Source organism: Pseudarthrobacter sp. TRD_SC_9 (genome assembly GCF_055361265.1).
This window is the reverse complement of the sequence record NZ_CM143956.1, coordinates 1,763,236-1,878,021: the sequence shown is the minus strand read 5'-3', so window position 1 is coordinate 1,878,021 and position 114,786 is coordinate 1,763,236. Positions and strand designations below refer to the sequence as shown.

The window sequence follows — 114,786 nt, the reverse complement described above, 5'->3', positions numbered from 1 at the left end:
GGTCATGACTCCGCTCCTCGACGGGCTCGGAGGCTCTAGGGTCAACGTGGCGGTGCCCGGCATCCTGGCGCTCTGCGCGATGTCCACGGCCTTCACCGGCCAGGGCATCGCCACCGGCTTTGACCGGCGGTACGGCGTGCTTCGCTTCCTGTCCACCACGCCGCTGGGTCGCACCGGACTCATCGCCGGCAAGGCCATAGCAGTCCTGGCCGTCCTGGCGATCCAGACGGTGGTGATTACCGCCGTCGCACTTCCCCTGGGCTGGCAGCCGAACGCTGCTGGCATCCTGCCGGGCGCTGTCCTGCTGATACTCGGCGCAGCCGCCTTCACTGCTCTGGGTCTCCTGGTGGCAGGCACGGCCCGGCCGGAAGCCACGCTGGCCGTCACCAACCTGCTGTGGATACTGCTGGGCGCCCTGGGCGGAATTGTCATCCCAGGTGAGCGGCTTCCATCCGCGGCGCAGGCCGTAGTCCCCTACCTTCCTTCGGGTGCGCTCGGCGATGCCCTTCGGGAGGCATTTGGCGCCGGTACGTTCAACGGCCCGGCCGCCCTGATCCTGCTTCTCTGGACACTAATTGCCGGAGCAGCAGCCATTCGATGGTTCAAGTGGAATTGAGAACAAAAGTGAGTACCGCCCCCCGCCTCCCGCAGCTTGCCCGCAGGGTCACGTCACGCCTCCCCACCACCGTGAACTCCAGCGTGCGGCGGCTGTCCGTGCTGTCCCTGATCGGACAGACCATGCTGATTGTCACCGGCGGCGCGGTCCGGCTGACCGCCTCGGGACTGGGCTGCCCCACCTGGCCGAAGTGCACTGAGACCTCGCTGGTGAACACCCCGGAAATGGGCTTGCACGGCTTTATCGAGTTCGGCAACCGGCTGTTAACCTTTGTGCTTGCCACCATCGCCGCTCTGATGCTCGTGTACCTGTGGAACCTGCGCAAGGAACGCAAGGACATGTTCCTCCTGGCACTAGGCCTCCTGGCGAGCATTCCGGCCCAGGCAGTCATCGGCGGGATCACCGTCTGGACCAATCTCAATCCCTGGGTTGTCGGGATGCACTTCCTGGTATCCATGGCACTGGTGGTTTTTGCCACGCTGCTGGTCAACCGCGCCCACGGGCGCACCGGACGCTTTATCGCACAGCCCCTTCCCGCACTTCCCGGAGTCCTGCGCCCGTTGATGACGGCGGTGGCAGCGTGTGCGGCGGCCGCCGTCGTGCTGGGTGTTGTGGTGACTGGTGCCGGCCCGCACGCCGGAGACGCAGACGCACCGCGCAACGGCCTGAACTGGGATCTCGTCTCGCACATCCATGCGGTGCCGGCGTACCTGGTCACAGCCGGCACGCTGTTCGCGGTGTACCTGATCTTCCGGAACAGGATCCCCGGCATTTTCCGTACGGCTGTGCTGCTGCTGATCAGCGTCACCCTCCTGCAGGGTGTCATCGGCTTCACTCAGTACTACAACGGCGTCCCGGCGCTCCTGGTGGGCGCGCACATGCTGGCCGCTGCCTTGTTGATGAGTGCCGCCACCAATGCAGCGGACATCGCGCGCTGCAGCCCGGTCCGCTAAAGGCTCATAGGCCGGTGCGGTAAGGGTTCACAGCGCGTCCTCCGGGTTTCCTCCGGGTTTCCTCCGGGGATTAACGGCTGACGACGGCGGTCCCTCTCAACGGCAAAGGTCTGGCACCACGGTTTAACCGTGGTGCCAGACCTTTGTGCGGGTGCTTCGTTTGTGGGGAACCGGTGTGTCTCTGGTACCGGCAGGGCGAAGCTGGTCCCTAGCCAACCACGATGGCGGATCCCACGAACGGATCCACAGCCAGTGCGATGAACAGCAGGGTGAGGTAGCTAATGGAACCGTGGAAGACTTTCATGGCCCGCTTGTCCGCAATGTCCTCGCGGTGGGCCCGGCCGTACAATGCGTGGGATTCGTAGAGGAACCAGGCGCCGGCGCCTACGGCAACAACCGTGTAAACCCAGCCTGCGCCTCCGGCGGGAATCATCAGCAGTGAGCACGCCACCATGGCCCATGCATACAGGACCACCTGGACGGACACCACCCTGGCGCCTGCAATGGCGCCCAGCATGGGTACCTTGGCGTTCCGGTAATCCTCGCCGTAGCGCATGGACAGCGGCCAGTAGTGCGGCGGCGTCCAGAGGAAAATGACCATGAAGAGGATAATGGCCGGCCACTCCACCGTGTTGGTCACGGCCGCCCAGGCGATCAGGACGGGGAAACAGCCAGCCGCGCCGCCCCAGACGATGTTCTGGGCAGTGCGGCGCTTAAGGATCATGGTGTAAATCACCACGTAAAAGAAGATAGCGCCCAGGCCAAGCCAGGCAGAGAGCGGGTTCGCCCCGAACCACAGGATGGCAATGGCAGCTGCACCCAGGAGTGAAGCGAAGACCAAGGCTTCACGGGGACTGACTTCACCGGTGACCAGCGGCCGCTTCTCCGTCCGGTGCATCAGCTTGTCGATGTCGCGGTCGATGTAGCAGTTGAAGGCACCCGCACTGCCGGCGGCAAAGGCGCCACCCACCAAAGTGGCAAGGATGAGGCCGATGGACGGGAAACCGCGCTCGGCAAAAATCATGGTGGGCAAAGTGCTGACCAGAAGAAGTTCGATGACCCGCGGCTTCGTCAGTGCCAGATAGGCCTTTGCCTTCCGACCCAGACCCGACCGGCCGCTACCGCTCTTCCCCGTTGCCGGTGAGACGTTCAGCGGGGATTCGGTAGTGCTCACGGTCGTAGTCACCCTGTTCTCTGTTGCGTTCCTTGGTGCGTTTTTCAGCACGCCAGCCGCCAATATCATACCGTGCCGTCATAGTGCGGTTCACCCCGGCAACTGTGTCCGTGATCGCAAGGCCCATGCTTCGAGCACATTAACTCAAGCTCACTTGCCGGGAGCCCCGGAGCGGTTCATATAAGGCAAATTTCCGTCCACTTTATGAGATATGCACTGACCGAAGTGTGGAATCCGGCTAAGCTGTGAACTGATCAGCGCACGCAGCGGGCGGGGTTGGAAACCGCATTCCCGGCGGCTGGCGCAGGCGACTGAATGATAGATCAACGTTTCAATGGTGGACGGCTGGTACACATCGCGGCGGGCACCATTATGTGCCCTGTTCCGCACTGTGATTACCGAAGGCCGTCAGCACAGAGAGGGGCCCGGTTTTCGTGCCACATTTGGAAGAGCAAGAACTGTCATGGACCAGTTTGGACCAGCGCGCCGTGGACACCGTCCGCGTCCTCGCTGCGGACGCGGTGGAGAAGGTTGGCAACGGCCATCCCGGTACCGCCATGAGTCTGGCCCCCGCTGCATACCTTCTCTTCCAGAAGCTGATGCGGCATGACCCCCGGAACCCGGAGTGGATCGGCCGCGACCGCTTCGTCCTCTCCCCCGGCCACACCTCCCTCACGCTGTACATCCAGCTGTTCCTGTCAGGTTATGGCCTGGAGCTGGAGGACCTTGAGGCGCTGCGTACCTGGGGTTCGCTGACCCCGGGCCACCCGGAGTACAAGCACACCGCCGGTGTGGAGATCACCACAGGCCCGCTGGGCCAGGGCCTGGCCTCGTCGGTCGGTTTTGCCTACTCCCAGCGCCGGCAACGCGGCCTGTTCGACGCCGATGCCGCCGCCGGCACCAGCCCGTTCGACCACACCATCTGGGTCATCGCCTCCGACGGCGACCTTCAGGAAGGCGTCACCAGCGAGGCCTCCTCGCTGGCCGGCCACCAGGAGTTGGGCAACCTTGTTGTTGTCTACGATGAGAACCACATTTCCATCGAAGACGACACCGACATCGCGTTCACGGAAGACGTCCTGAAGCGCTACGAAGCGTACGGCTGGCACGTCCAGCGTGTTGACTGGACCAAGACCGGCGAATACAAGGAAGACGTGCAGGAGCTCTACTCTGCGCTGCTCGCCGCGAAGGCCGAGACGTCCAAGCCCTCTATCGTGTCGCTGCGGACCATCATTGGCTACCCGGCACCGAAGAAACAGAACACCGGCAAGATCCATGGTTCTGCCCTGGGTGCAGAAGAAGTTGCAGGTTTGAAGTCCGTGCTGGGCTTCGATCCCGAGAAGTCCTTTGACGTTGACCCCGAGGTCCTGGCGCACGCCCGCTCCGTTGCTGACCGTGGCGCTGCCGCCCGTAAGGAATGGGAAGAGTCCTTTAACGCCTGGCAGGCAGCCAACCCGGAAGGTGCGGCGCTCCTGGCCCGCGTCGAGGCCCGCGAGCTTCCAGAAGGCCTCGATGCCGCCCTGCCCGTCTTCGAAGCAGGCAAGGACGTCTCCACCCGCGCAGCATCCGGCAAGGTCCTGAATGCCCTGGGCCCGGTCATGCCTGAACTCTGGGGCGGCTCCGCTGACCTCGCGGAGTCCAACAACACCACCATCGAAGGTTCGCCGTCGTTCGTTCCGGCGTCCAAGCAGACCGACGCCTGGTCAGGCAACCCCTACGGCCGGGTACTCCACTTCGGCATCCGTGAGCACGCCGCTGCATCGATCGTCAACGGCATCAGCCTGCACGGACGGACCCGCGCGTTCTCCGGCACATTCCTGATCTTCAGCGACTACCAGCGTCCGGCCATCCGCCTCGGCGCACTCATGGGAGTTCCGTCGCTGTATGTCTGGACGCACGATTCCATCGGCCTCGGTGAAGACGGCCCCACCCACCAGCCGGTGGAGCAGCTGTCCTCGCTTCGCGCCATCATCGGACTGGACGTCGTCCGTCCCGGCGACGCTAACGAGGTTGCAGTGGCGTGGAAGACCATGCTGGCCAACCACGAAAACCCGGCCGGCATTGTCCTGACCCGCCAGAACATCCCCACCTACGCCCGCGGCGAAAGCGTTGCCGACGGCGATACTTTCGGCTCCGTGGACGGCGTCACCAAGGGCGGTTACGTACTGGCCGAGGCCTCCAGGGACGGCGTTACGGTCCCGGCCGATGTCATCCTGATCGGCACCGGCTCGGAAGTCCAGCTGGCTGTCGAGGCCCGGGAATCACTCCAGGCCGAAGGCATCGCCGCCCGCGTTGTTTCGATGCCCTGCGTTGAATGGTTCAACAAGCAGGACGCCGATTACCGCGAATCCATCCTTCCGGCAGCAGTCAAGGCCCGCGTATCGGTCGAAGCCGGCCTTGCGCTGGGCTGGCGTGAGTTCGTCGGTGACGCCGGCCGTTCCGTTTCGCTCGAGCACTACGGCGCCTCGGCCGACTACAAGCGGCTTTTCCAGGAATTCGGCATCACGGCCGAAGCTGTAGTCGCCGCTGCCAAGGACTCCCTCGCAGGCCTGCAGGCCTGACAACCAATTACAGGAGATAAGAACATGACTACTCCCACCCAGCAACTCTCCGATGCCGGTGTCTCCATCTGGCTCGACGACCTCTCCCGCACTCGCCTGGACACGGGCACGCTGCAGAAGCTGATCGACGAAAAGAACGTCGTCGGCGTCACCACGAACCCGTCCATCTTCCACGCCGCCATCACTGCCGGCACCGATTACGACGCTTTGATCGCCGAGAAGGCAGCAGCAGGCGCGAGCGTCGAAGACACCATCTTCGAAATCACCACCACCGACGTGGCAGATGCCTGCGACCTCTTCGCTCCGGTCGCAGCAGCCACCAATGGCGTGGACGGCCGCGTCTCGATTGAAGTTGATCCGCGACTTGCCTGGGACACGGAAGGCACCATCGCCGAAGCCAAGAGCCTGTACAAGAGGGTCAACAAGGACAACGTCCTGATCAAGATTCCGGCAACGCTTGAAGGCCTGGAAGCCATCACAGCCACCATCGCGGCAGGCATCAGCGTGAACGTGACACTGATCTTCTCCCTCGAGCGCTACCGCGCGGTCATCAACGCCTTCCAGACAGGCCTGGAACAGGCCAAGGAAAACGGCCACGACCTCTCCAAGCTGCACTCCGTGGCGTCCTTCTTCGTCTCCCGCGTTGACAGCGAAATCGACAAGCGCCTTGACGCCATCGGCACCGACGAGGCAAAGGAACTCAAGGGCAAGGCCGCACTGGCCAACGCCCGTCTCGCCTACCAGGTGTATGAGGAACTGTTCTCCACGGAGCGCTGGGCGCTGCTGGCCGAGGCCGGCGCACTTCCCCAGCGCCCTCTGTGGGCTTCTACCGGCGTCAAGGACCCCGCATACGCGGACACCCTGTATGTGACCGAACTGGTTGCCCCCGGCGTCGTCAACACCATGCCCGAAAAGACCCTGGACGCCACTTTTGATCACGGTGTCATCACCGGTGACACCGTCGCGGGTACCTATGCGGAGTCCAATGCGACGCTGGACGCCCTCGAAGGCCTGGGCATTTCCTACAACGACGTCGTCTCAGTCCTGGAAACCGAAGGCCTGGACAAGTTCGTGGCCAGCTGGAAGGAACTGCTGGCGGACGTCGAAGGTGCACTTTCCTCCGCACGGAAGGCTTCCTGACCCACCATGACGTCACTCAGCTTCCACGCCACCGGAGCCGCGCTGCAGGCTATAGAGCAGCACCTTCCAGCCCTGGTCGAGGACCGGATCGCTACGCGGATCTTCGCGAAGGACCCCACGCTGTGGGGTCCCGACGCCGAAGCCGAGTCAGCGGTCCGCCTCGGCTGGGTGGAGGCGGCCAGCGTCTCCCAGCCCCTGGTGGGCAGCATCCTGGAACTTCGCGATGCCCTCCGGGCGGAAGGAGTCACCCGCATCGTCCTATGCGGCATGGGTGGATCCTCGCTGGCTCCGGAGGTCATCGCCGGTACCGCTGGCGTGGAGCTGACAGTCCTGGACAGTACGGACCCGGACCAGGTCAGCGCCGCCCTCGCTGACCGTCTGGACGAGACGGCAATCGTGGTGTCGTCCAAGTCCGGCTCCACACTGGAAACCGACTCGCAGCGCCGTATTTTCGAGCAGGCCTTCACCGATGCCGGGCTTGATGCCAGGAGCCGGATCATCATCGTCACGGATCCCGGCTCACCCCTGGACAAGGCAGCCCGTGAAGCCGGCTACCGCGCCGTCTTCAACGCAGACCCCAATGTGGGTGGTCGCTATTCCGCCCTCACCGCCTTTGGCCTGGTCCCGTCGGGACTTGCGGGCGTAGACATCCAGGCGTTCCTTGACGAAGCCGAGGAAGCCGCCGAAGTCCTCAACGAGGACGCTCCTGAGAACATTGGTCTGCGGCTCGGTGCCGTGCTCGGTGGAACCAACCCGCTGCGGAATAAGGTAGTCATCGCCGAAGACGGGTCGGGCATTGTGGGTTTCGCTGATTGGGCCGAACAGCTCATCGCCGAATCCACCGGAAAGCTCGGCACCGGCGTCCTGCCGGTCGTGGCCGGCCCCACGTCCCCTGAAGTCACAAACGGCGCCGAGGACGTCCTCGTGGTCCGGCTGGTAGGAGCGGATGCCGACGTCGACTTTTCCGGGGACGAAGCCGCCATTGCCGGCGGTCTTGCCGCGCAAATGATGGCGTGGGAGTTTGCTACCGCCGTGGCCGGCCGGTTGCTGGGCATCAACCCCTTTGACCAGCCCGATGTGGAGGCTGCAAAGGTTGCCGCCCGCGGCCTCCTGGACGCACAGCCTGAGCCGACTCCTGCCGAGTTCGTGGACGGCGCCATTGAGGTGCGCGGCGGGGACTGGCTGGGACACGCTTCTTCTGCCTCAGAGGCCGTCAGTGCCCTGCTGGGGCAGCTTGGAACGGGAAGCTACCTGAGCGTCCAGGCCTACTTCGACAGGATCGCCTTCGCATCCCTAGAAGCTGTCCGTGATGAACTTGCCGTCATCAGCGGCCGCCCTGTCACCTTCGGCTGGGGTCCGCGGTTCCTGCATTCCACCGGCCAATTCCACAAGGGTGGACCGGCCGTCGGCGTGTTCCTGCAGGTTACCGCGGCAGCGTCCGCGGACATCGCAATTCCGGATCGGCCCTTTACGTTCGGAGAACTTATCTCCGCACAGGCTGCCGGCGATGCCCAGGTTCTGGAAAGTCATGGCCGGCCCGTCCTGCGGCTGCACCTGACAGACCGGAGCGCGGGTACTGAGCAGCTACGGAAAATCGTTGCAGAACTGGCCGCCCAGGCCTCCTCTGTCCCTGAAAGCTAAGGCAGCACCACACACCATGCCAGAAACTGAAAACGGCACCCGGTCCCAGGCCAGGTCCGGGAAACCCGGGCGCAATCCGCTCCGGGACCCGAGGGACCGCCGCCTGAACCGGATCGCCGGCCCTTCCTCACTGGTCCTCTTCGGCGTCACCGGGGATCTTGCCCGCAAAAAGCTCATGCCGGCCGTCTACGACCTGGCCAACCGTGGGTTGTTGCCTCCCAGCTTCGCGCTGGTGGGCTTCGGCCGCCGCAACTGGAACGATCAGGACTTCGCGGCCGAGGTCAAGGCCTCGGTGAAGTCCTTTGCACGTACCCCGTTCGACGAGGCCGTGTGGAACCAGCTTTCCGAGGGCATTCGTTTTGTCCAGGGAGAATTCGACGACGACGACGCCTTTGAGCGCCTCGGCGATACCGTCGCGGCGCTGGATGAGCAGCGGGGCACTCGCGGTAACCACGCGTTCTACCTGTCCATCCCGCCCAAGGCATTTGAACAGGTCTGCCGGCAGCTGTCCAAACACGGCCTGGCCCAGGCCGACCACGGCCAGTGGCGGCGTGTCGTCATCGAGAAGCCCTTCGGGCACGACCTCGAGTCTGCCCGTCAGCTCAACGACATCGTGGAGTCGGTCTTTCCGCCCGACGCCGTTTTCAGGATTGACCACTACCTGGGCAAAGAGACGGTCCAGAACATCCTGGCCCTGCGCTTCGCCAACCAGCTGTTTGAGCCGCTCTGGAACTCCAACTCCGTTGACCACGTCCAGATCACGATGGCCGAGGACATCGGCACGGGTGGCCGGGCGGGGTATTACGACGGCGTCGGCGCGGCCCGTGACGTCATCCAGAACCACCTCCTCCAGCTGCTGGCGCTGACGGCGATGGAAGAACCGATCTCCTTTAATGCCGATGATCTGCGTGCTGAGAAAGAGAAGGTGCTGGCGGCCGTAAAGCTGCCTGAGGACCTCTCCACACATTCCGCCCGGGGGCAATTCACCGGCGGCTGGCAGGGCGGCGAGCAGGTTCAGGGTTATCTCGAGGAAGAGGGCATTCCTGCCGATTCGAAGACCGAAACGTACGCTGCCATTCGGGTGGATATCAATACCCGGCGCTGGCACGGCGTGCCCTTCTACCTGCGGGCCGGGAAGCGGCTCGGCCGCCGGGTGACGGAAATCGCCGTCGTCTTCAAGCGCGCACCGAATCTGCTGTTCCGGGACCACAGTGAGGACGATTTTGGCCAAAACGCGGTGGTTATCCGCGTGCAGCCCGATGAAGGCGTCACCATCAGGTTCGGTTCCAAGGTTCCCGGGACCCAGATGGAAGTCCGCGATGTCACCATGGACTTCGGTTATGGCCACTCCTTCACGGAGTCCAGCCCTGAAGCCTACGAGCGCCTTATCCTTGACGTGCTCCTGGGCGAACCGCCGCTGTTCCCGCGTCACCAGGAAGTGGAGTTGTCCTGGAAGATCCTTGACCCGTTCGAGGACTACTGGGCCGGGCTGGATGAACAACCCGAACCATACGCACCGGGCAGCTGGGGCCCCGCCTCTGCCGATGAACTCCTGTCCCGCGACGGGCGAACCTGGAGAAGGCCATGATCGTAGATCTTCCGGATACAACAACGTCAAAGATTTCCAAAAAGATCACGTCCCTGCGCGAGCAGGGCGGTGTGATCGCCCTGGGCCGGGTACTGACGCTGGTCGTCGTCACCAAGTCCGGCCTTGAGGAAGAAGCGATCGAAGCAGCCAATGAGGCCAGCCGGGAGCACCCCTGCCGCATTATTGTGCTGGCCGATGCCGGAGCTTCCGCACCCACTCGCCTGGATGCGCAGATCCGCGTGGGCGGCGATGCCGGTGCTTCTGAGGTAATCGTCCTCCGCGGCTATGGTGAGTTGGCTGAAGAAAACGAATCCCTGGTGGCGGCGCTGCTGCTCCCGGACGCCCCGATTGTGGCCTGGTGGTCCCACGGCGCACCGAAGAACGCGTGCGACACCTCCATTGGCCGGATCGCGCACCGCCGGATCACCGATTCAGCCAATGAGGCAGACCCGCAGGCGGCATTGGAGAACATCCGGGCTACCTATAAGGCAGGCGACACCGACCTCGCCTGGACGCGGCTGACCAACTGGCGTATCCAGCTCGCAGCAGTCCTGGACCAGGTGGACCCGGCACCGGTAACGGCTGTGGCCGTAGAAGGCGCATCCGATTCACCCAGCACCATCCTGCTGGCGGCGTGGCTGACACTTGCGCTTGATGCTCCTGTGACCATTGTGGCGGACCCTGCAGGAACCGGCATCCGGCGCGTCCGCCTGAGCCGTTCCAGTGGTGACGTCCAGTTGTTCAGGCCCGGACTCTCCGTGGCCGAACTTACCCAGCCTGGCCAACCCGCCCAGCGCATCACCCTTCCCCGCCGGAGCCTACGCGATTGCCTGGCGGAGGAACTGCGCCGCTTGGACCCGGACGAAGTGTTCGGCGAAGTGATTACTATTGGACTGCCACGTACCAACCTAAGGAGCGTCCGTCCAAGTGAGCGTTGAGCCGCGCGTCAGCATCCATCCCGATTCATCCGTACTGATGGCCGCAATCGCGGCGAGACTGATCACCAAACTGGTAGATGTGCAGGACAAGCACGGATCGGCCACAGTAATCCTCACCGGAGGGACCGTCGGCATCGGATCGTTGAAGGCAGTAGCGTCATCGGCCGCTGCTCCTGCCGTGGACTGGTCCAAAGTAAATTTCTGGTGGGGAGACGAACGTTTCGTCCCGGCGGACAGCCCGGACAGCAATGCCGTCCAGGCATTCGACGCCCTGTTGGCCCACATCCCGGTGGATCCGGAGCGCGTCCACCGGACCGGATCCAGTGACGAGTTCGCGACACCCGAGGAAGCAGCGGCCGACTACGCCGAACGCCTTAGGGCAGCGGCAGCAGCAGAGCACGCTGCAGACATGTCCGATGGCCGCCCCGACCAGCCCGGTGCGCTCCCCCGGTTCGACGTTGTGCTGCTGGGCGTAGGCCCGGACGCGCACGTCGCCTCGCTGTTTCCCGAGCAGGGCGGCATCCGGGAGAAGGAACTGACTGTGGTTGGCGTGCGCAACTCGCCCAAGCCGCCTCCAGAGCGTATCTCCCTGACGCTGCCTGCGATCAACACCGCAGCCGAGGTGTGGATGGTGGTAGCCGGCGAGGATAAAGCCGGGGCCGTCGGTTTGGCCCTGGCAGGGGCCAACCCGGTCCAGGTTCCGGCTGCCGGCCCTTCGGGCACGTCGAGGACGTTGTGGCTTATCGACGAAAACGCGGCCTCACGGGTCCCGGCTCAGCTGGTCCGGAAGGACTTTTCTGGCGCGTAGCCGTTCCAGCGCTCCGGCCAGGACAGCTTCGGCGTCCTGGCCGGAGCGTCGTTCTTTAACGTACTCGAGGTGGCTTTTGTAGCCGTCCTCGGACTGTTCAGCCGGATCAGGTGCGGCTCCATCACGCGAGGCCACATGCCCGCAATGCCGGCAGTCCCACGCTGTGGGGATTTGTTCATCAGGGAGCTTAAGAAAAACAAGCCGCGTCTCATGGCCCCGGTCGCACCAGTAGGACACACGCATACGCGGCACGTTCACTCCCGAAGAGTGGTCGGATTCATTTCTGGGCCCGGTACCTTCATTAACACCCACGCGGGTGCCCCGAAACCCTGAGGCGGCATGTACCACGGGCGACTCCTGGCTGCTCGACTGGCGGCTTAACTGACTGTGGCCGTTGGCAAAGCCAACAGCCACAGTCTAATGCGCAGTCTGTTCCGGCGTCAGGGCCGCAACATGTTTTCCTAAAGTTCCCGGAGTTGCAAGGATCAGGAGTCGCCAGCCCCTGCGAACTTCATGACCAGCCCAAGAGCGATGATCACCAGGCCCCAGGTGACTCCCAGGATGACGGTAAAACGGTTCAGGTTCCGCTCAGCCACGCCGGAAGAACTCAGGCCGGAGCTCATGCCTCCGCCGAACATGTCAGAGAGGCCCCCGCCGCGTCCCTTATGGAGCAGGATCAAGAGGGTCAGCAGAAGGCTGGTTACGCCCAGGATAATCTGCAGGATGACATGAAGAACGTCCACGACGGCCTTTCCAAAGTTGGGATGACGGGAGCCGGCTGATCAACTAGCGGTGAGGTGGCTCTCGAACCTGACAATATTAGCAAACTCAGCAGGGTCCAGGCTTGCACCGCCCACCAACACGCCGTCTACATCGCGTTCGTTGAGGATCGCGGCAACGTTGCTGGCCTTGACCGAGCCGCCATAAAGAAGCCTGACCTTGGCGGCGACTTCCTCGCCAAAGAGTTTGATGAGTTCAGCGCGGATGGCGGCGCACATCTCCTGGGCGTCCTCCGGACCTGCGACTTCGCCGGTGCCAATGGCCCAAACGGGTTCATAAGCCACCACGAGGCTTCCCGCCTGTTCGGCAGAAAGGCCCTCGACGTCGGCACGCAGCTGATCGAGCGTGTGCTCGACGTGGGTGCCCGCCTGGCGGACTTCCAGGCCCTCGCCAACGCATAGGACCGGCGTCAGGCCATGGACGTAGGCGGTCTTGACCTTAGCGTTGAGGACCTCGTCAGACTCGTTGTGGACAGTCCGCCGTTCGCTATGGCCCACCAGCACGTACGTGCACCCCAACTTCGCCAGGAACTGACCGGATATGTCGCCTGTATAGGCTCCCGAATCGAACTGGGAAAGGTCCTGGCCACCGTATTCGATGTCCAGTTCGTCGCCCTGGACCAGTGTTTGCACGCCGCGAAGGTCGGTAAACGGCGGGAACACCGCGACCTCCACGCGGCTGTAGTCGTGCTTGGCATCGCTGAGGGTCCAGGCCAGCTTCTGCAGGAGGGTGATGCCCTGGACGTGGTCCATGTTCATCTTCCAGTTGCCCGCGATCAGCGGCTTACGGTCAAAAGCGCCGTTGGTTGACGTCGTCACATTCTCTCCAAAGTGTGTGAAATGAAGAGGCCGGCAGGCACCGCAACAATCGTTGCTGTATCTGCCGGCCTCCCTTGGCTAGCGGTCCAGGACGCTCAGTCCTGGCAGTTCCTTGCCCTCGAGGTATTCCAGGCTGGCGCCGCCACCTGTTGAAATATGGCCGAACTGGAGGTCATCGAAGCCCAGGGTGCGGACTGCTGCGGCGGAGTCGCCGCCGCCCACCACAGTGAAAGCCTCCGATTCCGTGAGGGCTTTGGCCACGGCACGGGTGCCGTCGGCGAATGCCTCGAACTCGAACACGCCCATAGGTCCGTTCCAGAAGACGGTCCTGGCTGCCTTGATCCGGCCTGCAAATTCCGCGGCTGACTCGGGGCCTATGTCCAGCCCGATGCCGTTTGCGCCGAAGCTGCTTTCCTCGATCGCTTCGGCGCTGACGGTCTGGTGCGCCGCATCCGCCGCGAACTTCTCAGCAACTACCACGTCCACCGGGACTACGAATTCGGTGCCCGCTTCAGCAGCACGCTTGAGGTAGTCCTGCACCACCGGAATCTGGTCGGATTCCAGCAGGCTCGAAGCAACCTTGTGGCCTTGGGCCGCAAGGAAGGTGAAGAGCATGCCGCCACCTACCAGGATGGTGTCTGCCTTGCCCAGGAGGTTGTCGATGACTGCCAGCTTGTCGGACACCTTCGAACCACCGAGGACCACGACGTACGGGCGCTGCGTGTCAGTTGTCAGCTTGCGCAGTACCTCGACTTCCGTGCGCACCAGATCGCCCTGGAAGGACGGAAGGCGAGTGGCGACGTCGTAAACGCTTGCATGCTTACGGTGAACTGCACCGAAGGCATCGTCCACGAACGCGCCGTTCCCGGCAGTCAAACCCACCAGTTCATCTGCGAAGGCGCCACGTTCGGCATCGTCCTTGCTGGTTTCGCGTGGATCGAAGCGAACGTTCTCCAGGACCAGCGCTTCGCCGTCCTTGAGGGAGGCCGCAAGCTCTTTGGCGGAGGGCCCGACCGTGTCCGCGGCAAGGGTGACCGGAAAGCCGGCAAGCTCGGCCAGGCGGGCTGCAGCCGGCTTGCATGAATACTTGTCCTCCGGAGTGCCCTTGGGGCGGCCAAGGTGGGCTGTTACCAGTACGCGCGCACCGGCGTCCGTTAGCTTTTCCAGCACTGGCAGCGAGGCGCGGATGCGGCCGTCGTCAGTGACGGTAGAGCCGTCGAGCGGCACATTCAGGTCACTTCGAACCAGAATGTACCGCCCGCGGACACCTTCAGCGATCAGTTCGTTGAGGGTGTGAAAGGTCATGGACCAACCCTAACCCAGCTTGGAAGCAACAAGCTCGGTCAGGTCTACCAGACGGTTGGAGTAGCCCCATTCGTTGTCATACCAGGAAACGACCTTGACCTGGTTGCCGATGACCTTGGTCAGGCCGGCGTCAAAGATCGACGAAGCGGGATCGCCCACGATATCGGACGAAACAATGGGCTCTTCGGTGTAGGTCAGGAAGCCCATGAGCTCCTCGGATTCCGAGGCTGCCTTGAGGGCTGCGTTGACTTCCTCAACCGTGGTCTCGCGCGAGACGGTGACGGTCAGGTCAGTGGCGGAACCCGTGGGGACCGGCACTCGGATGGCATAACCATCCAGCTTGCCCTTGAGTTCCGGAAGGACCAGGCCGATGGCCTTTGCCGCACCGGTGGAGGTGGGCACCATGTTGATTGCCGCTGCACGGGCCCGGCGAAGATCCTTGTGCGGGCCGTCCTGCAGGTTCTGGTCCGCAGTGTAGGCGTGGATGGTTGTCATCAGGCCACGCTCGATGCCGAAGGTGTCGTTGATGACCTTGGCCAGTGGACCCAGGCAGTTGGTGGTGCACGACGCGTTCGAGATGATGTTGTGGGCGTCGGAATCGTAAAGACCCTCGTTGACGCCCATCACAATCGTGATGTCCTCGTCAGAAGCCGGTGCGGAAATAAGCACCTTTTTTGCGCCGGCATCGATGTGCTTCTGGGCGTCGGCGGCCTTGGTGAAGAACCCGGTGGACTCGATCACGATGTCCACTCCGAGTTCAGCCCAGGGCAGTTTCGCGGGATCGCGCTCGGCCAGAACCTTGATGGTGCGGCCGTCAACAATGATGTTGCCGTCCTTGACCTCGATGGATTCCTTGAGGCGGCCGCCTACAGAGTCGTACTTGAAGAGGTGGGCCAGGGCCTCCGGGCTGGTGAGGTCGTTTACAGCGACGATCTCAAGGTCTGCACCCTGCGCGAGTGCTGCGCGGAAGTAGTTGCGGCCGATGCGGCCGAAGCCATTAATACCAATACGGGTCGTCACTTTTTCAGTCTCCTTGGTGCTCTTGCAAGCACACCTAGTTGAGTCGGGCGTTTAAAGCCAACTAACAGATCCCGCACGCCATTGGGCAGAGATGATTTCAATTCGGAGGGCGACCAGCCACATTGCTGAAGGCTAACCGCCTTCCGTGATCTATCTTACGTTTAAGAACCTCCGCCCCCGCAAGTGCGGGGGCGGAGAGTCCGGATCCCGGTCAGATTCGGCGTGAATGTGACCTTTGTTACAACCAGATGACGCTGAAAAGACTAGGAAAGCGTAATCAGCCCGCTGGCGTTCGTGCGTGCGGCCTCGAAGCGCTTGGCTACGTCGGCCCAGTTAACGATGTTCCAGAACGCCTTGACGTAGTCAGCCTTGACGTTGACGTAATCCAGGTAGAAGGCGTGCTCCCACATGTCCAGCATCAGCAGCGGCGTGGTGCCGACCGCTACGTTGCCCTGCTGGTCGTAAAGCTGCTCGATGACCAGGTTGCCGCCGACGGGCTCGTAGGCCAGGAAGGCCCAGCCAGACCCCTGCAGAGCAAGGGCAGCAGCGCTGAAATGTGCACGGAAGGCATCAAAGGAACCGAAGGCGTCCTCAATGGCAGCAGCAAGCTCGCCCTCAGGCTTGTCGCCGCCGTCCGGAGAAAGGTTGTTCCAGAAGACCGAGTGGTTGACGTGCCCGCCGGTGTGGAAGGCGAGGTCCTTCGAGAGACGGTTGATGTTGGCGAAGTCGCCCTTTTCACGGGCATCAGCCAGCTGGGCCAGCGCGTTGTTGGCGCCCGCGACATAAGCTGCGTGGTGCTTGCTGTGGTGCAGTTCCATGATGCGCGCAGAAATGTGCGGCTCCAGCGCTGCGTAGTCGTAGCTGAGTTCAGGCAGAACGTATTCGGTCACAAAATCCTCCAATGTCGTGGACAGTTGTCCGGTTGGTAACTCTCGGATTGTGCATCCGGATGGCGGTGCATCCGGAAATATAGGGGCGGTCACAGGCCCTGTGCGGCATAACCACCGGGGTCCGGCAGGTATTTCCGCCGCCTGCTCTTGATTCTAGGACGCCGGCTAGTCGTCCAGCATTTCAGGTGTCACATTGGCGTCCGTCCCGGGTATGCCCAGGTCAAGTGCGCGTTTGTCCGCCATGGCCAGCAAACGGCGGATCCGTCCCGCGATGGCGTCTTTGGTCATAATCGGATCGGCCAGGCGGCCGAGTTCATCGAGGCTGGCCTGCTTGTGCGCTACCCGCAGTTCGCCGGCATACTTCAGGTGATCCGGAACATCATCACCGAGGATCTCCAGCGCGCGCTCCACCCTGGCCCCTGCGGCAACTGCGGCCTGTGCGGAGCGACGAAGGTTGGCGTCGTCAAAGTTGGCGAGCCGGTTCGCTGTAGCGCGCACTTCTTTGCGCATCCGGCGTTCTTCCCAGACCATCAGTGCGTCATGGGCACCCATCCGGGTCAGGAGTTCGGCTATGGTGTCGCCGTCGCGGATCACAACACGGTCCACGCCCCTGACCTCACGGGCCTTCGCCTGGATGCCAAGGCGACGGGCTGCACCGACCAGCGCCAGCGCCGATTCAGGGCCGGGGCACGTCACCTCCATGGCGGACGAACGCCCGGGCTCAGTAAGCGAACCATGTGCAAGGAAGGCACCACGCCAGACGGCTTCGGCGTCTGCGGCAGAGCCATTGACGACGGCAGATGGCAACCCACGGACAGGACGTCCCCTGCCGTCCAGCAGGCCGGTCTGCCGTGCCAGGGCTTCACCGTCACGGACTACACGCACCACATAGCGGTTGCCTCGCCGCAGGCCGCCGCCCGAGACCACAATGATTTCGCTCTGGTGTCCATAGACCTCGGCGATGGCAGCACGTAGGCGGCGGGCCGTGGAAGCCAGGTCGACTTCCGCTTCAATCACGATCCTGCCGGAAATAATGTGCAGTCCTCCGGCAAACCGAAGCATGGCCGATACCTCGGCTTTACGGACTGAGGACTTCTTGATGTCCAGCCGGGAAAGCTCTTCCTTAACCGATGATGTCAGTGCCATGGCACCTTCCTAACTGTTCCCGAAAATATCGTGGTACGCCGCGGCAAGCCGCAAGGGATCATGGACAGGCCGCCGTCCCGCGGCCCCAACTCTACCCAAGACCACCTCGGCACCGATCATTCCTGCCGCCTTCTCGAATTCCGCCCTGTCCGAAACTGAGGCAGGATCTGCAAGGACGACGTCGACACTGAAGCCGGGCGCGTAATTCCGCAGGGCATACAGGTGGTCAGCGGCAGTCATCCCGCTGGTTTCTTTGGTGTCGGTAGCCAGGTTCATGGTCAGACAGCGCTTGGCAGGTGTGTCACAGAGCGCCTGGCGCATTTCCGGCAGCAGCAGGTGCGGCAGGACGGAGGTGTACCAGGAGCCAGGTCCCAGCACCACCCAGTCAGCCAACTCAATTGCCGTCAGTGCCTCGACGCACGCCGGCGCGGCTTCCGGCAGCAGCCGGACCCGTTCCAACGAACCCGCGACAGCACACCGCGCCTGCCCGCTGATAGTCTGAAGGGCCCATTCTCCGTCCGGGGCTGTCACTCTGATGTCGCCTTCGATGGTCAGTGGAACGGTTGACATGGGCAGCACCTGGCCTCGGGCACCCAGAAGGGCGCCGGCCCATTTGAGGCCGTCGACGGCGTCGCCCAGCAATTCCCAGAGAGTCACAATGAGGAGATTCCCCATGGCGTGCTCATCCAGGGCGCCCGGTTTGCCGTTCGCAGGGCGGAACCTGTGCTGCATGACATCACGCCAGGTGCGGCCCCAGTCGGTGTCGTCACACAAGGCGGACAGTGCCATGCGCAGATCGCCAGGAGGCAGGACACCGTATTCCTCGCGCAGGCGGCCCGACGAGCCGCCGTCGTCTGCCACCGTCACAACCGCAGTCAGCTCCGACGTCAGCAGCCGCAGGGCCGACAGAGAGGCCGACAGCCCGTGTCCGCCGCCGAGGGCAACTACGGTAGGGCCTTTGGACTGTTGGTTCGAGGAGGACTTGGCAGGAGGAATGAGCGGCAGCGGCCCGGTCAGCATCCCCATTACTCCCTACCCAGGTCCCGATGAGTGGTGGTTACGGTGACCCGCGGAAACTGTGCCAGCCGTTTCGAAAGTTCAGCGGCGACCGCCACCGAGCGGTGCTTTCCGCCGGTACAGCCCACGGCGATCGTGGCGTAATGCTTGTTCTCACGCCGGTAGCCGTCCAGCACCGGTTCCAGCGCCAGGACATAGCGGTCCACGAACTCGGCGACGCCCTCAGCTTCGAGGACGTAATCGCTGACAGGCTTATCGAGACCGGTGTGCGGGCGAAGCTGGGGCACCCAGTGCGGGTTGGGGATGAACCTGACATCAGCGACGTAGTTGGCGTCCACCGGCAGGCCGTACTTGAAACCGAAGCTCATCACATTGAGCCGCAGTGCCACCGGGCCGGAGTCGCTGAAGAGTTCCGTGATGGCGGTCGCGAGCCCGTGGACATTGAGGCTCGATGTGTCCAACACCAGGTCAGATGAGTCCTTCAACTCCTTCAGTACTTCACGTTCGGTGGCAATGCCATCCAGGATCCGCCCTCCGCCCTGGAGCGGATGGGGGCGCCGGCCCTGTTCGAACCGGCGCACCAGGACGTCGTCCTTGGCATCGAGGAACAATACCCTGAACTTCACCCCACTGGCTTCCAGAGCACCGAGGGAGGCCCGGATATCTGCAAAGAGGCCCTTGCTGCGGACATCCATCACTACGGCCAGCCTGGGAATGGACTGCGGCGCATGCGAAACCAACCCTGCCAGGGTTCCGAGCATCTGCGGCGGCAGGTTTTCGACTACATACCAGCCGTGGTCCTCCAGGGCATCGGCGGCGGTGCTGCGGCCGGCCCCGGACATTCCCGTGACCACGAGCAGTTCGGATTCGAGGGGCTTGACCGGCCTGAGGCCGTTGTGCTCAGTCCCGGAATCCGCCGTCGTCTCTGCCATTAATCGTGCTCCGTCTCTGCAATATCTCTGCGATGTCTCTGCGATACCAACAAGCCCGGGCGCGAGCTGCGCCTGACCCGTTCCTTACCCTAGCTAAGATTCAATGATTTCGCCGGTGGTCATGTTGACGGCGGGAGCCGGTTCCAGCTGGTCACCCGAAAGATGACCGGCTATGGCAGCGGCAAGCGAAGGTCCAATGCCCCGGACCCGGGTCAGCTCTTCCACCGGCGCTGCCTTGATGGCTTTGACAGAACCAAAATGCTCCAGCAGGACCTTCCGTTTGGAGGTGCCAAGGCCCGGTACTCCATCGAGGACTGAAACGGTCATGGCCTTGCCGCGCTTCTGGCGGTGGAAAGAGATGGCGAAACGGTGGGCTTCATCCCGGATGCGCTGCAACAGGTACAGGCCCTGGGAGCTCCTCGGCAGGATCACCGGGAAGTCGCTGTCCGGCAGCCATACTTCCTCGAGCCGTTTGGCAAGGCCCACTACATAGACGTCGTCAATTCCCAATTCAGCCAGCGCCCGCGCCGCGGCATTAACCTGGGGCTTTCCGCCGTCGACCACTACCAGGTTTGGCGGATAGGCGAACTTTGCCCGCGGCGCAGGGGTGGTCGAGTCAAGGACAGCACCGGCGCCATCAGTATTGCCGGCTGATCCAACGGAAGCATCGAGGGCATCCTGTTTGTCGTTTTTGTCCTGCAGATAATGCCGGAAGCGGCGCGTCAGCACATCGTGCATCGCCGCAGTATCGTCCGCAGCAGCAGGCCCGGTAACTGAGAACTTCCGGTAGTCAGACTTTTTCGGCAGGCCGTCCTCCACTACGACCATCGAGGCCACAACGTTGGTTCCCTGAACATGGGAAATATCGAAGCATTCGATCCGAAGCAGGGCTACCGGCAGGTCCAACGCATCCTGCAACTCCTGCAGGGCCTGCGAGCGGACCGTGAGGTCGCCGGCGCGGCGTGTCTTGTGAAGCTTGAGGGCATGCTCGGCATTATCGCGCACAGTGCCGAGCAGGGCGGCTTTGTCGCCCCGCTGAGGCACACGCACATCCACCCGGGCGCCACGCAGGCCACCGAGCCACACGCCCAGCTCGGCGCTGTTGCTGGGCATCACCGGTACCAGCACCTCCCGCGGCAACCTGCCGTGCTTCCCATCGTCCTCGCCATAGACCTGCTGCAGCAGATGTTCGACGAGGTCCGGCGTCGTGGAGTCCTCAACCTTCTCCACCACCCAGCCGCGCTGTCCGCGCACGCGACCGCCACGGACATGGAACACCTGGACGGCCGCCTCGAGATCGTCCTCGTGGAGGGCGAAGATGTCGGCGTCGGTATCCTCGGCAAGCACGACTGCGTTGCGTTCAAAAACCTTGCGCAGGGCGCTGATGTCATCGCGGATCCGGGCTGCCCGCTCATAATCGAGTTCAGCCACTGCAGCAGCCATGTCTTTTTCCAGGCGCGAAATGAAGCGCGTAGCCTCACCGCCCATGAACGCGCAGAAATCCTCTGCCAGTGCGCGGTGGTCTTCCGGAGAGATCCGTCCCACGCATGGCGCGGCGCATTTGTCGATGTACCCCAGGAGGCAGGGCCTGCCACTGGCTTCTGCCCGACGGAATACACCGGCGCTGCAGCTCCGGACAGGGAAGACCCGCAGGAGTGTGTCCATCGTTTCCCGGATGGCCCCGGCGGTGTAGGGGCCGAAGTACCGGGTGCCCTTGCGGCGGTCACCACGCATGACCTGGACGCGCGGGAACTTTTCACCCATGGTCAGCGCAAGGTAGGGGTAGGTTTTGTCGTCCCGGAACACCACATTGAACCGTGGCTTGAATTCCTTGATCCACGTAAACTCAAGCTGCAGGGACTCAAGTTCGCTGCCCACCACAGTCCACTCGACGCTGCTCGCAGCGTGCACCATCGCATGCGTCTTGGCCAACAGGCCGGCAGGGTTGGCAAAGTAGCTGTTCAGCCGGGAACGAAGGTTCTTGGCCTTACCGACGTAGATGACCCGTCCCTGGGCATCACGGAACCGGTAAACCCCGGGATTGGTTGGGATCTCGCCCGGCTGGGGGCGGTAACTAGCTGGGTCTGCCACGGTTCCAGTCTACTGAGGGCATGCCGGTGCGCCGGACCGGTCAGTCAATCGTCTTGCTCTGGTTATAGCTGGTGGACCGTTCCTGGCCCGTCAGCTCGGCGATCGCGTCCATGATCGTGTCCGTAACCGCGCGGCGCGCCGGCAGCGAGTGATCAGGACCCGTCTTGTCGAAATAGAGCGGCTCTCCGACTTTCATCAGGAAGTGCTGGGGTTTGACAGAGTTTTGGTCCGCAGGCTGCAGGTTCTCCGTGCCAATCAGGCCAACCGGAATGACGGGGGCGCCCGTGGTCAGGGCGAGCCAGCCCACGCCGGTCCGGCCGCGGTAGAGGATGCCGTCCCTGGACCGCGTGCCTTCCGGGTAAATGCCTATCCCCTTGCCTGCCTCCAGGATGTCCAGGAGTGATCTCAGCGCCTGGACGCTGGCGGCCTGCTCGCCGCGCTCAACCGGAATGGAACCAACGCCCTCGAAGAAGGACTTCATCACGCGGCCTTTGACGCCACCAGTGGTGAAGTATTCGGCTTTCGCAAAGAATGCCACCGGTCGCGGCATCAGGGCCTGCACAATGACGCTGTCCAGGAAGGAAAGGTGGTTGGGTGCCACGATGAACGGCCCATCCTTGGGCACGTTCTCCAGGCCGACGACGGTAGGCCGGCAGGTTGTGGAAATCAGCCCCCGCGTGGTCCAGCGGATTGCATCAAACAGCGCCATTGGTCTCCTTCTGAACGGCAATCGCAGCGGGGCCGGTGAGGCTGGCAACGGCTGGGAGCACTTCGGATGGCAGGTCCACGGTGACAACAGCGCCCGCGGCCTCAAGCTCCCCAACGGCCGCGAAACCCCAACGGACGCCAATGCAGTCGATCCCGTTGGCCAGCGCGCCCGCGACGTCCTGTGCCCGGTCCCCCACCATGACAGCTTCTGCAGTCGAAAGATTCGCCAGCGCGCTGGCGATAATCTCCTTCTTGCCCAGATGGGCGCCAGTCAACGTTTCGTCGTCAGCCGAACCATGGATGCAGCTGAAGTAGCGGTTCAGCCCGTGATATTCCAGGACGACATGAGCCAGGCCCTGGGGTTTTTGGGTTGCGACGGCCAGGGGATGTCCGGCCGCCAGCAGATTCTCCAGCAGTTCCCTGACGCCCGGGTAGACGGTTCCCTGTCCGATACCGGATGACCGGTAGTACGCGCGGTAGAGCGCTATGGTTTGGTCCAGCAGGTGAGCTGGAACTCCGGCAATGTTCAGGAGGGCGTCACTAAGCTTCGGCCCGATCATGGACTGAAGGGCGGCCGGTCCGGGCACGGGCAGGCCCACAGCAACAAGTGCAGTGGCGATTCCGTCCTGGATTCCTCCCGCTGGATCGACAAGAGTGCCGTCTAGGTCGAAAATCACGGGCACTGTTGAGGAAGTCACCGGCTTAGTTTCTCATGAGAGCACTCATGCCGGAAACTCGCATTCCCGGAAAGGAATACTTCCCGCCAGGATGCGGTCCTCAGTGCAACAGTTCAGCCAGGAAGGCGGCAGTGTGGCTCTCTGTTGACTTGGCCAGCTGTTCCGGTGTGCCTGTTGCCACAACGCGGCCACCGCCGGAACCACCGTCAGGGCCGAGGTCCACGATCCAGTCAGCGCTCTTGATGACGTCCAGGTTGTGCTCAATGGTAATGACTGTGTTGCCTTTGTCCACCAGGCCTTGCAGAACCATCAGGAGCTTCCGGATGTCCTCGAAATGCAGTCCCGTGGTGGGTTCATCCAGAACGTACACGCTGCGGCCGTTGGACCGTTTCTGCAGTTCTGCCGCCAGCTTGACGCGCTGAGCCTCCCCGCCGGACAGCGTCGTGGCAGGCTGACCCAGGCGGACGTAGCCCAGACCGACGTCCACCAGCGTGTTAAGGTGCCGGGCAATGGGCGAGAAGGCGGCAAAGAATTCCGCGCCTTCCTCGATAGGCATGTTCAGCACATCTGCGATGGTTTTGCCCTTGTAGTGGACCTCAAGGGTTTCCCTGTTGTAGCGGGCACCGTGGCAGACCTCGCAGGGCACGTAGACGTCAGGCAGGAAGTTCATTTCGATCTTGAGCGTGCCGTCTCCCGAGCACGCCTCGCAGCGGCCACCCTTAACGTTGAACGAGAAGCGGCCGGGCAGGTACCCGCGGACCTTGGCTTCCGTGGTCTCCGCGAAGAGCTTCCGGATATTGTCAAAAACGCCCGTGTAAGTGGCCGGGTTGGACCGCGGCGTGCGTCCGATGGGGCTTTGATCCACGTGCACCACCTTGTCCAGGTGCTCCAGCCCTTGAACGGTCTTGTGCCGTCCCGCCACCTGCTTGGCACCGTTGAGCTTATTGGCCAGGACTTTGTAGAGGATCTCGTTGACCAAGGTGGATTTACCTGAGCCGCTGACACCAGTTACGGCAGTGAAGAGGCCGAGCGGGAAGGACGCCTCAACATTCAGCAGGTTGTTCTCGCGGGCTCCGACTACCTTGAGTTCGCGTTTTTTGTCGTACTTGCGCCGCTTGGCGGGAACCTCGATCTTTCGGCGGCCGGAGAGATAATCGCCGGTCATCGACTCCTCGTTTGCCAGGAGTTCCTTGTAGGTTCCCGAGTGAACCACCTTGCCTCCGTGCTCGCCCGCTCCAGGCCCGATATCCACCACCCAGTCGGATGCCTGGATGGTGTCTTCATCGTGTTCCACCACAATGAGGGTGTTGCCGAGGTCCCGCAGACGGGTCAGGGTGTCGATCAGCCGGCGGTTGTCCCGCTGGTGCAGGCCGATGGAGGGCTCGTCCAGGACATACAGCACGCCCACCAGGCCCGAACCGATCTGGGTTGCCAGGCGGATCCGCTGGGCTTCTCCACCGGAGAGGGTGCCGGCCGGGCGTTCCAGGTTCAGGTATTCAAGGCCCACGTCCAGCAGGAAGGTCAGCCGGGCCTGGATCTCCTTAAGGACCTGGTGCGCAATCTGGGCTTCGCGGCCGGTCAACACCAGTTCGTTGAGGAACTCCGCGCACTGGCGCAGCGGTAGCGCGGCAACGTGGGCAATCGATTTGCCGTTGATCAGGACGGACAACGAGGCCGGATTCAACCGGGCACCGTTACAGGCCGGGCACGGAATCTGGCGCATGTATTCCTCGTACCGGTCGCGGGCCCATTCCGAATCGGTTTCACCGTGCTTGCGGTGCACATACTGGATAGCGCCTTCGAAACCGGTGCTGTACTTACGTTCGCGTCCAAAGCGGTTTTTGTACTGGACGACCACTTTGTGGTCCTTGCCGTGCAGCACAGTCTGGCGGATGTCTGAGCCCAGGTCCTGCCACGGGGTATCCATGGAAAAGCGGAGTTCCTTGGCGAGGCCCTCAAGGAGCCTGTTCCAGTATTCGGTGGTGGCGGTACCAAGGGACCATGGAGCGATGGCGCCTTCGGCCAGCGAGAGCTCGGGGTTGGGGATGATCAGTTCCTCATCCACCTCCAGGCGGGTGCCGATGCCACTGCAGACAGCGCAGGCGCCGAACGGGTTGTTGAACGAGAAAGACCGTGGCTCAATTTCATCAATGGCCAGCGGGTGTTCGTTGGGGCAGGCAAGGTGCTCGGAGAAGGCCCGCAGCCGGGCGGGATCCTTTGCTTCGACGTCAACGAACTCGGCCAGGACGCGCCCCTCGGCCAGGCCCAGCGCAGTCTCCACCGAGTCCGTCAGCCGCTGGCTGATCCCCTCCTTGACCACCAGCCGGTCCACTACCACCTCGATGGTGTGCTTGTACTGCTTGCCCAGCTTGGGCGGTTCGCTGAGCTGGACCAGTTCGCCGTCCACCCTGGCACGTGAATAGCCCTTTGCGGTGAGTTCCTTGAACAGGTCAACGAACTCCCCCTTCCGGCCGCGGACAACAGGGGCCAGAATCTGGAAGCGGGTGCCTTCCTCCAGTTCAAGGAGCTGGTCCACAATCTGCTGCGGCGTTTGCTTGGTGACCGGCTCCCCGCAGACAGGGCAATGCGGGCGGCCCACACGGGCCCAGAGCAGGCGCAGGTAGTCGTAAATCTCCGTAATGGTGCCCACCGTGGAACGGGGGTTCTTGCTGGTGGACTTCTGGTCAATGGAGACCGCCGGCGAAAGGCCTTCGATGAAGTCGACGTCCGGCTTGTCCACCTGGCCCAGGAACTGCCGGGCGTAGGCGGACAGCGACTCGACGTAGCGGCGCTGGCCTTCGGCAAAGATGGTGTCGAACGCCAGCGATGACTTTCCGGAACCTGACAATCCTGTGAAGACGATCATCGCGTCCCGCGGCAGATCCAGGTCCACATTGCGCAGGTTATGCTCCCGGGCACCCTTAACCACCAGACGCGTGAGGTCAGGGCGATGGGAGGCTGCATTCAGGGTGGACCCGTTGCCGGGCATGGCTTCGACTGCTGTTTCTTCAGCTACGGCTTTAGGCACGAACCAATGCTAATCGAAAACTTCTTCGAATTTCTATTGACTGGATCACATCCGCCGTTACCCGGCGTCGTAGGCAGCCGCGAGCAACTGCACTGCTTCCGCGAAGGAAACCCCCTGCTCCCGTGCAGCCGCCGCGTACCGCGCCGCAGCCTCAGCTAAAGCCACCCGGCGGTTGTCACGGGCAGTGATCAGGGTCCCATTGCGCCCTTGGGTTGCCACTACCCCGGCCAGTTCCAGTTCCTTGTATGCCCTCGCCACAGTATGGGGCGCTACGCCAAGCTGAGTGGCAAGGCTGCGAACGGCAGGCAGCTTTGCCCCGGCCGGCAGCGTACCGTCGTCGGCCAGCTGGATGATCCGCAACCGCAGCTGCTCGAAAAGCGGGACGCTGCTGCCGGTATTCGGTGCCCAGGTCCCCGGGAACGGACCGACGCCAGACACAGCTCAGCCGGCTTTCCGGGCGACGGCGAAGATCCGGCGGAACGGGAAGACGGTCCCGTGGACCGTGGGCGGATAAGCCTCAGCCACCAGCCGGGCATACTCGTGTTCAAATTCCCTTCCCTCCTCGGGCGTCAGCGCGGCCAGCACCGGGCGCAGGGCCGTGCCCCGAACCCACTCGAGGACAGGGCTCTCCCCCGTCAGGACCTGCTGGTAGCTGGTTTCCCAAGCATCGGCCGAGCACCCGGCGTCGAGCATGATTTCAAGGTATTCGGCAGGTTCGGCCACAACGTCCTCATGCCGGAGCACGCCCTGGAGCTTGGCGGCCCACCGCTGTGACGCGGCGACTTCGCGCATCAATGCGTGTGAGGGAGCACCGAAGTTTCCCGGGACCTGCATGGCGAACCACCCTCCCGGCCGCAAAGCCTCCAGCCACTTGGGCAGCAGGTCCGTATGGCCGGGCACCCACTGAAGTGCAGCGTTGGTAACCACTACGTCAGTTTCCTGATCCGGCAGCCACGCGCCGGCGTCGGCCAGTTCAAACGCCAGCCGGGGGTTTGCGCCGGCGTGATTGGCCGCCTGGGCAAGCATCTCGGGTGAGGAGTCAAGGCCCACTACCCGGGCCGAAGGCCAGCGCTCGGCAAGGGTGGCCGTGAGGTTGCCCGGCCCGCAGCCGAGGTCTACGACCTTGCTGGGATCGGTGGCGTGGATCCGCGCAGTGAGATCAAAGAACGGCCGGTTCCGGTGGTCGCCGAACTGAACGTACTTAGTGGGATCCCATTTCACTGCCTGCTCCTTGGCCTCGGGTAATTAATCGCTATCCGGAGCTTAACCCGCTGCCGGCCCGCCGTGCTGTACCAACAGGGGCACTAAGCTGGAAATCAATGAATCTTGTTGACCAGCTCCCTTCCGCAGCCGCTGCTGACCCCGATGTGCTTTATTCCAGCTTTTTGGACTGGACGTTGTCACGGGGTATCGACCTGTACCCGGCCCAGGATGAAGCAATTATGGAACTGGCCACCGGAGCGAATGTCATCCTGGCCACGCCCACCGGATCGGGAAAATCGCTCGTGGCGATCGCGGCGCACTTCCAGGCCATGGCACGGGGCCAGCGCAGCTACTACACGGCACCCATCAAGGCGCTCGTCTCGGAGAAGTTCTTTGCCCTGTGTGAAATCTTCGGGGCCTCCAACGTGGGCATGATCACGGGGGATTCCGGGGTGAACCAGGACGCGCCGATCATCTGTTGCACGGCAGAGATTCTGGCTAACATCGCGCTGCGTGAAGGAGCTGCAGCGGAACTCGGCGCCGTCATCATGGACGAGTTCCACTTCTATTCGGATCCGCAACGTGGCTGGGCATGGCAGGTGCCGCTGCTGGAACTCCCGCAGGCCCAGTTCCTCCTGATGTCCGCAACGCTGGGCGATGTGAGCAGGTTTGAAAAGGGCCTTACCGAACTGACCGGGCGTCCCAGCAGCACCGTCAGCTCGGTGGAGCGTCCCATTCCGCTGCATTACTACTACCAGCAGACTCCCGTCCACGAAACGCTTGAAGAGCTGCTGAGTACCCGGCAGGTCCCTGTCTACGTGGTGCACTTCAGCCAGATAGAAGCTATTGACCGTGCACAGACCCTGATGAGCATCAACGTTTGTACACGCGAGGAGAAGGACAAGATCGCCGAGTTGATCGCCAACTTCCGCTTCGCGGCCGGTTTCGGCAAGACGCTCAACCGCCTGGTGCGGCACGGAATCGGCGTGCACCACGCCGGCATGCTGCCCAAGTACCGCAGGCTGGTGGAGCAGCTGGCACAAGCCGGACTGCTGAAAGTCATCTGCGGAACGGACACGCTGGGCGTCGGCATCAATGTTCCCATCCGTACTGTCCTGCTCACCGCGCTGAGCAAGTACGACGGCGTCCGCACCCGGCTGCTGAACTCCCGTGAGTTCCACCAGATTGCCGGACGGGCCGGACGGGCCGGTTACGACACCGCCGGGACAGTGGTGGTGCAGGCTCCCGAGCATGTGATCGAGAACGTCAAGGCGATGGCGAAGGCCACGGCCAAGTTTGGTGACGACCAGAAGAAGCTCCGCCAGGTAGTCAAAAAGAAGCCGCCAGAGGGTTTCGTCTCATGGGGTGAACCCACCTTCAAGAGGCTGGTCGAATCGGTGCCGGATCCCTTGACGTCCAGTTTTACCGTGACCCATTCCATGCTGATGAACCTGATGGAACGTCCCGGCGACCCCTTTACGGCCGCCCGACGGCTGCTGACGGAGAACCACGAGTCGCGGCCTGCGCAGCTGCGGCTCATGAAAAAGGCGCTGGGCATTTACCGTGAGCTGCTGGCCGCTGAAGTCGTGGAGCGTATACCGCCGGAACAGCAGGGACCGGACGGGCGGACAGTCCGGCTCACCGTCCACCTGCAGGCTAACTTCGCCTTGAACCAACCGCTGTCGCCCTTCGCTCTTGCCGCCCTCGAGCTGCTGGACCCGGAGTCGCCGTCGTATGCGTTGGACGTGGTGTCTGTGATCGAGTCCACGCTGGAGAAACCGCGCCAGATCCTGTCCGCCCAGCTCAAGAAGGCCCGCGGGGAGGCAGTGGCCGCGATGAAGTCCGAAGGCATCGAGTACGACCAGCGAATGGCTCTCTTGGACGAGGTCAGCTACCCGCAGCCGCTGGCGGAGATGCTGGGCGAAGCGTTCGAGGTCTACCGCCGCGCCGCGCCATGGATTGGCGACTTTGAGCTGGCCCCGAAGTCGATTGTGCGCGATATGTACCAGCGCGCCATGAACTTCGGCGAGTTCGTCCAGTTCTACAGCCTGGCCCGATCGGAGGGCATCGTGCTCCGGTACCTCGCGGACTGCTTCAAGGCCCTCCGCCAGACGGTGCCGCAGGACATGCTGCGCGAAGACCTGGAAGACCTCATCGCCTGGCTGGGCGAACTGGTCCGCCAAGTGGACTCCAGCCTCCTGGACGAATGGGAGGAGCTGACCTCCGGCGCGGCACCCACCCCGCACGACGCACCGCCGCCGCCCCCGCCGTCGCTGACGTCGAACACCCGGGCGTTCCGCGTGATGGTCCGCAACGAGATGTTCCGCAGGGTGGAGCTTTTCGCGGACGAGGACGCAGCGGCTCTGGGAGAGCTCGACGGCGGCTCCGGCTGGGACGCCGGGCGCTGGGAGGACGCCCTGGACGACTATTTCGATGAACACGACGACATCGGCACGGGCCCCGATGCGCGCGGGCCGGGCCTGCTCATCATCACGGAGGAGCCGGGCCTATGGAAGGTGCGGCAGATTTTTGAAGACCCGGCCGGGAATCACGACTGGGGTATTTCCGCGGAAGTGGACCTGGCGGAGTGTGACGAAACTGGAACCGCGGTGGTCCGGGTGATCGACGTCAACAGGCTCTAGGAGCCCTAGTAAGCTTTTCATCATGAGTGTAATCCGCCCGGCAACCGTAGAAGACGTGCCCGCAATCCTGTCGATGATCCACGATCTGGCCGCCTACGAGAAGGAACCGGACGCTGTCCGGAACACCCCCGAAATGCTCACCGAAGTCCTCTTCGGCGACAACCCGCGCGTCTACGCAACCATGGCAGAAAACGCGGCCGGGGAAGTCCAGGGCTTCGCGCTGTGGTTCCTGAACTATTCGACGTGGGAGGGAGTCCACGGTATTTACCTGGAGGACCTCTACGTCACCCCTGAATCCCGCGGCGAAGGGCATGGAACGGCGCTGCTGGAATATCTGGCCGCGACCGCCGTCGAACGTGGGTACGCCCGCGTTGAGTGGAGCGTCCTGGACTGGAATGAACCCTCCATCAACTTCTACAGGAACCTCGGTGCCTGTCCCTTGGATGGCTGGTCAACTTTCCGGCTCACCGGTGAAGCACTGCAGCAGGTCGGCAGCCGCGCAACGGTTGACACCCGTGCCTGAGCAGTCCCCCGGACCGGGCGGTACCGTTGAAAGTGCCAAACGGCCGGGCCCTCCGGCCGGCGCAGACCATGAGGTGCGCGCCCGCCATGAATTCCGCGGGCTCCGAACGGCCGAGCACTATTTCACGGTTCCACTGGATCACTTCAGCAGATCCGACGCGGGAGCCGATTCCGAAACCATCACCGTCTTTGCCCGTGAATACGTATCCAGCAGCCACACGCCCGCAGAAGCCGGGCAACTCCCCTGGCTCCTGTACCTGCAGGGCGGCCCGGGAGGTCGCGGCAACCGCCTCACCTCCTTGGCTGGTTGGGCGAAGGCCGCGGCAAAGCACTTCAGGATCCTGATGCTGGACCAGCGCGGCACCGGACTCTCCACACCTGCGGACCGCAACACCCTTCCCCTGCGGGGTGACGATGCCGCGCAGGCGGCCTATCTGGAGCATTTCCGCGCCGACTCCATCGTGGCCGATGCCGAACTCATCAGGACGGTCCTGGGTTCCGGTCCCTGGAGCATCTACGGCCAGAGCTATGGCGGATTCTGCGCGCTAAGCTACTTGTCCTTCGCCCCGGAGGGACTGCGCGAGGTGCTGATCACCGGTGGACTGGCGCCCCTCAAGGGATCCGCTGACCAGGTGTACCGGGCAACGTTCGCCCGGGTTGAAGCCCGGAACGCGGAATATTTTGCCCGCTACCCCCAGGACCGCGCCATGGTGAACCGGATCGCCGCTCATCTGCAGGAGACACCCGAATACCTGCCCGACGGCGGCAGGCTCACCGTGGAGCGTTTCCAAATGGTGGGCGCTTTCCTGGGCGGCAATACCAGGATGGATGCCCTGCATTATCTCCTGGAGGACGCTTTTACGCCGGCGCCCGGCGGCGAACGGCTCAGTGATACTTTCCTGGAACAGGTCTACGGCTTGGTTTCCCGGGCAGCGAACCCGCTCTACGCCCTGATGCATGAATCAATCTACGGCCAGGGACAGGCCACGTCCTGGGCCGCCTGGCGGATTCTGGAGGAATTTCCGCAGTTCTCACCAGATGCGCCAGAGACACTGCTCACCGGAGAGATGATCTACCCCTGGTACTTCGAGCAGGATCCCGCACTGCGCCCGCTGCAAGGCGTGGCAGAACTCCTGGCGGCAAAAGACGACTGGCGGCAGCTCTACGATCTGGAGCAGCTTGCCGCCAACGAGGTCCCGGTGGCCGCCGCCGTCTACACGGAGGACATCTATGTGGACCGCGACATCTCACTGGCCACGGCCGGCTCTATAAGCGGACTGAAGATCTGGGAGACAGCGGACTTCCACCACGACGGAATTGCCGATGACGGCGAGGCGATCTTCGGCCGGCTCCTCGGCATGGCGAGGTCAGCTGCCAGTTGAGGCGGGAGCTGCCTGCCCTGTCCTGAAGGCCACCGAAAGGACGACAGCAATTATGGTGCCGGCGATGGCCAGGGCAACCATATTCAGCCCCTGGTATCCAATCCAGCTCAGTACCAGGCCTGCGCAGCCGGCTCCGACGGCGCCGGCACCGCTCATCAAAGTGTCTGAGACGCCCTGGACAAGCACCTTGTCCCCCTCGCTGACGCTCTCTGCGAGGAGGGTTGATCCTGCGATGGTTGCTGCCGACCAGCCCAAGCCAAGCAGCACCAGGCCTACTGTGACCAATGCCGGTGTGGCAGCTCCGAATCCCGCACAAGCCGTTGCTGCAAGGATGAGCCCCTGACCCAGCAAGATGGTAGGGATGCGGCCTGCGCGGTCCGTCAGCCAGCCCATCACCGGCGATAGCGCATACATTCCGGCAATATGCAGCGAGATAGTAAATCCGATCAGGGCGAAGGTATCCGTCCCGGCTCCAGCGGACTGGTCATGGCCGCCCCCTACGCCGTGCTCGCCAAGAATCTGCAGGTGCAGCGGCGTCATGGACATCACGGCAGCCATGCAGGCATGCGCCGTGACGACGGCAATCAGGGCCAGTTTGGCCTTGGGCGATTCCCGGATGGCCCGCACGCCGTTCCGCAGTGACTGGCGTTTGGCTACGGGCGGGCCGGAGCCGGCCGCGGCGAGCTTCTCGTTACGCAGCATGGCGGCATAAAGCAGCGGATCGGGGCGCAGCCCGGCCAGGATGAGCACGGCGGCGAGGAACAACCCCGCGATCGAAAAGAGGAAGGGACCGGAAATCGCCGGCAGACCCAAAGCCTCACCCACAATGGCGCCCGGCTTGATCAGGTTGGGGCCAGCCACAGCGCCAACGGTGACAGCCCACACCACTATGGCCAGCGACCTGCCACGCTGCGCCGTTTCGGCAAGATCGACGGCGGCGAAACGGGCCTGGAGATTGGCCGCCGTGGCGATTCCCAGGAGCGCGGCCCCGGCGAGCAGGAGGACAAAAGTTTCCGTGACCGTGGATGCCACCACCAGCAGGGCGCCTATCATTCCGGCGACCAGACCGGACAGAAGTCCGACCCGCCGGCCCCGGCGTCCGGCAAGTCCTGCCAAAGGCATCGCGGCAATGGCTGTTCCCAGCGTCATGACGGTGGTCACCGAGCCTGCCCAGGCATCTGAACCGGACAATTGAACGGCCAGCAGGGAGCCCACGGACAACGTGGCTCCGTTTCCGATGCCGCTCAGGAGCTGGGCGCTGCTGAGGACCAAAACAGTACGGCGCTGGACCTTTTTCAGGTCCAGCGCCGTAGCAAGAGAAGTAGTCATTCTTTGAGCATAGCCACGTGATTACTCGGTGTCGCTCATGCTCTTCTTGAGGTCCTCTTCCAAGCGGGAGTCCAGGTGTGCTTCCTTCGCCTTGGAGCTGAGGAGACTGGCGACCACCGCGATGATGATGGTGCCAACAATTACAGCCAAGGACACAAAGGTGGGGATTTCCGGTGCCCACTCGATGTGATGTCCACCGTTGATGAACGGCAGTTCGTTGACGTGCATCGCGTGCAGTACCAGCTTCACCCCGATGAAGGCCAGGATGAAGGACAGCGCGTGCTTGAGGTAAATCAACCGGTTCATCAACCCACCCAACAGGAAGTACAGCTGGCGTAGTCCCATCAGGGCGAACAGGTTCGCCGTGAAGACGATAAAGGGGCTCTGCGTCAGGCCGAAGATCGCCGGGATGGAGTCCACGGCGAAGAGCAGGTCCGTCATGCCGATGGTGATGAAGACGATCAGCATCGGGGTGAAGACCCTCTTGCCGTCCACTGTGGTGCGCAACTTGCCGCCGTCGAACTTCTCCGACATGGGAATGACCTTGCGGATCTTGGCGATCAGCGGGTTCTCGCGGTCTTCTTCGTCCTCACCCTCATCCTGGGCCTGCTTCCAGGCAGTCCAGAGCAGGAAGGCGCCGAAGATGTAGAACACCCAGCTGAACTGCTCAATCACGATGGCGCCGAGCAGGATGAAGATGCCGCGCAGGATCAGCGCAATGATGATGCCCACCATCAGCACTTCCTGCTGGTACTTACGGGGCACCGAGAACCGGGCCATGATGATGATGAAGACGAACAGGTTGTCAATGCTGAGGCTGTATTCCGTCACCCAGCCGGCGACGAACTGTCCACCGTATTCAGGGCCGGTGAAGGCAAACATGGCGCCGGCAAACACAAGCGCAAGACTGACGTAGAACGCTACCCACAGGCCGGCCTCCTTCATGGAGGGTTCGTGCGGGCGGCGCAGGACCAGGAGGAGGTCGAGCGCAAGGATAATGCCAAGGACGACAAACGAGCCGACCTCAAACCAGACGGGTAGTTCGAGCACAGGAAAATACCTTTCGCAGGGTACGGGCTAGCGGTGTAAGTCTCTCCGGCCTGCCTGTGCACTTGGTGCTGAAACGGCGGCCCGCTACGCCCGGCCTGGCAGCTGTGCCTGGCGTGTTGACGATCGTAGCGCTTGGGATACTCCCCTACGTGACGTTAACTGTAGCCTAGGCGTGCCCGGCGGCCTGCATCTGACGCAGTTCCTTCTTCAACTCGCTCACTTCGTCACGGATCCGGGCGGCAACCTCGAACTGGAGTTCGGCGGCTGCCCCGTGCATCTGTTCGGTGAGTTGTTCGATGAGGCCTACGAGGTCCTCAGCGGGCGCTGCGGCCAGGCCGTCAGCTCTGACCTTGGCCGAACCCTTGGAACTGCTTCCGCGCTTTGCGCCCTTGGCCAACCGGTTGTTGTTCAGCAGCTCCTGGGTGTCGGCGTCTTCCTTGGCCAGCTGGTCGGTAATGTCAGCAATCTTCTTCCGCAACGGCTGCGGATCGATCCCCTTTTCCGTGTTGTAGGCCACCTGGATGGCACGCCGCCGGTTGGTCTCATCGATGGCGTGCGCCATCGAGTCTGTGATGCGGTCCGCGTACATGTGAACTTGCCCGGAGACGTTTCGGGCAGCACGGCCGATGGTCTGGATCAGCGATGTGGAGGAACGCAGGAAGCCTTCCTTGTCTGCGTCCAGGATGCTCACCAGCGATACTTCGGGCAGGTCGAGGCCTTCGCGGAGCAGGTTGATGCCCACCAGGACGTCAAAGACGCCCATCCGGAGTTCGCGGAGCAGCTCGACGCGGCGCAGGGTGTCGACGTCGGAGTGCAGGTACTCAACCTTGATGCCATGGCCCAGCAAATAGTCAGTGAGGTCCTCCGCCATGCGCTTGGTGAGCGTGGTGACCAGGACGCGTTCGTTCTTTGCTGTCCGGGTCTTGATCTCACCGAGCAGATCATCGATCTGGCCTTTGGTGGGCTTGACCACCACTTCGGGATCGATCAGCCCGGTGGGCCGGATGATCTGTTGGACAAAGCCGTCTGCCTTGCCCAGTTCGTACTTGCCGGGAGTGGCCGACAAGTAGACGGTCTGACCGACGCGTTCAAGGAACTCGTCCCATTTGAGCGGGCGGTTGTCCATCGCCGAGGGCAGGCGGAAGCCGAAGTCCACAAGGTTCCGCTTACGGGACATGTCGCCTTCGTACATGGCGCCGATCTGCGGCACGGTTACGTGGGACTCGTCGATCACCAGCAGGAAGTCGTCCGGGAAGTAGTCAATCAGGCAGTGCGGTGCTGTTCCGCGGGCGCGGCCGTCAATGTGCGATGAGTAGTTCTCGATGCCGTTGCAGAATCCCATCTGCTGCATCATTTCAAGGTCATAGGTGGTGCGCATCCGAAGCCGCTGGGCTTCCACCAGTTTGTTTTGGCTTTCCAGGACCTGCAGCCGATCGGCGAGCTCATCCTCGATGCGCTTGATGGCCCGGGCCATCCGCTCGGGACCGGCCACGTAGTGCGAGGCCGGGAAGACGTACATTTCCTCTTCGTCCCGGATCACCTCGCCGGTTAGCGGATGGAGCGTATGGATGTTCTCGATCTCGTCTCCGAAGAACTCGATCCGGATGGCCAGTTCCTCGTACATCGGGATGATCTCCACGGTATCACCCCGGACACGGAACGTGCCGCGATGGAAATCCATGTCATTGCGGGCGTACTGCATGGCGACGAACTTCCGCAGCAGGGCGTCCCGGTTCATCTCAGCCCCCTTGCGGAGCGTGACCATGCCGGCGATGTACTCTTCCGGCGTGCCCAGGCCGTAGATGCAGGACACCGTAGCCACCACAATGACATCCCGGCGGGTCAGCAGGGCGTTGGTGGCGGAGTGGCGGAGCCGTTCGACTTCCTCGTTGATGGAGGAGTCCTTCTCGATGAAGGTGTCCGTCTGCGCCACGTACGCCTCAGGCTGGTAGTAGTCGTAATACGAGACAAAGTACTCCACGGCGTTGTTGGGCAGGAGTTCCCGGAATTCGTTGGCCAGTTGAGCCGCGAGGGTCTTGTTCTGGACCATCACAAGCGTAGGCCTCTGCACCTGTTCAATCAGCCAGGCGGTGGTGGCGCTCTTACCGGTACCAGTAGCACCGAGCAGGACCACGTCCTTCTCGCCGTTCCTGATCCGCTCCGTCAGCTCCCCGATCGCGGCGGGCTGGTCACCTGCCGGCTTGAACTCGCTGATGACTTCGAAGGGGGCTACAACGCGGTTAATTTCCTGCGCAAGACTCATGCTTCCAATTTACCCCCGGGCACTGACAGAGAGGGGCCGGATTCACCGCGGGCGTAAGCTCAGGCAGTCCCGGCCAGCCCGACCGTCATTGCCCGTCACTGCGGCCAGCGGAACCAGCCGCGACTCCCACAGGGTATCCACATGCCTGACCAGGGATTCCACGGTACCGGAATTGTCCAGGATGATGTCGGCCGCTGACAGTCGCTCCGCCCGGCTGGCCTGGGCCGCCATCCGAGCGCGTGCATCCTCTTCGCTCATGCCGCGCTGCGCCACCATGCGCTGCACCCGGACGTCTTGGGGGGCATCCACCACCACTACAACGTCGAAGGACGAGGCCTGTCCGGTTTCCACCAGAAGGGGGATGTCCTGGACCACGATGGACCCGGGTCCGGCTTTCCCCGCCTCCGAGAGCAGTTCAGCAGCACGCGCCCTGACCAGCGGATGGACGATGGCATTCAACTTCTCGCGGAGCGCCTGGTCCTTGAACACCAGGGACCCGAGTTTCGCACGATCCAGACTGCCATCCCCGCTGAGGATGGCGCCACCAAATTCATCGACGACGGCGGCAAGGCCGGGAGTGCCACGTTCCACCACCTCACGGGCCAGGGCATCAGCATCGATGACCGTCGCGCCCAGTTCACGGAACCTTGTAGCCACCACTGATTTGCCGGACGCGATGCCGCCCGTGAGTCCGATCTTCAGCATTCCACCAGACTAGACTGAACCGGTGCCGGATGTTGATGCTGACCCACCAAGCCAGGAAAGCCGGGCCACCGCCTACTCCACCCTCGCCGCGGGGCAGGACGTCCGGACCGAGCTGGAAATCAAGCGTTCCCGGTTCCTCACCGTGCTCCGCCGAACGGATAGTGAAGCTGACGCACGGGCGCTGGTTGCCGGGCTCCGGCGTGAATTCCACGATGCCAGGCATCACTGCTCGGCATTCGTGCTGGGCCCGGACCGGGATGTACAGCGTTCCAACGACGACGGCGAACCCTCCGGAACTGCGGGCCTGCCCATGCTCGAGGCACTGACAAGGCGGGAAACGGGTGCCGGCGCTGCTGACTTGAGTGACATTACCGCCGTCGTTGTCCGGTATTTTGGCGGGATCCTGCTGGGCGCCGGCGGGCTGGTCCGCGCCTACTCGGAGTCCGTTTCCTCTGCCCTGGACGCCGCTCCCCTGGTACGGCGCAGCCGGCTGCGGATCTGTTCCACTGAAGTCCCGCACGCGCAGGCCGGACGGCTGGAGAACGAACTCCGAGCTGCGGGCTTTGTGATGGCAACATCCAGTTACGGAGGGCAGAACACCGTCCTTCGACTGGCGCTGCCGGATGCCGCGGCCGGCATTTCCGCAGCCGCGGACCGCTTGCTGTCCCTAACTGCCGGCACCGCCATACTCACCCCTGAAGGAACGGAGTGGGTGGATATTCCGCTCCCCTGAAGTGTCCCTGGCTGGGAATCTCACCTGCAGGGCAGGTATTCCTCAAACGCAACAGGCCCCTGCCAGATGGCAGGGGCCTGTTGCGTTTGACCCGGTGACCGGGCCGGCGGCAATTAGTTGCCGGTCAGCTTCTCGCGGAGAGCAGCAAGAGCCTCGTCGGAAGCCAGGGTACCGGCTCCGACGTTAGCCTCCGGAGCGGGCTCCGAGGAGTAGCTGGTAGTACCCGAATCGCTCTCACCGGACGTTGCAGCGGCAGCGTCGTCGGCAGCGTGCTGGGCAACCTGCTTCTTGTGGGCTTCCCAACGGGTCTGGGCGTCAGCGTACTGCTGCTCCCAGGTTGCGCGCTGGGTCTCGTAGCCTTCAAGCCACTCGTTGGACTCCGGGTCGAAGCCCTCCGGGTACTTGTAGTTGCCCTCTTCGTCGTACTCTGCGGCCATGCCGTAGAGTGCCGGATCGAATTCGGTGCTCTCGGCGTCGACGCCCTCGTTAGCCTGCTTGAGGGACAGCGAGATCCGGCGGCGCTCCAGGTCGATGTCGATGACCTTGACGAACAGTTCGTCGCCAACGGAGACAACCTGCTCGGCCAGCTCTACGTGGCGCACTGCGAGCTCGGAGATGTGGACCAGGCCTTCGATGCCGTCTTCGACACGAACGAACGCGCCGAACGGAACCAGCTTGGTGACCTTACCCGGCACAACCTGGCCCAGGGCGTGGGTGCGGGCGAAGGTCTGCCACGGATCTTCCTGCGTAGCCTTGAGCGACAGGGAGACGCGCTCGCGGTCCAGATCGACCTCGAGAACCTCGACGGTAACTTCCTGACCAACCTCGACCACCTCGGACGGGTGGTCGATGTGCTTCCAGGACAGCTCGGAAACGTGAACGAGGCCGTCTACGCCGCCCAGGTCCACGAAGGCACCGAAGTTGACGATGGAGGAAACGACGCCGGGACGAACCTGGCCCTTTTCCAGCTTGTTGAGGAACGTGGAGCGGACCTCGGACTGGGTCTGCTCGAGCCAGGCACGGCGGGAAAGGACCACGTTGTTGCGGTTCTTGTCCAGCTCGATGATCTTGGCTTCGATCTGCTGACCGATGTACGGAGCCAGGTCGCGCACACGGCGCATCTCGACGAGGGATGCCGGCAGGAAGCCGCGCAGGCCGATGTCGAGGATAAGACCACCCTTGACAACCTCGATGACGGTACCGGTGACGACACCGTCTTCTTCCTTGACCTTCTCGATGTCGCCCCAGGCACGCTCGTACTGAGCGCGCTTCTTGGAGAGGATCAGACGGCCTTCTTTGTCTTCCTTGGTGAGCACCAGTGCTTCAACCTGATCGCCGACGGAGACGACGTCTCCGGGATCAACATCGTGCTTGATGGAAAGCTCACGGGAGGGGATGACACCTTCGGTCTTGTAACCGATGTCGAGCAGGACTTCGTCGCGGTCGACCTTGACGACGGTACCTTCGACGAGGTCTCCGTCGTTGAAGTACTTGATGGTGGCGTCGACAGCTGCGAGGAAGTCCTCAGCGGTACCGATGTCGTTAATGGCGACTACGGGGGTACCGGGCTTCTCGGTGGAGGTGATGGTCATGTAGTAGGGGCTCCGTTGTGGATAGTGAGTCGGTCAGGCTGACCGCCGCTCCTACGCATGGGCGCTGAAGCAGAACACGGCAAGGCGCCGGATCATCCTGATTTGTGGATTATGGTGAAAATAAAAGATGCGTGCACGTAGTACACGCCCGTTCATTCTAGTGGAGCCGGGCAACCCGGGTCAAAGCGCCTAGAAATGCGTGAGGCAGTGGGCAGGACGTTCGACCGCGAACATCCGCGCGGCGCGGAACGCCGCCCCCGGCTGATGCTCGACGATGACTCCCGCGGCCGCGAGTGTCACCGGGCTGACGCCGCCGACGTAGATGGAGGACAACGCCGAGATGTCCAGTTCCAGATCGGGAGTCTGCGCAGCCCCGCTTCCAGCGTCGCGCACAACTCCAGCGCCGCCGTCGACCTCCAGAACATAAGTGCCCTCCACGAAACCCAGCGGATCCGATACCTTGAGCACCAGGGATCCATCGGCAGGGTAATGCCGCGCTTCCAGCGCCTTTCCGGCGTCCAGAATCCGCAGCCACAGCATGTCCCGAGGCTCGGAAGCGGAAACGCAGCGCGCGTCGGTCAGTGCCCAGCGCAGCGGATCATCGACCGGGGCCTCCGCCCAGGTCACCTGTTCTACGAGGTCAATCGCCCCCAGGTATTGCCAGAGTTCCAGGTAGGCGTCGTTACTGGCGGCCACCAGGTCCACAATTTCCATGGTTGGCGGTGTATCCGACCAACCGCCGAACTTGTAGGAAACATAACCGTCGACCATACCGTCCGGGCCATAGTGCAGCGCCACCTTCACCTTTGGGTCTTCGCCGCCATCCCGGCTGACAGACCCCGAGGCGAGCTGGCGGTAAAACTCCTGCCGGCCCACTGACCCCGGCGTGAGCGCATGAAGGCGGTCAAAAACCGCAGGCGCCAGCTCCAACAAGGCCTTCGGGTCAGCCACTTCCACGGTCCCCGCGGGCACATGGTTCAGGACAAACCGGGCGCTGGTGTCCACCTTGATGGACTGTTCCAGTGTCGCAACGCCGAAGCCGAACCGCCCGTAAATCGACGCCTCGGAGGCAGTGAGGGCAGCGATCGCAATCCCTTCTTCACGGGCCGTTGCCAGGTCCTGTCCCATCATGGCCCGGAGCAGCCCACGGCGCCGGTGGGAGGTGCGGACCGTTACAGACGTGACGAGCTGCGCGTCCAGGAATCGGCCGAAGCCGACATTCAAAGTCTTGCGCAGCGTGGCAAAGGTGGCCACCGGAACCTCAGCGGGCAGCGAATGTTCAGCGACGGCGCCCTTTTGGTAGACGCCGGTATAGATGCGCTGATCAACGCGATTGAACGCGATAATCCTGTCCACATCTTCCTCGGACCGGCGCTGGTCATGGAAACCGAAGGTTACCGCGCGCGTCCATGCTGCCGATTGCCCGTAAGCCGGATCGCCCTTTGCTGCCGGAGAAAACCGGCGGATCTCGTAGTCCCCACTCATTTCAGCCACGAGGTTGAGCCTAGCCAATTAATCCTTCGTACCGCCACCACCACCCGGAGACGTGCCTGGGTGCGCTGTTCGGCAGTGACGCCATGGCAAAGATCCTGATCGCCGGTGATGGCCACCCGCCTCAAGTTGGGAACGCCGAAATCAGTGCGGAGGCGGGACGGGCTGCCGTCCCGCCTCCCTGCCGTGTTTCAGTACCTAGTGGCCGGCGTCGTACCAGGTGCGGCCTACGCCGATCTGCACCTCGAGCGGGACGGTCAGGTCCGCGGCTGCGCCCATCTGCTCGGTTACCAGCTTCTCCACGGCTGCCCGCTCCCCCGTGGCCACCTCAAGGACCAGTTCATCGTGGACCTGCAGCAACATCCGGGACTTCAGGCCCTGTGCCGAGAGTTCGGCATGGACGCCAAGCATTGCGCGCTTGATGATGTCCGCGGCAGAACCCTGGATGGGCGAGTTCAAAGCGATACGCTCGGCGTTTTCGCGCAGCTGACGGTCCGTGCTGGTGAGATCCGGAAGGTACCGCCGGCGGCCTTCAATAGTGGAGGTGTAGCCGTCGATCCGGGCCTGGTCCACCACGCCGCGGAGATAGTCGCGCACGGCACCGAACCGGTCGAAGTATTCCTTCATCAGCGTTCGTGCCTCGTCCACCGAAATCTCCAGCTGCTTGGAGAGGCCGAAGGAGGTCAGGCCATACGCGAGGCCGTAGGACATGGCCTTGACCTTGGACCGCATGGCACTGGTGACCTCCTCGGTGGGCACATGGAAGATGTTTGAACCCACGAAGCGGTGCAGGTCCTCCCCGTCCCGGTAGGCCTGAATCAAGCCCTGGTCGCCGGACAGGTGGGCCATGATCCGCATTTCGATCTGCGAATAGTCGGCGGAGAGCAGGCACTCATAGCCCTCGCTGACCACGAAGATGCCACGGACGCGGCGCCCCTCCTCACTACGGATCGGGATGTTCTGCAGGTTGGGGTTGTTGGACGAGATCCGGCCTGTAGCGGCAACATTCTGCGCGTAGGTGGTGTGGATCCGGCCATCCTCCGCAACAGATTTCTTGAGCGATTCGATCATCTGCCGCAGCTTGGCCGATTCCCGGTGCGCCATCAGCTGGACCAGGAACTCATGGCCGGTCTTCTCCAGCAGGTTTTTCAGGGATGCGGCGTCGGTGGTGTAGCCGGACTTGATCTTCTTGGTCTTCGGCAGCTGCAGTTCCTCGAACAATACCGTCTGCAGCTGCTTGGGCGAGCCGAGATTCACCTCGTGGCCGATCGCGGCGAACGCCAGTTCCTGCGCATTGTCGATTACTTTTGCGAGGTCCGCCATCTGCTCGTCCATACGGGCCAGATCGATCCCGATGCCGGCCATCTCCATGTCCGCAAGGACGCGGCTGACGGGCAGTTCAAGCGTGGACAGCAGCCCGGTTGCCTTGCGTTCCTGGAGTTCCGCTTCAAAGAAGCGGCTCAGGGCGAGGACGACGGCGCCCGTGTGGACGAGTGCGTCCGCAGCGGCGGCGTCGTCGCCGTCGAAAGCGAGCTCGAGCTGGCCTGCCTTGGTGGCGGGTGTGGAGACGACGACGTTCAGGTGGTGCTGGGCCAGTTCCGCCAATTCGTAGGTACGGCGGTCGGGCTGGATGAGATAGCCGGAGATCGCGGTGTCATCCACCACGCCTTCCAGTTCCAGGCCCCGGGCAGCCAGTGCCTTGAGTGCGCCCTTGTAACCGTGCATCACTTTGGGAGCTTCGGGGTCCCGGAGCCAGGCGGCCAGGACGTTCTCCGACTCGGCATCCTGTGCGGACAAGTCCACATATGCCGCTTCGCCATCCCGGACAATGGCCAGGGCGCTCGCGTCCTCGCCGATCCGTCCGGGAACGAGGTCGACGGCGACGGCGGAGCGCTGCCCAGTCCCCGCGGCCAGGAAGGCGGCCAGTTCCCCGTGCCCGGCAGGGGTGATGTACCCAGGGGTTTCGATGATCTCCCGTTCCGCCTCCTCCACTTCACTGCCGTACAGGGCGAACAGCCGGCTCCGGATGGTCTTGAATTCCAGTTCGTCGAAGAGCTCTTCCAGTGCGGCCTGGTCCGGGCGGGGATCGGCGAGTTCCTTGAGGGTCACCGGAAGGTCCAGATCGGTGTGCAGCCTGTTGAGCTTACGGTTCCGTCTGACGGATTCCACGTGTTCACGCAGGGCATCGCCCACTTTGCCGCCTATGGAATCAAGGTTGGCCAGCACACCTTCGAGCCCGCCATAGAGGTTGATCCATTTGGCAGCGGTTTTGGGTCCAACACCGGGCACGCCCGGCAGGTTGTCGGCGGACTCGCCTACCAGTGCGGCAAGGTCCGAGTACTCGGCTGGAGTGACGAAGTACTTTTCCTGGATGGCCGCGGCGTCCATGCGGGGAATGTCGCTGACGCCTTTCCTGGGGTAGAGCACAAAGACGTTGTCGGTAATGAGCTGAAAGGCATCGCGGTCACCCGAGACGAGCAAGACCTCGAAGCCGGCTTTTTCGCCCATGGTGGCGAGGGTCGCGAGGATGTCGTCTGCCTCGTAGCCGGGCATCTTGATGGTCTTGATGCCCCATGCGCCCATGACTTTGTCTATGAGGTCGATCTGGCCGCTCATCTCCCGGGGAGTTTCATTCCGGCCGCCTTTGTACTCGCTGTACTCAGTCTTCCGGTGGGTGGTGTCGTCGGAGACATCAAATGCGACAGCCACATGCGTGGGCTTCTGCTCCTTGATGAGGTTGATCAGCATTGAAGTGAACCCATGGATGGCGTTCGTGTGCTGGCCGCTGGCGGTGGAGAATTTGTCCGCGGGGAGTGCAAAAAAAGCACGGAATGCCATGGAATGGCCGTCCAGCACCAGCAGGCGCGGCTGATCAGTCAGGGGAATAACCGGTGCTTCGGTGGCCGAAACCCCTGCACCGGACGGCGGAACCGCAGCGTCCTGCGTGGCAGCATCATCCTGCGGGGAAAGGGTCTCAGAAGGAAGGGGCGCCGGTTTGGTAGTTTCACTCACAACTGCAAGCCTAGTTGCCATGATGGACAATTTCACGCCCGCGCCCTTCGCCGCGGAGCTGGCGGCTGCCGGCGTCCCCGACCACCTCCACGGCTGGCTGGGCCAGCGCGGAGTCGGCGCCCTGGTGGTCAAGCTGGGAATCCGCTTCAGCGAGCTGGGCCCTGAGCACTCGGTGGCCACCATGCCGGTCGAGGGCAACACGCAGGTGGCCGGCATTCTTCATGGCGGGGCGCATGTGGTGCTGGCAGAGACGCTGGGCTCCTTCGCGGCAGCGATTCATGCTGGCCCGGGACGGCACGCCGTGGGCATCGAAGTGGGAGCCACCCATCATCGCGCCATTGCCGCAGGCACCGTGACCGGAACCTGCACCGCCATCCACCTGGGAAAAACGCTCACCACCCACGAGATTGTGATGACGGATGAGCAGGGCCGGAGACTTTCGACGGCGCGCATCACCAATATGCTGCGGGACAACATCCCCTCAAGCTGATGACGGGAACCTGTACCGGTTCTCCACGATTCCGCTGCCAAGCTGCCGTGAGGACGTCAGCTGCAGCGGCGCCGTCGGGTTTGTCAATGGCAGCAGCCGCTTTCCGCTCCCCAGCACCACAGGGATCACAGAAAGAATCAGTTCGTCCAGTTTGCCGGCCGCGGCGAACTGGGCAGCCAGGTCTCCGCCGCCCACCACCCAGACGTTGTTCCCTGCAGCAGCCTCTGCCAGGTCGGGAATGAATTCGGCCACGTCGCCGCGCACGAACTTCACGTCCGCATTTGCCGGCACCCGGTACTCATGATGAGTGAACACCCAGCATGGGGTGCGGGGATAAGGCCAGACTCCCGGCTCGTGGTCCATAAGCCACTGGAATGTTGCCCCGCCCATCGCAATGCAGCCAACACCGGCCATAAACGAGTCGTAACTTTCGGCGCCGCCTTCAAAACCGTCAAACTGCAAGAGCCAGCTGAGGTCGTCGGTTTCCGTTGCGATGAATCCGTCCAGCGAGGCCGCCACAAAGTATTGAAAATCCGCCATGGCGCCATCCTAGCTGTGAACGGCTTCCCCGGCGCCTGCTATTTACTGAAGTACGGAATGATCAGGTAAAGGCCGAACAGGACGGCAAGGCCGCAAAGACCGAAACACACACCTGCCAGTACACGGAAGGTGGTAGGCGATTGTTCCTTGACGGTGCCGGCGATCGCAGTCAGCCGGACACCCAGGGAATAGAGGACGACGACGGTGACGGCAGCGCTCAGCGTGGCTCCGGCTACGATCAGCAGTTCGATCCACTTCATTATTCTTCGCCTCCTGTGGTGCCTGCTCCAGCTGTCCGTGCCTTCTTTTTCTTCTGAAACCTGACGGCTTCTCCGGCTTCCTCGACCTCCACGGCATTATGGTGGCCCACAGCCGATTTCCTCGAGTGCAGGAACATGTAAAGGACCGCCGAACTTCCGGCAACAGCAGCAATGATCACGCCGACGATGCCGGTCTTCACCAGCAGTGCGGTCAACGCGCCGACCACGCCGGCAGCGGGAAGGGTAAACAGCCAGCCCAGTGCGATCCGGCCGGCCGTTCCCCAGCGCACTGACGTTCCGCGGCGGCCCAGCCCTGACCCGATGACGGAACCGGAGGCGACCTGCGTTGTGGACAGAGCAAAGCCCAGGTGTGAGGACGCAAGGATCGCAGATGCCGTGCTCGCCTCGGCGGCAAAGCCCTGTGCGGGCTTGACCTCTGTCAGTCCCGATCCCATGGTCCGGATGATGCGCCAGCCGCCTGCGTAGGTTCCGATGGCGATGGCGAACGCACACGCCGCTATGACCCAGAACTGCGGGCCGGAGCCGGGCTCCTGGGTGCCCGCCGCGATCAGTACAAGGGTGATGATGCCCATGGTCTTCTGCGCATCATTGGTGCCATGGGCCAGGGCTACCAGGCTCGACGTGAAGATCTGTCCGGTGCGGAATCCGCCACGCTTCTGGGTCAGCTTGGTGCCCGTTTCCGGATCATGGCGGGAGGTGAGTGCATAGGCCAGGCGTGTGCAGATGTAGGCCACCAGGGCGGCAATCAAGGGAGCGAAGAGCGCAGGCAGGATAACTTTCTGCATCAGCGTCTCGAGGTTAACCGAATGGAAACCGATGCCCGCTATTGCGGCACCGATCAACCCGCCAAACAAAGCATGCGATGAGCTTGAGGGAAGTCCCTTGAGCCAGGTGATCATGTTCCAGAGGATCGCGCCCATCAGGCCGGCGAAAATGATGTCCGGAGTGATCTGGATGCCGTCATTGCCCTCGCGGATGATTCCGCCGGAGACGGTCTTGGCCACCTCCGTGGACAGGAACGCGCCAACCAGGTTGAGGATCGCGGCGAGTGTCACGGCAGCCTTGGGCTTGATCGCCCCGGTGGCGATCGGAGTCGCCATCGCATTCGCGGTGTCGTGGAATCCGTTGGTGAAATCGAAAAAAAGTGCAAGCGCTATGACCAGCGCCACCATGACGGTGATATCCACCTGTGCTCCATCTGCAGAGTCGACGTTCAGAGGTTCCGCTCCCCCGCCTGACAGGCGCCACAAGTTCACCAAAAATTTACCAAGGGTGAGTTGTGGAGTTCAGATGCCAGCGTGAAACCCTATAGATCGTACGCGGATGGAGTTGCAGACCCCAAACAGCGGTTGGGTCAGGGCGCAGTTCCGGTGGACCCGCCGGGTCCGGGGTTCCCTGCGTCAAGCCGCCCGGCCACCCGCTGCTCGATGGCGGCAATGGCGGCGTCGGGCAGTACCAGGAGGCCATCCAGTTCGCGGCGCGCGCGGCGATAGGCGCTCTGGCGCTCGGCCGGAGTGGCAGCATTGTCCCCCGCAAGCCTCAGCAGCTTCCGCGCAGTTGCAAGCCGTTGCCGCTCAACTTCGGTGAAATTCACGTCCTTAACGCGCCTCGCTTCACGTTCGGCGACGTCAAAGGCGGTTTCAAAATTCCTCACGGCTTCCCGGTAGCGGTCCGCCGCCCGCCCAGTAAGCTCGCCTGGGTCCTGGGGCCGGAGGCCATCGGCGTCGCGCTTGGCCCGGAGGAAAGAGACAGTCAGGGGCTCCCTGACATCGGTCATCATGGGATAGTCGATCAGCTTGCCCACATCCAGCTCATAATCCAGCCAGCGGCGGTTTACGGCATCGTGGGATGTGACCAAGGCCTCGACTTCGGCCGCGGTGGCACGGTCCTGGTCCTGCACGTAGTTTTTCAGTTGATACAGCTGGACCCTTCGCTCATGGCGGCGTTCAACTGCCTTGGACCAAGCCTTTGCCCAGCCGCCGATCACGCCGCTCAGCGGAAAAGCCAGCCACCAGTAATGTCCGAGGAACTCCAGGATCGGCTCCACGGCGGCTCAGTCGCTCCCCTAGCTGACGGTATCTGCGGCGGAAGCCTCGGCCGCAGGTGCAGCGATGTTGACCATCCAGGCCACACCGAACGGATCGGTCAACATTCCGAAGGTTGCACCCCAAGGGGCAGTCTCCAGGGGAACGGTGACGCTGCCGCCATCAACAAGCTTCTCCCAGTAGCCGCGCAAGCCGTTTTCGTCATCACCACTGAGCGAAATAGTGACAGCGCTTCCCGGGGAATACTCCATGCCGTTCGGGGTGTCTGCGCCCATCAGAACCATCCCGTTAGGGGCGGTGAGCATCCCGTGCATAATCTTGTTCGCTTCAGATGGATCATCGCTGGCATGGGAATCCCCGAAGGTGTTGAGCTCGAGGTCGCCGCCAAAAACACCCTGGTAGAAGGTCATGGCGTCCCGGGCGTTGTCGCGGAAACCGAGGTAGGGATTCAGTAAAACAGTCATGGCTGGACTCCTGGTTTTCTGTTGCGCATAGGTGTTGATGGGAGTTCATGCAGTTGTGATGTAACACCACCATCGTGCCGCAGTACAGCCGGGCTGCCTACCCTTCCATCAGCAATACAGCATCCGTTCTTGCATGACAGCTCGCTGACGTAGGCTCGATGCATGGCCCGTTATTTTGATGTCCATCCGCAGGATCCGCAGCCGCGCGCCATTGCCCAGGCGGTAGCAATCATTCGTGACGGCGGCCTGATCGCCTATCCCACAGACTCCTGCTATGCCCTGGGCGCCCAACTCGGAAACAAGGAAGCGCTGGACCGGATCCGCACCATCCGCCAACTCGATAGCAAGCACCATTTCACGCTGGTCTGCAAGGACTTTGCGCAGCTGGGGCAGTTCGTCAATATTGGCAACGACGTTTTCCGCCATATCAAAGCCGTCACGCCAGGCAGTTATACATTCATTCTTCCGGCCACCAAGGAAGTGCCGCGGCGCCTGCTGCACCCCAAGAAGAAGACTGTGGGAGTCAGGATTCCGGACAACCGGGTAGTGCAGGCCCTGCTCGCTGAACTCGGTGAACCGATCCTGTCCAGCACCCTGCTGCTGCCCGATGAGGACGATCCGCTGACCCAGGGCTGGGAGATCAAGGAACGCCTGGACCACGTGCTGGACGCCGTGGTCGATTCTGGCGACTGCGGACCTGAACCCACAACCGTGGTGGATTATTCAAGCGGAACCGCCGAAATAGTCCGCAGTGGAACAGGCGACCCCTCAAGGTTTGAGTAGCCTCTTGCGGACAAGTCCATGTTGACGGGGCCGGGACATGCCTCTTATGCCGGCTTCTTCGCACGGCTTGGCTGCACGCGCGGCGGTTCACCGGGCATCTTGGGATAGTCCGGCGGGAACGGCAACTCCCCCAGGCCGGCGGCCAGGTCCCTGTCCCACCACTCCAACAGCGTGCTGATGCTGCCGGGGTTCTCATGCATCCCGCTCCAGGGATCTCCGCTGGATTTGAGCCTGTCCGGGACGGTAAGGATAGTGAATGCCTTCGGATCCGTGCTGCCCAGTTCATCCCACGTCACCGGACACGAGACCGGGGCGTGCGGGAGCGGCCGTGGACTGTAGGCGCCAGCCATGGTGCGGTCGCGGTTTGCCTGGTTGAAGTCCAGGAAGATCCTGGTACCGCGTTCCTCCTTCCACCAGTTCGTGGTGACTTTGTCCGGCATCCGCCGCTCCAGCTCCCGGCAGGCAGCGATGACCGCGTGCCGTACATCCAGGAACTCATATTCAGGCTTGACGGGAGCGAAAACATGCAGCCCCCGGTTTCCTGACGTCTTGACAAAGGTGGCCAGGCCGGCCTCGGCCAGGACGTCCCTCAGGGCAAATGCGACCGGAACGGCGTCGTCGAAGTCCGTGCCGGGCTGGGGATCGAGATCGATACGCAACTGGTCGGGGTTGTCTGTGTTGGCCGTCCGCGAGGGCCAGGGGTGGAAGACGACGGTATTCATTTGGACAGCCCAGACGGCTGCGGCCGGTTCATCAAGCACCAGCTGGGGATGGGAACGGGCGCTGGGGTAAACCACTTTGACGGAGCGGATGAAATCCGGCGCGCCCTTGGGCGGGTTCTTGGAGAAGAAGAAGTCGCCGTCAACGTTCTCCGAATAGCGCTGCAGCGATACCGGGCGGTCGCCGTTGGCTTCTATGAAGGGCTCACCCACTGCCACCATGTAAGTGGCCAGGTCGAGTTTGGTAAGGCCCAACTCCGGCCAGAGGACCCTGCTGGGGCTGGAAAGCCGCACTTCGCGGTCGCCATGTGGTCCGGGGACTGTCAGGATGGTCTGCTCACTCGCCATGATGACAAGCTACACCCCGGCACTCAGAGGCGGTACCTTCCTGCTCAGCTGCGGTCCGCCAAACGGGCATGATAAGTGCATGCCCGTTTCCGAATCACAGTTGACCATTCCCATGGCAGAGACGCCGCTTTCCGCCAGTTACCTCCGGCCGGGCCAACCCGTGGCAATGCTGGTCCTTGCCCACGGCGCCGGTGCCGGGAAGGAGCACCCTTTTATGGCCGGCCTGGCTGCAGCCCTGGCTGACCGGGGCGTCGCCACGCTCCGGTTCAATTTCCCTTACCGCGACGCAGGACGCAAGTTCCCTGACCGTCCTCCCGTTGCCATTGCAGCCTGGCGCGCGGCCATGGCTGTTGCGGAGGAGCTCGAACCCGGGCTGGCCCGCTGGGCCGCGGGCAAATCATTTGGCGGGCGCATGGCGTCTATGGCAGTTGCCGAGGGGATGGACGCTGCCGGGCTGGTGTACCTGGGTTACCCGCTGCACCCGCCGGGCAAGCCGGAGAAGGTGCGGGACGAGCACCTCTACGGGCTGACTCTGCCCATGCTGTTCCTGCAGGGCAGCCGGGACACTTTCGCCACCCCGCAGATCCTGGAGGACGTGGTGCACCGGATCGGACCGACTGCCCGGCTGCAGTGGCTACAAGGCGGGGACCATTCCTTTGCGGTTGCCGGCACAAAGCGCAGCGCCGAGGACGTGGGGGCTTCAGTGGCGGGGTTGGCCGCGGACTTCGTCCTGGCCCACAGCTGACATTGGATCCCGCCCGGCCGGCAACACTGCCGACCGGGCGGGGAGTCTTGAATCGGACGGGACTAGGAGGCGTCCTCGTGCCACCAGCCTTCCCAGGCTGCGGAGGTCAACTGCCCCTCAGGAAAGTTCGTTTTAGCCGTGCCGGAGCCAAAGGAGCGGCTCTCGTCGTTGGAATCGGAATCAAGCAAAAGGTTAAGGGTGTTCAGGAGAAACATCTTTACGTCCTTTCGGGTCAGTGGTGGACTTCGTTGTCCAGGTGCTGATCAGCCTAGCCCGGTCATGTTTCAGGGCATCGACGTGAGGTTTCCATCGTGTATCAGACATCTCACGCGGTTTCCGCCCCTGGTGGAGCTTCCCTTGAACCGGGCTATTTCCGTCCCTTGGTCCGTGCGGTTGCCGGCGCCGTCCAGGGATCCTCCGGCCAGGGATGCCGGGGGTAGCGCCCGCGCATCTCGGCCCGCACCTGGGTATAAGGTCCGGACCAGAAGGACGTCAGGTCATCCGTTACGGCCAGCGGCCGGCGCGCCGGCGAGAGCAAGTGGAAGAGTACGGGTACGCGTCCGTCCACAAGGCGCGGCGTCTCTGCCAGCCCGAAGCACTCCTGGAGTTTGACAGCCACAACGGGACGGCCGGCGTCGTGAGTGGAATTAGCAGGATTCGCGGATCCATCAGCGGTCCTGTAATCCTCCATTGCCGGGTAGATGACGGCGGCACGGGAGCCGCTGGGCACCTCAAGGCGCTCCGGGGCGAGTTCCGCCAGACGGCCGGCCTCCGGCCAGGGCAGGAGCCTCCGCAGCGGATCCGCAAGGTCGATGCTGCTCGTCGGCGCCCCACTGGCCACGGCCGCCAGCTCCGGGGCCAGCCACTCGTCCAGCCGGGCCAGCAGGGCCTCTTCAGAGACGTCCGGCCACGGTTCACCCAGCTCCCCACGGATAAAGGCCAGGCGCCGCCGCAGGGTATCTGCCGCCGTCGACCATCCGATTACTTCCAGGCCCTCCTTCAGAAGTGCAGCCGCCACCGCTGCACGGCCTTCCTCCGGCGAAGGCCTGACGGAGGTGGAGGCCAGCACGATGGCGCCCAGCCGCCGGACACGTTTTGCGGTGACGCGGCCCTGGCTGAAGCGGGCTTCGACGGCGTCGGTCACAAGCTCCCGGGCAGCCGCTTGTGCGGTCTCGAGGGAAATGGGTGCGGCCGCACGGATCACGGCCCCGGTTCCTGCGGCATCGCGCCCCTGCGCACGCGATACGTCAGCTACCGCCAACCATTCATGACCGGCGAGGCTGCTGCCGGCAGGCAAGCCGGCGCGCGTTCCCGAGGACAGCAGGTAACTCTCGGGACCGCCGCCGGAAACACGGCGTGCCACCCGGTCCGGGAACGCGAGTGCGACGACAGCGCCCACCGCTTCCCTGTCCGGAACGGATCCTCCAGCGGTACGTCCGGGAGGAACAGAATCTGCGACGCCGGAAGCTTCCTGGCGTGCCATGGCCTCCAGACGGCGGACTTCTTCTGCCCAGCGCCGGGATGCCTGGTCCTTGCCGGCCCGAAGTGAGGCGAGCAGCCGTGGCAGATCGGCTCCGGGGGCACGCTGGTCCCCCGCCACCAGGCCGACCGCTTCCGCGGCACGATGAGCGCCGACGGACGCCGCACCATCGAGCAGAGCCCTGGCAAGGCGCGGATCCGCCGGGATCCTGGCCAGAGCCTTGCCAAGGCCAGTGGCTGCACCATCGGCCTTGATGGCCCCCAGTTCGCGGAGAACCTCGACGGCATCTGCCATCGCCGCATGGGGCGGCGCGTCGGGGAAAGCAAGTCCCTGCCCGCCGGGCGAACCCCAGCAGGCCAGGATCAGGGCCGCACTTGTCAGGTCTGCCACGGCAATTTCCGGGGTTACATGGGCAGGCGCCGATCCATACGTCCTCTGGTCATAACACCGCACGGCCGTACCCGGGCCCTGGCGGGCAGCCCGGCCCGCACGTTGTTCCGCCGAAGCCCGTGAACAGGAGACTGTGACCAGGCCGGACATGCCGCGGCTGGCGTCCCGCCGCGGCTCCCGGGCCAGCCCGGAGTCGATGACCAGCCGAACGCCGGGCACGGTCAGCGACGATTCCGCAAGATCGGTGGAGACAATGATCCGGGGCGGCTCCCCCGGCGTGCGTCCGGACACAGCGCGGTCCTGTTCGGCAGGGCTGGCCTGGCCATGGAGTTCCAGGATTTCGACGGCGGAACCCAGGCGGCCGCGGAGCCGCGCCGCGACATGTTGGACTTCCCGCGCTCCCGGGACAAACACCAGGGCGTCAGAGGCCGGGCTGCCGGTGAGCGCCCGGCCGTGTGCTGCCGCTGCGGTGTCCGCCACGTGGTTGAGGAAGTCGCGGGTCACTCCCCTGGCGTCCAGCCGAGGAACGGGAGCCGGTTGCCACTGGACATCGAGGGGGTACAGGGCGGAAGGGCAGTCGACGACGGGAGCCGGCCTGCCGCCGTCGTGATGTGCTGTTGTTCCCGGACTTCCTGCGCTTCGGGTCCCGAGCAGCGCGGCGAAGCGGGGCGCATCCAGGGTGGCGGACATCGCCACAAGGGCCAGATCGCCGCGGAGCTCACGGACCTCGCCGAGCAGGCCAAGAAGCAGGTCCGTCTCCAGTCCGCGCTCATGGACCTCATCGAGGATCACTGCGGCCGTGGATTCCAGGCCGGGGTCCGCCAGTAGCCGGCGCAGCAGGATTCCGGGGGTGACAAACTCCACCAGGGTATTGGGGCCTGACCTGCGCTCGCCACGCACTGAGTATCCAACACGCCCGCCGAGCTGGCTCCCGTCGAGGAAGGCAAGCCGCCGTGCCGCAGCGCGTACCGCCACCCGCCGCGGCTGGGTAACCATCACGCGTTGCTGGCCGGGCCTGGCGGTGCTGTTGGCAAGAAGCGGCGGAACCAGGGTGGTCTTGCCGGTACCCGGCGGCGCCTGCACTACGACCGCGGCTGAGGGTCCACCTGATTGCAGCGACAGCTCAAGGTCCCGAAGTGAGGACGCGAATGCCAGGCCCCTGCCAATAACGCCGAGGTCAAAGCTTCCGCCCGTCGAGGCACCTTGCGGGACGGGGTTCAGAGGAGATGTCACCCATCCATTGTGCTGGCAACAGCCGCCTACTGGTTTATCCGACGCTGGTCAGGCACTCTTGCCACGTGCCGCCGTCGGGATTACTTGCCGCGTGCCTTGCGGGTGGCAGCATCGTTGGCCTTCTGCAGGGCCTTGACCAGTTGGTCCTTGTTCATGGTTGAGCGGCCCTTGATATCCAGTTCCTTGGCACGCTGATACAAGTGCTCCTTGGACGCGTTCGCGTCCACGCCTCCGGCGGTGGGTTCCTTGGATGCCGCCCCGCCCTCGGCACGCTTGTCCGAAGGCCCCCGATCCTCTTTTGGCTCCCAGTGATCGCCAACCTTCTCATAGCTGTGCTTGAGCGAGGCGTAGGCCGCCCGGGCGGCCCGTTGTTCGTCGTTGTCGTAGGACTCAAGCGCGGAATCGTAGGTTTTGGCGAATGTGTCCTGCGCCTTACGATCAGAACGCTGCAGGGTGGAGGGAAGCTCGCTTTTCACTGCGTGGTCATTCTTGCCGGTTTTTGGCATGGCACCCACACTCCTTTTCATCAGCAGGCTGATTATTTGGTGGCACCAGCTTAGCGACCATCCAGCGCCTTGAGCAGCCGTTGTACCGAACTGCCCAGGTTCCACTCAACGGCCAGCCGCTCAAGCTCCTCGCGCGGTCCGCCCTGCACCGGGTGCAGTTCCGCCCCAGCCTCCTCCATCGAGGGCAGAGCCAGGTCCCGGACCAGCCTGACGACGGCGGGTGCCACCTCGAGATAGTCGGCGGCAGCAACAAGCTTGGACCGCAAAGAACGCGGCAGCCCGCTTCCCTGATCCGCCACCGCTTCCAGCAGGAACTCGAGGGTGCCGTGCTCGGCGAGCAAGGAAGCCGCAGTCTTCTCGCCAATGCCGGCGACTCCCGGCAGGCCGTCCGAGGCATCACCGCGGAGCGTGGCGTAGTCGGCATACTGCTCCGGCAGTACCCGGTACTTCCCCACCACGACGGCGTCAGTCACCTCTTCGAGGTTCCTCATGCCACGCGCCGTGTAAATCACCCGCACCCCGCGGTCATCGTTAACCACCTGGAAGAGATCGCGGTCTCCCGTCACGACGTCCACCGGCATCCGGGCGTGGCTCGCGTAGGTGCCGATGACGTCGTCGGCCTCATGCTCAGCAGCCCCCACAACGGCGATACCCGCGAGCTCCAGGATCCGCCGGATCATTGGAAGTTGTGCTTCCAGGGCGTCGGGGACCACTTCCACATCCGGGGCGTTGGATATAGCCTCACTGACGCGGTGCATCTTGTAGCTCGGAAGGAGGTCCACCCGCCACTGCGGCCGCCAATCGTTGTCCCAGCAGGCGATGAGATGGGTGGCGCCATAGTCCGTGGTGAGCCGGGCGATCATGTCCAGCAGCCCGCGGACAGCGTTCACAGGGGTGCCATCGGAGCGGCGGAGCGTGTCCGGAAGGCCGTAGAAAGCACGGAAGTACAGGGACGCAGTGTCGAGCAGCATCAGGCGGTTGGACATAGCTGATCTTGACACGTTCGGGGCTTGTTCGCCGCCCACCTGCTGAAGGCCTGCGCCCGCTTTGCCGCTGGTTGCCGCTGGTAGCCGCTGGTTTGCCGGAGTTCACGGCGTATCCTCGTGCCACACTTGTTGAATGGACCTGGAGGTATCGACAGAGCTCACGATTCCCGCGGCGGAGCTGGGTTGGCGATTCTCCCGCTCCTCCGGGCCCGGCGGCCAGCATGTAAACACCTCAGACAGCCGGGCCGAGCTGTCCTGGAACGTGGCCGGCTCAGCTGTGCTCTCCGACGATCAGCGGACACAGCTGATGACGCGTTTTGGCCGTCGCCTTATTGCCGGCACGGTCACCGTAACGGCCTCAGAAAACCGCTCTCAGCTCCGAAACCGCGAAATAGCCTTGCGCAAACTTGCGGAGCTCATCGCTGAAGGGCTTGCCCCCGAGGCAGCCGCGCGCCGTCCGACCAAGCCCACCCGGGGCTCGAAACGGCGGCACCTCGCCGCAAAGCAACAGCGCTCAGCAACTAAACGCCAGCGGCAGCGGCCCCCGGCCGAGTAGCGCTGCCGCCTTGGAAGCGGATGGTTGTAGCGCAGCAGGTCTGGCCGGGGCATCCGATCGTTGCTAGCGTGGCGGCATGAGCCCCTCGAAGACCCCGGCCGAGATCCTCGACATTGCCGGCTCTGAGGTCCGCGTCTCGAGCCCGGACAAGGTGGTGTTCCCCGACGCCGGGCTGACGAAGCTCGATCTGGTTCACTACTACCTCGCAGTCGCGGAGGGTGCCTTGCGCGGTGCGGCCGGCCGGCCGATGGTGCTCAAACGTTTTCCAAAAGGCATCGGCTCTGAACCGTTTTTTCAGAAGCGCGTGCCCGAAGCCCATCCGGATTTCATCGATACGGCGACGCTGCACTACGCGTCGGGCACGTCCGCCGAGGAAGCCGTGATCCGCGATGCGGCGGGCCTGGCCTGGGTGGTGAATCTTGGCTGCCTGGACCTGAACCCGCATCCGGTGCGTGCGGAGGACCTCGAGCACCCCGACGAGCTACGGGTGGACCTTGATCCCATGCCCGGAGTCGATTGGTCGCAGATCGTTGACGTCGCCTACGTCGCGGGTGAGGTGCTCGACGACGTCGGGCTGGTGGGATGGCCGAAGACCAGCGGCTCACGCGGCCTCCACATCCTGGTTCGCATCGCGCCCCAGTGGTCCTACCGTGAGGTACGGCTGGCCGCCGAAACGCTCGCACGCGAAGTCGAGAACCGCGCTCCCGGCCTGGCCACCGCGCGGTGGTGGAAGGAGGAGCGCGGCGAGAGTGTATTCGTCGACTTCAACCAGAACGCCAAGGACCGTACCGTGGCTTCCGCCTATTCTGTGCGGCCGCTGCCCGATGCCCGGGTCTCAACCCCGCTCACGTGGGATGAAGTCCGCTCCGCCCGGCCTGAGCAGTTCACGGTGCTGACAGTGCCAGAACGCTTCGCCGACCTGGGTGATCCGCACGCCGGGATTGACGACGCGGTCGGTTCACTGGACGGTTTGCTGGCACTTGCCGCGGAACTGGGCCCGGCGGAGAAACCACCGCGCAGTGGGGAGGGCTCCGGCCGCCGGCAATCCCTGATGCCGCTCATTGAAGTAGCCCGCACCAGGACCAAAGCCGAGGCGCTCGCAGCCCTTGAGGAGTGGAAGTCCCGGCATCCCGACGTCGTTCCTGCCCTGCATCCGGCCGACGTGCTGGTCGACGGCATGCGCGGCTCCAGTTCGCTGTGGTACCGGGTGAGGGTGAACCTACAGCACGTCCCGGAGTCGGAGCGTCCCGCGCAGGAGGAACTCGTCGCCGATTATGACCCATGGGAGGGCAGGCAGTGGCCGGGGCGCGAGGAACAGTCATGAAGACGCAGACCCTCACCGGCGCCGACGGCGTAGCGATCAACGTTGAAGTCAATGGCAATGCAGAGGCACCACCGCTTGTGCTGCTGCACGCCCTCGGTGATCGCGCCGCGGATTGGTCCACGGTTGCGGCAGCCCTGTCCGGGCGCTTCCAGGTGGTTGCGGTGGACCTCCGCGGCCACGGCAGCAGTGGCCGGCCCGGTACGTACACCTTCGAACTGATGCGCGACGACGTCATTGCGGTCCTGGATGCGTTGGACCTCCACGATGTCATCCTGATGGGCCACTCCATGGGCGCGGTGGTCGCCTACCTCATCGCCCAGATCCAACCCGGCAGGGTTGGACGGCTCATCATCGAGGACGCCCCTCCGCCGTTCCCCCGCACCAGGGCACTGCCGGAACGGCCCGACGGCGAGCTGCCGTTCGATTGGGCAGTGGTCCCTGCTATCGCCAGTCAGGTCAACGATCCGTCACGGCGATGGTGGCCGTCCTTGACCGGAATCACGGCGCCTATTCTACTGATCGGGGGCGGAGCAAGCAGCCACGTACCTCAGGAACTGCTGGCCGAAGTCTCGGAGCTCATTCCCGAATGCACGTTTGTCACGCTTGATACCGGGCATAACGTTCACCAGAGCGCACCTGACGAATTCACCAAAGTCGTTACGGAATGGCTGGAAAACTGACAGCTGCCGTGCGTCTCAGGTCCTCCCCGAGGCGTGCTTTATGCAAAAGGGCGTCCAGGGCCGTGCTTCAAGACGGCCTTCCGGAATGAGCGTTCCGCAAACTTCACACAATCCGTAACTGCCATCGGATATCCGGCCCAGGGCGGCCTCGATCTGTTCCAGCCCGGCCCGGCTTTGCTCCAATAGAGCGCCGGCCTGGGAAAGCTCGAAAGCGATGGTGCTGCCCTCCGGATCGTGCTCGTCGTCAACATTGGAGTTTTCGCGGGCAGCACTCACGGACCCGATGTCCTGGCGGAGTGCCTTCAGCAGCGCGTACTTCCGGTCCCGTTCCTCTTCAAGGAGGACCCGGAACTGCTCCATGTTGACCATGGCGTGCAGGCTACCGTGAAAGCCGGGGCAGCGTCGAGGTGCACAGGACTAAACGCTGGTTCGTTCCGAAAACGCTGGTTCGTTACGAAGATGGACCACTGTGCGCCAAGCCTGTCCCGATGGGGGTGCACCGGCAGCCAAATGACGCAGGCCGGTGACGAGGCAGCGTGCACTGTTTTTATGACCTGTCCGGGTTTAATCTCTGACCTATGAATGAGCCGCATTCACTGGCGGTTGTGGTCGCTCACCCGGACGACGACGCGTACGGCTGTGCGGGTTCGATTGCCTTGCACGAAAATGACCCGGACTTTCGGTTCTGCCTGGTGCTGGCAACAGACGGCGCCGCCGGTCAGATCGCTGAGGGCGTGCCGACGACACCGCAGGAACTCGGCGCCTGGCGGCGAAGGGAAAGCACCAACGCCTGGCTTGCGCACGGCACAATTCCCCACCGCCATGTTTGGCTGGACTACGACGACGGGCACCTGCCCGAAGTACATTTTGACGAGCTGGTGGGCAGGATCCTGACAATTCTCCTGGAGGAACGCCCACAGGTCGTGGTGACGTTTGGACCCGACGGAATCACAGGGCACCGGGACCATATCGCCGTCGGCAAGGCCACAGATGAAGCCTTCACGATTGCCCGCAAGGTGCCGGGCCCCGGCCTAAAGCGACTTGTTCACGGTGCTTTGCGCGCATCAACCTTTGAGCGTTGGAACCGCGGGCGACGACTACGGGGCATGGACCCCTGGGACCCCGCCCGCGAATATCACCTGCGTCCTGTTCCCGATGAATGGATCGACATCGACGTCGACACAAGACACGTGGCTCACCGGATCGTCGCAGGTCTGATGGAGCACAAATCCCAAAGGCACGTCCTCGTCGATCCCGGAGTTGACGAGCTCCGCTGGGCCAGAATCGTTTCCCGGGAATCGTCAATCATTGCGTGGCCGCCGAGGCCGGCGGGCAGCCCGCATCTGACCGACCTGTTTGAGGGGCTGTGAGCTGTTCCAACCGGCGAATCCTGACCGGCTCCGCGCGCCGAACACCGCTTGGGCGCAACTCGTTAAAGAAAAAATCCCCTCTGACGAGGGGATCTGCTGTGCCCGAGGTGGGACTCGAACCCACACATCTTTCGATACCGCATTTTGAGTGCGGCGCGTCTGCCAATTCCGCCACTCGGGCCTGCACCACCAGCATAACCGTCCGCTCACAGCTTATTGTGGCCGACGCGATCTGCTCCAGTGCGCGGAATTACTCTACATGCAGATAGGCTGAATTCCAGAATCGCGTCAGTGCCGCCGCAATTGACCATCCGATCAAGCAAAGCCGCGGGCACAACTAAGATAGTGATGTTCCCGCCGTACCTTCCAAGGAGATCCCGTGACCGAATCGACGGAGTCCACGTCCACGTCCCAGCCGGCGCGCCGCGTTGTTGTGGCGGAAGATGAAACCCTGATCCGCCTGGACATTATCGAAATCCTCCGCGGCGAGGGCTACGACGTTGTCGGCGAGGCCGACAACGGCGAGAAGGCAGTGCAGCTGGCCGAAGAGCTTAAGCCGGACCTGGTCCTCATGGACGTCAAGATGCCCGTCATGGATGGCATCACCGCGGCGGAAAAAATCGTCAAAGCACGCATTGCTCCCGTGGTCCTGCTGACGGCGTTCAGCCAGAAGGAACTTGTTGAACGCGCCCGGGACGCCGGCGCCATGGCGTACGTGGTCAAGCCGTTCACCCCGGCAGACCTGATTCCGGCGCTGGAGATCGCGTTGTCCCGCCACGAGGAGATCAAGGCCCTCGAATCCGAGGTCTCGGACCTTCAGGAACAGTTCGCCACCCGCAAGCTCGTAGAGCGTGCCAAGAGCCTGCTCACTACCAAGATGGGCCTGACCGAGCCGGAAGCATTCCGGTGGATTCAGAAGACCTCCATGGACCGCCGGCTCAGCATGCGTGAAGTCGCCGAGACGATCATCAACCAGGTCAACTAGCGCGCATCGCCCGGGTTTCGACAAGCTCAACCACCGAACATTTCGGCACGCTCAACCACCGAACAATCCGGCGAGCTGAACCGCCAAACACACGAGAAAGCCCTCCGCGGATATCCCGCGGAGGGCTTTCTCGTGGTGCGCGTCCGGACTAGGAAACCGGTTCGGCAGCTACCTTGCTCTTCTTTTCCGGCCAGGGGCCAAGCTTCTCCCTGTTCACCGCGGCCTCGCCCGTGCGGGAGGTGTCAGCGAGATCGCCCACCTTGTGAACCTTCAGCGAGTTGGTGGAACCGGCCTTTCCGGGAGGGGAACCGGCAGCGATGACGACGAGGTCGTTATCCTCCACCAGGTCCATCTCCAGCAGGCTGCGGTCGACCTGGGCAGTCATTTCGTCGGTGTGGCCAACCATCGGGACCAGCACCGGCTGGATGCCCCACGTGAGGGCCAGCTGGTTCCAGACCTGCTCCACGGGCGTGAAGGCGAACACCGGCTTGATCGGGCGCAGCCGGGAGAGCCGGCGGGCAGAATCACCGGACTGGGTGAAGGTACAGATGTACTTTGCGTCCAGCTGGTCGGCAATCTCGACGGCGGCACGGGTGATGGCACCGCCACGGGTCTTGGGCTTGGTGCCCAGCGGAGGGACGCGCTCAAGGCCGTGCTTTTCCGTGGACTCGATGATCCGGCCCATGACCTTCACGGTCTCGATCGGGTACTTTCCGACGCTGGTCTCGCCGGACAGCATGACGGCATCCGCACCGTCGAGCACCGCGTTGGCGCAGTCCGAGGCCTCGGCACGCGTGGGACGCGGGTTGTCGATCATGGACTCCAGCACCTGGGTGGCCACGATGACCGGCTTGGCCCAGCGGCGGGCCAGTTCGATGGCGCGCTTCTGGACGATCGGCACCTCTTCGAGCGGAAGCTCAACACCGAGGTCACCACGCGCCACCATGATGGCATCAAAGGCGTCGATGATTTCATGCAGCTGCTCAACGGCCTGCGGCTTCTCGATCTTGGCGATCACCGGAACACGGCGGCCTTCTTCGTCCATGATTTCGTGCACGCGAACAATGTCCGATGCATCGCGAACGAAGGAAAGTGCCACGAGGTCAACGCCGCGGCGCATGGCCCAGCGGAGATCGTCCTCGTCCTTTTCACTCAACGCCGGCACGTTGACGGCTACGCCGGGAAGGTTGATGCCCTTGTTGTTGGACACCATGCCGCCAACGGTTACCTCGGCAACCACCTTGACGTCGTCGACCTCGATGGCACGCAGGGCCACCTTGCCGTCGTCGATCAGCAGGGCATCGCCCACGTTGACGTCCTGGGTGAGGCTCTTCAGTGTGGTGGAGCAGATCTCCTGGGTGCCCGGAACGTCTTCGGTGGTGATCGTGAAGATGTCACCCGCTGCCAAAGCATGCGGTCCGTCAACAAAGCGGCCCAGCCGGATCTTGGGGCCCTGCAGGTCGGCCATGATGGCGACCGGGCGGCCCAGCTCGCCGGCGGCACGCCGGACGTTCTCATAGGTTGAATCATGGACGGTGTAATCACCGTGGCTCATGTTCATGCGGGCAACGTCTACCCCCGCCTCAAGAACTGCAAGCGTGTTCTCATAGCTGGCAATGGCTGGCCCGAAGGTGGCCACTATCTTTGCGCGTCTCATATACCTACCCTAATGGTCTGGTTCTTTTGTTGAGTTGACTTTGAAGTGAACTTCCGGTCGCGATTGATGCCTAAAGAACGGCGATCGCACGGTCGGACGGGGCAACCGGTGCGGGCAGAATGGTGCTGCCCATCAGGAACTTATCGACGGCGGAGGCACACGCCCGGCCCTCGGCGATGGCCCACACAATGAGGGACTGTCCGCGTCCGGCATCACCGGCAACGAAGACAGCTTCCGTGTTGGTCATGTAGGAGCGGTCCCGCGCCACGTTGCCGCGGCCATCGAATTCCGCGTTGACCTGCTCGGTAATGCCTGAAGGCTCAGCACCCGTGAAGCCCAGCGACAGGAAGACGAGGTCAGCGGGAATGATGCGTTCCGTTCCTGCCTTGGGGAGCCGTTTGCCATCCACGAACTCCGTCTCGGCCACCTTGACGCCTGTCAGCTTGCCGTTCTCGCCTACGAACTCGACCGTGGACGCCAGGTAGGTGCGTTCGCCACCTTCCTCGTGCGCGCTAGCCATTTCGAACAGCGTAGGGAATGTCGGCCACGGCTGGTGAGCGGCACGCTCGGCCGGAGGCTGCTGGCCGATAGCCAGCGTGGTGACCGAGGCTGCCTGCTGCCGGTGTGCTGTTCCCAGGCAGTCGGCACCTGTATCGCCACCGCCGAGGATCACTACGTGCTTACCGCGGGCATCAATCAGGTCCGGGACGGCCTCCCCGGCAACCATGCGGTTGGCGGGAACCAGGTAATCCATCGCAAAGTGCACACCGTCCAGCTCGCGGCCGGGGATGGGCAAGTCACGCGGAACGGTCGCTCCGGTGGCCACCACCACTGCATCGTAGCGCCGGCGCAGCTGTTCCCAGGTGACGTCGGTGCCTACCGCGACGCCGGTACGGAATCGGGTGCCTTCGGCCTTCATCTGCTGGACGCGGCGGTCCACCAGCTCCTTTTCCATCTTGAAATCGGGAATGCCGTAACGGAGCAGGCCGCCGATTTTGTCGTCCCGTTCGTACACGGCGACGGTGTGTCCCACCCGGGTGAGCTGCTGTGCCACTGCCAGCCCCGCCGGGCCGGAACCAACCACGGCGACGGTCTTGCCGGTGAGCCGCGCGGGCGGCAGCGGGTACACCCAGCCGTTGTCGTAGGCCTCGTCAATGATCGAGTTCTCCACCTGCTTGATGGTCACTGCGGGCTGGTTGATCCCCAGCACGCAGGACGCCTCGCAGGGTGCCGGGCAGAGCCGGCCGGTGAACTCAGGGAAGTTGTTGGTGGCATGCAGCCGCTCAATTGCTTCCTGGCCCTTGTCCCGCCACATCAGGTCGTTCCATTCAGGAATGAGGTTACCCAGCGGGCACCCCTGGTGGCAGAACGGAACGCCACAGTCCATGCAACGGCCGGCCTGGCTTCTCAGGACACCCTTCTCCTGCGCTTCGTACACTTCCTTCCAGTCCATAATGCGGACGGGAACAGGACGCCGCGGCTGGGTTTCGCGCTGACGTACTTTGAGAAATCCGCGTGGATCAGCCACCGGTTACCTCCAGGATTCGAGACCAGACTTCTTCGCCATCGGGGTCCAGGCCCTCTGCGATGGCGTCAAGCCGTGTTTGAAGCACGGCCGCGTAGTCCCGCGGCAATACCTTGGTAAGACGGGCAGCAGTGTCGTCGAAGTTCTCCAACAGCTGCGCCGCCAGGGCGGACTCGGTTTCCTCAACGTGCTTGACCAGCAGGCCGTGCACGATGTCCCGGTCCTCGGCGTCAAGTTCGCGGAGCTGAAGTTCGCCCGACTGCAACGCGTCCTTGTTGACCTTCGTTTCCTGCAGGTCCAAGACATAGGCAGTTCCGCCGGACATCCCCGCACCGAAGTTGCGGCCCGTCCGTCCGATGATCAGGGTCTGCCCGCCGGTCATGTATTCGCAACCATGGTCCCCAATGCCTTCGACGACGGCAGTGGCACCGGAATTACGCACCAGGAAGCGTTCGCCCACCTGGCCGCGGAGGAACAGCTCGCCGCTGGTGGCGCCGTAGCCGATGACGTTGCCGGCAATGACGTTGCGCTCAGCGGCGAAGACGTTGCTTCGGTCCGGCCGGACGATAATCCGTCCGCCGGACAAGCCCTTGCCCACGTAGTCGTTCGAATCGCCGAAGAGCCGCAGCGTGATGCCCGCGGGCAGGAAGGCGCCCAGCGACTGGCCGGCCGTGCCGTTGAGGGTGATATCGATGGTGTTGGTTGCCAGCACGTCTGTGCCGAACGTCTTGGTCACCACGTGGCCCAGCATGGTACCCACCGAGCGGTCCGTGTTGATCACGTCAACCTGGATCCGTACAGGACTGCGGTCCGTGAGGGCCTCGGTGGACATGCTGATGAGCCGCTGGTCGAAGTGCTTGTCCAGCTCGTGGTTCTGGGTGGTCAGGTTCCGCAAGGGGGCGTCATCGTCGAATTCGAGCCCGTGCAGGATCGGATCCAGGTCCAGCCCTTCGGCCTTCCAGTGGTTGATCGCTTCACGGGTGTCCAGCATCTCGGCGTGGCCGATTGCCTCTTCGATGCTCCGGAACCCGAGTTCGGCGAGGATCTCGCGGACCTCTTCGGCCAGGAATTCAAAGAAGTTGACCACGAATTCGGGCTTGCCGTTGAACCTGGAACGCAGCTCCGGGTTCTGCGTGGCTACACCAACGGGGCACGTATCCAGGTGGCAGACGCGCATCATGATGCAGCCGGAGACCACCAGCGGCGCAGTGGCAAAACCGAATTCCTCGCCACCGAGGAGGGCAGCGATAACAACATCACGGCCGGTCTTGAGCTGGCCGTCCACCTGCACCACCACGCGGTCGCGCAGCCCGTTGAGCATCAGCGTCTGCTGGGTCTCGGCCAGGCCAAGCTCCCACGGGACGCCGGCGTGCTTGAGCGAGTTCAGCGGTGATGCACCGGTGCCGCCGTCATGGCCGGACACCAGTACGACGTCGGCCTTGGCCTTGGTCACGCCGGAGGCCACCGTGCCGATCCCCACTTCAGAGACCAGTTTGACGTGCACCCGGGCCGAGGGGTTGGCGCGCTTGGCGTCATAAATGAGCTGCGCGAGGTCCTCGATCGAGTAGATGTCGTGGTGCGGGGGCGGGGAAATCAGTCCGACGCCGGGGGTCGAGTGCCGTGTCCGAGCCACCCAGGGGTAGACCTTTTGTGCCATCAGCTGGCCGCCCTCGCCGGGCTTGGCACCCTGCGCCATCTTGATCTGGATGTCGTCGGCGTTGCTCAAGTACAGACTGGTGACGCCGAAACGTCCGGAAGCGATCTGCTTGACCGCGGAGCGGCGCTCGGGATCGAGAAGCCTGTCCACATCCTCGCCGCCTTCGCCGGTGTTGGACTTGCCGCCCAGCCGGTTCATGGCAATCGCCAGGGTTTCGTGCGCTTCCTTGGAGATGGAGCCGTAGCTCATGGCACCCGTGGAGAAGCGTTTGACGATGCTGGAGACGGGCTCCACTTCCTCAAGCGGGACTGACGGACGGTGCCCGGTCTTGAACTTCAGCAGGCCGCGGAGGGTCATCAGGTTCTCGGACTGGTCGTCCACTCCCCTGGTGTAAGCCTTGAAGATGTCATAGCGGCGTTCGCGGGTGGCGTGCTGCAACCGGAAGACCGTCTCCGGGTTGAACAGGTGCGGTTCGCCGTCACGACGCCACTGGTATTCCCCGCCGCTGTTCAGCGGCTGGTGCGGAAGCTCGATGCCGTCTTCCGGGTAAGCCGTCCGGTGCCGGGCAAGCACCTCGGCAGCAATGACATCAAGGCCGACGCCGCCCAGCTGGGAGTGGGTGCCGGAGAAGAACTCGTCCACCAGTTCCTGGCCGAGGCCGAGGGCTTCGAAGGTCTGCGCGCCGGTGTAGGAGGCCACGGTGGAGATGCCCATCTTGGACATGATCTTCAAGACGCCCTTGCCAAGGCCCTTGATGAGGTTGTAGACGCCATCCTGCGGCGTGACACCAGTGACGTCACCGCACGCGATGAGCTGCTCCACGGATTCCATGGCCAGGTACGGGTTCACTGCCGAGGCACCGTAACCGACCAGGACCGCGACATGGTGCGTCTCGCGGACGTCGCCTGCCTCCACGACCAGGGCCGTCTTGGTGCGGTTGGCGCTGCGCAGCAGGTGGTGGTGCACCGCGCTGACCAGCAGCAGCGAAGGGATAGGTGCCCACTGGGCGCTGGAGTCACGGTCCGACAGAACGATGTACTGGACACCGCGGTTAATCGCTCCGGACACCTGCTCGCAGATTTCCGTGAGCCGGGCCCGCAGGGCTGCCTCGCCGCCCTCGGGACGGTAGAGGCCCCGAACCTTCATGGCGACGCGGTCGCCGTCGGCGTTTTCGATATTGGCAATCTTCGCCAGCTGATCGTTATTGATCACCGGGAAGGGCAACGAGACCTGCGGCTGCCTGACCTGGTTGGTGTCCAGCAGGTTGCCGTTAGGGCCGATGGCACACGTCAGGGACGTGACCAGTTCCTCCCGGATGGCATCCAGCGGTGGATTGGTGACCTGCGCGAAGGACTGCACAAAGTAGTCAAAGAGCAACCGCGGGCGCTTTGAAAGGACGGCAACGGGAGTGTCCGAACCCATCGCGCCAAGCGGCTCGGCCCCGGTGCGGGCCATCGGACCCAAGAGGATCCGCAGTTCTTCCGTGGTGTAGCCGAAAGTGCGCTGGCGGATGTTTACCGAGGCCGCGGTGTGCACCACGTGCTCGCGTTCCGGCAGATCCTTGAGGTCAATGAGGTTTTCCTCGACCCAATCAGCCCAGGGGTTCGCAGCTGCAACCTCGGCCTTAACCTCGGCGTCGCTGATGATGCGGCCGGCATCGGTATCGACCAGGAACATCCTGCCCGGCGAAACCCGGCCCTTTTTGACCACCTTGGAGGGTTCGACGTCGATGACGCCAACTTCCGAGGCGAAGACAATCAGGCCGTCTTCGGTGATCCAGTACCGGCCCGGACGGAGCCCGTTGCGGTCCAGGGTGGCGCCCACGAGGTTGCCGTCGGTGAAGGAAACAGCAGCGGGCCCGTCCCACGGCTCCATCAGGAGGGAGTGGTATTCGTAGAATGCGCGGCGTGCAGGATCCATCGTGGCGTGGTTTTCCCAGGCCTCGGGGATCATCATCATGATGGCGTGCGTGATGGGACGGCCGGACAGCCAGAGCAATTCGGCAACTTCATCGAAGGACGCAGAGTCAGAGGCACCAGGAGTGCAGATCGGGAAGAGTTCCTCGGGAGCATCACCCAGCAACGGACTGGCCAGCTGGGACTGGCGGGCGCGCATCCAGTTGCGGTTGCCCTTGACCGTGTTGATTTCGCCGTTGTGGGCGATAGTCCGGAACGGCTGCGCCAGCGGCCACGACGGGAAGGTATTGGTGGAGAAGCGGGAGTGGACAATCGCCAGTTTGGTCTTGAACCGCTTGTCCGAAAGGTCCGGGTAAAACGGCTCCAGCTGCGCGGTGGTCAGCATTCCCTTGTAGACGATGGTCCGGGAGGACAGCGACGGGAAGTACACGCCGAACTTATTCTGCGCGCGCTTGCGGATCCGCCAGGCCTTGGCGTCCAGGTCATTGCGTTCCAGGTGTTCGCCGGTTGCCGAGGCAAGGAACAGCTGGGAAAAGTACGGCATGCAGGCGCGGGCCATGGCGCCCACCAGGTCGGCAACGATCGGTACCTCGCGCCAGCCCAGGACGGTCAGCCCTTCATCCGCGGCAAGGCTTTCGATTCCGGCCTTGGCAGCTTCAGCCTCACGGGCCTCGGCCGGCAGGAATGCTGTGCCCGCGGCGTACTGCCCGGGAGCCGGGAGCTCAAATGCGGTGACAGCACGGAAGAATTCGTCCGGGATCTGCATCAGGAGGCCGGCGCCGTCGCCCGTGCCCTCGTCGGCGCCAACGGCACCGCGGTGTTCGAGGTTACGGAGGGCCGTCAGCGCGGCATCAACAATGTCGTAGCCGGGTTCGCCGCGAAGCGTGGCGATGATGGCCAGGCCGCAGGCGTCCTTTTCATTGTCCGGGTTATAGAGCCCCGAAGCCTCAGGAAGTGCCGCAAAGCGTTTGAACGGCGACATGGCAGCCTCAGGCCGGTCTGGTTCAGACCAACTGGGGCTGTGAAGAGTTTGGGTCATGGGAGACGTCCTTCCTCCTGATCGTGCGTATGGAAGGGACAACACTGGCCCCACTCAGAGCGCCTATAGGGGGGCACAACAAGTGTTAGTTACTCGAATTGTAGGTCAGGAGGCCCTGCGCAACGAAGAGTTACGTTGGACTCCTGGCCCAAGGCCCCGCCGTCGGCTCCTCTAAGCTTCCGGGTGGGCCCTGCTGCCACAACGTTGTGGAACGGGTGCTGGCGAGTGATAACTCCGCTGCCCTGGTGACGGTGCTGGCCTATTTGGTCCGGCCAGCGCCCGGTGTGGTCCCTGCGGCGTCATCACGGGCATCTCCGGGTGCCGGTGCTGCAGGCTTCGGTTCGCCTTCCGTTGGTTCGGAAGACACGCCTGTGCCGCTTTGGTTATCTGGGAGATTATCACGCGGGCCGGTGTCGGAGACACCACCTTCCGTATCCCGGACCGGTTCGTCGGTTGTGGCCGGTTCATGACCTGGAAGGTAGACCGTATCGGGGTCAGGGCGTTTGCGGTAGCGGAGGACCACAAAGATCGCGATGGCAACCAGGAAAACGACGATGCTGGTCCAGACGTTGAGCCTGGCGGTGATCCCGAAGAGGGCGACCTGCTCGGCGTCGTCTATCCGCATGGCTTCGATCCAGACCCGGCCCAGGGTGTAGTACACCGCATAGAGCCAGAAGAGCCGGCCGTGCCGGAAGGCAAAGCGCCGGTCGAGGGCCAGGAGGATGACGACGCCCGCGATGTTCCACAGCGATTCATAGAGGAACGTGGGGTGGAACAGGGTGTCCGCCGGCGCTCCTGCCGGGAAGTTGGCGTTGTCCGCATCAATCTGCAGACCCCACGGCAAAGTGGTGGGACCGCCGAAAAGCTCCTGGTTGAAATAATTTCCCCAGCGGCCCAGCGCTTGGGCCAGCAGAAGTCCGGGCGCCGCGGCGTCCAGGAAGGCAGGCAGTTTGACGCCTGCACGCCGGCAACCGATCCAGGCTCCGAGAACGCCAAGCACCACCGCGCCCCAGATACCCAGGCCACCCCTCCAGAGCTGTGGAATCAGGGAGAGATCTCCGGTGCCGTCAAACCCCGGCCCGAAGTAGGCGTCAGGGGAGGACACCACGTGATAAAGCCGGCCGCCGATGATCCCGAACGGGATCGCCCAGATCACGATGTCCCAGATGCTGCCTTCAGGACCGCCACGGCGTGACCAGCGGCGGGAAGTCAGCCACAGCCCCGCCACGATTCCGGCCAGGATGCACAAGGCATAGGCGTGGATGCGCAGGGACCCCCACGGCAGCGGAATGTCGAAGCCGGACCAGCCGGGGCTGGGGATGCTTGCCGGCACCATGGCCGCTGCGAATTGGAGGGTCTCCATGGTTTTAAGCCTCTTCCCGGCTGAGTCCTGTGCTGAGTTCCTTGGTCAGCGTTGCCACCGCGTCCACGCCGCCATCACGGATGGCTGCAACAAGCGCGGTCCCGACGATCACTCCGTCAGCGTACGCTCCGATCTCCCGCACGTGGGCGGCGTTGGAGACTCCCAGGCCGACGCAGACGCGCTCGGCGCCGGCAGCGTGGGTGTCGGCCACGAGCTGTTCCGCGCTGCTGCTGACGTCCTGGCGGGTTCCGGTGACCCCCATGATGGAGACGGCGTAGACAAAGCCGCGGCTGGCTTCCACGGTCTTGGTGAGGCGTTCCGGTGTGGAGGATGGGGCCACCAGGAAGACCCTGTCCAGTCCGTACTTGTCGGAAGCCGCGAACCACTCGGAAGCTTCATCCGGAATGAGGTCCGGCGTGATGAGCCCGGCACCGCCGGCCTCAGCCAGCTGGCGGGAAAACTCCTCGACACCCATCCGCACCACAGGGTTCCAGTAGGTCATGACCAGGACGGCGACGTCGGTAGCAGACGTGATCCCACGCACGACGTCGAAGACGCTGGCTACGCGGAAACCGTTCGCAATTGCCTCGGTGGTGGCGGCCTGGATGACTGGGCCGTCCATGACCGGATCCGAATACGGAATTCCAATCTCGATGATGTCGGCGCCGTTGTTGGCCATGGCGATCCCGGCGTCGATGGTTGCCTGTACGTCCGGGTAACCGGCGGGCAGGTAGCACACCAGGGCCGGGCGCCCGGCCGTGCGTGCACGGTCGATGGCAGCGGCGGACTTGCTCACAGGCTGTTCGGTCATCAGTTGCGGTCCTTGCTGCTGGGGTTGGCCGGGCTGGTCGCCGGCACGGCCTCGGTCTCGGCGCTGTCGGTGGGGCCCTTGGGCTTGCGGGTGGAAAGGTTGGTGCCCTTCACCTTGCCTTCATCATCGAGCATGTCGAACCACTCGGCTGCGGTCTCCACATCCTTGTCGCCACGGCCGGAGAGGTTGACGATGATCACGACGTCGGACGGGCCCGCCTTGCCCTCGGTCAGGCGCTGCCCCACCTTGATGGCGCCCGCAAGGGCATGGGAGGACTCGATGGCGGGGATGATGCCCTCCGTCCGGCACAGCAGTTTGAAGGCGTCCATGGCTTCGGCATCGGTGATGGGCTCGTAGCTGACCCGTCCGATGTCTGCGAGATAGGCATGTTCCGGACCAACGCCCGGGTAGTCCAGGCCTGCCGAAATGGAGTGCGATTCGATGGTCTGTCCGTCGTCGTCCTGCATCAGGTAGGAGCGCGCGCCATGCAGGACGCCGGGTTTGCCCAGCGTGATGGTGGCCGCGTGCCGGCCGGTGTCCACGCCGTCGCCCCCTGCCTCGAAGCCGTAAATCTTGACCTCGGGATCATCGAGGAACCCATGGAAGATGCCGATGGCGTTGGAGCCGCCGCCAATACAGGCGCAGACAGCATCCGGCAGCTTGCCGGTCTGGTCCAGGATCTGTGCGCGGGCTTCCTCGCCGATCACCTCGTGGAAGAAGCGCACCATGGCCGGGAAGGGATGCGCTCCGGCCGCGGTACCCAGCAGGTAGTGCGTGGTGTCCACGTTGCTGACCCAGTCCCTGAGGGCATCGTTGATGGCGTCCTTGAGGGTCTGGGAACCATTGGTGACAGGAACCACCGTGGCGCCAAGCAGCTGCATGCGGGCAACGTTCAGCGCCTGCCGGCGGCAGTCCTCGGCACCCATGTACACAACGCATTCAAGTCCCAGCAGCGCTGCGGCAGTGGCGCTGGCAACGCCGTGCTGGCCGGCTCCGGTCTCGGCGATAATCCGGGTCTTGCCCATGCGCTTGGCCAACAGGGCCTGGCCCAGCACGTTATTGATCTTGTGCGAGCCGGTATGGTTCAGGTCCTCCCGCTTGAGGAAGATCCGGGCGCCGCCGGCCTGCTCCGAAAAGCGCTTGGCCTCGGTGAGCAGGGAGGGCCGTCCCGAGTAGTTCTTGTTCAGCTCGGCGATCTGGGCCAGGAATTCGGGGTCGGCCTTGGCCTTGTCGAAGGTGTCTTCCAGCTCATCCAGTGCGGCAATGAGTGATTCAGGCATCCAACGGCCGCCATAGCTGCCGAAATAGGGGCCCGGCGCACTCTTGAGGGAGGTCCGTCCCTGCAGAAAATCTTCCGCTGCATCGTTGCCAGCGCTGCCAGCGTTGCCTGTTGGTGCGTCAACCATCAGTCTCACCGTCCTGTTCCAGTTGATCGTCAAAATGTTGTGGCAGCGTGCCGCGATACGGACCCGGCTGCCGGAGGAAAGCAGCTACGCTGCAGTCCCCGGGGCTTGTTCAGGCGCGGGCCGCGATAGCAGCCGCGCCGGCACTGGCGAATTCGGCAATGCGCGCACGCGGTGTCGCGTCGCTGACCAGGGCCTCCCCCACCAGGATGGCGTTGGCGCCGTTGCCGGCGTAGTGCCGCACGTCATCAGCGTCGCGGACGCCGGACTCGGCGACCACCACTGCCTCGGCCGGAATGGACCCGGCGAGGCTGGCGAAAACGGAACGGTCGACGTCGAGGGTTTTGAGGTTACGTACGTTGACTCCGATGATCCGGGCCTCGGCAGCAATGGCGCGCTCAATTTCCCGGGCGGTATGGGTTTCCACCAGGACGTTCATGCCCAGCTCATGGCTCAACGCGCTGAATTCCTGCAGCTGGGCGTCGGACAGCGAGGCCACAATGAGCAGAATAAGGTCCGCTCCGTGGGCCCGTGCTTCCCAGATTTGGTATTCGTCCAGCGTGAAGTCCTTGCGCAGCAAGGGTACGTCCACCCGGGAGCGCACGGCGTCCAGATCAGCCAGCGAGCCGTGGAAGCGGCGCTGTTCCGTCAGGACGCTGATAACTGCAGCGCCGCCGCCGGCGTACTGGGCAGCAAGCGAGGCCGGATCGGAGATCGCGGCCAGCGCACCTTTTGACGGGCTGCTCCGCTTGATCTCCGCGATGACCCGGAGCTCGTTGCGGGGCTGCAGCGGACCTCCCAAGGCAGCCCAGGCATCCCGGGCAGGAGCAGCTGCGGCGGCCCTGTCCTTGAGTTCAGCCAGCGATACCAACCGCTGCCTGGCCTCCATATCCTCCCTGACACCGGCGTTGATGTCATCGAGAACAGTTGCCATCAGTGGCCGGAGTTTTTCAGCTTGCTGCCGCCGACGCCGTAGCCCACCTTGCGAAGGATGTAGCCGACGATCAGGCCGACGAACATCACGGCAATTCCGGCAACGAAGATCGGGGTGCTGGCGATTACGAAGGCGATCGAGGCAATCAAACCGCCCGCCAGCATGATGAACACACAAGTCCAGGCCGCCGGGCTGTTACCGTGGCCGATTTCAACACTGTGATCGACGCCGTGCACGGTCTTCGCCGACTGGTTGGTGGTGGACGCGGAAACAGGGGCTTTGCTCATGGAAATCTCCTCAGGATGAATACTGCTTACATTCTGCCATTTTTTGTACCGTGCATGGTGACGGGCGGTGCTGCGTGATCGGCTGCGCCAGGGGCGCCCGGTTGTGCCGCAGGGGATCAGGTGGGGTCGTCGCCCCGCGACAACCGGTCCCAGGTGTCAATGTTGTCCACAGGCCCGCTGGGCGCTGCTCCACCCGTGGCGGGTTTCGCATCGAAGCGGGTGCGCGTCTTCCAGAACCGGCCGGCAGGAACCAGCACCAGGGCAACACAATCGAGAAGGACGCCCGTCACAATAGCCAGGACCGGGAAGACGGACACACTGACCTCGGCCGTGCCGCCGGAAACTCCTGTTGCTTCCGCAATGGCCCCCTGGGCGGCGGCCAGCGGATCAGCCAAAACAGTACCCGCGGCAGCCACAATGCCTCCGGCAGCGAGGACTATCAGGCCGGCAATAACCCAGCGGCCCACTCGCCCCGCTATGGAAGCGGCGATGCCTCCGGCCAAGGCAACAAGTGCCAGCGCTGTCACCGCGGTGGCCGCCTTGTTTCCGGTCACCGCTAGTTCGGAGCCGAGCCCCTGGCCCAACTGCCCGGGATCAAGCTGTACGGTCAGCCAGGTCTGGGTTGTTGTGCCAAAAGCTGCCAGCGCCAGGAGCGTGACCGCAAGGACCAGGAACGGCCGGCGGGCCCAGCGTGGCGGAGCCGCATTCTTGGCCTGGACGGCGCCGGGCACTATTCCACCGCCCGCGAGTCTGATGCCCCGGCAGGATCCCGGATCAGCACGGACTCCGCCGTGATGTCATGCAGGGAACCGGCAGTGTGTACGGCGCGCAGGGGTGCGGCTGCCTTGTTGACTGTTTCAAGGGCCTCTGCCGGATTGCTGGAATCAGCAACGATGCCGCCCCCTGCCTGAACGTAGGCGCGGCCTTCACGCAGCAGCGCGGAGCGGATGGCGATGGCCATGTCCATGTTTCCTGCGAAGTCCAGATAACCGACGACACCGCCATAGATTCCACGGCGGTGCGGTTCCAGCTCATCCAGGAGCCGCAGCGCGCGGGGCTTGGGTGCTCCGGAGAGCGTACCTGCAGGGAACGTCGCCTTCAGGACGTCGTAGGCACTGGCTCCCGGGGCAAGCTTGCCCACGACAGTGGAGACGAGGTGCATGATGTGGCTGAAGCGTTCTACTTCCATGAACTGCGAAACGTCGACGGTGCCGGCCACGCAGACCTTGGACAGATCATTGCGGGACAGGTCCACCAGCATCAGGTGCTCCGCCCGTTCCTTCTGGTCCGCCAGGAGTTCCTCGGCCATTGCCTTGTCTGCCTCAACAGTCTTGCCACGCGGCCTGGACCCAGCGATGGGGTGGGTGATGACGTCGTCGCCGGTCACCGTGACCAGTGCCTCCGGTGAGGATCCAACAATGGAATACTCCCGGCCATCGGCGTCGGCCAGGCTGAAGATGTACATATAGGGGCTCGGGTTGGTATTTCTCAACACGCGGTAGACGTCCAGCGCAGAGCCCCCGCACTCCATCTCGAAGCGCCGGGAGATGACAACCTGGAACACCTCGCCGTCTACGATGGCTTCCTTGCCCCGGTCCAGGGCTGCAAGGTACTCGGTTTCATCCCAGCGTTCCTGCACGCTTGAAGCGAAATCCGCACCCTGGGGATCCAGCACGGACACCGGCTGCCGGACGGGCGTGGCTACCTGCTCAAGCATGGATTTGATGCGCGCAACCGCGTCATGCCAGGCGTCGTCGACGCGTTCTGAAGTGTCGTCAAAATTGATCGCATTGGCGATCAGCATGACGGTTCCGTCCACATTGTCGTGCACGGCCATATCGGTGACGAGGTTGAGAGCCAGCTCCGGCAGATGAAGGTCATCTTCCGGAGGGCTGGTCAGTTTCTCCCAGTGCCGTACCGACTCCCAGCCCAGGAAGCCGACCAGTCCCGAGGTGAAGGGCGGGAGGCCCTCAAAGCGTTCTGTCTGCAGCGCCGCGATAGTATCCCGGACAGCGTCCACGGGGTTACCATCCACGGGGACGCCGGCAGGCGGCTCGCCCAGCCAGTACGCGGCTCCATCCTTGGTGGTGAGCGTGGCCCGGGACCTGGCGCCGATAAACGAGTAGCGCGACCATGCTCCGCCCGCTGCCGCTGATTCCATCAGGAACGTTCCCGGCTGGCCCTGCGCCAGTTTGCGGTACAGTCCGATGGGGGTCTCAGCGTCCGCCAACACCTTCAAGTGGACAGGGATGACCCGCCGGGTCGCGGCCAGTTCACGAAACTCCGCCAGCCCAGGGCTGATGATTCCAAGGTCCTGCATAGCTGTGCTTCCGCCTGTTCTTGTCATGCTGTTTGAAGTGCCGCTCAGAGGTGCCTTGCGAGGCTGTCAGGCCCGCCGGCCGGCCGTGGCACCAAGATCCCGGCCGTCGAAGCAGGTCCGGGTGCCCGTGTGGCAGGCAGCGCCGATCTGGTCCACGCGGACCAGAAGGGCGTCGCCGTCGCAGTCAAGGGCAACGGACTTGACCCATTGCACGTGGCCGGAGGTGTCGCCCTTGCGCCAGTACTCCTGACGGGAACGCGAATAGAACGTAACGCGGCCGCTGCTCAAGGTCCGGCTCAAGGCTTCGTCGTCCATCCAGCCCAGCATCAGGACCTCGTTGGTGTCGAACTGCTGGACGATCGCAGCGACGAGCCCTGCGGCGTCACGCTTCAGGGCACCGGAAATGGCATCCGGAAGGGCACCGGGCAGGGTGCCGCCGGGAGAATTACTGGGGGCGGGTTGCTCTGACATCAGCTCAAGTCTAGTGCCTTGCCTGGCGGCGCCCGCCGCTGCACATCTGCGGCCTTCTCGTGCTAGTTTCACAAGTGATGCATTTCGTCGACCCGTCCCGAGAAGTCCTGGCCGAAACCCTCCTTGCGGCCGGACCTGACTCCCCCACGCTCTGCGCCGGGTGGCAGACCCGCGATCTTGCGGCCCACCTTTACCTTCGCGAACGCAAAATCGCCGTCGGACTGGGCCTTGTCTTCAAAAGCCTCGCAAAGGCTTCCGAGGCCGCCACCAGCAAGCTGGCCGATGAATCAGCCTCCGTTGAGGAGTACACGCGCCTGGTCAACAGCTTCCGCGCCGGGCCTCCGGCGTTGTCGCCCATGAACATCAAGGCCCTCGACGAAAGCGCCAACCTCATCGAGTATTTCGTGCATACCGAGGACGTCCGGCGCGCCGGCGACAGGTGGGCGCCCCGGGCCCTCGACGAGGCCTACTCCGATGCGTTGTGGGCGGAATTGATCAAACGCGCAGCCATCCTGTACCGCGGCGTGGACCTTGGCATCGTCCTGGTCCGGCCCTCCGGTCCCCGTCACGTCGCCAAGCGGGCACCTGTATCAGTGGCGATCGTTGGCGAACCCGGCGAACTCCTCATGCATGCCCACGGCCGGACGCAGCACGCCCTGGTGACCTTCGAAGGCCAGCCGGACGCCGTCGCGCTGTTGCAGTCAGCCGAAGTCGGCCTGTAGGTCCGGAATATTGAGGTTTCGAGGTTTCGACAAGCTCAACCACCGGTGATCGAGCTCAACCACCGGTGATCGAGCTTGTCGAGATTCCTCCAACCACCGAAACCCTTAACGGACCTCGAAGCCCGCAGCCCTGATAGCATCCTTGACGTGGGACATCATGTTGTCCGGTCCCCAGTGGAAGATCGACGCCGCAAGCACGGCGTCTGCGCCGGCTTCCACCGCCGGCGGAAAGTGTGCCGGTTCCCCAGCACCGCCGGAAGCAATGATGGGCACCTTGACGGCAGCCCGCACGAGGCGGATCAGTTCCAGGTCGAAGCCGTCCTTGGTGCCGTCGGCATCGATGGAATTCAGGAGAATCTCCCCCACGCCCCGGTCAGCGGCCTCGCGGGCCCAGGCAACAGCGTCGATCCCGGTCCCCTGCCGTCCACCGTGGGTGGTGACCTCGAATCCGGATGGCGTGGGCGCAGAGCCGGGCCTGGTTCGGCGGGCGTCAACGGAGAGCACCAGGACCTGGGAACCGAAGTGCCGGCTGATCTCGTCGATGACGTCCGGGCGTGCGACCGCTGCGGTGTTAATGGAGGCCTTGTCTGCACCGAAACGCAGGAGCTTGTCCACTTCCGCCACTCCCCTGACCCCGCCGCCTACGGTCAGCGGGATGAAGACTTCCTCCGCGGTGCGGCGGACGACGTCGAAGGTGGTTTCGCGGTTTCCTGAGGACGCCGTGACGTCCAGGAAGGTCAACTCGTCCGCACCGGCGTTGTCGTAGCGGTGCGCCAGTTCCACCGGATCGCCGGCGTCGCGGAGGCCCTCAAAGTTGATGCCTTTCACAACCCGGCCCGCGTCAACGTCCAGGCAGGGAATGACGCGTACGGCTACAGCCATGTGCTTCTCCTTGAAGTCAGCAGGATTTCAGTGCTCAGATCCGGCAGGCGTGGATGCTGCTGACCAGGATGGCACGGGCACCCAGATCGTAAAGTTCGTCCATGATGCGGTTGGTTTCCTTTTTGGGGACCATGGAGCGCACGGCCACCCATTCCGAGTCGCGCAACGGCGAGACGGTGGGCGATTCCAGTCCGGGAGTCAGCGCTGCCGCCTGCTCCACGAGTTCCTTGCGGATGTCGTAATCCATCAGCACATACTGCCGGGCCACCAGCACGCCCTGCAGGCGGCGGATCAGGACCTCGATCTCCTTGGCGGTGCCGTTGGCGGCTCCGCCTTGGCCGGTGCGCCTGATCAGCACGGCCTCGGACTTGAGGATGGGCTCCCCAAAGATTTCCATCCCGGCGGCTTTGAGCGTGTTCCCGGTTTCCACGACGTCGGCAATCGCGTCCGCGACACCCAGCCGCACCGATGACTCTACGGCGCCATCGAGCCGGACCACCTGCGCGTTGATGCCCCGTTCTTCCAGGTAGCCGCGGAGCAGACCGTCATAGCTGGTTGCCAGGCGCTTGCCTTCCAGCTGTTCGACGCCGGCAAAGTCGCCGATGGGGCCGGCGAACCGGAAGGTGGAGGCGGCAAAGCCCAAGGGGAGCAGTTCCTCTGCTTCAACCTCGGCATCCAGAAGGAGATCGCGGCCGGTAATGCCGACGTCGAGCGTTCCACGCCCTACGTATACGGCGATGTCGCGGGGGCGCAGGAAGAAGAACTCGATCTCATTGTCCGGATCAACCATGACAAGTTCACGGGTATCGCGGCGCTGGCGGTAGCCGGCCTCGGACAGCATGGCCGAGGCGGCTTCGGACAGTGAACCTTTATTGGGAACTGCTACTCGCAGCATGGGTGCTCTTTTCATTCAGGCGTTTATTGGGGGCAAAAGTGGCCACTCGATGGCAGCGCAGGACATGGCCTTGCGGGTGCCGGGGTGGCTACAGATGCTTGTAAACGTCTTCCAGGGTGAGGCCCTTGGCGATCATCAGAACCTGCAGGTGGTACAGGAGCTGGGAGATTTCCTCGGCTGCGGCGTCATCGGATTCGTACTCTGCAGCCATCCACACCTCGGCCGCTTCCTCGACAACTTTCTTGCCGATGCCGTGGACGCCGGAATCCAATTCAGCGACGGTGCGGGAGCCCTCCGGACGGGAGGCTGCCTTCTCACTCAGTTCAGCGAACAGCGACTCGAAATTCTTCACGCCCTCAAGACTACTTGCTCTGGAGCCAGGCATGCCCGTCCGGCCCCAGCATGACGCCCGACGTGTGACGGACGGCACGCTGGGATCCCGGGGCGGGCACCGGACTGCTATTCGAAGGGCCGGAGCAGGACTGCGGTGGCCAGCGCCGCGGTTACCGCCTCATGACCCTTATCCTCGGAGGAGCCGGGCAGTCCGGCACGGTCCAGCCCCTGCTGCTCGTTGTCGCAGGTGAGCACCCCGAAGCCGACCGGGACGCCCGTATTGACACTGACGTCGGTGAGTCCCGCCGTCGCCGCCTGGCACACATACTCAAAGTGCGGGGTGCCGCCGCGGATGACGACACCGAGGGCCACCACGGCGTCAAAATGTGGTGCCAGCCGTGCAGCGGCGACCGGAAGTTCAAAAGCCCCCGGTACCCGAAACACCGATGGCTCCGTGATTCCAGCTTCGCCGGCAGCGCGCAGGGCGCCGTCCAGCAGCCCGTCCATGATTTCTTTGTGCCAACTCGCCGCGATGATGGCGAGCCGCAGCTGTGACGTTGCGTCGCGGTTCAAAGTGGTGAGGTCGATGGTGGGTGCGCCGTGGCCGCTCATGCTGGATCCTAGCTGGTTGATCTTGTCAGTGGTCAGGGGTGGTACTGGTGCCGCGGCGGACGATGCCGGGCAGTTAGTCCTGTTCGTGCTGGTAAACGGCTGCGGCAGGCCCGGCAACGGCCTGTGCCCCGCCCAGGGTCAGCCGATGATCCATCCGGTCCTTCTTGGTCTGCAGGTAACGGATGTTCTGCTCACGGGACGGAACCTCGGTGGGAACCATCTCCACCACGGTCACGCCGGCCTGTGCCAGCCGGTGTTTCTTATCCGGGTTGTTGCTGAGCAGCCTTACCTCGGTCAGGCCCATTTCCGCAAGGATCTGGGCAGCGGCCGCATACCGCCGCGCATCCACCGGCAGACCCAGCTGCTCATTGGCTTCCACGGTGTCAAAACCTGCCTCCTGCAGGGCATAGGCCTTGATCTTGTTGGCCAGACCGATGCCGCGGCCTTCCTGGCCGCGCAGGTAAACCAGGGTGCCGCCGTGCTTCTGGATCAGCTCCAGGGCGTAAGCCAGTTGCTCACCGCAATCGCAGCGGTAGGAGCCAAAAACGTCTCCGGTGAGGCATTCGGAATGCAGGCGCACCAGCGGTGCCTTGCCGTCCACCGGCGGACGCGGGGAACTTACCGCAAGATGCTCGACGCCGGTTTCGAGGTCTGTCCAGGCCTGCGCCACAAACATGCCGAACTCTGAAGGCAGCTGCACCACCGGACCGCCAAGTACAGGATGCAAGCCACCGCTGGCCTCCTCGGGCACCGGGTACATTGCTGTGGCTTCGTCACCCTCGGCGGCCTGGTCCCTGGTACCGGATACCGTCATTTCTTCTCCTCTTCCGCCGCCGGAGATCCTCCCGGGGATCTTTCCGATGGACTGCTTTCCGCGCCTGCCGGGTAGGTGCCTTCAAGATAGTTTGCCAAAGCCTCGATCGAGATCAAGGGGCAGCCGTGTTCATCGGCGAAAGCCCGCAATCCGTCCAGGCGCATCATTTCGCCGTCGTCGTACACTACCTCAGCGATGACGCCCACCGGTTCCAGGCCGGCAAGCCGGCACAGGTCCACGGCCGCCTCTGTATGGCCCGGACGTTCCCGCACTCCTGCGTCAACCGCCCGAAGCGGAAATATATGCCCGGGGCGGGTCACGTCCCGGGGCGTGCTGGTGGAATCCGCAAGCACGCGGGCAGTGAGCGCCCGGTCGGTAGCCGATATTCCGGTGCTTACGCCGATCGCTGCATCACATGACACTGTGTAGGCGGTGCCCTTGGCATCCTCGTTCACGGCGACCATGGGCGGCAAGGCCAGTGCGTCGGCGCGCTCCCCGCTCAGCGGCACACAGATAACACCTGAGGAGTGCCGGATGGTCCAGCCCATCAGTGCCGGCGTAGCGTGCTGGGCGGCGAAGATGATGTCACCTTCGTTTTCCCGGTCCTCGTTGTCCACCACCAGCACGGGCAATCCTGCCGCGATGGCGCGCACAGCGTCGGCAACTGCGTCCAGGCGCGGCGCGGCCTGGTTCTCTTGGTTCACTGTCTGTGCCGGCACGACGGTACTCACTTACTGTCCGCGGAGGCCGGGCCGAACGCGAGGAGACGCTCGGTGTACTTCGCCAGCACGTCCACCTCGAGGTTAACCCGGCTGCCTGGCGTTTTCCGCCCCAACCCCGTCTCAGCCAGGGTGATGGGAATGAGTCCCACTTCAAACCAGGGTTCGGGCGCAGGCGGTTCGCTGACGGCGGTCACCGTCAAGGAGACACCGTCGATCGCTATAGAGCCTTTTTCGGCGATGTAGCGGGCCAGGTTGGCGGGAACGGCGAACCTGAGGCGGTCCCAGTTGCCTTGCGCTTCCCGCTCCACAAGGTGACCGACGCCGTCAACGTGACCCTGTACAACATGGCCGTCCAGCCGGCCTCCAGCAGGGACGCAGCGCTCCAGGTTAACCGCGTCTCCGGCTGCCAGCTCACCAATGGTGCTGCGCACCAGGGTTTCCCCCATCACGTCGACACTGAATTCCTTGCCGTCAATGGCTGTGGCAGAGAGGCAGACGCCGTTAACGGCGATGGAACCACCCGGCTCGAGTCCATCCGTCAGTCCTGGGGCCCGCAACCTGACGACGGCGCTTTGCCCGCCGTTGCGCTCGACTGCCAGGACCTCGCCCTGTTCAGCAATAATTCCTGTAAACATCATCTGCCTCCAAAGGCTTTTCCCGCGGCGGCGGGAAGTTGTGCTGTGCGTTGTGACTGTTGTGCCGTCTGTTGTGACTCGAGGACTGTGGGCCCCCCGGCCGCTGCGGGCCGCAAATGGAGTTTCAGGTCCCGGCCCAGGTGCTGGACAGCACCACCGTGAGCGGGATCCCAGTCCCAGTGCTGGGCGTCGGCCAGGGTGCTGATGCCAAGTCCGGTAAGCGAGGACGTGCCGGACCCCAGGAGCGTCGGTGCCAGATACACAATCAGCTCGTCCACCAGGCTCGCGGACAGGAACGAACTGAGAATTGCGGAACCGCCCTCGACCATCACATGCCGGGCGCCGGCCTCGTACAACTGCGCCAGCGCCTGGTGGGGATCGCGGGTGGCCAATTGCCTAAACATACCGTCACGTCCACGAATGGCTGCATCGGCGGGAACCTCCCGCAATCCCATGACTGCCCGCAGCGGCTGCTTCCGGATGGGATTCCCGTCAGCGCCACGCGCAGTAAGCCGGGGATTGTCCACCAGCACTGTTCCGGTACCTACCAGGATGGCGTCGATCCTGCCGCGAAGTGCGTGATTGTCCGCCAGCGATTCCGGGCCGGAAATCCATTGGCTGGTCCCATCCTCGGCGGCGATCCGCGCGTCGAGGGTTTGCGCTATGTGAAGGGTTACGAACGGCCGGTTGTCAGCGACCGCCTGGAACCACTGGCGGTTGAGCTCCAGAGCCGCTCCGGCTGCCAGTCCGCTGCGGACCCGCACTCCTGCGGAACGCAGGGTTGCCGCACCTCCGGCTGCGGGGTCGTGGGGATCATCAACGGCATAGACGACGTCCCTGATCCCGGCGTCGATGATGGCCTGGGCGCACGGGGCGGTGCGTCCCCAATGGTTGCACGGCTCCAGCGTGACCATCATGGTGGTGCCTTGCAGGTCCACGCCCGCCTCCAGTGCCCCGGCAATGGCGTCGGCTTCAGCGTGGGGGGTGCCCGCGCCGCGGTGAAAGCCGGCGGACAGCAGCCGGCCGTCCCGGCCAATGACTACAGCGCCCACCAGGGGGTTGGCTCCACGTGGACCTTCTGCCGCCGCCTGGAGTGCTGCCGCCATCGCCGTCGCCTCTGCGGGTGTGAAAGCTGATACGGGGCCGCCGTTCATTTGGCCACCGGTTCCAGCACTGCACTGCCTGCCACGGTTCCGGTGGTACCGGTAGGGCCGGCCGCCGCCTTGGACGCCCGCCTCCAGACAAAGAAGCCGGCAAGTGTGAAGAACCCGTAGAAGAGGTACATCAGGGCGCTGGCGTAGTACCCGGCGCTAAACAGCAGCGGCACGCCGACAATGTCCACCGCCACCCAGATCAGCCAGAACTCCGTCCAACCCCTGGCCATGCCGTAAGTGGCCAGCAGCGATCCCGTAAAGGTCCAGGCATCTGCCCAGACCGGCGGGTAGGAACCGAGCGCATCGAACAGGGGCGTCAGGGCGGCGGTTCCGGCAACCATGGCGAGCACCAGGATGACACGGGTGCGGGTGCCTGCCCAGACGGGAGTGATAGCCGCAGCAGCCGTTGTCGACGGTGCCTGCCGCCGGCTCTCCTGCCAGCGATGCCAGCCATAGGCAGCGACGGCAATGAACATCACCTGTCGGGACGCCTGCCCCCACAAGGTGGCAGGCGTTGCTGATCCGAAAACGTTGCCCAGGAACACCGTCAACAGGAGAAGATTGCCGGCGATGCCCACCGGCCAGGCCCAGACCTTGCGGCGCATGCCGCCAAGCGCACTAGCCAGTCCAAAAATATTTCCCAGCACTTCACGAAGAATCAGGGCAGATCCGCCAACAGGAATCTGAGCTTCGAAGAGCCACCGCAAAAGGTCCACGTGTGTGTCGTTCCTTCCCTCTAGAACCGCGATGGCTCCGGGGGTATACGACAGCGAAATAACCCGACGCAGGCAGCGCGCCGGAAAATACAGCTGTACGTGCTTCTCTCATCCAGACTTTAACTGTCGGTACCGGAGTTTCACCAGTTCAACCGTCCGCCGCAACCTCCACTGGAGGACGCGGCTCGCGGGTCGCGGACTATCACCGCCGGTTCGGACTTACACCGACCCCGGAGCACGTATGTGTCTTGTCATTGTGCCACAACAGGGCAGGCCGGCCGGCTATTCCCGCACCCGAAGCGTAACAAGCCGCACTAGCGGCCCGTCCCGAAACCGGCGCTAACCCCGGCGTCGCGCAGCCGGGTGATCGCGGCAGCTGGATCGTCGGCACCATAGACAGCTGACCCGGCAACAAACACATTTGCCCCCGCCTCTGCGGCGCGAAGGATGGTCTCCTCAGTAATGCCACCATCCACCTGAAGCGCAACAGAGGCACCTGTTCCGTCGATTGCAGCGCGCGCCCGCCGGATCTTGGGCAATGTCAGGTCCAGGAAGGCCTGGCCGCCGAAGCCCGGCTCAACGGTCATGATCAGCAGCATGTCCAACTCCGTCAACATGTCCAGATATGGCTCGACGGCGGTAGTCGGGCGCAGCGCCATGCCCGCCTTTGACCCACGGGAACGAAGCTCGCGGGCCAGTTTCACCGGCGCCAGCGCCGCCTCCGCGTGGAAAGTCACGGACGCCACGCCTGCGTCCGCATATTCGGGAGCCCACCGGTCGGCGTCGGAGATCATCAGGTGCACGTCCAGCGGGATCGGGCTGACTGCCTGGATCCGCTTCACCACGGGAAGCCCCAGGGTCAGGTTGGGCACAAAGTGATTATCCATGACGTCCACATGGACGGAATCGGCGTTGCTGATGCGGGCCAGCTCGGATTCAAGGTTGACGAAGTCAGCGGAGAGGATGCTCGGGTTGATGCAGCATTCGGTCATGTGGCGGCCTTTCGGTCAGGGCTGGGCGTCAGGACTTCAGAGTTTCTTCCGGATAAGGGCGAGGAACATGGCGTCGGTCTGGTGGACGTGCGGCCACAACTGCGCAGTCTGCTCATGACCGGCGTTCAGGGAACCCGGCAGGCTGACGGAATCCAGGACTGCGCCTGCATCCAGCAGTTCCAGGTCCTCGCGCTTCCGGAGGGCATCGCTGACCACGGCAGTGGTCTCCGCTGGGTGTGGTGAGCACGTGACATAAGCCACGACACCGCCCGGGCGGACAGCGTCAATGGCAGAATTCAGAAGTTCGCGCTGCAGCGGGCCAAGGTCCGCCAGGTCCTTTGGGGTACGTCGCCACCGGGATTCCGGGCGCCGGCGCAGGGCACCGAGGCCGCTGCAGGGAACATCAACCAGCACCCGGTCAAAGGTCTCTGCGTAAGCGGTTCCGACATCGCGCCCGTCCCCCGTTCGAACGCTCCAGGTTTCCGCGGGCACGGCGGCCAGAGCCTGGGTCACCAGTTTGGCACGGTGGGGTGCGGGTTCATTGGCCAGCAGCGTTGCTCCGGAGCGACGGGCGAGGGCAGCGAGCAACGCGGCCTTTCCACCAGGCCCGGCACAGAGGTCGAGCCACGCTTCGGGCCTGTTGCCAGAACCATGTTCCGAGCCTGCCTGCGGTTCGATGTCTGCTGCGGCCAGCGCCCGGGCCACCAGCTGGGAACCTACGTCCTGGACCCTGGTGCTTCCTTCGCGGATGGAAGCCAACCGGCCGAGGTCGCCACCGCTGCTGAGTGCGGAGCCCTCCACCAGCTCGCCGGGAGTAGCACCACCTTCGAGGGCCTCATCAAGGCTGCCGAGTCCGGGCAGTGCCACCAGGTTCACCACGGGAGCGGCGTTGTCCGCTTCCAGGAGCTGGTCGATATCGGAGGCCGGCCTGCCGTGGGCTACCAGGGACTGCCGCATGGCGCGGACAATCCACTCCGGGTGGGCAAATTTAAGGGACGCAATCCGTGTTGGATCGGTTTCACCACTGACCAATTCACCGAGCCACTCCTCCATGGTTCGGGCTGCCACCTTCCGGAGCACCGCGTTGACCAGCGCGCCCGGACCGGCGCCAATCACTGCACGGGCAAGCCCCACCGTCTGGTCAAGGGCGGCATGCGCCGGGACGCGCATGGCCAGCAACTGGTGGACACCGATCCGCAAAGCGTCAAGGATCGCGGGATCAAGCTGGTCCAGCGGACGGTCCACGCAGCGGGCCAGGATGGCGTCGTAGGTCCCTTGGCCGCGCAGCGCACCGTAGGTGAGCTCGGTGGCGAAGCCGGCATCCCGCCGGTCAAGGCGGTGGTGGCGGATCCGTGCCGGCAGCACCAGGTTGGCATAAGCATCCTCGGTGGCCACTGCGCGGAGGACCTCAAAGGCCACCAGCCTCGCAGGATCGGCGCGCCGGGTGCGCTGTGACGGAGCGTTTTCGGTGAAGCTGCGCTGGGCGCTGCGGTTGCGTTCCCTGCCCTGGGCATCCCGCCGCGCGCCACCACCCTTGCTGTTGCCGCGCTTCTTGCCGCCGTTGTCCGGACGGCCCCTGCCGCTGTTACGGCCTGACTCTGCAGATCCGCTCATTCGAACACCACGCTTTCATGGGAAGCCATTCCGCGGGCCCAATCAGCCGCGGCCATCATCTTTTTGCCCGCAGGCTGAACCCTGGTTAATTCCACCGGATGGGAGCCCGTGCCCACCAGGACAGCTTTACCGCGGAGTTCAACCCGGCCAGGGGGCAAGTCCCCTGCAGAGGGATCCGGCCTGACTGGTTCGAGTTTGACCCGCTGGCCCGCCAGTGATGTCCAGCCGCCCGGCTCAGGAGTGACACCGCGTACCTGCCGGTCGATAGCCAAGGCAGGCTGCTGCCAGTCAACCCGGCCATCCTCGAGGGAAAGTTTGGGCGCGAGGGTCACGTCGCCCTGCTGCGGCACCGGGCTGGCCTGGCCGGCCTCGATGGCAGACAGTGTCTGGGCCAGCAAAACAGCACCGCTGCGGGACAATCGTTCCAACAGTTCGCCGGAGGTGTCCCTGGGCCCAACTGCCTCAGTGAGTGTTCCGAAGACGGGCCCGGTATCCAGGCCTTCTTCGAGCCTGAACGTGACGGCGCCCGTGACATCATCACCGGCCATGATGGAGCGCTGGACCGGGGCCGCGCCCCGCCAGGCGGGAAGGAGTGAAAAGTGAAGGTTGACCCAGCCGTGCTGCGGAACAGCCAGCGCGGGCCGTGGAATAAGGCCTCCGTAGGCCACAATCGCAGCGATGTCAGGCGCCGTCCCGGCAATCTGTGCCGTCACGTCGGCGTCGACCCGCGCTGCCCTGATGACCGGGATCCCGAGCTCTTCAGCCCGCGCGGCAACCGGCGACGGCGTCAGGACCCGTTCCCGTCCCAGCGGCGCGTCCGGCCGGGTCAGTACAGCGACAACATCGAATCCTGCTTGGACCAGGGCTTCCAGTGAGGGAATAGCCACCGCCGGTGTTCCGGCAAAGAGTACCCTCATGAACCGGCGCCGAAGCTGCCAGCGGCCGGCCCGGAGGTTCCGAAACTTGAACCGACGGTCTTGGCGCGTTCCGACGTCGTGCGTTCTGCAACAGCGGCATAGTTGGCGTTGCGGATGGACCGCAGGGCTGCCTTCCGGTCTTCGCCCTCAAGGCGATCGGTAAAGAGGATGCCATCGAGGTGATCGGTTTCGTGCTGGAAGCAGCGTGCCAGCAGGCCCTCACCTTCCAGTGACACCGGGTTGCCGTGAATGTCGACGCCGGTGACCTTGGTGCTGCGGAAACGCCGGACCGGGAAGCCCAGGCCAGGGATAGACAGACACCCCTCCACCTGGTCCGGCTGGAAATCGTCGCTGTTTTCAAGGACCGGATTAACGATGTGGCCCTCGACACCATCGATCCGGTAGGTGAAGACCCGCTGGCTGATTCCTACCTGCGGCGCTGCCAGACCTGCGCCGTCAACGTCTTCCATGGTTTCCGTCATATCGGCAACCAGCTTGGCCAGCTCGGGCCCAAACTCCGTCACGGGATCAGCCACCGTGCGGAGCACAGGATCGCCGATGATGCGGATAGTAAGAATGGCCATGAAAAGTTAATCCTTAGGGGTGGCGGAATACAGGAGCCAATCCAGTTTAGTTCCTGGCGGATACAGCGGGAGCCCGGCTAGGCCCGGGGACTTCCTGCCGGCACGAAGGCAGGTGGCGCAACGGGCAGCAGGGGGTTGCCCGCGTTAAGCGCATCCGCGGACAGTTCCCAGACGCGGCGCAGGGCGCAGAACTTCCACCAGTAATGCTTCAGGACCTCGGGATTGGCCCGGACCGGGCGGACCTCCGTTTCTCCGATGGCGACGGCCAACAGCAGCGGGGCCTCGCCGTACTTCCAGGCCTCCCACTCGCCCGCGACGCCATCCACCAGGCTTTCTTCCGCCTTCATGCCTGCCACCAACTGCATCACCACTTTTGCGTCGAGTGGTTTGACCGTGCCGTCCCTGCTGGTGCCCTTGGTCTTATAGTCGATCAGGCAGATCCTGCCGTTGATCCTGGCGACGAGGTCCAGGGTGCCCGCGTAACCTACAGTTTGGTTCCAGACGGTGATCTCCGGCGCCAAGGGCTCCACCTGGTAGAGATCCCACCATTCATCGAACCGGGCAGCAAAACCTTCTTCCCCGTTGGCGGCCAGCGCGGCCCGGGCTTCCTTCATGGTGTGCGGACGCCCGAGGGCGCGCAGGGCGACCTGTTCGCAGTAGCCGTGCACACGGTCCCCACGTTTGGCAGCACCATCGCGGTAAGTCTCCGCCGCCTTCGCAGCCCTGTTCACGGCCTGCTTCAACTTGGCCGGACTGCCCAGCGACTCGGCCAGGAGTGGATCCTGCGCCAGTCCGTTAGCGGCCATATAACCGAACCACCCATCAAGGCCGTGAGGCTGCTGGCCAATAACGGTGGTGATGGACGGGACGGTATAGGGCGCGCTGGTGGAGCGCGCGTACATGCGGCCATATTCAGTAGCGTGGGCCAATAACGGAGCGGTCATACAGTGACTCTTTCACAAGGGACTGACAAAAAAACCGGGCACAAAAAAGTCCGCCCGATACTGCAAACAGTAAAAGGCGGACTCTTTGATCGGTGGGCGATACTGGGTTCGAACCAGTGACCTCTTCGGTGTGAACGAAGCGCGCTACCACTGCGCCAATCGCCCTGATGCCTTTGAATGCTAGCTGACCCGGAAGAGTTTTGGAAATCGGGCCGGAACTACCGCGGCGCCAAGGGTCCAGCGCCGGGAAATTACATGGGTGTAATTCGGTTTAGCCGCGGAATTTCAAGGATTTTGGGCCCTTCCGCGACGTAGGAGAGGGCCTGATTTGGAGAATCCGTAAACCTCCTATAGAGTTCTTACTCGTTGGAAAGCGAGGGAATGCCGCCTGCGGCAGTGCACCCGGACTCCAAAATGCGGACGTAGCTCAGCTGGTAGAGCACCACCTTGCCAAGGTGGATGTCGCGAGTTCGAATCTCGTCGTCCGCTCGTAGGACACTGTCAAGGCAAAGGTTCTTCGGGACCAATGCCTACATGGTGGGTTGGCCGAGAGGCGAGGCAGCGGCCTGCAAAGCCGTTTACACGGGTTCGAATCCCGTACCCACCTCGGTGAAAACCATGGTTTCCGGATTACTCCGGTGAGCATTGGGCGATTGGCGCAGCGGTAGCGCGCTTCCCTGACACGGAAGAGGTCACTGGTTCGATCCCAGTATCGCCCACCAGGCAAGGAAACTTGCTTCTTTTGCGGACGTAGCTCAGCTGGTAGAGCACCACCTTGCCAAGGTGGATGTCGCGAGTTCGAATCTCGTCGTCCGCTCTCTGCTGGGGAAAGCAACTGGTTTACGACCGGAACTCCGGGCGATTGGCGCAGCGGTAGCGCGCTTCCCTGACACGGAAGAGGTCACTGGTTCGATCCCAGTATCGCCCACTCCCAATGAGAGCCTCCATCTGATGACGAGAGTCAACAGGATGGAGGCTTTTTTGTGCCTTCCAATTGCCGGTTCGCCGGCAGTCCCATGGTCCCCGTCCTGTTCGCCCTTGGCGCATCCTCATGCCAGTGCACAGAATTCCTTGGCTCCCTGCTGCCCCGGAGCTAGGATCGATTGTGGAGGAGCGAACTGGCTCCGCAACTGAAGGGAGGTGCTCGTGGGACTAATTGACAGTCTTAAGGGCAAGGCTCAGGGTCTCATCCACGGCAATGAACAGGCCATCAAGGATGGAATCACCAAGGCCGGTGACTTCGTCGATTCCAAGACCGGCGGCAAGTACTCCGGCCACATCGACTCCGTCCAGAATGGCGCCTCTAACTTGGTTGACAAGTCAGACGGCAAGCCTGGAAAGGCTCCGGCTACCGAGCAGACTCCGTAACGGAGTTACGCGGTAATCCTGGGATTGCCCTAAAACGTCAACAGGGTGCAGATCCCGCCGGGAGGCGGTGTCTGCACCTTCGTCGTTTAACCCCCCGTTCAGCTAACCGGTTCGTTTGGCAGAGCAGGCTGCGGAATCCTCTGTCCGGGTGCCGGAGGGTAATCTTGCCGATTATGCCGAAGTTTCCAACCGCCGATTCACCGGCCCCGCGTTCAGCTACAACTACCCCTTCCGGCCCCCGGACTCCGCTGTCCCAGGCAATCGTTGCCGGGATCGTGACTGCCCTCGTTGGGTTTACGTCCTCTTTCGCCGTGGTGCTTGCCGGGCTCCGTTCCGTGGGCGCAGACGCCGGGCAGGCAGCGTCAGGATTGCTTGCCCTCACTGTGGTCTTCGGGGTCGCCGTCCTGTGGCTGGCCTGGCGGTCGCGGGTGCCCGTCACCCTCGCATGGTCAACTCCCGGCGCTGCATTGCTTGCCGCGGGAGGGATGGTCGACGGCGGGTGGCCGGCTGCCGTGGGGGCTTTCATGGTCACCGGGGTTCTCATAGCGTTGACGGGACTGGTCCCGGCACTCGGCAGGCTGCTCGCGAGAATCCCCGCAGCCCTGGCACAGGCCATGCTCGCCGGCGTCCTGCTCCCCTTGTGCCTTGCGCCTTTCCAGGCCGTCGGAACTGTCCCCGCCCTGGTCTTGCCGGTCATTTTGTGCTGGCTTCTGATGATGCGGTTTGCCCCGCGCTGGTCTGTCCCGGCGGCCCTGGTGGTGGCCCTGGCCGGCATCACCATCCACCTCGTCTCCAATGGAACCGCCGTCAGCACTGACACAGTCCTTCCTGCCCTGGTCTGGACAACGCCGTCGTTCACGCTTCAGGCGGCCGTTGGCATTGCCCTCCCGCTGTTCATCGTGACCATGGCCTCCCAGAACATCCCGGGCGTGGCCGTACTGAAGTCCTTCGGCTACGAAACCCCGTGGCGCCCGGCCATGCTGTTCACCGGATTTGGAACAGTCCTCGGTGCCCCGTTCGGCGCCCATGCAATAAACCTCGCGGCCCTCAGCGCGGCCCTGGCCGCAGGCGAGGAGGCCGGCCCGGATCGGAGCAAGCGTTGGGTGGCCGGGTTCACGTCCGGCCTGGCGTATCTGGTGCTCGCTGCCTTCTCGGCTGCACTGGTGACCCTGGTCAGCGCGGCTCCCGGCGGCCTGTTGGAAGCCGTTGCAGGACTGGCTTTGCTGGGCACCCTCGCAGCGGCAGTTTCTGCGGCGCTGCAGGAAGCTGCGGACAGGATTCCCGCCGTCGTCACTTTCCTGATGGCGGCATCCGGACTTTCCGTGGCTGGCATTGGTGCGGCGTTCTGGGCGCTGGCTGCAGGCCTTCTGGTCCGCGCCGTGCTGCGTAAAACCTCACCCTGACGACGGCGCCACGCCCGGAACCCGGGCTGCGTCAGGAAGGTTCGTGGTTCTGGCCCTCGCGCGCCAGTGCCGTCAGCCGGGAAACGGCGCGGAAGTACTTCTTCATGTAACCGCCGTTCATCATTTCCTCCGTGAAGAGCTTGTCGAAAGGCACGCCACTGGCCAGGATCGGCACGTCCTTGTCATACAGACGGTCGGCCAGGACCACAAAGCGCAACGCCACGGACTGTTCTGTGATGGTTTCGACATTGCGCCATACCACCCCGTCGATTCCGTCAATCAGCTTCCGGTACCGGCTGGGGTGCACGCCGGCGAGGTGGTCGATGAGGGTATTGAACTCATCCTGGGCCACGGTCTTGCCATCGAACTCCGCCTTCATCCGTGACGCCAGTTCGCTGTTCTTCAGAGGCGGCGGTGCGGCCGCCAGGCCGCGGTGGCGGAAGTCCTCGCCATCAATCCGTAATACATCGAACTGGTCCGCGAGCACCTGGATTTCGCGCTGGAAGTCCACTGCAGCAAAGCGGCCGTCACCCAGGGAACCGGGGAGCGTGTTGGAGGTGGCGGCAAGCTTGACGCCGGCGTCAGCCAGTTCCCGCATCAGCCGTGACATCAGGACGGTGTCGCCAGGATCATCAAGTTCGAATTCATCGATGCACACCAGTTTGTAATGGCTCAGGACATCAACAGTCTTCCGAAAGGACAGCGCTCCTACCAGGTTGGTGTATTCGACGAACGTTCCGAACGCCTTGGGGCCGGGGGAAGCATGCCAGAGCGAAGCCAGCAGGTGGGTCTTGCCGACGCCGAAGCCGCCGTCCAGGTAGATCCCGGCGCGCGAGGGGTCCTTCCTGGCGAACAGTTTCTTCAGGAACCCCGCGCCATCGCCGGCGCCCACACCGTCGGCGAAGGATTCCAGGGCGCGCACTGCGGCCGACTGGCTCGGCTGTGCGGGATCAGGCCGATAGCTGGCGAATGAGACCTTCCCAAACCTTGGCGACGGATAAAAACCCTTGAGGAGCTCGTCCACCGAAACCGCAGGAGTGCGGGCGGCGAGCTGTTCAATCTGTACCAAGTCGGTCCATTCTCTGTATGTCATTACCCCAGCCAGAATACCGGCAACAGCGCTGTGTCCCGGAACGAAACCGGCCCGGGCGGGCGGCGGCACATCCGGCAGCCGGCAGCAGGGCATGTTTCCCAGTGTTAACGGAGTGCAACGATGCGCGGGCCTCAAAGTTAAGGTGGAACGGTGGAACCTTATCCGCAGACCGTCAGTGAAAGGCATGCAATGACCTACCCGGTTGAACAGAACGAAAAATTCGCCGCCTACGCCCAGCCAGAGAAGCTCGTTTCCACTCAATGGCTGGCAGCGGCCCTTGCCGATGGCGCCACCCGGGACGGGAAACTGGTAGTGGTGGAATCCGATGAAGACGTCCTGTTGTATGAGACCGGCCACATCCCGGGCGCCGTCAAGATCGACTGGCACACGGACCTCAACGATGAAGTCACCCGCGACTATGTCAACGGCGAACAGTTTGCGAGGCTCGCAGCAGCCAAGGGGATCTCCCGGGACAGCACCGTGGTGATCTACGGAGACAAGTCCAACTGGTGGGCTGCCTACGCGCTGTGGGTATTCACACTCTTCGGCCACGAGGACGTCCGGTTGCTCGACGGCGGCAGGGACAAGTGGATTGCCGAAGGCCGTGAACTGACCACCGAAACCCCCACCCCGGAGCCCGGCGACTACCCCGTAGTGGAACGCAACGACACCCCGATCCGTGCCTTCAAGGAAGACGTGCTGGCGCACCTGGGCAACCCGCTCATCGACGTCCGCTCCCCCGAGGAATACTCCGGCCAGCGTACCCACATGCCTGCCTACCCCGAAGAAGGTGCCCTCCGCGGCGGCCACATCCCCACAGCGGCCTCCGTGCCCTGGGCCCGCGCGGCCGCAGAGGATGGCAGCTACCGGAGCCGCAAGGAACTCGAGGCGCTGTATCTCGGCGAGGCCGGCCTGAAGGCCGGTGACGACGTCGTGGCGTATTGCCGGATTGGCGAGCGGTCCAGCCACACCTGGTTTGCCCTGAAGTACCTGCTCGGTTTTGAGAACGTCCGTAATTACGACGGTTCCTGGACGGAATGGGGAAATGCAGTCCGCGTTCCTATCGTTAAGGGCACGGAACCCGGCACTGTTCCCGGCACGGAATAGCAGGTCCGGAACAGCAATCAGCAATCAATAACAACAGATGTAAGAGCAGGCAATAACAGCGCAGTCCGGGCATGCGGAAATCCCTGCCCGGACTGCGTAAACTTGAACTGATGACTACCACTGAGCTTCCTCCCGCCCTGGCGGAAATCGTTGACGACTTCCAGGCCATGACCGAGCCCGAACGGCTGCAGTTGTTGCTGGAGTTCTCCCGCGGCCTGCCGGACCTCCCGGAGCGTCTTGGCAACCACCCTGAGCTCCTGGAGCAGGTGGTTGAGTGCCAGTCGCCGTTGTTCCTGACTATCGAAACGGAACCGGCCGATTCAGGGGACCGCATCAGGCTCTTCTTCAAGGCTCCCCCCGAGGCTCCCACCACCCGCGGTTTTGCCGCTGTCCTGCATGAAGGGCTTGACGGGCTGACCGCCCGGGAAATCCTGGCCGTTCCGGACGACATGCCCGAGCTCCTCGGCCTCACCCGCGCCATCACGCCCCTGCGCATGCGGGGAATGACGGCCATGCTGGGCCGCATCAAGCGAAAAACAGCCGCTGTGGCAAACCTGCAGGCCAACAACTGAGCAGGACGCCAGATGGCACGCAGGTCCCCTGCCTCCGGAACGCCCGCCACCGTCGCTTTGACGGCCGCGGGCGTCTCCTTTGTACTCCGTCCCTATGTCCATGACCCGGGTGCAGAAAGTTACGGAATCGAGGCCGCCGAGGCCTTGGGCGTGGATCCGGCGAAAGTCTTCAAGACCTTGCTCGTTGACGTCGATGGAAGCCTCGCGGTGGGTGTGGTTCCTGTCAACGGAAACCTGGACCTGAAGTCCATCGCCGCCGCTTTAGGTGGCAAAAAGGCCGCCATGGCAGACCCCGCGACGGCCCAGCGGCGTACCGGCTATGTCCTGGGCGGCATTTCTCCGTTGGGGCAGCGGCAGGCTTCCCCTACCGTTATTGACGCCAGCGCCCTGCAGCTTGAATCCATACTGGTCTCTGGCGGCCGGAGGGGTCTTGACATCGAACTTGCGCCCGCAGACCTCATCCGCCTGACCCGCGCTGTAACAGCGCCCATAGCAGCACAGCGGCGGCCGGGGCGCTGACCGCCCTGCGCTGCTGGTTGCAGGCAACCTGGAGGCTCCGCGGAAGTCAGGCGGGCAGGCCCTGGCCCGGGTCAGTCCGCGGTGCCAGCTGGGCGTTCAACCAGGCCCTGACCACGCCTTCCCACCGCTCAGGGTCAACGTTCCATTCCTTCGTGTGGCCGGCTCGGTGGAACATCTCGAAGGTGACCATTTCCGGATTGCGTTCGGCGAGTTCTGCGGATGGACGGTAGGGCACATATTCATCGTCGACGCTGTGCACGATGAGGGTCGGAGTGCGCAGCTCAACAGCCCTGGAAACCCAGTCCATGGCCTTCAGGTCCACCGGCGCAGCGAGCCCGGTCAACCGCTTGCCCAGCGGATGCCCCAGCATCATCTGGCCGTAACGTCCCACCAGCGAGGGAATCCTGTTCAACTGCGCATGGTGGGCCAGGACATCAACCCAATTGATCACGGGGCCGTCCAGCACCATGGCGCGGATCAGGTGGCGGTGCTTCGAGAGGTCAGCGGTCTGGAGGCAGATGGCGCCGCCCATGGACCAGCCAAACAGCACCACTTCCGTTGCCCCGTTGGACAGCGCGTAATCGATCGCAGCGTCAACGTCACGCCACTCTGTGGAGCCGAGTCCGTACCTGCCGTCGTCCGCCGAGGGCGCCAGCCCGTCATTCCGGTAGGACACCAGCAAGCTGGTGAGTCCCAGGCTCCGGGCTGTCGTCACAGCCCTGAGGGCTTCCTGCCGGGTGGCGCCCCGGCCGTGCACCATAATCGCCCAAATACCCCCTCCGGCAGTGTGCCCGGTTCCGAAACCCTGGCCAGTGGCCGATTCCTCCGCGGGACGTGCCAGCCAAGCCGGCGCCCGGCCGCCCTCGACGTCCACCATCACGTCTTCCGAGGCAATCCCCGCTGTTTCCAGGTCAGGGTACGTGACACCACTCCAGTAGCCTCGGGCAGCCTTGGCCAGATCTCCCGCGTACACCTGCTCGACGTCGCGCTGCACCGTGCGTTCTGCCGGCGAGTAGGACACAATCCGGCCGATCCTGGCGTGGCCCTTGCCGCCGTCGAAAAACAGTCCGTAAGTACCTTCAACAGTGGTGTCCGCGTTCGCCGCAAGAATTACCTGGAGGGAGTCGCCTTCGCGGGTGACGGCGAGGATTTCCTGGTCTTCCACCCGCTGCCTGACAGGAGTAATCACCCGCCGGGCAAAGTAGACGGCCAACGTCGATGACCCCGTGGCCACGGCAGCGCCGAGCGCACCGCCCGCGATGAGTCCGCCAATCCCCCACTTAGTGGAGGTGGACAAGCCGGTCTCGGTCGCCGCCGGATCGGGGCGGTGGGAAGATGCCATGCATCTATTCTTACCGGCACTGAGGCCGGCTTCGCGCATCGTGGCGCTGCCACGCCGAAGCCCTTCGCCGGAGGAACTGTGCAGGTCGGTGCGGCAGCGCGTGTGCGGTACTAGGCTGTGGGCATGAGTGATCCCATTGTCATCCTGACCGAAGAGCCGCTGGTTACAGAAGACCGACAGAACATTGAAAGCCTGGTGGATGGACGCGATGCGCAGCTTGTAGTCCTGGTGCCGGCCAACACAGAACGACACCTCCTGGTCGATTTCCTTGAAAACCTCTCCATGCTGGAGGTTGCCAAGGCATTCCGTGAACTCGTGCCGAAGGCACCGGACCCGGCGGCCGAACGGACGGCGGCGGCAGAAACGCTCGCCGCTTCGCTGCGCACCCTCCAAGGTGTAGGCACGGGTGTCAGCGGCGAGATCGTCGAAGGCCGGGCGGTGGACGGCTTGATCGCCAAGGTCAAGGAACTATCGGCAACGCAGGCTGTAGTCGTGACGCGCCCACACGCCATCGCCGATACCTTCCACACGGACTGGGCGAACAAGGCACAGGATGTTCTGGGCCTGCCGGTGCTGCACCTGTACGCGGGCTCGGGATTTATTGGGGACTCCTAAGCGTTCACCCATCATGAACCCGTTTGAGAAAAGATTCGACAAAAGCATCGACAAAACTTTCGACGACAAAGGTGCAGCATCCGTGCCAAACCCAGCCGAAAAAACTGATGACCAATGGCGCCAGGAACTGACGCCGGAGGAATTCCAGGTGCTCCGGCAGGCTGGCACCGAGCGTCCCTACACCGGTGAGTACTGGGACACCCACACGGCAGGGGTCTATCACTGCCGTGCGTGCGGGGCCGAGCTCTTCACCAGCAACGAAAAGTTCGATTCGCACTGCGGTTGGCCGTCCTTCTGGGCTCCGCTGGCCGAAGGGCGGGTCCGCTACATTCACGACCGCACTCTCGGCATGGAGAGGGTGGAAGTAAGGTGCGCCAACTGCGATTCGCACCTGGGGCATGTTTTTGAGGGCGAAGGGTATGGCACGCCCACAGACCAGAGGTACTGCATCAACTCCGTCTCGTTGAAGCTCGTCCCCAAGGACGAGTCCTAAGCTCAACCGTCCTCAGGGCTGGAGCCCGTGCCCGATGTGCTGAGCAAAAGTCTTTCTGATGCTCAAGCTGTTTTTGGATTAGTGGAGCTGGTTGCTTGCTAGGCTCGCCACAACATGGCAAGCAACCAGAAAGGCCTCGCGAAATGATGACTGCAACGTCTGCGGCAACCCGGATTTCCCCCACCAACCCGGAGTGGCTAACGCTTAAGGAGGCTGCCTCCGCTTTGCAGGCATTGCAGGTCCAGGACGGGTCGATTCCCGAGGAAGCCAACCACCGCACCGCCTCCTCGCACCTGGACATCCTGTTGGCTTCAATAGCCTCACTGGCACCCGCTTTTCCGCACGACACTGCCTATCTGGACGCCGTACAGGAGGATTTCATCCGCTGGCGGGATGCCGGCTTCGGGGTGCCCGACTTCCTGAACTCCCTCCTGGCCTTCCAGCCGCAGGAACAGCGCATCGACGGCCTGCAGCACCTGGTGATCTTCCCCATGTACACCCAGAACGGGAGTACCAGCAGGCTGGTCGAAGCCGTGCTGATCGAGGTCATCTGGCCGGAATTCATTCACGGACTCGAAGCCGGGGAATACTCCAACAAGCTCTTTGTGCCTATCCGCTTCCTCGACTTCACGGCTGGCTACGACACCAATTCGGCCGTCCTGTTTCCGGAGACTGTGGCGGTCCGCGAAACGCCGTCCTTCACCTGGGGTGCCATCTTCGCCGACCGCGAGGCTGCCCGCTTCCGCCGCGTCCTGCGCGCGGCCGCGGACATCACCTCCCTGGAACTTCCGGCCGACGCCGTCGAGCTGCTGGATAACCAGCAGCTCGCTGAGGAAACCTTCGTGATGTGGGACCTCATCCACGACCGCACCCACATGCGCGGCGACCTGCCGTTTGACCCGTTCATGATCAAGCAGCGAATGCCCTACTTCCTGTACTCACTGGAGGAACTGCGCTGCGATCTGACCGCTTTCCGCGAATCGGTGCGAATTGAAAAGGATGACGACGCCGACCCCCAGGCCCGCAAGCACGCCCGCCTGGTGCAGTACGCGGTCATCTTTGACCGGATCTTCCGCTTCGCCATCACCGGCTCACGGGTGCGGAACTATGACGGATTGGGCGGCCAGCTCCTGTTCGCATGGATGCACCAGCACCACGTGCTGCACTGGACCGACACCCGCCTGAGCATCGACTGGGCTGAAGCCGCAGACGTTGTGATCGCCCTTGGTGCCCGCATCGACGAGCTCTACTGGCGCTCCATTGACCGGCCCAAGACCGCCCACTGGCTCGCCGCGTACCAGCTGGTCTCGGAGACCGTGACGCCCAACCCGGCCTCGGTATGGGCCAAGGGACCAGGCGCGCTTCCGCTGGACGGTCCGCCGCGCGGCCTGACTGACCAGGTCCTGGATGACGAGTTCCCGTTGTCCATGTTCTACGAAGCCCTGGAGAAGAAGATGCGTCCCGTCATCGAATCAACGGCCGGAATCACCGGACTCTCCGGCACCGAAGACGGCCAGCCGTGACCGGCTCCCCGGAAACCTCCGGCCGCACCGTCCTGGTAACGGGCGGCAGCGGCTCCTCCGGGATCGCCGTGGGCCGCGCCCTCCTGGCCGCAGGATGCCAGGTGCTGATGGTCGGATCCGACGCTGGCCGGATCGCTGCCGCCGCAGCCGAAGCGGGCGACGGAGCCACGCCCCTTGTCTGTAACCTTGCCGATGCCGCGGAGGTCCAAAGCCTGCACAAGGAAGTCACTGCGCTGGCGGGCAGGGTGGATGGAGTTATCCACCTCGTGGGGGGCTGGCGGGGTGCCGCCGGCATTGCGGAGCAGTCGGACGAGGATTGGGATTTCCTCTCGACGGCGGCCATCACCACGCTGCGCAACGTGACCCGGGAGTTCTACGCCGAACTCGAGGCTGCCCCCGGCGGCAGGTTCGCCATGGTCTCCTCGACGGCGGTTGACGCTCCCGCTGCAGCCAGCGCAAACTACGTGGCCGCCAAAGCCGCGGCGGAAGCATGGACAATGGCCGTGGCGGACGGCTTCACCCGCTCCGGCAGCTCCGCCGCCGCCGTCGTCCTGGTTGTTAAATCGCTTGTTGACAGCGCGATGCGGGAACGGCAGCCTGAGCGCCGCTTTCCCGGTGCCACCGACGTCGATGACCTCGCTGCCGCCGTCGTACGCCTGTTCAGCACCCCCGCAGCAGTGATCAACGGCCATAGACTGAAAGTGTGACCCTTCCCTTGAACACCATCACCAAAACCTCTTCCGTAGCCGGCGGCGTGTTGCCTGCCGGCCGGCTCCACGACGCATCCGTGCGGGGCTTTGCCTCGGACAACTATTCCGGCATCCACCCGGAGGTGCTGGCAGCACTGGCCGGCGCAAATGATGGCCACCAGGTGGCCTACGGAGACGACGAATACACGGCGCGGCTCCATGAAGTCCTGGAAGGCCACTTCGGGGCCGGTATTGAGGCGTTCCCCGTTTTCAACGGCACCGGCGCAAACGTCCTGTCGCTGCAATCACTCCTGCCCCGCTGGGGTGCCGTGATCTGTGCTTCTACGGCGCACATCAATGTCGACGAAAACGGTGCCCCGGAGCGCATTGGCGGCATCAAACTGCTGGCAGTCCCGGCTGCCGACGGCAAGCTGACCCCGGAGCTGATCGACCGCGAAGCCTGGGGCTGGGGCGACGAGCACCGCGCCCAGCCGCTGGCGGTCTCCATCACCCAAACCACAGAGGTGGGCACGTGCTACACACCGGACGAGGTCAGGGCACTGGCAGACCACGTCCATGCGAAGGGTATGTCACTGCATATGGATGGGGCACGGCTGTCCAACGCCGCCGCCCACCTGGGCGTGCCGCTGCGGGCCTTCACGCGGGACGCTGGCGTGGACATCCTCTCCCTGGGCGGCACCAAGAACGGTCTCCTCTACGGTGAAGTGGTGGTTGCCCTCAACCCGTCAGTGTCATCGGGGCTGAAGTACCTGCGCAAGATGAACATGCAGCTTGCCTCCAAAATGAGGTTCCTGTCTGCCCAGTTCATCGCCCTCATGGAAGATGACTTGTGGCTGCGGTCCGCGTCGCATGCCAATGCAATGGCCGCCCGACTGCGGACGGCCGTGGAAGGGATCGACGGCGTCCGGCTCACCCAGGTCACCGAATCCAACGGCGTGTTCGCCATTGTTCCCCCAGGCGTGGCGGACCGGTTGCGAAAGTCCTTCCGGTTCTACGACTGGAATGAAGCCACTGGCGAGGTCCGCTGGATGTGCTCGTTCGACACCACGGCGGAAGACGTTGACGATTTCGCCGCCGCCATCCGGAATGAATTGGCTGCCCATGGCGGCAGCACCGGCTAGCGCACGCCGCCGGGTGTTGGTATCCCGCGGCGTGCCTGCGGCGAATGCCGCAAGGGGTTGAGTACTCTGCGATGGTGAACGATCTCGCCCATGTTCCCGCAGATTTCCTGCACGCGCTGGGAACGCTCCGGAAGGCAAAGAGCCGCAGTGAACTGCGGCTCGCTGAAATCCCTGCGCCGTCGCGGCTGGCACCCTATGCCGTAGCGCTGGGTGCGGAGGTCATGTCACCGGCTTCGGGCACCACTACGCCGGTCCATGGCCCGGCCGCAATGGCCCTGGCCGCTGCCTCGCCGGAGGACGAAGAAGAACTGGCAACCGGACGCTTCATCCTGCTTCACGATCCCGACGGCTCGGCGGTCTGGGACGGCGATTTCCGCATCGTCACCTACATCCGGGCTCAGCTGGAGCCTGAAATGGGTAATGACGAGATGCTCGGCTCCGTCGCGTGGACCTGGCTGGTGGAAGCCCTGGAGAACCGCAAAGCGGCGTATCGCGCAGCTGGCGGGACAGCCACCCGGGTACTTTCGGAGAGTTTCGGCACTCTCGCCGGACGCCCCGGAACCATCGACATCGAATTGCGCGCTTCCTGGACTCCTTCCGGGCCTGACGTGGGCGCGCACTTGGAAGCCTGGTCCGACATGGTGTGCACTTTCGCCGGCCTGCCACCGCTCCCCGACGGCGTCTCCGGGCTGCCCGGCCGGCGCCGGAACTAGCGGACGAAGGCACAATGCCCGCCGTTTTCCAGGCCATCGACGCCATTGTCGGTAAACTGGGGGCACCATGACCCCTCATATCTCGGACAACACCACCGCCGGCGCCCCGGCGGATGAGTCCCAAACCCACATCCAGGTTGACGGCTTCGAGGCCGTACCACAGATCATCGACCTAGACGCTCCCCGTGAGGGAGTGCCGTTGGTCATTGAAAGCCAGGCCGGCCTGGAGCGCTGTGCCGCCGCCCTCGCCGCAGGAACCGGCCCGGCCGGAGTCGACGCCGAGCGTGCTTCCGGATTCCGCTATGGCCAGCGCGCCTTCCTTGTCCAGATCCGCCGTGAAGGTGCAGGTACCTGGCTCATCGACCCGGAACCCTTCGAGGACCTTAAGATCGTCAACGAGGCCCTTGACGGCGTCGAGTGGATTCTCCACGCGGCCAGCCAGGACCTCCCCTGTTTGTCCGAACTTGGCATGTGGCCGGCGAAGCTGTTTGATACGGAGCTCGCCGCCCGGCTGGCAGGGCTTCCCCGGGTTGGCCTCGCCGCCGTGATCGAACAACTGCTGGGCTTCGGCCTGGCGAAGGAGCACTCGGCGGCTGACTGGTCAACGCGGCCGCTGCCCGAACCCTGGCTGCGTTATGCGGCACTGGACGTCGAGGTCCTGGCGGAGCTTCGTGAAGAGCTGATCGAACTGCTGGCGGCCGGTGGAAAGCTGGAGTACGCGGAACAGGAATTCGCCGCGATCCTCGAGACCGGAGTTGCGCCGCCACGGGTGGACCCCTGGCGTAAGACTTCGGGCCTGCATCAGATCCGGGACCGGCGGCAGCTTGCCGCCGTGAGGGAACTCTGGTTCGAGCGGGACTCCCTGGCCCGTAAGCGCGACGTCGCTCCCGGCCGTCTGATTCCCGACGCCGCCCTGGTGGCTGCGGCCAAGGCCATGCCCGCCACGGTTCCGCAACTGCTGGCCACCAAAGGTTTCCATGGCCGCGCAGCACAGCGGGAAGCGCCACGCTGGCTGCGCTGCATCGGCATTGCCCGCGATCTCGAGGAACTCCCGCCGCTGCACCTGCCCACCAATGCGCCGCCCCCGCCGAGGGTCTGGGCGGACCGGGATCCGGAAGCCGCGGCGCGGTTGGCTACTGCCCGGCCGCTCCTCCAGGAGCTCGCGAATGAACTGCACCTGCCGCTGGAGAACCTGCTGACTCCGGACTTCCTGCGCCGCCTTGCCTGGCGGCCGCCGTCGGAAATCTCCGAATCCACCGTGGCGGAACAGTTGGCCGATCTTGGTGCCCGGCCATGGCAGGTGCAGCTTACGGCGCCGGTCATCGCCGCCGCCTTCCTGGACCCGGAGCCGTTGCCGGTAAAGGAAAACAAGCCTGCGGAGTAGTGCCCTTCCTAAACTCCAGTCCGGCCGCCGCGATCAGCAGCTGACCGGCTGGCTGGACTGCGGCCAGGCTTAATGAAGCCGGTCTCGTAAGCCAGGATCACGGCTTGCGTGCGGTCACGCACCTGTAATTTGCCCAGCAGCGAGGCTATGTGGCTCTTGACTGTTTCCGGGCTGAGGAAAAGTCCGGCCGCGATTTCGGCATTGTTCCGGCCCGATGCCAGTTCGGCCAGCACTTCCTTCTCCCTCGCACTCAGTGCGTCCAGTACCGTAGCCATAGCGCCCTCGTGGCCCGGCCCGGTCAGCTGCCGGACTGACTCAGGAAACACCACGCTGTCCCCGGATGTTACTGTCCGCACGGCCTGAATGATTTCCTCCGGCCGTGAACGCTTGAGCAGGAAGCCTGCGGCTCCGCACCTCAAGGCCTGGTAGACGTAGTCATCACTTCCAAAGGTGGTCAGCACCAATACCTTGGGAACACTCCCGCGCGTGCGGTCGTTTCCCAGGAGGCTCCGGGTTGCCTGGATGCCATCTACAAGCGGCATCCGGACATCCATCAGCACCACGTCCGGGCGCAGACGCCCCACGAGGGCCGGGACTTCCGCGCCGTCGCCGGCTTCCCCAACAACTTCCAGGTCCGGCTCGCCTTCGAGAATGGCCCGCAGTCCGGAACGGACCAGTGGCTCGTCATCCACGATCAGCAGCGTGATCATCTCATTTCCCCCTCTCCCGGTTTTGCCAAGGCAGGTCAGCGTTGAGATGCCACGTGCCGTCCGAAACGACCGCCTGGAAAGTGCCGCCCAGGAGGACTGTGCGTTCCCGGAGACCGGCCAGCCCATGTCCGCACTGGGTGGGTCGGCCTTCCTGATGCAGCTCAAGCGGCTGCTCCGGTTGAGGATGTGCGGCGTCCGGAGCCGGGTTTATGATGTGGATTCCCACCCTCCCGGCCGACTCTCCTCCCATAATCGAAACCTCCACGTCACAACCTTTCCCGCTTCCATGCTTGGCCACGTTCGTCAGTCCTTCCTGGATAATCCTGTACGCCTCGCGCGCCTGTAGTTCGGGCACCGTTCCGATGTCCCCGGTGACGTGGAGCGTGGCCCGTAATCCGGCGTAGCGGTGCTGCGCCACCAGTTCGGACACCTCGGCCAAGGTGTGCGGCGCCGGGCCGGGTATGCCGGCCTCATGGGTATCGGCTGGTGCACGGAGGACGCCCAGGACCTGGTCCAGCTCTTCCATTGCCGCACGTCCGGTGTTCTCCACCGCAGCCATGGCTTCCACTGCCTTCCCAGGGTCCGTCACCACAAGCCGGCGCGCTGCTGCCGCCTGGAGGGTGGTAATGGCCAGCGCATGGCCGATCGAATCGTGGAGTTCCCGGGCGAGCTCATTGCGCCGCGCAAGCTCACGTGCCTTGCGCTGGGCGATGGCCAGCTTTTCCTGCTCGGACGGCCCCAGAAACAGGACTGCCCAGATCCGCAGTTGGCTCGCCGCCAAGACGAGGATGGCAACGGCACCTGCACACGCCGCAAGCACAATCCACGTCGCGGCGAGGGGATCAGCCCCGGGCAGGAGCTGGGCCGCCAGTGGCCCGGTGACGGCAACGCCTCCAGCGACGGGAGCGATCGCGTACACAACGACGATTGGTAACACAAAGACAAGAACCACTACCGCCAGCGCGCCCGTTGCCAGATGCACCAGGAACCATGCAGCACCGCGGGCGATGTCACTGAGCTTTGCAGGTCCCGTCGGTTCGGTCAGGGCCGTGCCCAACAGCTCATTGGCCGCCGTGCGTTCCAGGGTGCGCATGACTTTCAAGGTGGCAGGAACAATCAGCAGGCCTGCCCCAATAACCAGGCCGCTGGGCACGGCGAGCAGGTTGTCGCCGGCGAACCGCCACAGCTGAGCGATCCACACCACCACCGCTCCGTACGGTACGGCAAGCAGTCCACCGATCATGAGGAAAACGGCCGTCCGCGTTGCCGCGGCCAGCCATCTCCCCCTCGACTTGGTGCCCGTCACGCTCAACATTGTTCCCTATCAGCCGTTGCGGCGGCATTCAGGGCATGTTCCCCGCCTGCGCAGATAGTAGGCGAGGGTTGCCGCAGCCAGTGCAGCGCCCCACAGCGGCCAGAGGAAGGCCGGACCAAAGGGAGCCCAGTTGTCAGCACTGAAAGCGGGGACGATCGAGTCCGAGGACGTTCCCGCCATCATGATCATGGTGACCGATGCCGGAATGATCGCCATGGCAACGAACGCGGCAGGAATGACCGCAAGACTGATCGGTACCCGTTTTCCGGCCAGTCCAGGGATCCACCGTGGGAAGACCTCGCCCCACCTTTGCACGAGCCCGATGGTCAAGACCGCACCCAGAAGCGCCATGCCGCCAAGACCAAGGGCACTTGAATCCATCCCCTTCGCCACCATGTCATCCTGGATGGAGGCGTCCAGCCCGAGCGGTACGCCGAAGGCCCAGAAGATCCTGGTTGTGGCATAGACCAGGGGAACGGCAACTGCAATGACAACAGCAATACGTCCCCACCGGGATGCGGACGCCGCCGAAAATGGCCCCCTAAGCGTGTCTTCGCCGCGTCCGCACCGAGGGCAGGCACCACGGTGGCTGCGATCCACCACCACCGCCAGAGCCACCCAAAGGGCGGCGCCGGCAGCCAATGCCACGAGGTTCAACAGCGACATATCCAACAGCCGTGGCAGGGCCTCCTGAATCTGCGGGTCATGGGAGACCTTGGCAAGGATCACCGGAATATAGCCAAGGACGGAGAGCAGGCGGGTATCACCCACCAACACCAAGGCTACGAGGCACAAAACGGCGGCCATCGTGATCACCGCCGCCCTGAGGAACGCTGGCGGCCGGCCTGCCTTGAGACTGGCCGCAGACACTGCGGCGAGCACTGCTGCCACTGCGGCAAGGACCACCAGGGCCCAGCCCACTACCGCGTGCGGCGCGCCGAACAGCAGGGCCATCGAATACGGGTCAGCGTCCCCCACCGGGAACGGACTTCCGGACAAGCCCCATATGGCGCCGATCATGGCGTAGGCGGCAGCAAAAACGGCAATACCCGATGCGAGGAAGCTGCCACGGGTTGCGCTGCCGTTGGTCGTGGGCAACAACGGTTTCCGTACGGTTTTCTTATGGTTGATAGTCATGCTTCCACGATCCCGTCCCGGGACAGGCCATGCTTCCCCGGTCAGGGTGATCCGCCTCCCCCGTCCGGGGGAAGTTGGCAGGAATCGGCGCCGGCCCGGCTGGCTCAATGGCGAAGGCCCGTTTTCCGGGATTCGACCCTTGCATGACAAGTTACTCACGAGTAACATTGCTGAAAATGCACCGGAGGGCGCAGCCGCGCATCGTCCGGCACCGAAATTCTCGATGAGGAGTATCACGTGAGCCAACACCGGAGCACCGGGGCACCCCGCAACGTGCGCGATGTAGTTTTTGTGGATGGTGTGCGCACACCCTTCGGCCGCGCCGGAGAAAAAGGCATTTACGCCGGCACCCGGGCCGACGATCTTATGGTGAAGTGCATCCGGGAGCTGATGCGACGCAACCCGTCACTTCCCGCTGACCGCATCGACGAGGTGGCCGTGGCCGCCACCACGCAGACGGGGGACCAGGGCCTGACGCTCGGCCGTACCGCGGCGCTGCTGGCCGGTCTCCCCCGCACGGTTCCGGGCTTCGCGATCGACCGCATGTGTGCCGGTGCCATGACCGCTGTCACCACCACCGCAAGCGGGATTGGGTTTGGCGCGTACGACGTCGTCATAGCCGGCGGCGTCGAGCACATGGGCAACCATCCCATGGGTTCCGGAGCTGACCCCAACCCCCGCTTTATGTCCGAGCGGCTCGTGGACCCTGCGGCATTGAACATGGGTAACACGGCCGAGAACCTGCACGACCGTTTTCCTGCCATTACCAAGGAACGCACCGACGCCTACGCCGTTGCCTCACAGGACAAGCTGGCAACGGCTTATGCCAACGGGCAGATCCAGCCGGACCTGGTCCCGGTGGCCACCATGAAACCGGGCCAGGGCTGGACCGTCAACAGCGTGGACGAGCCGCCGCGGCCAGGTACCACCGTGCAGGATCTTGCCGCCTTGCGCACGCCATTCCGTGCCCACGGCAGGGTCACTGCCGGAAATGCCGCAGGGCTTAATGACGGCGCCACGGCAGCCGTCCTGGCCTCAGCCGGCGCGGCGGAGGAACTGGGACTGCCAGTCAAAATGCGGCTGGTCAGCTATGCCTATGCGGGCGTCGAGCCGGAAGTTATGGGCATCGGCCCTGTTCCCGCCACCGAAAAGGCGCTGAAGAACGCCGGCCTGAACATCGCGGACATTGGCCTGTTCGAAATCAACGAAGCGTTTGCAGTCCAGGTCCTGAGCTTCCTGGACCACTTCGGAATTTCCGACGACGATCCCCGGGTCAACCGGTATGGCGGCGCTATCGCCGTGGGCCATCCCCTGGCCTCCTCAGGCGTCCGGCTGATGAATCAGCTGGCCCGGCAGTTCGAGGAAGATCCCACGGTGCGCTATGGCATCACCACCATGTGCATCGGCCTTGGCATGGGTGCCACCGTCATCTGGGAAAACCCGCACCATGCTGACTACAGTGGCAAACAAACCGCCAGCGACGACGCTGCGATCACCGAAGGAGCCGCCGCATGAGCGCCGCAGACTTTACGAAACTGGCTGAGCTGTTCCCCGACGAAACAGTGACGCACTCATACGTGCAGGACATCGAACTCCCTGCCGTTAACGGCACCAGCCCCGGCGTCTTCGCATTGGTGACCCTCGATAACGGCCTGGACCACACCAAGCCAACCACCCTGGGACCCAACACCCTCGTCGAACTCGGGACAATCCTCGAAGGGCTGAAGGAACGCGCCGCCCGGGGCGAGATCGTCGGCGTCGGCGTTACCGGCAAACCATACTTCCTCGTCGCCGGCGCGGACCTCTCCTCGGTGAAGTCGCTCAACGAGCCTGAACATGGACTGTGGATGGCCCAACTCGGGCATGACGTCTACGGCACCCTTGGCAACCTCGGCGTCCCCAGCTTTGCCTTCATCAATGGCGTCGCCCTCGGCGGCGGACTCGAAGTGGCCCTGCAGTCCACCTACAGGACAGTTTCCACCGGAGCCGGTGCGCTGGCGCTGCCGGAAGCCTTCCTCGGACTCATCCCGGGCTGGGGCGGCGTCTACATCCTGCCGCGCCTGATCGGACCGGAGAACGCTGTTAAGGTCATGATCGAAAATCCACTCAGCAACAACAAGACCCTGAGTGGTCCCGAAGCCTTCAGCCTTGGCATAGCCGATGCTTTGTTCGAGCCTGCAGACTTCGTTGAACAGTCCGTCGCCTGGGCCTCCAGGGTTATTGCCGGCCAGGAAGTGCCGGCACGGGCCAATGCCGTGGATCCGGCCGACCCCGCAGTTGCCCAACGGTGGGCAGCCGCGATCACGTCCGGCCGTGCGTTCATTGAGGCAAAGACGTCCAATGCCTCACCTGCCCCGGCCAAGGTGCTTGACGTCATGGAAGCCAACCGGACGCTCCCCCAGCATGAAGCGGCGGCATTGGAGGCGGACACCCTTGCAGTACTGATGCAGACCGAGGAATTCCGCTCGACCGTGTACGCCTTCCTGGACCTCGTGCAGAAACGCGCCAAGCGCCCGGCCGGCGCACCGGACCGCAAGCTCGCGCGCCCGGTCACCAAGGTCGGGGTCGTCGGCGCCGGCCTGATGGCCAGCCAATTGGCCTTGTTGTTCGCCCGCCAGCTCAAGGTGCCCGTGGTCATGACGGATATCGACCAGGCCCGGGTCGACAAGGGTGTTGGCTACGTCCACGCCGAAGTGGACAAGCTGCTGGGCAAGAAGCGGATCAGCCAGGACGCCGCCAACCGCACCAAGGCGCTGGTTAGCGGCTCGGTGTCCAAGGAAGCCTTCGCGGATGCCGACTTCGTGATCGAAGCCGTATTCGAAGAGCTCAACGTCAAGAAGCAGGTCTTCGCAGAGGTGGAGGCCATTGTCTCTGCCGAATGCATCCTGGCCACGAATACCTCTTCCTTGTCCGTCACGGCCATGGCGGAAGGCCTCCAGTATCCCGAACGCCTGGTGGGTTTCCACTTCTTCAATCCGGTGGCCGTGATGCCGCTGCTGGAAATCGTTCGGGCGCCAAAAACCGACGACGCCGTTCTGGCCACCGCTTTCGAGTTGGCCAAGGGACTCAAGAAATCCGCAGTACTGGTCAAGGACGCCGCAGCCTTCGTGGTCAACCGCATCCTGTTGCGGCTGATGGGCGAGGTAACCGCGGCGTTCGACGAAGGCACGCCGGCCGAGGTGGCCGATAACGCACTGCGGCCCATGGGGCTGCCCATGACGCCATTCACCCTCGGGGCAATGGTTGGGCTCCCGGTGGCCCAGCACGTCCAGGAATCGCTCCATGCTGCATTCGGCGACCGCTTTGCGGTATCGCAGAACCTGCAGAAGCTCATTGATAACGGGATCAAGTCCCTGTGGGTCCCTGGGGAGGATGGCAAGCCGGAGATCCCGGCAGCCACCCTTGCCCTGATGTCCTTTGGTTCAACACCATCCACGGCAGAGGAAGTGCTTCGGCGTACTCAGGACGCCCTGGCCGAGGAAATTGGGCTGATGCTCCAAGAAGGCGTGGTTTCAGGGCCCCAGGACATCGACCTGTGCATGATCCTCGGCGCCGGCTGGCCAATGTTCCTCGGCGGGATCACACCATACCTGGACCGCGTGGGTGCTTCCGAGCGTGTGAACGGCAAGCGGTTCCTGGAACCGGGAGTTGCGTCGAAGGCATCGTAGGCTGCCGGAGCCCGTCACCAGTGCCAGGTGGCGGGCGCGGCAACACCGTAGGCAACCCCTGAGCTGAAATGTTCTTCCAGCACCTCGTTGAACGGGCCCTCGGCCACGACTTTTCCCTCGCTAAGCACCATCAGCCGATTGCAGGTCCGGTGGGCGAAATCAAGATCATGCGTGACCATCACGATGGCCGCCCCCCGTTCAGCTTCCGCCGCCATGGCGTCGGCCAGTAGCTCCAGGCCCGCTCCGTCCAGGGAAACGGTCGGTTCATCCAGGGCAATGAACCCTGGCGACTGGACGAGCAGGGCTGCCAATGCCGTCAGTCGTTGCCCGGACGCCGGCAACTCATAGGGGTGGTGTTCGCCGAAGTCCAGCAGAGCGCACCGTCGCAGGGCCCCGCTGACGAGTTCCCCGCGGGCTGCCTCGTCGAGGGTGCGGCGAAGACCTGCACCCACCTCGCGGCGGACGGTGCGCTCGAAAAGCTGTTCACGGGGATGCTGGAGCAGGGCGCCCAGGGCTGCGCGGGCCGGGGCGGATCCCCTTCCACGGGGCGGGCCGGCAAGCAGGTTCACCGTCCCGGCCTGCGGGACGGACAACCCGGTCAGGAGCCGCAGCAGGGTGGACTTCCCGGACCCGTTGGCTCCGGTCACCGCCACGCACTCCCCCACGGCTATGGAAAGATTCACGCCGTCGACGACGGGTTCGGCCTGCCGACTCCGCCGCCAGGGACGAGGCGTGCGCCAACCATAAGTGAAGCTGAGCGAGTTGGCTGCCACGACTGGGGCTGACGCTTCCCTGCATGGCTGGCCACCGGACGCTGCCGGTTCCCTACGCTTTGCCGGAGCCTTACTCGAATCCACTTGCGCGCCGAGGACGGGCAAGTGCAGGACCGGCAATTGAAGGACAGCGGCCTTCTGCGCTGCCTCTTCCACTGTGCCTGTGAAGACAGCATGGCCCGTGTCAAGCAAAACTGCCCTCTCCGGTGCCAGGCCGGCTCCGGCAAGATCCTGGGACAGCAGGACGATCCCCATCCCATCCGTCACCAGGGTCCTGAGCGCTGCCTGGACCGCGGTTCGGGCAGAAAAATCCAGCCCCGCCAACGGTTCATCCAGTACAAGGCAACCCGGGCGCAGCGCGACCGCAGCAGCAATGGCCACCAGTTTCTGCTGGCCCCCTGACAATTCGGCGGGATTGCGGTCCAGCAGCCCGGCCAGCCCCAGGGCAGTCGCCGTTTCCCGGACGCGGTCCTGCATCCGGTGACGTGGCATGCCGGCGTTCTCCAGCGGAAAGGCTATTTCCTCCGCCACGGTGGGAGCGATGGTGGAGAGCTGGGCAGCCGGGTCCTGGCCTGCGTAACCTACCAGACTGCTCCATCGTCCATGGTCAACCCGGGACACCTGGCTTTCTGGAAACCGCAGCAAATCCCCGCCAAGGCCGATACTGCCTCTCATGTGGCCCCGATGCTGGCCGGGAAGCACTCCGGCAAGAATAAGTCCCAAGGTAGTCTTCCCGCTGCCCGAGCCGCCCGCCACGAGGACACATCCGCCGGGCCGCACCGCCAAGTCAATGCCGGACAGGACCGGTTCCCTGCTGTCCGGATAGCTGAAGGACTCAAGACGGATCCGCACTGCCACCTCCTCCCGGGCCGAACCACAGGATGAGGAAGGCCACCACGACGGCAAGGACAGCCCACCGGAAGACGGATTGGCCCCTTGAGTCGGGCACCTCCCGCAGGCTCGAGCGCGAAGTCGCGCCGCCGAAACCTCTGGTTTCCAGTGCGGCGGCGCGCTCTCCCGCTTCATGCAGGAGGGAAAGCAGCAGCGGAACCGCCAGCACGCGGAAGGAAGCCAACCGGGCAGGGAATGACTTTCCCGTGGACAGGCCCCGGAGCTGCTGTGCTTCCCGGATACGCCGGGCGCGCTGCATGACGGCCGGAGTGATGGTCAGAGTGGAACAGAGCACAAAGCCGAGCTGCGGCGGGATACGGTACCTACTGCAAAGGGCCATGATGTCGGCCGTCCGGATGCTGAAGGAAAGCGCCAGCAGCAGGACCACCAGCACTGTTGCCCGCAAGAGGAGGTTCCCGGCCAAGGCAAGCCCTTCGACTGTCAACCTGGCCGGACCCCAGGTCCACAGCACCGTGTGGCCCTCAGGAAAGAACAGCCCGTGGGTCAGCAGCAACGAAGCGGCCAGGGGCACCAGGATAATGCCGGCCGCGGGCCAGACGCGGTGCGCCGTTCCGGCAACGACTGTTCCCACCGCGGCCGCCAGCAGCACGGCCAGCGAGAATGCCCAGTCACCCACCGCCGTCGTCACCACCACAGCCGCGAGCACGGTAATGACCAGCGTCAGCGGACTGATGCGGGCCAGGCTAGGAGCCTTTCTTTCCGGCGAGGACCCGGTGCCGCCGCAAGAACGGGAACTGGAGGGTGCTTCTGCGTGGCAGCGCATACACAAGGACCGCGACGATCGTGAAGACAATCGCCTTGTCCATGGGATCCGAGATCAGTGCCTGCTTGGTGATTGCGGCGAGAAGAGTGTCGCCCATGGCACGGAAGGCACTGACAATGGCTCCAGTGGCCACTCCCGAGGTACCGCCAAAGACAAACGCCGCTACCGGTGCGGACACCACGCCGGCAAGGATGCCTGTTATGAAGCCGGCCACGGGAGCCAGGTAGAACCTGCGGAAGAGGCCGTGACGCGCGGCGAGCCCGGCAAGGAATCCGATCAGGGCGGCACCGGCAGCAAAGGGCAGGACCGTGGGGTTGAAGAAGGACCAGACAATGCTGCTCAGGGCGCCGGTGGCTGCGCCAGCAGCGGGGCCCGCCAGGACAGCTATCAGCACAGTTCCGATGGCATCGAGGTAGAAGGGCACCAACGTGCTTCCCACAAACTGGCCCATCACGATGTTCAGGACGAGCGCCACCGGAATCAGGACCACTGTGCTGGTGGGAAGGGTGGGCAGGACCGCGATCACCAGCAGGATGGCGCCAGCCAGGAAACCCGACAGCGCAACGAGGGCAGCCGCGCTGCCCGGCCCGGACGCGATGTCTGCGGGCTGGTTCAAAACCAGGTAGATATACGTCGCAGCAATGGCGGCGCCGCCGAGAATCTCCAGGATGCGGCGTTTTCGCACGGCTGCCGGGCTGGCTGAGGGGAGCGTCAGGGACGTGGATGACATGGTGTTCCTTCGAAGGTTCAGGCTATGCAGCCCCGATGGGCTTCGGGGATGGGACGACAGCTGCCTATGTCACCTCGGCAGCAACCGGCGTTCGCTACCGCTGCGCCGGACCGTTCACCAGTTTAGCGCCCGGCTGAAGAGAAATTGCCGGGGAGCTCCCCAGCCGCCAGCCGTCGGGCCAGGGCGCCAATCGATGCCACCAGCTCCTCGAACGCAGCGGCGGGTTTATTGTCCGAGACGATCCGCGCGTTCGGGGCGTGTCCCCAAAGGCTTCGGTAGTCCGCCACCGTGGTCCCGATCAGCAGCCTGGACTCCGTCTCCACATCCACGGTGGCCAACCGGGTGGAGTACTCGAGGGTCCCGGCGGCGACGCCGGCGGCGAAGAAATCGTGGATATGGGCCACATAGCCCTGGTCATAGCGGCGGTGGAATTCGAAGTAAAAGCGAATCGCATCGGAGAGGTGACGTACCAGCGGATTATCTGACGTGCTTCGGAGGCCCTCCGGCTGTTCCGGCAGCACAAGTTCCTCAACTGCGCAGCCCGCCTCCACGGCCAACAGGCGCACGTGTTCGGGATGGAGTTCGATCCGTTCGGTGGTGTCCAGGGAACAAATGATCGGCAGGCGATCTTCCGGAAGGCCCCGGTAGGCTTCGTAGACTTCCCTGGCAGCGTGCGGGTCCACGTGCGTGTTCCATTCCGCCGTGGGTGTGGTGTTGCCCTGGTAGTAGAAGCAGCCTCCCATAATGACCACTTTCCGCAGAAGCAGGGGCAGCCGCGGTTCGCGACGGAGCGCGAGGGCGAAGTTGGTCAGCGGCGCCGTGATCAGTGCCGTGAGCTCCCCCGGCCGAGCACGGGCCGCTTCCACCCAGAGATCTACAGCGTCCCTCGCCGAGAGACTTCCCGACGGCGGCGGCAGTACCGCATGTCCCAAGCCCTGCGGCCCGTGGGTCTCGGGGGTGGTCACCAACGGAATCTCCAGAGGCGTCCGGGCACCAACGGCCACTTCGACGTCGCGGTGTCCGCAAAGCTCAAGCATGGCCAGGGTGTTCCGTGCCACCTGGTCTACATCGGCATTGCCGGCTGAGGCTGTGACAGCCACAAATTCGACATTCGGCAGCGACGCCAAGTATGCCAGGGCCAGGGCGTCATCGATTCCGGTGTCCACGTCCAAGAGGAGGCTTATCATGTCCGTCATCCCTAGAACAGCGCTACTTTGGGGACTTTCGGAAAGATGTCATCCAATTCAGCGAGGTCTTCCGCGGTGGGGTTCCAAGAGGCAGCTTCCGCGTTCTGCCGCACCTGCTCGGGCCGGGTGGCGCCGGCGATCACACTGCCCACGGATGGCTGCGCGGCCAGCCAGGAGAATGCCACCTGGACTTCACTCAGGCCGCGCGTGGCGGAAAAGTTGCCGAACCTTTCCAGCTGCTCCCAGTCGGCGTCATCCACAAGGTTCTTGCGGGTGTGACTCAGCCGTGTGCCTGCCGGGGCTTTGTGCGGGGCATACTTTCCGGTCAGCAGGCCATTGGCCAGCGGGAAGTACGGCAGCACCCCGAGCCCGAATGCTTCAGCGGCCGGAGTCACTTCCAGTTCCGCGCGCCGGTCCAGGAGGTTGTAGTGGTTCTGGGTGGAGATGAACCGTGCCCCGCCGCTGGCGCGCGCCACGAACTCGGCTTCGGCGATCTGCCACCCGGCACGGTTGGAATGGCCGATGTATCGGACCTTTCCGCTGGTCACCAGGTCCTCAAGGGCGGCCAGGGTTTCGTCAATAGGTGTTGTGGGATCCGGCGTGTGGAACTGGTAGAGGTCGATCCAATCCGTATCCAGCCGCCGCAAAGAGGCTTCTACCGCCTGGATGATGTAGCGGCGGGAACCCCGGGCGCCAAAATCGTTGCCGTTCGCCCCGCGCATGTCCATGCCGAATTTGGTCGCCACCACCACATCGGGCCGCCGGCTCCCCAGAGCTTTCCCAAGGATGGACTCGCTCAGGCCGGGCTCCCGCCCATAAGTATCAGCGACATCGAAAAAGGTGAGCCCCGCGTCCAGCGCGGCACTAACGACGGCGTCGCTACCCTCTTGTGATTCCGTCACCGTGTGCGGCCGGCCGAGGTTGTTACAGCCCAGGCCCACGACGGAAACGGTCAGTCCGGACTTGCCCAAGCGGCGGTATTCAGTCATGAAGCAACCCTATATCGCACTGCAGGCCGTTACGGGAACGCGTGTTCCTAGAGCTTGAACACGGCACCGGCGCGCGGCGCGTGCTTGAGGCGCATGGCCTCGGGGTCCTTGAAGGACGCGGCACCGATGCTGAGCTTGGTGAAGTCCAGGTCCTCGCCGCGGATACAGACCTTGATGGCGTTGACGGCCTTGTTTACGTCGGGGCACAAGCAGAAAATGTTGAGCTTGAAATCGCTGAACTCGGACCGATCCACCACTCCCAGGCCACGCCAGGCAAGATGGCTGATCAGGGCGTCCTTGGCCTTCTCCTCCAGGTAGCGGTCCCTGTCCGTCCCCTCGCGGGTCTTCAGTGCATACTGTGCCACTACCCAGAACTGCTCCTCTTCGGGGATTTCGGCATAGCCGTCCTCCTCGCACTGGAGCGCGAAGGCAGTCATCAGGCTTTCTGCGGCCGTGGCATCATCGACGTCGGTTTCCTCAGTCTTGCTCTGGTGCCCTACTACGCCGTAGTTCATCACGAACTGCGAATAGTCCTCGTCGAACCAGGCCTCCCGGAAGTTCAGCACACCTTCGTCGTCACGCTTGTATACCCGGATAATCCCGCTCATTGCCGTCCTCTTTCAAACCAGTTTGTTTCCGTTCCATCGAACGGTGATTCTTGTCCTTTGACGGCCAGGAAGAGTCTGTCCGCAGTTTCCCTGATGCTGTCCACTACCGGCTGCGGGTACCCCATGGCCAGCCGGTGTTCTGCGAATTCGTCTTCATCGTCGATGTACGTTCCATGCTTGACGGACCGGATCACGTCCAGGTCCATATCTATCAGGTGGAATTCGGTCAGACCCGGCCTGATGGTGCGCCACTCATGGGACAGCGCGAGGTCGATATACAACCGGAAGTCGCCGGGGTAACTGTCGTCGTAGAAGGTGGCAACATAGTCGCCCTCATAGGGCACCAGCAGTACGGCATCCGAAGCGGCGTAGAAGGCCGCACCCGGCCGGGAGCAGAACGAGCCGGCCGGCTGGAAAATCCACCAGCCGTAC

General features: G+C 63.8%; 106 protein-coding genes, 7 tRNA genes and 1 riboswitch (2 of these 114 cut by a window edge). Of the genes, 40 read left to right on the top strand and 73 right to left on the bottom strand.

Going from position 1 to position 114,786, the window contains the following annotated elements; genetic code table 11:
- Positions 1-616, top strand: the 3' portion of a protein-coding gene (locus tag ACWA13_RS08770) for an ABC transporter permease (protein ID WP_463937732.1). It extends 140 nt beyond the left edge of the window; 616 of the gene's 756 nt are visible here — the last part of the coding sequence; its start codon lies beyond the left edge, outside the window; the stop codon is at positions 614-616.
- 8 nt (positions 617-624) lie between these two features.
- Positions 625-1,569, top strand: coding sequence for a COX15/CtaA family protein (locus tag ACWA13_RS08765; protein WP_463937731.1), 945 nt, complete (start codon positions 625-627; stop codon positions 1,567-1,569).
- A 208-nt stretch (positions 1,570-1,777) separates the two neighbouring features.
- Here the strand turns inward: ACWA13_RS08765 and ACWA13_RS08760 are convergent, their stop codons facing one another.
- Complete coding sequence (locus tag ACWA13_RS08760) at positions 1,778-2,755, bottom strand: heme o synthase (protein ID WP_463937730.1); 978 nt, start codon at positions 2,753-2,755, stop codon at positions 1,778-1,780.
- 431 nt (positions 2,756-3,186) lie between these two features.
- Between ACWA13_RS08760 and tkt the strand changes: the two genes are divergently transcribed.
- From tkt to pgl, 6 genes are read left to right on the top strand one after another with little or no spacing between them, the layout of a single operon-like run.
- A complete protein-coding gene (gene tkt / locus ACWA13_RS08755) occupies positions 3,187-5,304 on the top strand; it encodes a transketolase (protein WP_463937893.1) in 2,118 nt (705 codons plus the stop codon).
- A gap of 24 nt (positions 5,305-5,328) precedes the next feature.
- Positions 5,329-6,444 carry a transaldolase gene (gene tal / locus ACWA13_RS08750; protein WP_463937729.1) on the top strand — a complete coding sequence of 372 codons (1,116 nt, stop codon included), beginning with the start codon at positions 5,329-5,331 and terminating at the stop codon, positions 6,442-6,444.
- A 6-nt stretch (positions 6,445-6,450) separates the two neighbouring features.
- Positions 6,451-8,085 carry a glucose-6-phosphate isomerase gene (locus ACWA13_RS08745; RefSeq protein ID WP_463937728.1) on the top strand — a complete coding sequence of 545 codons (1,635 nt, stop codon included), beginning with the start codon at positions 6,451-6,453 and terminating at the stop codon, positions 8,083-8,085.
- Positions 8,086-8,101: 16 nt separating this feature from the next.
- A complete protein-coding gene (gene zwf / locus ACWA13_RS08740; protein WP_463937727.1) occupies positions 8,102-9,673 on the top strand; it encodes a glucose-6-phosphate dehydrogenase in 1,572 nt (523 codons plus the stop codon).
- A complete protein-coding gene (locus tag ACWA13_RS08735) occupies positions 9,670-10,611 on the top strand; it encodes a glucose-6-phosphate dehydrogenase assembly protein OpcA (RefSeq protein WP_463937726.1) in 942 nt (313 codons plus the stop codon). Before zwf ends, ACWA13_RS08735 begins: the two co-directional genes overlap by 4 nt.
- A complete protein-coding gene (gene pgl / locus ACWA13_RS08730) occupies positions 10,601-11,419 on the top strand; it encodes a 6-phosphogluconolactonase (protein WP_463937725.1) in 819 nt (272 codons plus the stop codon). Before ACWA13_RS08735 ends, pgl begins: the two co-directional genes overlap by 11 nt.
- Here pgl and ACWA13_RS08725 read toward each other — a convergent pair.
- From ACWA13_RS08725 to ACWA13_RS08655, 15 genes are all read right to left on the bottom strand, one after another.
- Positions 11,372-11,731 (bottom strand): RNA polymerase-binding protein RbpA, encoded by a 360-nt coding sequence (locus tag ACWA13_RS08725; RefSeq protein WP_463937892.1) that lies wholly within the window; start codon positions 11,729-11,731, stop codon positions 11,372-11,374. The genes pgl and ACWA13_RS08725 overlap by 48 nt on opposite strands.
- A 173-nt stretch (positions 11,732-11,904) precedes the next feature.
- Complete coding sequence (gene secG / locus ACWA13_RS08720; protein WP_463937724.1) at positions 11,905-12,162, bottom strand: preprotein translocase subunit SecG; 258 nt, start codon at positions 12,160-12,162, stop codon at positions 11,905-11,907.
- A 39-nt stretch (positions 12,163-12,201) separates the two neighbouring features.
- Complete coding sequence (gene tpiA / locus ACWA13_RS08715; protein ID WP_463937723.1) at positions 12,202-13,017, bottom strand: triose-phosphate isomerase; 816 nt, start codon at positions 13,015-13,017, stop codon at positions 12,202-12,204.
- A 78-nt stretch (positions 13,018-13,095) separates the two neighbouring features.
- Positions 13,096-14,322, bottom strand: a complete 1,227-nt coding sequence (locus ACWA13_RS08710) for a phosphoglycerate kinase (RefSeq protein WP_463937722.1) — start codon at positions 14,320-14,322, stop codon at positions 13,096-13,098.
- Between the two features lie 9 nt (positions 14,323-14,331).
- Positions 14,332-15,342 carry a type I glyceraldehyde-3-phosphate dehydrogenase gene (gene gap / locus ACWA13_RS08705; protein WP_463937721.1) on the bottom strand — a complete coding sequence of 337 codons (1,011 nt, stop codon included), beginning with the start codon at positions 15,340-15,342 and terminating at the stop codon, positions 14,332-14,334.
- Positions 15,343-15,605: 263 nt separating this feature from the next.
- A complete protein-coding gene (locus tag ACWA13_RS08700; protein WP_463937720.1) occupies positions 15,606-16,232 on the bottom strand; it encodes a superoxide dismutase in 627 nt (208 codons plus the stop codon).
- A gap of 165 nt (positions 16,233-16,397) precedes the next feature.
- Complete coding sequence (whiA, locus tag ACWA13_RS08695) at positions 16,398-17,378, bottom strand: DNA-binding protein WhiA (protein ID WP_463937719.1); 981 nt, start codon at positions 17,376-17,378, stop codon at positions 16,398-16,400.
- 9 nt (positions 17,379-17,387) lie between these two features.
- Positions 17,388-18,404 (bottom strand): gluconeogenesis factor YvcK family protein, encoded by a 1,017-nt coding sequence (locus ACWA13_RS08690; RefSeq protein WP_463937718.1) that lies wholly within the window; start codon positions 18,402-18,404, stop codon positions 17,388-17,390.
- A complete protein-coding gene (gene rapZ / locus ACWA13_RS08685) occupies positions 18,404-19,327 on the bottom strand; it encodes an RNase adapter RapZ (protein ID WP_463937717.1) in 924 nt (307 codons plus the stop codon). Before rapZ ends, ACWA13_RS08690 begins: the two co-directional genes overlap by 1 nt.
- Before the next feature lie 93 nt (positions 19,328-19,420).
- A complete protein-coding gene (gene uvrC / locus ACWA13_RS08680) occupies positions 19,421-21,418 on the bottom strand; it encodes an excinuclease ABC subunit UvrC (protein ID WP_463937716.1) in 1,998 nt (665 codons plus the stop codon).
- Between the two features lie 40 nt (positions 21,419-21,458).
- Entirely contained in the window at positions 21,459-22,127 is a 669-nt protein-coding gene (locus ACWA13_RS08675) for a lysophospholipid acyltransferase family protein (RefSeq protein ID WP_463937715.1), read from the bottom strand.
- Complete coding sequence (locus ACWA13_RS08670) at positions 22,114-22,824, bottom strand: HAD hydrolase-like protein (RefSeq protein ID WP_463937714.1); 711 nt, start codon at positions 22,822-22,824, stop codon at positions 22,114-22,116. The genes ACWA13_RS08675 and ACWA13_RS08670 overlap by 14 nt, the downstream gene beginning before the upstream one ends.
- A gap of 79 nt (positions 22,825-22,903) precedes the next feature.
- Positions 22,904-25,831: an excinuclease ABC subunit UvrA gene (gene uvrA, locus ACWA13_RS08665; protein WP_463937713.1), complete on the bottom strand. Its 2,928-nt coding sequence runs from the start codon at positions 25,829-25,831 to the stop codon at positions 22,904-22,906.
- A gap of 57 nt (positions 25,832-25,888) precedes the next feature.
- Positions 25,889-26,269, bottom strand: coding sequence for a GntR family transcriptional regulator (locus ACWA13_RS08660; protein WP_463937712.1), 381 nt, complete (start codon positions 26,267-26,269; stop codon positions 25,889-25,891).
- A gap of 3 nt (positions 26,270-26,272) precedes the next feature.
- Positions 26,273-27,052: a trans-aconitate 2-methyltransferase gene (locus ACWA13_RS08655; RefSeq protein WP_463937711.1), complete on the bottom strand. Its 780-nt coding sequence runs from the start codon at positions 27,050-27,052 to the stop codon at positions 26,273-26,275.
- Between the two features lie 98 nt (positions 27,053-27,150).
- On the opposite strand from ACWA13_RS08655, the gene ACWA13_RS08650 reads away from it, so the two are divergent.
- The 3 genes from ACWA13_RS08650 to ACWA13_RS08640 all read left to right on the top strand — a co-directional run bounded on the left by ACWA13_RS08650 (position 27,151) and on the right by ACWA13_RS08640 (position 31,580).
- The gene (locus ACWA13_RS08650; RefSeq protein WP_463937710.1) at positions 27,151-29,676 is read left to right on the top strand and encodes a DEAD/DEAH box helicase; all 2,526 of its coding nucleotides are present in this window, start codon (positions 27,151-27,153) and stop codon (positions 29,674-29,676) included.
- Between the two features lie 22 nt (positions 29,677-29,698).
- Positions 29,699-30,199, top strand: a complete 501-nt coding sequence (locus ACWA13_RS08645) for an N-acetyltransferase family protein (protein WP_463937709.1) — start codon at positions 29,699-29,701, stop codon at positions 30,197-30,199.
- Between the two features lie 73 nt (positions 30,200-30,272).
- Entirely contained in the window at positions 30,273-31,580 is a 1,308-nt protein-coding gene (locus ACWA13_RS08640; RefSeq protein ID WP_463937891.1) for an alpha/beta fold hydrolase, read from the top strand.
- Here the strand turns inward: ACWA13_RS08640 and ACWA13_RS08635 are convergent.
- The 4 genes from ACWA13_RS08635 to coaE form a co-directional block, all read right to left on the bottom strand.
- The gene (locus tag ACWA13_RS08635; protein ID WP_463937708.1) at positions 31,566-32,909 is read right to left on the bottom strand and encodes an MFS transporter; all 1,344 of its coding nucleotides are present in this window, start codon (positions 32,907-32,909) and stop codon (positions 31,566-31,568) included. The two genes, ACWA13_RS08640 and ACWA13_RS08635, sit on opposite strands and share 15 nt — an antisense overlap.
- Before the next feature lie 21 nt (positions 32,910-32,930).
- Positions 32,931-33,959 (bottom strand): TerC family protein, encoded by a 1,029-nt coding sequence (locus ACWA13_RS08630; RefSeq protein WP_463937707.1) that lies wholly within the window; start codon positions 33,957-33,959, stop codon positions 32,931-32,933.
- Positions 33,960-34,125: 166 nt separating this feature from the next.
- A complete protein-coding gene (uvrB, locus tag ACWA13_RS08625; protein ID WP_463937706.1) occupies positions 34,126-36,222 on the bottom strand; it encodes an excinuclease ABC subunit UvrB in 2,097 nt (698 codons plus the stop codon).
- Between the two features lie 42 nt (positions 36,223-36,264).
- Positions 36,265-36,927: a dephospho-CoA kinase gene (coaE, locus tag ACWA13_RS08620; RefSeq protein ID WP_463937705.1), complete on the bottom strand. Its 663-nt coding sequence runs from the start codon at positions 36,925-36,927 to the stop codon at positions 36,265-36,267.
- Positions 36,928-36,949: 22 nt separating this feature from the next.
- Between coaE and ACWA13_RS08615 the strand changes: the two genes are divergently transcribed.
- On the top strand, positions 36,950-37,660 hold the full coding sequence (locus ACWA13_RS08615; RefSeq protein WP_463937704.1) for an IMPACT family protein: 711 nt from the start codon (positions 36,950-36,952) through the stop codon (positions 37,658-37,660).
- Between the two features lie 113 nt (positions 37,661-37,773).
- Here ACWA13_RS08615 and rpsA read toward each other — a convergent pair whose 3' ends face one another.
- The 3 genes from rpsA to polA form a co-directional block, all read right to left on the bottom strand.
- Entirely contained in the window at positions 37,774-39,252 is a 1,479-nt protein-coding gene (gene rpsA / locus ACWA13_RS08610; RefSeq protein ID WP_463937703.1) for a 30S ribosomal protein S1, read from the bottom strand.
- A gap of 189 nt (positions 39,253-39,441) precedes the next feature.
- Positions 39,442-40,737, bottom strand: a complete 1,296-nt coding sequence (locus ACWA13_RS08605; RefSeq protein WP_463937890.1) for a GNAT family N-acetyltransferase — start codon at positions 40,735-40,737, stop codon at positions 39,442-39,444.
- 204 nt (positions 40,738-40,941) lie between these two features.
- Positions 40,942-43,581 (bottom strand): DNA polymerase I, encoded by a 2,640-nt coding sequence (gene polA / locus ACWA13_RS08600; RefSeq protein ID WP_463937889.1) that lies wholly within the window; start codon positions 43,579-43,581, stop codon positions 40,942-40,944.
- A 193-nt stretch (positions 43,582-43,774) separates the two neighbouring features.
- Between polA and ACWA13_RS08595 the strand changes: the two genes are divergently transcribed.
- Positions 43,775-44,245: a hotdog fold thioesterase gene (locus tag ACWA13_RS08595; RefSeq protein ID WP_463937702.1), complete on the top strand. Its 471-nt coding sequence runs from the start codon at positions 43,775-43,777 to the stop codon at positions 44,243-44,245.
- Here the strand turns inward: ACWA13_RS08595 and ACWA13_RS08590 are convergent.
- From ACWA13_RS08590 to ACWA13_RS08570, 5 genes are all read right to left on the bottom strand, one after another.
- A complete protein-coding gene (locus tag ACWA13_RS08590; RefSeq protein WP_463937701.1) occupies positions 44,237-44,785 on the bottom strand; it encodes a dihydrofolate reductase family protein in 549 nt (182 codons plus the stop codon). The genes ACWA13_RS08595 and ACWA13_RS08590 overlap by 9 nt on opposite strands.
- A gap of 38 nt (positions 44,786-44,823) precedes the next feature.
- The gene (locus tag ACWA13_RS08585) at positions 44,824-45,045 is read right to left on the bottom strand and encodes a hypothetical protein (RefSeq protein ID WP_463937700.1); all 222 of its coding nucleotides are present in this window, start codon (positions 45,043-45,045) and stop codon (positions 44,824-44,826) included.
- The gene (locus ACWA13_RS08580) at positions 45,045-46,253 is read right to left on the bottom strand and encodes an anion permease (protein WP_463937699.1); all 1,209 of its coding nucleotides are present in this window, start codon (positions 46,251-46,253) and stop codon (positions 45,045-45,047) included. Before ACWA13_RS08580 ends, ACWA13_RS08585 begins: the two co-directional genes overlap by 1 nt.
- Positions 46,254-46,420: 167 nt before the next feature.
- Positions 46,421-47,113, bottom strand: coding sequence for a hypothetical protein (locus ACWA13_RS08575; RefSeq protein ID WP_463937698.1), 693 nt, complete (start codon positions 47,111-47,113; stop codon positions 46,421-46,423).
- Positions 47,114-47,131: 18 nt separating this feature from the next.
- On the bottom strand, positions 47,132-47,575 hold the full coding sequence (locus tag ACWA13_RS08570) for a VOC family protein (RefSeq protein WP_463937697.1): 444 nt from the start codon (positions 47,573-47,575) through the stop codon (positions 47,132-47,134).
- A gap of 162 nt (positions 47,576-47,737) precedes the next feature.
- On the opposite strand from ACWA13_RS08570, the gene ACWA13_RS08565 reads away from it, so the two are divergent.
- Entirely contained in the window at positions 47,738-48,358 is a 621-nt protein-coding gene (locus tag ACWA13_RS08565; protein WP_463937696.1) for an L-threonylcarbamoyladenylate synthase, read from the top strand.
- Between the two features lie 44 nt (positions 48,359-48,402).
- On the opposite strand, the gene ligD (ACWA13_RS08560) is transcribed toward ACWA13_RS08565, so the two are convergent.
- A complete protein-coding gene (ligD, locus tag ACWA13_RS08560) occupies positions 48,403-49,425 on the bottom strand; it encodes a non-homologous end-joining DNA ligase (RefSeq protein ID WP_463937695.1) in 1,023 nt (340 codons plus the stop codon).
- A 79-nt stretch (positions 49,426-49,504) separates the two neighbouring features.
- Between ligD (ACWA13_RS08560) and ACWA13_RS08555 the strand changes: the two genes are divergently transcribed.
- Positions 49,505-50,170 carry an alpha/beta hydrolase family protein gene (locus tag ACWA13_RS08555; protein WP_463937694.1) on the top strand — a complete coding sequence of 222 codons (666 nt, stop codon included), beginning with the start codon at positions 49,505-49,507 and terminating at the stop codon, positions 50,168-50,170.
- 62 nt (positions 50,171-50,232) lie between these two features.
- On the opposite strand, the gene ACWA13_RS08550 is transcribed toward ACWA13_RS08555, so the two are convergent.
- The 4 genes from ACWA13_RS08550 to ACWA13_RS08535 all read right to left on the bottom strand — a co-directional run bounded on the left by ACWA13_RS08550 (position 50,233) and on the right by ACWA13_RS08535 (position 54,765).
- Positions 50,233-50,385: a hypothetical protein gene (locus ACWA13_RS08550; protein WP_463937693.1), complete on the bottom strand. Its 153-nt coding sequence runs from the start codon at positions 50,383-50,385 to the stop codon at positions 50,233-50,235.
- Positions 50,386-50,537: 152 nt separating this feature from the next.
- The gene (gene hrpB / locus ACWA13_RS08545) at positions 50,538-53,273 is read right to left on the bottom strand and encodes an ATP-dependent helicase HrpB (protein ID WP_463937692.1); all 2,736 of its coding nucleotides are present in this window, start codon (positions 53,271-53,273) and stop codon (positions 50,538-50,540) included.
- Between the two features lie 80 nt (positions 53,274-53,353).
- A complete protein-coding gene (locus tag ACWA13_RS08540) occupies positions 53,354-53,779 on the bottom strand; it encodes a ChaB family protein (RefSeq protein ID WP_463937691.1) in 426 nt (141 codons plus the stop codon).
- Positions 53,780-53,829: 50 nt separating this feature from the next.
- Positions 53,830-54,765, bottom strand: a complete 936-nt coding sequence (locus tag ACWA13_RS08535; protein ID WP_463937888.1) for a 5'-3' exonuclease — start codon at positions 54,763-54,765, stop codon at positions 53,830-53,832.
- Positions 54,766-54,898: 133 nt separating this feature from the next.
- Here ACWA13_RS08535 and arfB point away from each other — a divergent pair, with 133 nt between their 5' ends.
- The 3 genes from arfB (at position 54,899) to ACWA13_RS08520 (ending at position 57,325) form a co-directional block, all read left to right on the top strand.
- Positions 54,899-55,321, top strand: coding sequence for an alternative ribosome rescue aminoacyl-tRNA hydrolase ArfB (arfB, locus tag ACWA13_RS08530; RefSeq protein WP_463937690.1), 423 nt, complete (start codon positions 54,899-54,901; stop codon positions 55,319-55,321).
- 76 nt (positions 55,322-55,397) lie between these two features.
- Positions 55,398-56,645 (top strand): non-homologous end-joining DNA ligase, encoded by a 1,248-nt coding sequence (ligD, locus tag ACWA13_RS08525; RefSeq protein ID WP_463937689.1) that lies wholly within the window; start codon positions 55,398-55,400, stop codon positions 56,643-56,645.
- Positions 56,642-57,325: an alpha/beta fold hydrolase gene (locus ACWA13_RS08520; protein ID WP_463937688.1), complete on the top strand. Its 684-nt coding sequence runs from the start codon at positions 56,642-56,644 to the stop codon at positions 57,323-57,325. The genes ligD (ACWA13_RS08525) and ACWA13_RS08520 overlap by 4 nt, the downstream gene beginning before the upstream one ends.
- A 15-nt stretch (positions 57,326-57,340) precedes the next feature.
- Here ACWA13_RS08520 and ACWA13_RS08515 read toward each other — a convergent pair whose 3' ends face one another.
- Positions 57,341-57,694, bottom strand: a complete 354-nt coding sequence (locus ACWA13_RS08515; protein WP_463937687.1) for a TraR/DksA family transcriptional regulator — start codon at positions 57,692-57,694, stop codon at positions 57,341-57,343.
- 209 nt (positions 57,695-57,903) lie between these two features.
- Here ACWA13_RS08515 and ACWA13_RS08510 point away from each other — a divergent pair, with 209 nt between their 5' ends.
- Entirely contained in the window at positions 57,904-58,695 is a 792-nt protein-coding gene (locus ACWA13_RS08510) for a PIG-L deacetylase family protein (RefSeq protein ID WP_463937686.1), read from the top strand.
- A gap of 99 nt (positions 58,696-58,794) precedes the next feature.
- On the opposite strand, the gene ACWA13_RS08505 is transcribed toward ACWA13_RS08510, so the two are convergent.
- Positions 58,795-58,876: transfer RNA gene (locus ACWA13_RS08505), tRNA-Leu, on the bottom strand.
- A gap of 198 nt (positions 58,877-59,074) precedes the next feature.
- Between ACWA13_RS08505 and ACWA13_RS08500 the strand changes: the two genes are divergently transcribed.
- Positions 59,075-59,680: an ANTAR domain-containing response regulator gene (locus ACWA13_RS08500; RefSeq protein WP_463937685.1), complete on the top strand. Its 606-nt coding sequence runs from the start codon at positions 59,075-59,077 to the stop codon at positions 59,678-59,680.
- A 148-nt stretch (positions 59,681-59,828) separates the two neighbouring features.
- Here ACWA13_RS08500 and pyk read toward each other — a convergent pair whose 3' ends face one another.
- From pyk to hisI, 11 genes are all read right to left on the bottom strand, one after another.
- Positions 59,829-61,337, bottom strand: a complete 1,509-nt coding sequence (pyk, locus tag ACWA13_RS08495) for a pyruvate kinase (RefSeq protein ID WP_463937684.1) — start codon at positions 61,335-61,337, stop codon at positions 59,829-59,831.
- Between the two features lie 70 nt (positions 61,338-61,407).
- A complete protein-coding gene (locus tag ACWA13_RS08490) occupies positions 61,408-62,865 on the bottom strand; it encodes a glutamate synthase subunit beta (protein ID WP_463937683.1) in 1,458 nt (485 codons plus the stop codon).
- Positions 62,858-67,474 (bottom strand): glutamate synthase large subunit, encoded by a 4,617-nt coding sequence (gene gltB / locus ACWA13_RS08485; protein ID WP_463937682.1) that lies wholly within the window; start codon positions 67,472-67,474, stop codon positions 62,858-62,860. The genes ACWA13_RS08490 and gltB overlap by 8 nt, the downstream gene beginning before the upstream one ends.
- Before the next feature lie 259 nt (positions 67,475-67,733).
- The gene (gene lgt / locus ACWA13_RS08480; protein WP_463937681.1) at positions 67,734-68,837 is read right to left on the bottom strand and encodes a prolipoprotein diacylglyceryl transferase; all 1,104 of its coding nucleotides are present in this window, start codon (positions 68,835-68,837) and stop codon (positions 67,734-67,736) included.
- A 4-nt stretch (positions 68,838-68,841) separates the two neighbouring features.
- A complete protein-coding gene (gene trpA, locus ACWA13_RS08475) occupies positions 68,842-69,648 on the bottom strand; it encodes a tryptophan synthase subunit alpha (protein ID WP_463937680.1) in 807 nt (268 codons plus the stop codon).
- On the bottom strand, positions 69,648-71,054 hold the full coding sequence (trpB, locus tag ACWA13_RS08470) for a tryptophan synthase subunit beta (RefSeq protein WP_463937679.1): 1,407 nt from the start codon (positions 71,052-71,054) through the stop codon (positions 69,648-69,650). Before trpB ends, trpA begins: the two co-directional genes overlap by 1 nt.
- Before the next feature lie 109 nt (positions 71,055-71,163).
- Entirely contained in the window at positions 71,164-71,985 is an 822-nt protein-coding gene (gene trpC / locus ACWA13_RS08465) for an indole-3-glycerol phosphate synthase TrpC (protein ID WP_463937678.1), read from the bottom strand.
- Entirely contained in the window at positions 71,985-72,272 is a 288-nt protein-coding gene (locus ACWA13_RS08460) for an HGxxPAAW family protein (RefSeq protein ID WP_463937677.1), read from the bottom strand. The genes trpC and ACWA13_RS08460 overlap by 1 nt, the downstream gene beginning before the upstream one ends.
- A 116-nt stretch (positions 72,273-72,388) precedes the next feature.
- A complete protein-coding gene (locus ACWA13_RS08455) occupies positions 72,389-73,003 on the bottom strand; it encodes a Trp biosynthesis-associated membrane protein (RefSeq protein ID WP_463937676.1) in 615 nt (204 codons plus the stop codon).
- Positions 73,003-74,592, bottom strand: a complete 1,590-nt coding sequence (locus ACWA13_RS08450) for an anthranilate synthase component I (protein ID WP_463937887.1) — start codon at positions 74,590-74,592, stop codon at positions 73,003-73,005. Before ACWA13_RS08450 ends, ACWA13_RS08455 begins: the two co-directional genes overlap by 1 nt.
- Positions 74,593-74,658: 66 nt before the next feature.
- Positions 74,659-75,063 carry a phosphoribosyl-AMP cyclohydrolase gene (gene hisI, locus ACWA13_RS08445; RefSeq protein WP_463937675.1) on the bottom strand — a complete coding sequence of 135 codons (405 nt, stop codon included), beginning with the start codon at positions 75,061-75,063 and terminating at the stop codon, positions 74,659-74,661.
- 77 nt (positions 75,064-75,140) lie between these two features.
- Here hisI and ACWA13_RS08440 point away from each other — a divergent pair, with 77 nt between their 5' ends.
- A complete protein-coding gene (locus ACWA13_RS08440) occupies positions 75,141-75,785 on the top strand; it encodes a TIGR03085 family metal-binding protein (protein WP_463937885.1) in 645 nt (214 codons plus the stop codon).
- 105 nt (positions 75,786-75,890) lie between these two features.
- Here ACWA13_RS08440 and hisF read toward each other — a convergent pair whose 3' ends face one another.
- The 15 genes from hisF to ACWA13_RS08365 all read right to left on the bottom strand — a co-directional run bounded on the left by hisF (position 75,891) and on the right by ACWA13_RS08365 (position 87,764).
- Complete coding sequence (gene hisF, locus ACWA13_RS08435) at positions 75,891-76,667, bottom strand: imidazole glycerol phosphate synthase subunit HisF (protein WP_463937674.1); 777 nt, start codon at positions 76,665-76,667, stop codon at positions 75,891-75,893.
- 34 nt (positions 76,668-76,701) lie between these two features.
- Positions 76,702-77,562 carry an ATP phosphoribosyltransferase gene (gene hisG / locus ACWA13_RS08430; RefSeq protein WP_463937673.1) on the bottom strand — a complete coding sequence of 287 codons (861 nt, stop codon included), beginning with the start codon at positions 77,560-77,562 and terminating at the stop codon, positions 76,702-76,704.
- Between the two features lie 88 nt (positions 77,563-77,650).
- A complete protein-coding gene (locus ACWA13_RS08425; protein WP_463937672.1) occupies positions 77,651-77,914 on the bottom strand; it encodes a phosphoribosyl-ATP diphosphatase in 264 nt (87 codons plus the stop codon).
- A gap of 107 nt (positions 77,915-78,021) precedes the next feature.
- Positions 78,022-78,507, bottom strand: coding sequence for a 6,7-dimethyl-8-ribityllumazine synthase (gene ribH, locus ACWA13_RS08420; protein WP_463937671.1), 486 nt, complete (start codon positions 78,505-78,507; stop codon positions 78,022-78,024).
- 73 nt (positions 78,508-78,580) lie between these two features.
- Entirely contained in the window at positions 78,581-79,267 is a 687-nt protein-coding gene (gene ribA / locus ACWA13_RS08415) for a GTP cyclohydrolase II (protein ID WP_463937883.1), read from the bottom strand.
- A 50-nt stretch (positions 79,268-79,317) separates the two neighbouring features.
- On the bottom strand, positions 79,318-80,052 hold the full coding sequence (gene ribB / locus ACWA13_RS08410) for a 3,4-dihydroxy-2-butanone-4-phosphate synthase (RefSeq protein ID WP_463937670.1): 735 nt from the start codon (positions 80,050-80,052) through the stop codon (positions 79,318-79,320).
- Positions 80,049-80,678, bottom strand: coding sequence for a riboflavin synthase (locus ACWA13_RS08405; RefSeq protein WP_463937882.1), 630 nt, complete (start codon positions 80,676-80,678; stop codon positions 80,049-80,051). Before ACWA13_RS08405 ends, ribB begins: the two co-directional genes overlap by 4 nt.
- The gene (ribD, locus tag ACWA13_RS08400; RefSeq protein ID WP_463937669.1) at positions 80,678-81,832 is read right to left on the bottom strand and encodes a bifunctional diaminohydroxyphosphoribosylaminopyrimidine deaminase/5-amino-6-(5-phosphoribosylamino)uracil reductase RibD; all 1,155 of its coding nucleotides are present in this window, start codon (positions 81,830-81,832) and stop codon (positions 80,678-80,680) included. The genes ACWA13_RS08405 and ribD overlap by 1 nt, the downstream gene beginning before the upstream one ends.
- Complete coding sequence (gene pnuC, locus ACWA13_RS08395) at positions 81,829-82,548, bottom strand: nicotinamide riboside transporter PnuC (protein WP_463937668.1); 720 nt, start codon at positions 82,546-82,548, stop codon at positions 81,829-81,831. Before pnuC ends, ribD begins: the two co-directional genes overlap by 4 nt.
- Before the next feature lie 95 nt (positions 82,549-82,643).
- Positions 82,644-82,791, bottom strand: a riboswitch (FMN riboswitch).
- Positions 82,792-82,862: 71 nt separating this feature from the next.
- On the bottom strand, positions 82,863-83,540 hold the full coding sequence (gene rpe, locus ACWA13_RS08390; protein WP_463937667.1) for a ribulose-phosphate 3-epimerase: 678 nt from the start codon (positions 83,538-83,540) through the stop codon (positions 82,863-82,865).
- A 36-nt stretch (positions 83,541-83,576) separates the two neighbouring features.
- The gene (locus tag ACWA13_RS08385; RefSeq protein WP_463937666.1) at positions 83,577-85,154 is read right to left on the bottom strand and encodes an RsmB/NOP family class I SAM-dependent RNA methyltransferase; all 1,578 of its coding nucleotides are present in this window, start codon (positions 85,152-85,154) and stop codon (positions 83,577-83,579) included.
- On the bottom strand, positions 85,151-86,071 hold the full coding sequence (fmt, locus tag ACWA13_RS08380) for a methionyl-tRNA formyltransferase (protein WP_463937665.1): 921 nt from the start codon (positions 86,069-86,071) through the stop codon (positions 85,151-85,153). Before fmt ends, ACWA13_RS08385 begins: the two co-directional genes overlap by 4 nt.
- The gene (def, locus tag ACWA13_RS08375; RefSeq protein WP_463937664.1) at positions 86,068-86,655 is read right to left on the bottom strand and encodes a peptide deformylase; all 588 of its coding nucleotides are present in this window, start codon (positions 86,653-86,655) and stop codon (positions 86,068-86,070) included. Before def ends, fmt begins: the two co-directional genes overlap by 4 nt.
- A gap of 77 nt (positions 86,656-86,732) precedes the next feature.
- The gene (locus ACWA13_RS08370) at positions 86,733-87,599 is read right to left on the bottom strand and encodes a cytochrome (protein ID WP_463937663.1); all 867 of its coding nucleotides are present in this window, start codon (positions 87,597-87,599) and stop codon (positions 86,733-86,735) included.
- 93 nt (positions 87,600-87,692) lie between these two features.
- Positions 87,693-87,764 (bottom strand) — tRNA-Val (locus tag ACWA13_RS08365).
- Between the two features lie 251 nt (positions 87,765-88,015).
- Here ACWA13_RS08365 and ACWA13_RS08360 point away from each other — a divergent pair.
- From ACWA13_RS08360 to ACWA13_RS08330, 7 genes are all read left to right on the top strand, one after another.
- Positions 88,016-88,088, top strand: a tRNA-Gly gene (locus tag ACWA13_RS08360).
- Between the two features lie 47 nt (positions 88,089-88,135).
- Positions 88,136-88,206: transfer RNA gene (locus ACWA13_RS08355), tRNA-Cys, on the top strand.
- 40 nt (positions 88,207-88,246) lie between these two features.
- Positions 88,247-88,321, top strand: a tRNA-Val gene (locus ACWA13_RS08350).
- Positions 88,322-88,343: 22 nt separating this feature from the next.
- Positions 88,344-88,416 (top strand) — tRNA-Gly (locus tag ACWA13_RS08345).
- Between the two features lie 39 nt (positions 88,417-88,455).
- A tRNA-Val gene (locus ACWA13_RS08340) sits at positions 88,456-88,527 on the top strand.
- Positions 88,528-88,745: 218 nt separating this feature from the next.
- The gene (locus ACWA13_RS08335; protein WP_463937662.1) at positions 88,746-88,967 is read left to right on the top strand and encodes an antitoxin; all 222 of its coding nucleotides are present in this window, start codon (positions 88,746-88,748) and stop codon (positions 88,965-88,967) included.
- 173 nt (positions 88,968-89,140) lie between these two features.
- Positions 89,141-90,370 (top strand): benzoate/H(+) symporter BenE family transporter, encoded by a 1,230-nt coding sequence (locus ACWA13_RS08330; protein WP_463937661.1) that lies wholly within the window; start codon positions 89,141-89,143, stop codon positions 90,368-90,370.
- Between the two features lie 31 nt (positions 90,371-90,401).
- Here the strand turns inward: ACWA13_RS08330 and zapE are convergent, their stop codons facing one another.
- Complete coding sequence (gene zapE, locus ACWA13_RS08325; RefSeq protein ID WP_463937881.1) at positions 90,402-91,439, bottom strand: cell division protein ZapE; 1,038 nt, start codon at positions 91,437-91,439, stop codon at positions 90,402-90,404.
- 213 nt (positions 91,440-91,652) lie between these two features.
- On the opposite strand from zapE, the gene ACWA13_RS08320 reads away from it, so the two are divergent.
- The 3 genes from ACWA13_RS08320 (at position 91,653) to ybaK (ending at position 93,661) form a co-directional block, all read left to right on the top strand.
- Entirely contained in the window at positions 91,653-92,570 is a 918-nt protein-coding gene (locus tag ACWA13_RS08320; protein ID WP_463937660.1) for a sulfurtransferase, read from the top strand.
- 110 nt (positions 92,571-92,680) lie between these two features.
- On the top strand, positions 92,681-93,142 hold the full coding sequence (locus ACWA13_RS08315; RefSeq protein WP_463937659.1) for a SufE family protein: 462 nt from the start codon (positions 92,681-92,683) through the stop codon (positions 93,140-93,142).
- Between the two features lie 12 nt (positions 93,143-93,154).
- Positions 93,155-93,661 (top strand): Cys-tRNA(Pro) deacylase, encoded by a 507-nt coding sequence (ybaK, locus tag ACWA13_RS08310; RefSeq protein ID WP_463937658.1) that lies wholly within the window; start codon positions 93,155-93,157, stop codon positions 93,659-93,661.
- 46 nt (positions 93,662-93,707) lie between these two features.
- Here the strand turns inward: ybaK and ACWA13_RS08305 are convergent, their stop codons facing one another.
- Entirely contained in the window at positions 93,708-95,003 is a 1,296-nt protein-coding gene (locus ACWA13_RS08305; RefSeq protein ID WP_463937657.1) for an alpha/beta hydrolase family protein, read from the bottom strand.
- Positions 95,004-95,126: 123 nt separating this feature from the next.
- On the opposite strand from ACWA13_RS08305, the gene ACWA13_RS08300 reads away from it, so the two are divergent.
- From ACWA13_RS08300 to ACWA13_RS08270, 7 genes are all read left to right on the top strand, one after another.
- On the top strand, positions 95,127-95,618 hold the full coding sequence (locus ACWA13_RS08300) for a hypothetical protein (protein ID WP_463937656.1): 492 nt from the start codon (positions 95,127-95,129) through the stop codon (positions 95,616-95,618).
- A 13-nt stretch (positions 95,619-95,631) separates the two neighbouring features.
- A complete protein-coding gene (gene msrB / locus ACWA13_RS08295; protein WP_463937655.1) occupies positions 95,632-96,111 on the top strand; it encodes a peptide-methionine (R)-S-oxide reductase MsrB in 480 nt (159 codons plus the stop codon).
- Between the two features lie 146 nt (positions 96,112-96,257).
- Positions 96,258-97,634, top strand: coding sequence for a DUF6421 family protein (locus ACWA13_RS08290; protein ID WP_463937880.1), 1,377 nt, complete (start codon positions 96,258-96,260; stop codon positions 97,632-97,634).
- Positions 97,631-98,341, top strand: coding sequence for an SDR family NAD(P)-dependent oxidoreductase (locus ACWA13_RS08285; protein WP_463937654.1), 711 nt, complete (start codon positions 97,631-97,633; stop codon positions 98,339-98,341). Before ACWA13_RS08290 ends, ACWA13_RS08285 begins: the two co-directional genes overlap by 4 nt.
- Before the next feature lie 17 nt (positions 98,342-98,358).
- The gene (locus ACWA13_RS08280; RefSeq protein WP_463937879.1) at positions 98,359-99,465 is read left to right on the top strand and encodes a threonine aldolase family protein; all 1,107 of its coding nucleotides are present in this window, start codon (positions 98,359-98,361) and stop codon (positions 99,463-99,465) included.
- A gap of 71 nt (positions 99,466-99,536) precedes the next feature.
- Entirely contained in the window at positions 99,537-100,178 is a 642-nt protein-coding gene (locus ACWA13_RS08275) for a DUF3000 domain-containing protein (RefSeq protein ID WP_463937653.1), read from the top strand.
- A 67-nt stretch (positions 100,179-100,245) separates the two neighbouring features.
- On the top strand, positions 100,246-101,562 hold the full coding sequence (locus ACWA13_RS08270) for an HRDC domain-containing protein (protein ID WP_463937652.1): 1,317 nt from the start codon (positions 100,246-100,248) through the stop codon (positions 101,560-101,562).
- 8 nt (positions 101,563-101,570) lie between these two features.
- Here the strand turns inward: ACWA13_RS08270 and ACWA13_RS08265 are convergent, their stop codons facing one another.
- From ACWA13_RS08265 to ACWA13_RS08255, 3 genes are read right to left on the bottom strand one after another with little or no spacing between them, the layout of a single operon-like run.
- Positions 101,571-102,272, bottom strand: coding sequence for a response regulator transcription factor (locus ACWA13_RS08265; protein WP_463937651.1), 702 nt, complete (start codon positions 102,270-102,272; stop codon positions 101,571-101,573).
- A 1-nt stretch (position 102,273) separates the two neighbouring features.
- Positions 102,274-103,578 carry a sensor histidine kinase gene (locus ACWA13_RS08260; protein ID WP_463937650.1) on the bottom strand — a complete coding sequence of 435 codons (1,305 nt, stop codon included), beginning with the start codon at positions 103,576-103,578 and terminating at the stop codon, positions 102,274-102,276.
- Between the two features lie 18 nt (positions 103,579-103,596).
- Positions 103,597-104,724, bottom strand: a complete 1,128-nt coding sequence (locus ACWA13_RS08255) for a hypothetical protein (protein WP_463937649.1) — start codon at positions 104,722-104,724, stop codon at positions 103,597-103,599.
- 237 nt (positions 104,725-104,961) lie between these two features.
- On the opposite strand from ACWA13_RS08255, the gene ACWA13_RS08250 reads away from it, so the two are divergent.
- Positions 104,962-106,239 (top strand): thiolase family protein, encoded by a 1,278-nt coding sequence (locus ACWA13_RS08250; protein WP_463937648.1) that lies wholly within the window; start codon positions 104,962-104,964, stop codon positions 106,237-106,239.
- Positions 106,236-108,392 carry a 3-hydroxyacyl-CoA dehydrogenase NAD-binding domain-containing protein gene (locus ACWA13_RS08245; RefSeq protein WP_463937647.1) on the top strand — a complete coding sequence of 719 codons (2,157 nt, stop codon included), beginning with the start codon at positions 106,236-106,238 and terminating at the stop codon, positions 108,390-108,392. Before ACWA13_RS08250 ends, ACWA13_RS08245 begins: the two co-directional genes overlap by 4 nt.
- A 14-nt stretch (positions 108,393-108,406) precedes the next feature.
- Here ACWA13_RS08245 and ACWA13_RS08240 read toward each other — a convergent pair whose 3' ends face one another.
- The 7 genes from ACWA13_RS08240 to ACWA13_RS08210 form a co-directional block, all read right to left on the bottom strand.
- Complete coding sequence (locus tag ACWA13_RS08240) at positions 108,407-110,017, bottom strand: ABC transporter ATP-binding protein (protein ID WP_463937646.1); 1,611 nt, start codon at positions 110,015-110,017, stop codon at positions 108,407-108,409.
- On the bottom strand, positions 110,001-110,840 hold the full coding sequence (locus ACWA13_RS08235) for an energy-coupling factor transporter transmembrane component T family protein (RefSeq protein ID WP_463937878.1): 840 nt from the start codon (positions 110,838-110,840) through the stop codon (positions 110,001-110,003). Before ACWA13_RS08235 ends, ACWA13_RS08240 begins: the two co-directional genes overlap by 17 nt.
- Positions 110,761-111,570: an ECF transporter S component gene (locus ACWA13_RS08230; protein WP_463937645.1), complete on the bottom strand. Its 810-nt coding sequence runs from the start codon at positions 111,568-111,570 to the stop codon at positions 110,761-110,763. Before ACWA13_RS08230 ends, ACWA13_RS08235 begins: the two co-directional genes overlap by 80 nt.
- Positions 111,571-111,692: 122 nt before the next feature.
- Positions 111,693-112,757, bottom strand: coding sequence for a nucleoside hydrolase (locus ACWA13_RS08225; RefSeq protein WP_463937644.1), 1,065 nt, complete (start codon positions 112,755-112,757; stop codon positions 111,693-111,695).
- A gap of 11 nt (positions 112,758-112,768) precedes the next feature.
- Complete coding sequence (locus ACWA13_RS08220; RefSeq protein ID WP_463937643.1) at positions 112,769-113,746, bottom strand: aldo/keto reductase; 978 nt, start codon at positions 113,744-113,746, stop codon at positions 112,769-112,771.
- Between the two features lie 47 nt (positions 113,747-113,793).
- The gene (locus tag ACWA13_RS08215; RefSeq protein ID WP_463937642.1) at positions 113,794-114,354 is read right to left on the bottom strand and encodes a hypothetical protein; all 561 of its coding nucleotides are present in this window, start codon (positions 114,352-114,354) and stop codon (positions 113,794-113,796) included.
- Positions 114,351-114,786, bottom strand: partial view of a DUF402 domain-containing protein gene (locus ACWA13_RS08210; protein ID WP_463937641.1) — the 3' portion only. Its footprint extends 128 nt past the window's final position; the window shows 436 of its 564 coding nt (coding positions 129-564); its start codon lies off the right edge, out of view; it ends in the stop codon at positions 114,351-114,353. The genes ACWA13_RS08215 and ACWA13_RS08210 overlap by 4 nt, the downstream gene beginning before the upstream one ends.

Bases quoted from the DNA above. Each gene is read 5' to 3' on its own strand.
- ACWA13_RS08330 (WP_463937661.1), top strand. From the start codon at position 89,141: ATGCCGAAGTTTCCAACCGCCGATTCACCGGCCCCGCGTTCAGCTACA.
- def (WP_463937664.1), bottom strand. From the start codon at position 86,655: ATGGCCATTCTTACTATCCGCATCATCGGCGATCCTGTGCTCCGCACG.
- fmt (WP_463937665.1), bottom strand. From the start codon at position 86,071: ATGAGGGTACTCTTTGCCGGAACACCGGCGGTGGCTATTCCCTCACTG.
- coaE (WP_463937705.1), bottom strand. From the start codon at position 36,927: ATGCTGAAGATCGGACTCACGGGCGGCATCGCGTCCGGCAAATCAGTG.
- zwf (WP_463937727.1), top strand. From the start codon at position 8,102: ATGCCAGAAACTGAAAACGGCACCCGGTCCCAGGCCAGGTCCGGGAAA.
- ACWA13_RS08370 (WP_463937663.1), bottom strand. From the start codon at position 87,599: ATGACCGCTCCGTTATTGGCCCACGCTACTGAATATGGCCGCATGTAC.
- trpC (WP_463937678.1), bottom strand. From the start codon at position 71,985: ATGGCAACTGTTCTCGATGACATCAACGCCGGTGTCAGGGAGGATATG.
- ACWA13_RS08270 (WP_463937652.1), top strand. From the start codon at position 100,246: ATGACCCCTCATATCTCGGACAACACCACCGCCGGCGCCCCGGCGGAT.
- ACWA13_RS08585 (WP_463937700.1), bottom strand. From the start codon at position 45,045: ATGAAGTGGATCGAACTGCTGATCGTAGCCGGAGCCACGCTGAGCGCT.
- ACWA13_RS08735 (WP_463937726.1), top strand. From the start codon at position 9,670: ATGATCGTAGATCTTCCGGATACAACAACGTCAAAGATTTCCAAAAAG.
- rpsA (WP_463937703.1), bottom strand. From the start codon at position 39,252: ATGACCATCACCTCCACCGAGAAGCCCGGTACCCCCGTAGTCGCCATT.
- ACWA13_RS08650 (WP_463937710.1), top strand. From the start codon at position 27,151: ATGAATCTTGTTGACCAGCTCCCTTCCGCAGCCGCTGCTGACCCCGAT.
- ACWA13_RS08645 (WP_463937709.1), top strand. From the start codon at position 29,699: ATGAGTGTAATCCGCCCGGCAACCGTAGAAGACGTGCCCGCAATCCTG.
- msrB (WP_463937655.1), top strand. From the start codon at position 95,632: ATGAACCCGTTTGAGAAAAGATTCGACAAAAGCATCGACAAAACTTTC.
- ACWA13_RS08225 (WP_463937644.1), bottom strand. From the start codon at position 112,757: ATGATAAGCCTCCTCTTGGACGTGGACACCGGAATCGATGACGCCCTG.
- ACWA13_RS08690 (WP_463937718.1), bottom strand. From the start codon at position 18,404: ATGGGGATGCTGACCGGGCCGCTGCCGCTCATTCCTCCTGCCAAGTCC.
- ACWA13_RS08255 (WP_463937649.1), bottom strand. From the start codon at position 104,724: ATGACTATCAACCATAAGAAAACCGTACGGAAACCGTTGTTGCCCACG.
- ACWA13_RS08540 (WP_463937691.1), bottom strand. From the start codon at position 53,779: ATGCCAAAAACCGGCAAGAATGACCACGCAGTGAAAAGCGAGCTTCCC.
- ACWA13_RS08290 (WP_463937880.1), top strand. From the start codon at position 96,258: ATGACTGCAACGTCTGCGGCAACCCGGATTTCCCCCACCAACCCGGAG.
- ACWA13_RS08235 (WP_463937878.1), bottom strand. From the start codon at position 110,840: ATGCGCTGCCACGCAGAAGCACCCTCCAGTTCCCGTTCTTGCGGCGGC.
- ACWA13_RS08510 (WP_463937686.1), top strand. From the start codon at position 57,904: ATGAATGAGCCGCATTCACTGGCGGTTGTGGTCGCTCACCCGGACGAC.
- ACWA13_RS08245 (WP_463937647.1), top strand. From the start codon at position 106,236: ATGAGCGCCGCAGACTTTACGAAACTGGCTGAGCTGTTCCCCGACGAA.
- hisG (WP_463937673.1), bottom strand. From the start codon at position 77,562: ATGCTGCGAGTAGCAGTTCCCAATAAAGGTTCACTGTCCGAAGCCGCC.
- ACWA13_RS08320 (WP_463937660.1), top strand. From the start codon at position 91,653: ATGACCTACCCGGTTGAACAGAACGAAAAATTCGCCGCCTACGCCCAG.
- ACWA13_RS08405 (WP_463937882.1), bottom strand. From the start codon at position 80,678: ATGTTTACAGGAATTATTGCTGAACAGGGCGAGGTCCTGGCAGTCGAG.
- ACWA13_RS08565 (WP_463937696.1), top strand. From the start codon at position 47,738: ATGGCCCGTTATTTTGATGTCCATCCGCAGGATCCGCAGCCGCGCGCC.
- ligD (WP_463937689.1), top strand. From the start codon at position 55,398: ATGAGCCCCTCGAAGACCCCGGCCGAGATCCTCGACATTGCCGGCTCT.
- pyk (WP_463937684.1), bottom strand. From the start codon at position 61,337: ATGAGACGCGCAAAGATAGTGGCCACCTTCGGGCCAGCCATTGCCAGC.
- ACWA13_RS08590 (WP_463937701.1), bottom strand. From the start codon at position 44,785: ATGGCGGATTTTCAATACTTTGTGGCGGCCTCGCTGGACGGATTCATC.
- ACWA13_RS08450 (WP_463937887.1), bottom strand. From the start codon at position 74,592: ATGCAGGACCTTGGAATCATCAGCCCTGGGCTGGCGGAGTTTCGTGAA.
- ACWA13_RS08675 (WP_463937715.1), bottom strand. From the start codon at position 22,127: ATGGCGCTGTTTGATGCAATCCGCTGGACCACGCGGGGGCTGATTTCC.
- ACWA13_RS08570 (WP_463937697.1), bottom strand. From the start codon at position 47,575: ATGACTGTTTTACTGAATCCCTACCTCGGTTTCCGCGACAACGCCCGG.
- ACWA13_RS08515 (WP_463937687.1), bottom strand. From the start codon at position 57,694: ATGGTCAACATGGAGCAGTTCCGGGTCCTCCTTGAAGAGGAACGGGAC.
- ribA (WP_463937883.1), bottom strand. From the start codon at position 79,267: ATGTACCCGGTGCCCGAGGAGGCCAGCGGTGGCTTGCATCCTGTACTT.
- ACWA13_RS08440 (WP_463937885.1), top strand. From the start codon at position 75,141: ATGCATTTCGTCGACCCGTCCCGAGAAGTCCTGGCCGAAACCCTCCTT.
- ACWA13_RS08595 (WP_463937702.1), top strand. From the start codon at position 43,775: ATGATGGACAATTTCACGCCCGCGCCCTTCGCCGCGGAGCTGGCGGCT.
- uvrB (WP_463937706.1), bottom strand. From the start codon at position 36,222: ATGAGTCTTGCGCAGGAAATTAACCGCGTTGTAGCCCCCTTCGAAGTC.
- ACWA13_RS08550 (WP_463937693.1), bottom strand. From the start codon at position 50,385: ATGTTTCTCCTGAACACCCTTAACCTTTTGCTTGATTCCGATTCCAAC.
- whiA (WP_463937719.1), bottom strand. From the start codon at position 17,378: ATGGCACTGACATCATCGGTTAAGGAAGAGCTTTCCCGGCTGGACATC.
- tal (WP_463937729.1), top strand. From the start codon at position 5,329: ATGACTACTCCCACCCAGCAACTCTCCGATGCCGGTGTCTCCATCTGG.
- ACWA13_RS08265 (WP_463937651.1), bottom strand. From the start codon at position 102,272: ATGATCACGCTGCTGATCGTGGATGACGAGCCACTGGTCCGTTCCGGA.
- ACWA13_RS08300 (WP_463937656.1), top strand. From the start codon at position 95,127: ATGAGTGATCCCATTGTCATCCTGACCGAAGAGCCGCTGGTTACAGAA.
- ACWA13_RS08275 (WP_463937653.1), top strand. From the start codon at position 99,537: ATGGTGAACGATCTCGCCCATGTTCCCGCAGATTTCCTGCACGCGCTG.
- ACWA13_RS08745 (WP_463937728.1), top strand. From the start codon at position 6,451: ATGACGTCACTCAGCTTCCACGCCACCGGAGCCGCGCTGCAGGCTATA.
- ribH (WP_463937671.1), bottom strand. From the start codon at position 78,507: ATGAGCGGCCACGGCGCACCCACCATCGACCTCACCACTTTGAACCGC.
- ribD (WP_463937669.1), bottom strand. From the start codon at position 81,832: ATGAACGGCGGCCCCGTATCAGCTTTCACACCCGCAGAGGCGACGGCG.
- ACWA13_RS08555 (WP_463937694.1), top strand. From the start codon at position 49,505: ATGCCCGTTTCCGAATCACAGTTGACCATTCCCATGGCAGAGACGCCG.
- hisF (WP_463937674.1), bottom strand. From the start codon at position 76,667: ATGGCTGTAGCCGTACGCGTCATTCCCTGCCTGGACGTTGACGCGGGC.
- ACWA13_RS08520 (WP_463937688.1), top strand. From the start codon at position 56,642: ATGAAGACGCAGACCCTCACCGGCGCCGACGGCGTAGCGATCAACGTT.
- gltB (WP_463937682.1), bottom strand. From the start codon at position 67,474: ATGACCCAAACTCTTCACAGCCCCAGTTGGTCTGAACCAGACCGGCCT.
- trpA (WP_463937680.1), bottom strand. From the start codon at position 69,648: ATGACCGAACAGCCTGTGAGCAAGTCCGCCGCTGCCATCGACCGTGCA.
- ybaK (WP_463937658.1), top strand. From the start codon at position 93,155: ATGGCACGCAGGTCCCCTGCCTCCGGAACGCCCGCCACCGTCGCTTTG.
- ligD (WP_463937695.1), bottom strand. From the start codon at position 49,425: ATGGCGAGTGAGCAGACCATCCTGACAGTCCCCGGACCACATGGCGAC.
- ACWA13_RS08460 (WP_463937677.1), bottom strand. From the start codon at position 72,272: ATGAGCAAAGCCCCTGTTTCCGCGTCCACCACCAACCAGTCGGCGAAG.
- ACWA13_RS08635 (WP_463937708.1), bottom strand. From the start codon at position 32,909: ATGACTACTTCTCTTGCTACGGCGCTGGACCTGAAAAAGGTCCAGCGC.
- ACWA13_RS08215 (WP_463937642.1), bottom strand. From the start codon at position 114,354: ATGAGCGGGATTATCCGGGTATACAAGCGTGACGACGAAGGTGTGCTG.
- ACWA13_RS08220 (WP_463937643.1), bottom strand. From the start codon at position 113,746: ATGACTGAATACCGCCGCTTGGGCAAGTCCGGACTGACCGTTTCCGTC.
- rpe (WP_463937667.1), bottom strand. From the start codon at position 83,540: ATGACCGAATGCTGCATCAACCCGAGCATCCTCTCCGCTGACTTCGTC.
- polA (WP_463937889.1), bottom strand. From the start codon at position 43,581: ATGGCATTCCGTGCTTTTTTTGCACTCCCCGCGGACAAATTCTCCACC.
- trpB (WP_463937679.1), bottom strand. From the start codon at position 71,054: ATGGTTGACGCACCAACAGGCAACGCTGGCAGCGCTGGCAACGATGCA.
- ACWA13_RS08385 (WP_463937666.1), bottom strand. From the start codon at position 85,154: ATGAGCGGATCTGCAGAGTCAGGCCGTAACAGCGGCAGGGGCCGTCCG.
- arfB (WP_463937690.1), top strand. From the start codon at position 54,899: ATGGACCTGGAGGTATCGACAGAGCTCACGATTCCCGCGGCGGAGCTG.
- ACWA13_RS08230 (WP_463937645.1), bottom strand. From the start codon at position 111,570: ATGTCATCCACGTCCCTGACGCTCCCCTCAGCCAGCCCGGCAGCCGTG.
- ACWA13_RS08605 (WP_463937890.1), bottom strand. From the start codon at position 40,737: ATGAGTGGGGACTACGAGATCCGCCGGTTTTCTCCGGCAGCAAAGGGC.
- lgt (WP_463937681.1), bottom strand. From the start codon at position 68,837: ATGGAGACCCTCCAATTCGCAGCGGCCATGGTGCCGGCAAGCATCCCC.
- hisI (WP_463937675.1), bottom strand. From the start codon at position 75,063: ATGTCAGAGCAACCCGCCCCCAGTAATTCTCCCGGCGGCACCCTGCCC.
- ACWA13_RS08535 (WP_463937888.1), bottom strand. From the start codon at position 54,765: ATGTCCAACCGCCTGATGCTGCTCGACACTGCGTCCCTGTACTTCCGT.
- rapZ (WP_463937717.1), bottom strand. From the start codon at position 19,327: ATGGCAGAGACGACGGCGGATTCCGGGACTGAGCACAACGGCCTCAGG.
- ACWA13_RS08710 (WP_463937722.1), bottom strand. From the start codon at position 14,322: ATGACCTTTCACACCCTCAACGAACTGATCGCTGAAGGTGTCCGCGGG.
- ACWA13_RS08315 (WP_463937659.1), top strand. From the start codon at position 92,681: ATGACTACCACTGAGCTTCCTCCCGCCCTGGCGGAAATCGTTGACGAC.
- ACWA13_RS08305 (WP_463937657.1), bottom strand. From the start codon at position 95,003: ATGGCATCTTCCCACCGCCCCGATCCGGCGGCGACCGAGACCGGCTTG.